The sequence below is a fragment of the Streptomyces sp. NPDC004134 genome (assembly GCF_042874195.1).
In the GTDB taxonomy this organism is placed as follows: domain Bacteria; phylum Actinomycetota; class Actinomycetes; order Streptomycetales; family Streptomycetaceae; genus Streptomyces.
In genome coordinates this window covers 1-114,053 of the sequence record NZ_JBIAMS010000027.1, presented here as the reverse complement: position 1 = coordinate 114,053, position 114,053 = coordinate 1, and the positions used below count along the sequence as shown (strand labels likewise).

The window sequence follows — 114,053 nt, the reverse complement described above, 5'->3', positions numbered from 1 at the left end:
ATCCAGTTCGGCAACCTCGACCAGTGGCCCGCCATCCACAACTTCGGCGTGCTCCAGGACCAGCACGGCGCCGCCGAGGCGCGCGACACCGTCCTCGGCCGCGGCGACGGGTTCGACAACGCGTACACGAAGGACGCCGCGGCCGAGCTCACCGACTGGATCGACAAGGGCTACCTGCCCAAGGACGCCAACGGCCGCGGCTACGACGACTCCTACAAGCAGTTCGCCGGCGGCGACGGCGGGTACCTCATCGCCGGCACCTGGCTGCAGGCCGACCTGAAGAAGCCCATGGGCGACAACCTCGGCGTCATGGCCCCGCCGCCCGCCACCGAGGGCGGCAACCCGACCACCACCGGCGGCCAGGGCCTCTCGTGGTCCGTCACCTCCAAGTCCGCGCACCCCGACGTCGCCGCGGCGTACCTCGACTTCATCACCAACGAGCACGCTGCCGACGTCATGACGGAGAACGGGGTCCTGCCGGCCGTACCCGGCAAGGCGGCCGACGAAGTCGACCCCGACAGCCCCGACGGCCAGATGATCGCCGCCTGGAAGCGGCTGAACGCCGACGACGCCCTCGTCCCGTACCTGGACTACTCGACGCCGACGTTCTACGACACCATCTCCGCCGGACTCCAGGACCTCATCGCCGGCAAGACCTCGCCCGACGGCTTCGCGAAGAAGCTGCAGGACGACTACGGGCCGTTCATGGAGAAGCAGCGCGGCGACGGCGCCGGCTCCGAGCCTGCGGGGTCGTGATGAAGTCCCTCACCGCCGGCTACGGCCGCCGCGCACCGGGCGAACCACGCGCGGTCGGATACCTGTACGTCCTGCCCGCGCTCGTCATCTACGCGCTGTTCCTGCTCGTCCCCTTCGGGCAGTCCGTGTGGCTGTCGTTCCTGCACTGGGACGGCCTCACCCGGGCCACCTCCGCCGGGTTCTCCAATTACTCCGACATATTCACCGACCCGTCACTGCGCGCCCCCTTCGGGCACGCACTCATACTGCTGATCTTCTACTCGGCGCTCCCCGTCTGCATCGGCCTGCTGCTCGCGGCAGCCATGTCGCGAATACGGGTGCGGGGCATGACGTTCTTCCGCACCGTGCTGTTCCTGCCGCAGGTGCTGGCGATGGTCGTCGTCGGCGTCGCGTGGCAGTCCATTCTCGCGCCCGACGGGCTCCTCAACGACGTGCTGCGCGCCGTGGGCCTGGACTCCCTGGCCCGGCCCTGGCTCGGCGACTACGACTGGGCGCTGCCCGCCGTCGGCATCGTCGGCACCTGGGTCATGACCGGTCTGTGTCTCGTCCTCTTCCTCGCCGGTGCCCAGCGCATCCCGAAGGAGCTGTACGAGGCCGCACGGCTGGACGGCGCGGGCGCGTTCCGCGAGTTCTTCGCCGTCACGCTGCCGGCGCTGCGCGCCGAGATAGCCGTCGCGCTGACCCTGACGATCGTCGCCGGACTGCGCAACTTCGACCTCATCTACGTCATGACGAGCGGCGGGCCCGGCGAGGCCACGTCCGTGCCGGCGTACGAGGTCTACCACCGCGCCTTCGAGCTGAACCAGGTCGGTTCCGCCGCGGCCGTGGGCGTCGCGCTCACCGTGCTGATCTTCACCCTGACCGTCACGGTCTCCCGGCTCGTCGAAGGGCGGCGCTCATGAGCACCAAGATCGAACGCACCTTCACCTACGGCATCCTGTCGATCTTCGCCGTCATCTCCCTGACGCCCGTCATCGGCATCCTGTCGACCGCGTTCGGCGAGAAGGGCTCGCTCAACACCGGCTTCTCGCTGCCCGAAGGCGGCCTGAGCTGGAGCAACTTCTCCGACGCCTGGAGCCAGGGCAACTTCGGCACCTACCTCGGGAACTCGATCCTGGTGGCCGTGGTCGTGGTCACCGTCGCGACCGTGCTGTCGATCCTGGCCGCGTACGCCTTCGGCGTGATGCGCTTCCCCGGCTCCAACATCCTTTTCTACGTGTTCGTCATCGGCCTCACGCTGCCGCAGGAAGCGCTGGTCGTACCGCTCTACTTCGACCTGCGGCACTACGAGATCACCGACACGTACTGGGCGCTGATCCTGCCGCAGACCGCGCAGTCCCTCGCGTTCGGCGTGTTCTGGATGCGGACCTACTTCCGCAACAGCGCACAATCCGTGGTGGAGGCCGCCCGCGTCGACGGCGCGAACAGCTTCACCACGCTGTGGCGGGTCCTCGTCCCCATGGGGCGGCCGGCGATCACCACCATGATCGTCATCACCTTCATGTGGACCTGGAACGAGTTCCTCATGGCGCTGGTCATGATCAGTGAAGAAGGACTGCGCACCGTACCGCTGGGACTGGCCTTCTTCCAGGGACAGCAGACCTCCGACACCTCGCTGCTCGCCGCCGCGGCCGTGCTCATCGCACTGCCCGTCGTGGTCGTCTACATAGCGCTGCAGCGGCGGTTCATCGAGGGAATGCTCACCGGAGCAGTGAAGGAGTAAGAGAGTTGGGAGTGGCAGTGCCGAAGCCGAAGCCGTACGACGTGGTGACCATGGGGCGCGTCGGAGTGGACATCTATCCGCTCCAGACCGGCGTCAGCCTCGCCGAGGTCAGCACCTTCGGCAAATACCTCGGCGGAAGCGCCACCAACGTCGCCGTCGCCGCCGCCCGCTACGGGCACGGCGCGGCGGTGATCACGAAGACGGGCGCCGACCCCTTCGGCACCTTCATCCGCGACGCGCTGCGCGGATACGGGGTCGGCACCGACTTCGTGGGCACCTCACCGGCACTGCCCACACCCGTCACGTTCTGCGAGATCTTCCCGCCGGACGACTTCCCCCTCTACTTCTACCGCTACCCCAAGGCACCCGACCTGGACCTGACGGCCGGCGAACTGGACATGGACGCCGTACGCGCCGCCCGGGTGTTCTGGATGACCGGCACCGGACTCAGCGAAGAACCCTCCAGGACCGCGACACTCGCGGCCCTCGAAGCCCGGGGCCGCGCGGCACACACCGTCTTCGACCTCGACTGGCGCCCGATGTTCTGGCCCGAGGGCGCGGGCGCGTCCGCCGACGGACTCGCCCGCGGGCTGTACCAGCGGGCGCTGGCCCATGCCACGGTCGCCGTCGGCAACCTGGAGGAGTGCGCGGTCGCGACGGGGGAGCGGGAACCGCGCGCCGCCGCGCGGGCCCTGCTGGCGACGGGCGTCGAACTCGCCGTCGTCAAACAGGGCCCCCGCGGTGTCCTCGCCGTCCACCGCGACGGCGCCGAAGCGGAAGTACCCCCCGTGCCCGTCGAGGTCGTCAACGGCCTCGGCGCCGGCGACGCCTTCGGCGGCGCCCTCGTCCACGGCATGCTGGAAGGCTGGCAACTGGACCGCACCATCGCCTTCGCCAACGCCGCCGGAGCCCATGTGGCGGGCGAACTCGCGTGCTCCGACGCGATGCCCACGGCGGCACAGGTGGAGGCCAGGCTGCGCGCGGCGGAGAACCAGGCGTGACCCCACCCCCACGCCCCCCACGCCGCGCACCTCCCCCACGCACCCGCCCAAGGGTAGGCCGCCCCAGTGACAGCACGCGCACGCAGCGTACGCGGCGTACGAGGTCGAGCAGTGCGACGATCGAAGTCCGCACCGCAGACACGACCGCACCCACCCGCGCACGCGCCCACTCCCCGGAGACCCAGGCATGACCGTTGACAAGACCGGCGACCTCACCGCCACCCGCGTCCACAACCCCGGAGCCATCGCCGCCGCGGCAGCCGCCCGCCGCCCCGCGACCTCGCCCCTCGGCGACGGCGACCCGGGCCGGGCCATGATCATCGCCGCCGACCACCCCGCCCGCGGCGCCAACGCCGTCGGCGGCGACGCCCACGCCATGGCAGACCGCGGACTCCTCCTCGAACGGCTCTGCCTGGCCCTGGAACGCCCCGGCGTCACCGGCGTCCTCGCCACCGCCGACATCCTCGAAGACCTCCTCCTCCTCGGCGTCCTCGACGGCAAATCCGTCTTCGGCTCCATGAACCGCGGCGGCCTCGCCGGCTCCGCCTTCGAGATAGACGACCGCTTCACCGGCTACGACGCGGAGACCATCGACGCCATGGGCTTCGACGGCGGCAAGATGCTCACCCGCATCGCCCTCGACGACCCCGCCACCGCCGCCACCCTGGAATCCAGCGCCCGCGCCGTCGACGCCCTCGCCGACCGGCGCCTCATCGCCATGGTCGAACCCTTCCTCTCCCGCTGGCACGACGGCCGCGTACGCAACGACCTCACCCCCGACGCCGTCGTCAAGTCCGTCTCCATCGCCTCCGGGCTCGGCCGGCGCAGCGCGTACACCTGGCTCAAGCTGCCCGTCGTCCCCGACATGGAGCGCGTCGTGGCCGCCACCACCCTGCCCGTGCTGCTCCTCGGCGGTGACGCCGGCGGCGCCGACAGCCAGCGCGCCGTCTTCGACGCCTGGCGCGGCGCACTGCGGCTGCCCGGCGTGCAAGGGCTCGTCGTGGGCCGCTCGCTGCTCTACCCCGCCGACGGCGACGTCAGCGGGGCCGTCGACCGGGCGGTGAGCCTGCTGTGAACGACACCAACGACACCAACGGCACCAACGGCACCGACGGCACCGACGGCACCGACGGCAAGCTGTACGTGCCCGGCGGCGCCGCCGCCTCCGGCCCGTACCGCACCGACATCACCCCGGGGAACGCCGGCTGGGGCTACTCCGGCCTGCGCATCCTCGAACTCGCCCCCGGCGGGAGCCACACCCTCGCCACCGGCGACGCCGAGCACCTCGTGCTGCCCCTCGCCGGCGGCTGCACCGTCGAAGCCGACGGTCAGCGCCTCGAACTCACCGGCCGCCCCGGCGTCTTCGGCGAGCCCACGGACTTCGCCTACGTCCCCCGCGACACCGACGTCCGCATCACCAGCCCCGGCGGCGGCCGCTTCGCGCTGCCCTCCGCCCGCTGCGAACGGCGCCTGCCCGTACGCTACGGGCCCGCCGCCGGCGTACCCGTCGAACTCCGCGGCGCCGGCACCTGCAGCCGCGAAGTGCACAACTACTGCCTCCCCCAGACCTTCGACGCCGACCGGCTCCTGGTCTGCGAAGTCCTCACCCCCGGCGGCAACTGGTCCTCCTACCCGCCGCACAAGCACGACGAGGCCCGCCCCGGCGAGGAGAGCGAGCTGGAGGAGATCTACTACTTCGAGGTCGCCGAAGGCCCCGGAGGCGGCCCCGGCATGGCGTACCAGCGCGTCTACGGCACCGCTGACCGGCCCCTGGACGTGCTCGCCGAGGTGCGCACCGGCGACACCGTGCTCATCCCGCACGGCTGGCACGGCCCCTCCATGGCCGTACCCGGCTACGACCTCTACTACCTGAACGTCATGGCCGGACCCGGTGCCGAACGGGCCTGGCTCATCTGCGACGACCCGGCACACGGCTGGATCCGCAGCACCTGGGACGACCAGGACACCGACCCGAGGCTGCCGTTCGGAGGAGGGACGCGATGAGCGACGCGACGAGCCACGTGACCAGCGACGTGACGAGCACCGGGGCGACGGGCACCGGGGACGGCGGGACCGTCAGGCTCACCACCGCCCAGGCACTGGTGCGCTTCCTGGCCGTCCAGTACAGCGAACGCGACGGCGCCGAACACCGCCTCATCCCCGGTATGTGGGGCATCTTCGGCCACGGCAACGTCGCCGGCGTCGGCCAGGCGCTGCTCCAGGCCGCCCGTACCGGCGAAGCGGACCTCCCGTACCACCTCGCCCGCAACGAGCAGGCCATGGTCCACTCCGCCACCGCCTACGCCAAGATGGCCAACCGCCTCCAGACCTACGCCTGCACCTCCTCCATCGGCCCCGGCGCCACCAACATGGTCACCGGCGCCGCCCTCGCCACCACCAACCGGCTGCCGGTCCTCCTCCTCCCCGGCGACGTCTTCGCCACCCGCGCCGCCGACCCGGTGCTCCAGCAGCTCGAAGACCCCCGCAACGGCGACATCACCGTCAACGACGCGCTCCGGCCCGTCTCCGCCTACTTCGACCGCGTCGAACGCCCCGAGCAGCTCATCCCCGCCGCGCTCGCCGCGATGCGGGTGCTCACCGACCCCGCCGAGACCGGCGCCGTCACCCTCGCGCTGCCGCAGGACGTGCAGGCCGAGGCGTACGACTGGCCCGTGGCGTTCCTGCGCCGCCGCGTCTGGCACGTGCCCCGCCCCGCACCCGAACCCGCGGCGCTGGCCCGCGCCGTCGCGCTGCTCCGCGGCGCCCGCCGGCCGCTGCTGGTCGCCGGCGGCGGCGCGGTGTACTCCGAGGCGTGGGAGGAACTGCGGGCCTTCGCCCTGCGCACCGGCATCCCCGTCGCCGACACCCACGCGGGCAAGGGCGCCGTGCCCTGGGACCACCCCTCGGCCGTCGGCGCGCTCGGCTCCACCGGCACCGCCGCCGCCAACGCGCTGGCCGCCGAGGCCGACGTGGTCCTCGGCGTCGGCACCCGCTACAGCGACTTCACCACCGCGAGCCGCACCGTCTTCGCCCGCCCCGACGTGGCGTTCGTCAACCTCAACGTCGCCCGCCTCGACGCCGTCAAGCACGCCGCCGAGCCGCTGGTCGCGGACGCCCGCGCGGGTATCGAAGCGCTCGACGCCGAACTCGCCGACTGGCAGGCCGACGACGCCCACCGGGCGCGCGCAGCCGAACTCGCCGACGCCTGGCGCCGCACCACCGACGCCGTCTACCACCCCGAGTGCGGCCACGGCCCGCCGCCCGCGCAGACAGAGATCCTCGGCGCCGTCAACGACCTGGCCGGCGACAGCGACGTCGTCATCAACGCCGCCGGTTCCATGCCCGGCGACCTCCAGGCCCTCTGGCGGGCCCGGGACCCGAAGGCGTACCACGTCGAATACGCCTACTCCACCATGGGCTACGAGATCGCCGCCGGACTCGGCGTGAAGCTCGCCGCCCCCGACCGCGAGGTCGTCGTCCTCGTCGGCGACGGCTCGTACCTGATGCTCTCCCAGGAGATCGTCACGGCCGTCTCCGAAGGGCTGAAGCTGACCGTCGTCCTCGTCGACAACGGCGGCTTCGCGTCCATCGGCGCGCTGTCGGAGTCGCTGGGCTCGCAGCGCTTCGGCACCCGGTACGCGGGGCGCAACCCCGACACCGGCGAACTCGACGGCGGGCCGCTGCCGGTGGACCTGGCGGCGAACGCGGCGAGCCTCGGCGCGGACGTGCTGCGGGCGACGACGGTGGCGGAGTTCCGGGACGCCTTCGTCCGGGCCAGGGAGGCGGAGCGCACCACGGTGGTGCACGTCGTCACCGACCTGACCGGGCCCAACCCGCCGAGTTCCGCGTGGTGGGACGTGCCGGTCAGCGAGGTCTCCGAGCTGGAGTCCACGCGCAAGGCGTACGAGGAGTACCGCGACGGCAAGCGCGCCCAACGCCCGTACCTCTGACAGCCCCAGCAACCCCCGTACTTCCCCGGCAAGTTAAGCGAGACCCTCATGCACACGATCGAGCACTGGATCGCCGGCGGCGCCACCGCCGCCGGTTCCACCCGCACCGCCCCCGTCTACGACCCGGCCACCGGACGCGAGCAGGCCCGCGTCCTGCTCGCCGAGACCGCCGACGTCGACGCCGCCGTCAGCGCCGCGGCCAAGGCGTACGACACCTGGCGCGACAGCTCGCTGTCCCAGCGGATGCGCGTCATGTTCGCCTTCCGCGAGCTGCTGGTCCGGCACGAGGACGAGCTGGCCCGCGTCATCTCCGCTCAGCACGGCAAGATCATCTCCGATGCCCGCGGCGAGATCGTCCGCGGCCGGGAGGTCGTCGAGTACGCCTGCGGCATAGCCGACGCCCTCAAGGGCGGCTACTCCGACCAGTACTCGCGCGGCGTCGACGTCCTCTCCTTCCGCGAGCCGCTGGGCGTCTGCGCGGGCATCACCCCGTTCAACTTCCCCGCGATGGTGCCGCTGTGGATGCACCCCATCGCCATCGCCACCGGCAACACCTTCGTGCTCAAGCCCAGCGAGCGCGACCCGTCCGCCTCCAACCTGATCGCGCAGCTCTACGCGGACGCCGGGCTGCCCGAGGGCGTGTTCAACGTCGTCCACGGCGACAAGACCGCCGTCGACGCCATCCTCGACCACCCCGGCATCTCCGCCGTCTCCTTCGTCGGCTCCACGCCCGTCGCCACCTACGTGCACGAGCGCGGCACCGCCGCGGGCAAGCGCGTCCAGGCGCTCGGCGGCGCGAAGAACCACGCCGTGGTGCTGCCGGACGCGGACCTGGAGTACGCCTCCGACCAGCTCGTCGCCGCCGCCTACGGCTCCGCGGGCGAGCGCTGCATGGCGATCTCCGTCGCCGTCGCGGTCGGGGACGCGGCGCAGCCGCTGGTCGAGGTGCTGGAGCGGAAGGCGCGCGCGGTGCGCGTCGGCCCCGGCGACGACCCGGCCAGCGAGATGGGCCCGCTCGTCACCCGCGCCGCGCAGGAGCGCGTCAGCGGGGCCGTCGCCTCGGCGGCGGCGCAGGGCGCGACGGTCGTGGTCGACGGCCGGGACCTCGAGGTCGCCGGGCACGAGGAGGGGTTCTTCACCGGACCGACGCTGCTCGACCACGTCAGCGCGGCGATGGACGCGTACCGTACGGAGATCTTCGGCCCCGTGCTCGCGGTCATCCGCGTCGCCACCCTGGACGAGGCGATCGCGCTCATCAACGCCAACCCGTACGGGAACGGCACCGCGCTCTTCACCGGCGACGGCGGCGCGGCCCGGCGCTTCCAGCGCGGGGTGCACGTCGGGATGGTCGGCATCAACGTGCCGGTGCCGGTGCCGATGGCCGCGTACTCCTTCGGCGGCTGGAAGGACTCGCTCATCGGCGACAGCCCCGTGCACGGCCCGGAGGGCGTGCGCTTCTACACCCGCCCGAAGGTCGTCACGACCCGCTGGCCGGCCGGCGGCAACCCGGCGGCCCGCGGCGCGGCGTTCGCGTTCCCGACCGCCAACTGACCCGCCAGGCAACCCCCGCCCGTACCCCCGTCACGAGCCCCGACCACCGAGAGGCCGCACCCTCATGACCGACGCACCCGGCGCCCCGCGCCCCGCCGCGGGAACCGCCGCCGGCAATCTGTGCCTGGGCTCCGCCCCCTGCTCCTGGGGGGTGTGGTTCCCCGAGGAGGAGCACCAGGTCCCGTACACCCGCTTCCTCGACGAGCTGGCCGAGACCGGCTACAAGTGGCTGGAGCTGGGCCCGTACGGCTATCTGCCCACCGACCCGCAGCGCCTCGCCGGCGAGCTCGCCGAGCGCGGACTCCAGGTCTCCGGCGGCACGATCTTCGGCGCCCTGCACCGCCCCGAGGAGTGGGACGAGACGCTGGCGAACGTGCGCCGCGTCGCCGAGCTGACCGCCGCCACCGGCGCGCACCACCTCGTGCTCATCCCGCCGCTGTACCGCGACGAGAAGACCGGCGACTTCACCGAGCCGCCGGAGCTGACGGCCGCGCAGTGGACGTCGCTCGGCAAGACCGCCGACGACCTGGGCAGGATCCTCCTGGACGAGTACGACGTCCGCCTCGTCGTCCACCCGCACGCCGACAGCCACATCCAGACGCAGCCGGAGATCGAGCGCTTCCTGAACGCGACCGACTCCCGCTACGCCAACCTCTGCCTGGACACCGGCCACGTCGCGTACGGCGGCGGCGACAACCTCGACCTCATCCGCCGCTACGCCGAGCGCATCGGCTACGTCCACATCAAGCAGATGGACCCGGTGATCATCGAGCAGGTCCGGGCCGAGAACCTGTCGTTCAGCGAGGCGGTCAGCCGCGGCGTGGCCGTGGAGCCGCCCGCGGGCGTGCCGAACCCGGGGGACATCGTGGCGGCGCTGTCCGGCCTGGACGCGGAGCTGTTCGTGGTGGTGGAGCAGGACCTGTGGCCGTGCGAGCCGGAGGTGCCGCTGCCGATCGCGGTCCGTACCCGCGACTACCTGGCGGGCGTCGGCCTGAGCGGCACGCGCCGCCCCCGCTGAAGCGGCCCGCTGAGAACGAGTACTGAGGAGCAAGAAGTCATGACCGTACGCATCGGAGTCGTCGGCACCGGCGCCATCGGCCGCGAGCACATCGAGCGCATCAGCCGCGTCATCAGCGGTGCCCGCGTGAGTGCCGTCGCCGACATCGACGCGGCGCTGGCGGAGAAGGCCGCGGCGGAGGCGGGGGGCGCGCGGGTCGCCGACGCCGGGGACATCGCGGGGTCGCTGATCGCCGCGGACGACGTGGACGCGGTGCTGGTGTCGTCCTGGCACGCCGCACACGCCGAGCACGTGCTGGCCGCGATCGCCGCGGGCAAGCCGGTGCTCTGCGAGAAGCCGCTGGCGACCACGGCGGAGGACGCGCTGCGCGTGCTGGCCGCGGAGGAGGCGTTCGGGCGGCGGCTGGTGCAGGTCGGGTTCATGCGCCGCTACGACCCGGGCTACCGGGAGCTGAAGCGCGTCATCGCCGACGGCGGCATCGGCCGGCCGCTGATGATGCACTGCGCGCACCGCAACAGGTCGGCGCCCGAGCGGTACACGACCGAGATGGCCGCGCAGGACACGGGCGTGCACGAGATCGACGCGGCCCGCTGGCTGCTGGCCGACGAGATCGTCTCGGCGCAGGTCATCATGCCGCGCGCCACGGAGCGGCGGTTCCCGCACCTGCGGGACCCGCAGTTCATGCTCTTCGAGACCGCCGGCGGGGTCCGTATCGACCTGGAGGTCTTCGTCAACTGCCAGTACGGGTACGACATCCAGTGCGAGACGGTCGGCGAGACGGGTCTGATCCGGCTGCCTGACCCGGCGCGCGCGGAGGTGCGTGCGGCGGCGCGGGTGGGCACGGAGATCGACCAGGAGTGGGGCGGCCGCTTCGCGGAGGCGTTCGACGTCGAGGTACAGGCGTGGGTCGACTCGGTGGCCGCGGGCGCGGCCACGGGGCCGAGCGCCTGGGACGGTTACGCCGCCACGGCGGTCGCGGCGGCGACGGTCGAGGCGCAGCGGACGGGCGCGGTGGTGGACGTGAACCTCGTGGAGCGCCCGGCGTTCTACGCCTGAGGGGCGCGTACGCCGCCCGGTTTTCCGGGCCGGGGCGCTGCCCCCGGCCCCGCCGCGCTTCCCGCGGCCCGGCCCCACCGCGGGGGGAGGGGCCGGGCCGCGGGAACCCCGTCTGTCTTCGGCACGTCTCCTTGGGGCAGCAGGTGTGTCCAAAGGGGGGTACGGATGTCACTGGGGGAGCCGCCGCTGCTGAGCCGTCCGCCGTGGGTGGGCGTGACGACGACGCTGGGGCAGATGGCGTACGCACTGGGGGCGTTACCGGCCGCGTTGATGGCGCTGATGATCCCGCTGTTCCGCGGCGAGCGGGAGTACTGCGCGCCGCCGGACCACACGGGTCCGTGCGACCGCATCCAGGAGATGAGCGCCGGTTCGGCGGCGGGTCTCGGCCTGGGGGTGCTGACGCTGCTGGTGGCGGGCGCGGTCGCGCAGTCGGTGGGGCGGCGGATGGCGGAGACGGGGCGGGAGCGGCGGGGGGCGGCGCTGGTGCTGGGGATGCTGGCGGTGCCGGCGGTGACGTACGCGATGCTGGCGTACGGGTACACGACGGCGTGAGGCGGCGGCGCACGCGGTGACGGCGTACGCCGTGCGCCCCCGTCTCCGCTCGTACGCGACGGGCGTGCAGGCGGCCCGTACGAGAAGCGCGGGAAGCCCCGTGCCCGTACGCGACGGCCCGCGGCCCGCCGTCAGGCGTCGTCGCCGGCGAGGACGTCGTCCGCGTCCATGATCCGGTACGCGTACCCCTGCTCGGCGAGGAACCGCTGCCGGTGTGCGGCGAAGTCCTGGTCGATGGTGTCGCGGGCGACGAGCGAGTAGAACCGCGCCTCGTGCCCGTCCTCCTTGGGCCGCAGCACGCGGCCGAGCCGCTGCGCCTCCTCCTGGCGGGAGCCGAAAGTACCCGAGACCTGGATGGCGACCGTCGCCTCCGGCAGGTCGACGGAGAAGTTCGCGACCTTCGACACGACGAGGACGCTTATCTCGCCGCTGCGGAAGGCGTCGAAGAGCTTCTCCCGGCGGGCGTTGGTGGTCTCGCCCTTGATGACGGGGGCGTCGAGGTGCTTGCCCAGCTCGTCGAGCTGGTCGATGTACTGGCCGATGACGAGCGTCTGTTCGCCCGCGTGCCGGGCGACGAGCGCTTCGGCGATCTTGCGCTTGGTGTCGGTCGTGGCGCAGAAGCGGTACTTCTCCTCGGCTTCCGCGGTGGCGTAGGCGAGCCGTTCCGCGTCGGTGAGGTTCACCCGCACCTCGACGCAGTCGGCGGGCGCGATGTAGCCCTGCGCCTCGATCTCCTTCCACGGGGCGTCGAAGCGCTTGGGACCGATGAGCGAGAAGACATCCGACTCGCGGCCGTCCTCGCGTACGAGCGTGGCCGTCAGCCCGAGCCGGCGGCGGGCCTGGAGGTCGGCGGTGAACTTGAAGACGGGCGCGGGCAGCAGGTGCACCTCGTCGTAGACGATGAGGCCCCAGTCGCGGGAGTCGAACAGCTCCAGGTGCGGGTAGACGCCTTTGCGGCGGGTGGTCAGCACCTGGTACGTGGCGATGGTGACCGGGCGGATCTCCTTGCGGGCGCCGCTGTACTCGCCGATCTCGTGCTCGGTGAGCGACGTGCGGCGCAGTAGTTCGCTCTTCCACTGCCGGGCGGCGACGGTGTTCGTGACGAGGATCAGCGTGGTGGCCTTCGCCTCGGCCATGGCCCCGGCGCCGACGAGGGTCTTGCCGGCCCCGCAGGGCAGCACGACGACGCCGGAGCCGCCGTGCCAGAAGCCTTCGACGGCCTGTTTCTGGTACGGGCGCAGCCCCCAGCCGTCCTCGACCAGCGCGATGGGGTGGGCTTCGCCGTCCACGTACCCGGCGAGGTCCTCGGCGGGCCAGCCGAGCTTCAGCAGCGCCTGCTTGATCTGGCCGCGCTCGGAGGGGTGGACGGCGACGGTGTCGTCGTCGAGCCGGGCGCCGACCAGGGGCTGGATCCGCTTGGACCGCAGGATCTCCTCCAGCACCGGCCGGTCGGTGCTGGACAGCACGAGGCCGTGGGCGGGGTCCTTGGTGAGGGTCAGCCGCCCGTAGCGCGCCATGGTCTCGGCGACGTCGACGAGCAGCGCGTGCGGCACGGGGTAGTGGGAGTAGGTGACGAGGGCGTCGACGACCTGCTCGGCGTCGTGTCCGGCGGCGCGCGCGTTCCACAGGCCGAGGGGGGTGACGCGGTAGGTGTGGATGTGCTCGGGGGCGCGCTCCAGCTCGGCGAAGGGCGCGATGGCGCGCCGGCACTCCTCCGCCAGCTCGTGGTCCACTTCCAGCAGGAGCGTCTTGTCCGACTGCACGATCAGGCAGGACATGCGGACCTCCTCCACTGCTGCCGCTGCTGCCGCGCCCGGGCCGGGACCCCCGGGGCCCGGGGGATACGCGGGAAACAGGGAAGTCTACCTCGGGGCGGCGACAGCGTGCGGCGCTCCGGCCGGGGCACCGCAGGCCGGGGCACCGTGGGCCGGGGTGCTCAGCTCATGGCCTTCTTCACCAGTTCGGTGACCGTCTTCTCGTGGGCGGGCGTCAGGTCGGCGACGGCGAAGGCGGTGGGCCACATGGTGCCGTCGTCGAGGTGCGCGGCGTCGTTGAAGCCGAGGGTGAGGTAGCGCGAGCCGAACTTGTCCGCGGCCTGCACGAAGCAGACGATCTTTCCGCCCTTGCCGTTCTTGGCGCCGGCGGCGTATGCGGGCATCCCGTACCAGAGCCGCGGCGACAGCTCGGGCGCCGCTTCGGTGATCAGGGTGTGGAGCCGGCCGGCGATGGTCCGGTCGGACTCGGGCATCTCGGCGATCTTCTCCAGCAGCTCGGCCACCGGGTCGGTCTTCGGGCCGCCGCGCCGGTTCTTCTTGATCTCCTTCGCGCGGTCCTTCATGGCCGCGGTCTCCGCCTCGGTGAAGCCCTCGTAGGACTCGCCGCCGTCGGCCGTGGCTGCCTTCTTCGCATCCGCCATAGCAGTACCTTTCTGGGGTCTGACCTGGTCCGGATCTCAGCCTAAGCAGATACGGCGGCGACGACTCCTCCATGACTGACCACTCGGACGACCGCCGGGGTGACGCCGAAGGAGGCCGGCCGTGGCACGCAGCCGCCGTCTGATTCTGACCCCGCCCGAGCGGGTCTGGGACCTGCTGAGCGACGGCCACCGCTACGGGGAGTGGGTCACCGGCACCCGGCAGGTCCTGGCCGCGGACCCGCACTGGCCCGCGGTGGGCGCCCGCTGCGGGTGCGCGTCGGCGTCGGCCCGCTGGCGCTCGACGACACCTGCGTCGTCCGCGTCTGCGAACCGGGCCGGCGGCTGGAGCTGGAGGCGAAGGCCGACCCGTTCGGGGCGGCGCGGATCGCGATGCGGCTGGAGCCGTGGGGCGGGAACACGCTGTTCTTCCTGGACTGGCACCCGCTGCGCGGGCCGGGGACGAGGATGCACGGGCTGCCGGTGGACTACCTGGTCGCGGTGCGCAACGGGATGATGCTGACGAAGCTGGCGCGCATCGCGGTACGGGAGTACGGGGCGGTGCGCCGCACCGGGGGTGCGGGTGCCGGGCCGGCGGGTGTCAGGCGGGGGTGACCGGTTCCTGGAGTTCGGTGACCCAGTCGGCGTGGGACTCGTGGACTTCGAGGTACAGCTCGCGCGCGTAGCCCGTGGAGCGGTAGCCGTTCTCGTCGATCCAGGCGGCGAGGGCCTGGACGGCCGGCAGCACGGCGTCCATGTCGCCGCGGTGGACGACGGTGGCCGCGTGGTCGAGCGGGGGCAGGTCGGTGACCGTGAAGTCGTACGCCGCCGCAGGCTCCACGCCGACCTGGAGCCCGGCGTGGACGGTGATCGTGCCGTCGGGGGCGTCCTCGTACCAGGCGATGCCGGGGCCGGTGGGTGCCACGCCCGCGGCGTCGAGGCGGCGGCACAGCTCCTCGTAGAGCGGCTGGATCACCGGGCCGATGTCGGCGGGCTCGAAGCTCGCGGCGCTGCCGCTCAGCTCGGCGACCCGGACGGCGGGGACGGACTTCAGGACGACGTCGGTGGCGGACATGCGGCCCTCGCTCTCGATCGTACGGAGCCTCGCCTCCACCCCGGCGAGCCGCCGTACCGCTGCCGCGGCGGCTGTCTCCAGCTCCGCACGGCGCAGCCGCAGCATGCCGCGCAGCTCCTCGGCGGTCAGCTTCTCGTCCAGTATCGAACCGATCTGGCCGAGGCTGAAGCCGAGGTCCCGGAGGGCGACGACGCGGTTGAGGCGGCTGAGCTGGGCGGCCTCGTAGCTGCGGTAGCCGCTGTGCGGGTCGACGCGGGCGGGGCGCAGCAGGCCGAGGGCGTCGTAGTGGCGCAGCATGCGGACCGAGACGCGGCCGTGGCGGGCGAACTCTCCGATGGTGAACATGACGTGCTCCAGTGGAGGGTCTGACACGGTGTGAGGGTCAAGGGGCCGTCCGTGGGCCGCCGGCGCGCGCTTCAGGTGGGGTCGTCGGCGAGTTCCGCGGCGCCGGTGATGCGGTGGAGGGGGTAGGTGCGTACCTCGTCGGCGGTGTGGTCGTACGCGGTGACGTAGCCGCCTTCGACGCGGACGGGGGCGATGACGCGCTGGCTGGCGGCGCCGTCGGCGTTGACGTAGCCGATCCAGACGGCGGCGTTGCCGAGGACGGCGGCCTGGAGGACGGCGAGGGTCTCGGCGGAGGGGGTGCGGGGGAGGCCGCCGGGGGCTTGGGGGGTGCTCGAAACCCGTGGGGTCCGGGGTGCTTGCGGGTCCTGCGCGTCTTGCGGGGTCTGGGGGGTGACGAGGGGGGCGGTGGCGGCGCGGTCTCCGGCCCGTACGGCGCGGACGGCCGCCGCGAGGAGGGTGGCGTCCGGGGCGGGCGGGCCGTCGGGGACGGGCGCGGGCGGCGTACGGGGCGGGGTGCGGTGCGCGGCGGCGCGGGCGACGAGGACGGCGCCGTCGGGCGACTCGGCGGCGGGCGCGTAGCCCATCTCGCGGAGCCGGGCCAGCAGCACGTCGGGCGGGGTGGGGGAGACGAGGACGGTGGGCGCGAGGTGGCGCAGCCGCAGTTCCGCGGAGCGCCGGTCGGCGACGATCTCGGCGAGGAGCGCGTCGTCGTCGCAGCGCAGATACGCGCCGGCGGCGCCGATCCGCAGCCGGCCGTGCCTGCGGGCGACGTCGTCGATGAGGTAGCTGAGCGGCTGCGGCACGGGGGTGCGGGAGTGGGCGGTGAGGAAGTCGTGCAGCTCGGCGGCGGACCGGCCGGCGTCGAGGGCGCGGCGTACGGAGCCCTGGGTGAAGCGGTAGACGGTGGCGCCGCCCTTGGACTCGACCTCGGCGAGCACGCCGAGCACGGCGGCGAGTTCGCGCTTGAGGGGGCCGGGGGCGATGGCGGTGAGGTCGGCCTGCAGCAGTACGTGGTCGACGGGCGGGGGGAGATGCGGCGCGAGCGCACCGGCGGCCCGGAGCGCGGCGGCACGGGCTTCTGCGGGGGTGGCGGGGCGCTCGGGTGCGGCGGTGTGGGGCTGGGCGCCGAGCGCGGCGCCGGTGGCGGGGGTGGCGGCGGGGGTGGGGGCGTCTGCGCTGGTGGCGGGGGGTGGAGCGGGGTGGTTGTCGGAGGCGCGGCCTACCCTTGGGCGGGTGCGCGGGGGAGGTGGGGTGGCGGCGTCCGCGGTGTCCGTATCCGGCGGCGAAGGCGGGGCCGTGTCCGCCTCCGGGAGGCCGAGGAGGGCGGTGCCGTGGGTGGAGAGGGCGCCGCGGCCCGTGACGCCCAGGAGTTCCGCCTCCTCCAGCGTCCAGCGGGCCAGCCGCGTGCGCAGGTCCTCCTCCTCGCCGTCCGCGGGGGTGCCGCCGCGCGGCGGGCGTTCCCAGCGGAGGCGGGCCACCACCGAGTCCGGCGTCGCCGCCGTGCCCTCCGGGAGCCCCGCGAGCAGCCCCAGCACCGCGCGGCGCACCTCCGGTGCCGCGCCGCGGTCCAGGCCCTCGCCCAGCGCCGACAGCGCCCGGCCCTTGCCGTCCCGGCCGCCGACCAGCCCCGGTGTCCGCGTCGCCGCCAGCCACGCCGCCGCCAGCTCCGCCCACCGCCCGGCCGCCGGCAGCGCCAGCCACTCGTCGTACGCGGGCGTCGGCGCGTACCGCTCGTCGGTCTCCCCGTCCGAGGCCAGCAGCCCGGCCCCGTAGGCCAGTTCCACCCAGAACGCCGCCTGCGGCTCCGCGACGTCCAGCGCCGTCGCCGTCCGCTTCAGGTCCCGTACGGCCAGACCGCCCGCGCGCAGCACCGGCGGGCTCGCCGTCGCCCACTGGCCGAGCAGCTCCTCGACCGTCTCGACCGACACCGCCGCCTGCCCGGCCGCCGTCGCGTCGACGATCCGCATCCCGTACGTCCCGGCCGCCACCGGCTCCGGCGGCACCGCCGCCACGCTGCGGTGCGCCCGCCCGTCGCGCAGGTGCAGCGCCACCTCGCGCGGCAGCAGCACGCTGCCCGGCGCGGTCGGCAGCAGCAGCCCCCGGTCCAGCAGCCACCGCACGTGCGCCGGCGGCTGCGCCGACACCGTCCCGTACGGCGGACCCCACGTCAGCCGCCCCAGCACCGTCACGGCCTCCGGCGGCGCTTGGTCCAGCAGGTCCGCCATCCGCTTCGGGTCGGAGAAGAGCGCCGTCAGCGACTCCACGGCCGAGACGGGGTCATGAGTCGTCGGCAGCCCCGCGTTCGCCAGTACCTGCTGCAGTCGCCCGGGCGACATCCCCGTCGCCACCTCCGCGGCGGCGGGCCCCAGGCCGGTCGCGGACCCGGACGCCTGCGGCGTCAGCAGCTCCCGCGCCGTACGCACCAGCCGCAGCCGCCGGTCGTCCCCCCACACCAGCGCCTGCGCCCGCAGCTCCGCGACGGCGCGCGGCAGCGCGGCCGCGGTGTCGGGCTCGTCGCCCATCAGCCCGGCCAGCACGCCGTACGGGCACGGGTCGGGCGCGATCGCGAGCGCCTGGGCGGTCTGCTGCGTGAACCGGTCGAGCCGTTCCAGCGCGCGGACGACGGAGGCGCGGGTGCCCGCGCGGGTGGCGAGCTGGGTCAGGTCACCCGGGACGGGGGTGAGCAGATCGGGCCGGGCGCGGAGCAGCTCGGCCAGCGCGGTGTCCGGTCGGCCGCGGAGCTCCTCGGCGAGGGTCCGGGCGGGGTTGCCGGTCGTCATCCGCTCCACAGTAGTCCTCGCCGGACGTACGGCACCGGACGGAGCCGGGGTTGGCGGTGCGCGGCACCGCCCCCGGCGGGGCGGCGGTGCCGTGAGCGGGCTACGTCGGGTCCGCGCCCATGGTGTCCAGGACCGGCGGTGCCGGCTCGATCGGCTTCGGCATCACCGCCGCCTCCGAGTGGCCGCCGCAGCCGTACGCGAGGGAGACCACGTGCCCGTCCGCCGGGGAGTACTCGTTGGCGCAGACGCCGAAGGCGCGGCGCAGCGAGCCCGCGATCGGCATGAGGAAGCCGCAGCTCACGCAGGACGCGGGCGCGGCCTGCGCCATCGGCGTCTTGGGGCCGTACTCGTCCTCCCAGCGGTCCGCGGCGGTGTGCAGCCCGTAGCGGGAGAGCACCCGGTGGCGGGTCATGCCCAGCTCGTCGGCGACGGCGCCGATCTCCGCGCGCCGCGGTACGCCGCCGGGCGGCGCCGCCGCGGCCACCGGACCGGCCTCCAGGCCCCCGGCGCCCTCCGCGGCACCCGCGCCCTCCGTGCCGGCCTCGCCGGCCGCCTCCGCCTCCGCGGCCGCGACCTCGGCCGACTCGGCGGCTTCTGCCGGCTCCAGCTCCTCGTCGCCGACCGCGAGCCCCGGCTCCAGCCGCAGGTCCTGGTCCTCCGTCGGCAGCAGGTCGCCGGGGCCCAGGTCGCCGGGGCGCAGCCGCTCGTTCCACGGCACCCACTCCGGCGCCAGCAGTGCGTCCGGCCCCGGCAGCAGCACCGTTTCGTCAAGCGTGACCGCCCGCGCGCGGGACGCCCGCGCGACGGTCACCGCCCAGCGCCAGCCGCGGTAGCCGGGCAGCCGGCACTCGAAGAGGTGGGTCACCACGCGCGTGTCGTCGGCGGTGACGCCGATGTGCTCGCCGACCTGCTCCGCGCCCGCGGCCTCCTCGGCCGCCGCACGGGCGAGGTCGACGGCATCGGCGCACTGCTGGTCGGGCGTGACGCGGCTGCGTACCGCGGCGCCGCGCACGGCGGTCGTCTTGGCGGGGCTGTTCGCAGGGCTCATCTGGCTCACAGTCTTTCGGTACGGACGGCCGGGCGGACGCGGGAGCCGAGGGAGCGGACAGGGGGCCGCGTCAACGCTCGTATCCTCACGACACACTCAGAGGCGCGTCGTTCACCCTACCTGGCGCAGCGCCGGGACCGTACTCCCACCGGCCGTCACGGGCCCCCGCCGCGCCCCTGCGCCCCCCGCCGGCCTGCCCCGTGCCCCGTACGGACCACCCGCGGCACCCCGGATGACCGCATGCGCCCCCGCGGGGTTCTCGCCCTACGGTCCCGCATGCGGGCACTATGGCGAGGTGGTCGAAGACCGGACGGCACCCGCGGCCGGCCCGCTGCAGCAGGCGGGCCGGGCGGTCGGGCGCGCCGTGCGGCGGCCGGTGGTCGGCGCGGGCCGGCGGATCCGGCGGGCCACGGACGCGCAGGGCGCGGGGGAGTCGGGCCTCGGGCGGCTGATGGAGCTGCACATGGTCAACGCCGCCGGGGACATGATGATCACCATCGCGCTGGCGTCGACGGTGTTCTTCTCCGTTCCCACGGACGAGGCCCGCGGCCGGGTCGCGCTCTACCTGGCCATAACGATGGCGCCGTTCGCGGTGCTCGCCCCCGTCGTCGGCCCGCTGCTGGACCGGATCCCGCACGGCCGCCGCGCCGCGATGGCCGGCACGATGTTCGCGCGGCTGGTGCTGGCGCTGGTGCTGTCGGGGGCGGTGAAGACGGGCGACCTGAGCCTGTATCCGGCGGCCCTCGGGGTGCTGGTGTGCTCCAAGTCGTACGGGGTGGTGCGCTCGGCCGTCGTGCCGCGGCTGCTGCCGCGGCGCATCTCGCTGGTGAAGGCCAACAGCCGGGTCACGCTCGCCGGGCTGCTCGCCACCGGCATCGCCGCGCCCGTCGGCGGGCTGCTGCACTTCATCGGCCCGGGCTTCCCGCTGTACGGGGCGATGGTCATCTTCGGCTTCGGCGTCTTCCTGGCGTTCCGGATGCCGCCGGCGGTGGACTCGGCGCGCGGCGAGGGCAAGGCGCAGTTGGCGTCGGGCGAGGAGGGCCGGCTGCGGACGACGTCGAAGCCGGGGCTGCGCTCCGTGGGCCCCTCGGTGCTGTACGCGCTCCAGGCCAACTCCGCGCTGCGCGTGCTGTCGGGGCTGATGACGCTGTTCCTGGCGTTCCTGCTGCGCGGCAACCCGCCGGGCGGGCTGCGGCCCGAACTGGCGCTCGGCATGGCGGCGGTCGCCGCCGGCACGGGCAACGCGCTGGGCTCGGTCATCGGCTCCTGGCTGCGCTCGCGCGGGCCGGAGAAGCTGATCGCCCTGCTGCTGACGCTCGCCCTGACGACGACGGTGCTGGCGGCGGTCTTCTACTCGCTGCCGCTGCTGATCTGCGTCGCGGCGATGGCGGGGTTCGCGCAGTCGCTGGCGAAGCTGTCGCTGGACGCGCTGATCCAGCGGGACGTACCGGAGTACGTGCGCACATCGGCGTTCGCGCGCTCCGAGACGGTGATCCAGTTGTCGTGGGTCGTGGGCGGCGCGATCGGCATCCTGCTGCCGCTGAACGGGGTCGGCGGCATGGCCGCGGGGGCGGCCGTCGTCGCCGTCGGGCTGGCCGCGACCGTACGAGGGCTGCTCACCGCGGCCCGGCACGGCACGCCGCACCCGCGCGTGGCCTGACCGGGGCCGGCAGGTAGCCTGCCCGCATGACCAAAGCGCCCGCCACCACCGTGTTCTCCCGCGCCCGCGGCCTCCGCAGCCGCCGCGGCGCGGCGGCTCTCGGTGCCGTCGTCCTCTCCGCCTTCGCCCTGTCCGCGTGCGAGAAGCCGACGCCGCTGGCGCAGATCACGGTGGACGACCGGACGGCGAGCGCGGAGGCGCAGTGCTACGACGACGGCAAGGACATCGCCAACGAGGAGCTGGAGTCCTGCATCTCGGAGCGCGCGGAGAAGTCGATCACCGTGGACAGCGGCGACCGGGTCAGGATCGGTGTGGAGCCGGAGATCGCGGACAACGGGTGGGTGCTGTTCGTGGACGGCCGGCTGGTGACGTCGCAGCCGAGCAAGCACACGTATGTGACGTACAGCGGGGACCAGTTCTTCAACGCGCAGTCGCAGCCGGGGCAGCCGCCGGTGCAGAGCGACAAGGCGAAGGTCGGGATCGTGGAGATCGACGACGAGGGCAACTACAAGGGCGCGTGGAGCTTCGACCTGAAGCGGAAGCAGTACTGAAGGACCGGTGGCGGTGATGCCCGGCGGCGACGCGGGGACGCGCGGCGGCGGGGGCGGAATGTCGGCGCGGCGGCCTACCCTTGGGCGGGTGCGCGGGAGTGGTGTGATGCCGGGCGGAGACGCGGTGGCCGGGGGCGGACGCGGGTCCGGTGCGCGGGTGCTGGTGGTGGTGGCCGTCGCCGCCGAGGGCGAGGCCGTCGAGCGGGGCGGGCAGGGGTACGACGTCGTGATCGGCGGCGTGGGGCCCGCTGCCGCCGCCGCGGGGGCCGCCACCGCGCTGGCCGCGGCGCCCGTTCCGTACGACCTCGTCATCGCCGCCGGCATCGGCGGCGGCTTCGCGGGCGTCGCGCCCGTGGGCGGGGTCGTCGTGGCGGACGAGATCGTGGCCGCGGACCTGGGGGCGGAGACGCCCGAGGGCTTCGTGCCCGTCACCGAGCTGGGCTTCGGCGCCGTCGCGCACCGGCCGCCGCCGGCCGCGGCGCGCGCCGCCGCGGACGCGGCAGGTGCGGTGCTGGGTACGGTGCTGACCGTGTCCACCGTCACCGGCTCCGCCGAGCGCACCGCCGAGCTGCGCCGCCGCCATCCGCGGGCCGCGGCCGAGGCGATGGAGGGCTTCGGCGTCGCCGAGGCCGCCGCCCGGCAGGGCGTCCCGGTCCTGGAGATCCGCGCGGTGTCCAACGCCGTGGGCCCCCGCGACCGCGCCGCCTGGCGCATCCCGGACGCGCTGAAGGCGCTCACGGCCGCCTTCGCGGCCCTCCCCGACCTGGGCGGACTCCCCGACCTCGCCGCCGTGCCCGACCTCGCGGCCCGGCCCGACCTCGCCGCGGGCGACGCGTCCGCCGCGGATCCGGCCGCCGCGCCCGCCGCCGACGACGCCGGGCCTGCCGCCCGCTCCGCCGCCGCGCCCGCCGCCGGCACGGCCGCCCCACCGGCCACCGACCCCGCCCCACCCGACGGAGAGGAGCCCCGATGACCTCGCCGAGCACCCCGAGCGGCCGGCCGCTCCGGATGGCCTACTCCCCCTGCCCCAACGACACCTTCGTCTTCCACGCCTGGGCCCACGGCCTGGTCCCCGGCGCCCCGCCCCTCGACGTCACCTTCGCCGACATCCACCTCACCAACGGCATGGCGGAGCGCGGCGAACTCGACGTGCTGAAGGTCTCCTACGCCGTCCTCCCGTACGTCCTCGACCGTTACGCCCTCCTCCCCTGCGGCGGCGCCCTCGGCCGGGCCTGCGGCCCCCTGGTGCTCACCGCCGGCGCGCAGCGCCCCGCCGGCCTGGCCGGCAGCACCGTCGCCGTGCCCAGCGAGCGGTCGACGGCCTACCTGCTCTTCCGGCTCTGGGCCGCGGCGGAAGTGCCGGGCGGGGTCGGCGAGGTCGTCGTCATGCCGTTCCACGAGATCATGCCCGCCGTCCGCGACGGCAGGGTCGACGCCGGGCTCGTGATTCACGAGGCCCGCTTCACCTATCAGGGTTACGGACTCCACTGCCTCGCCGACATGGGCGAGCACTGGGAGGCCACCACCGGCCTGCCCATCCCCCTCGGCGCCATCGTCGCCCGCCGCGCCCTCGGCGCGGAGACCCTGCACGCACTCGCCGCCGCGGCCCGCACCTCGGTGCGGATGGCGTGGGACGACCCGGAGGCATCGAGGGCGTACGTGAGGGAGCACGCGCAGGAGATGGACCCCGCCGTGGCGGACCAGCACATCGGCCTGTACGTCAACGAGTTCACCGCCGACCTCGGCGAGGACGGCTACGCGGCCGTGCGCGGTCTGCTCACCCGGGCGGCGGCGGAGGGTCTGGTGCCGCCCGTCGCCCCGGACGCGCTGGCGTTCCCGTAGCGGCAGCCACGGGCCGAAGGTGCCGGCGCGTCCCCTCCCGCCGCCCTCCTCAGACGTCCAACTGATCGGCGACGGCCCGGAGCATCCCGGCGATCTTGCGGCCGTGTGCCTTGTCCGGGTACCTGCCGCGTTCGAGCTGCTGCGTCACGCTCTCCAGGAGCGTCGTCAGATCCTGCACGATCGACGCCAGCTCGTCCGGCTTGCGCCGCTGCGCGGCCGCGACCGACGGGGTGGGGTCCAGCAGCGTCACGGACAGCGCCTGGTCGCCGCGCTGCCCGGCCACCACGCCGAACTCGACGCGCTGACCCGGCCGGAGCGTCTCCACCCCGTCCGGCAGCACCGACGAGTGCACGAAGACGTCACCGCCGTCGTCGCGGGAGAGGAAGCCGAAGCCCTTCTCGCTGTTGAACCACTTGACTTTGCCGGTAGGCACGTGTCGTCGCCCTGTCTTCGTTTTCGTGCTCGCTGCCGTGAAAGAGCAGGAGAGCGGGTCCAGTGACCCGCCACCTCAAGGCTAATGGTCCCCCGCGTGGTGACAAGATGTCGCCGGGTGCTTCCTCAGCGCACAATCCGGCCGCCGGGCGCGCCGCATACCCTGGTCGCGTGAACACCGGAACCTCCCGCCCCGGGGATCTCCTCGTACGCGCCGGGGCGATCGTCTTCCTCGTCGGCGCACTCGGCACCTTCGTCACTTTCGTCCCGTTCTTCATCGGGACGGATCCGCTGCCGACGGCCGCCTATCTCGTGTCCATGCTGATGGGCGTCGGCTTCGGGCTGGCGCTGGCCGGGCTCTTCCGCTCCGCGTCGGCGTCCCGGCGCGAGGCCCGGCAGGCGGCCCCGTAGCGCGGAGCGCCAGGGCGTGGCGCGGTGAACGGGCGGCGGCGCAGAGGCGCGCGGCCCGTCGCGTACGGGCGCCTCAGCCGCCCGCCGCCCCCGCCCGGTGCTCCGCCAGCCACCCCGGGAAGGCCGTCAGGTCCGGCAGCACGACGTCCGCCCCCGCCGCCCGCAGCTCCGCCGCCGGGCACGGACCCGTGGCCACCGCCACCGACAGCACCCGCGCCGCCCGCGCGCCCGCGACGTCCCCGACGTGGTCGCCGACGTACGCCGACGCCGCGTACTCCGTCAGCGCCTCCGCCTTCGCGTCCGCCCACAGCCCGCCGACCACCGCGTCCGGGGCCAGGCCCAGGTGGTCGATGTGCAGCTTCGCCAGCGGCCGGCTCTTGGCGGTGACCACGAGCGCCCGGCCGCCCGCCGCCTGCACCGCCGCGATCGCCGCGGCGGCGCCGGGCAGGGCGGTGGTGGGGGCGATGCCGTGGTCGGGGTAGAGGGCGCGGTAGCGGTCGCCGAGGGCGGCCACGCGGTCGGCGGGGAACCAGTTCGCCAGCTCGCTCTCCACCGGCGGGCCGAGGCGGGAGGTCACCAGGTCGGTGTCGACGTACACGCCGGTCTCGGCGACGATCGCCTCGTACACCGCCTTGATCCCCGGCCGGGAGTCGATGAGGGTCATGTCCAGGTCGAAGCCGACCGTGAAGGACGGCGGCGGGGAGGGAGTAAGCACCCCTCGATTCTGCCTGCCGCCGATTCCGGTCAGGACAGGAGGATGGCCTCCAGCCGTTCGTCGAGGAACGCGCCCACCGTCTCGGCGCTCTCCCCCCGTTCCGCGGCGGCCGGCGGCATGGGGGTGGCCGGGCCGGGGTTGTAGAACCAGACCAGCGACGTGAGCTGCTCCGCGGGCGCGTCCGCGGGCGGGGGCAGCACGCGGTGCCAGCCTGCCTGCCAGCGCCCGTCGCTCCACATGGCGCCCAGCTCGCCGAGGTTGACGGTCAGGGCGTCGGCCTCGGGGTGGTACGGGGCGTCCTCCCATCCGGCCTCCCCATCCGAGGCGTCCGAGGCGTCCGAGGCATCCACGGCGGCCGCGGCGTCCGCGGCGTCCGGCGGGCCCGTGCGGACCTGGAGGCAGCCGAGCCCCTGCTGGCGGTCGAGTACGGCCATCAGGTCCCAGTCCTGGTGCGCGCCGAGCCGGTACTGCCCCGGGCGGGGCGCACCCGTCTCCCGCCTGCTGCGGTACCAGTTGACGTTGCACGTCCACGCCGCGTCCGCGTCGTGGCGGGTGAGGAAGTCGGCGGGCTCGCCGAGGGCGGCGGCGAGGAGTTCGAGCAGGTCGAGCGAGAGGCGCCGCATCTCGCGCACGTACTCCTCGACCGGCTCCCGCAGCGTCGGCGCCTCGGCCGGCCAGACGCCCGGGTGGTGCGGGTAGAGGCTCCACAGCTCCACCAGGTCCGGAGGGCTCGCCGCGTCCTGGATGGCGCCCGCGGATATCCCGCCGGGTCCCGTCCAGCCGCCGTTGCCCTCGTTGCGGTAGCCGTCCTTGACCGCGGGGGGCAGGGCGAAGGCCGTATCGGCGGCTTCCCTCACCGCCGTGCGCAGGGCGGGGTCGACGCCGTGGCCCGAGACCATCACGAACCCGGTGTCGCGCAGGGACGCGTCGAGCCTGGCGAGGGTCCGCCGCCGCTCCTCGGGGCCGCCGGAGCGCCATGCTTCGAGGTCGACCAGGTCGATGGGGGAATTGCTCATGCGGCTGCCCTCTCGGCGGACTCTGCGGCGTGGTGGCCTCATTGTGGCCGCGGGGGACGGCGCCGTACAGCGGACCGGCGGGACGGCGGGGCCCGTACCGTACGGGCGTCACCCGCGGCCGTACGCGGCCCACACCCGCGGTCCTGCGCGGCCCGACGTCCGTACGCGGCCCGATGCCCGTGGCCGTCCCGGCCGTTCCGCAGGCGGCCCTACTTGCGCAGCCGGCGCCGTGCCCGCCACAGCAGGAAGAGCGTCGAGGCGACCGCCGCGAACCGGACGAGCGTGGGCAGCACGTCCGAGAACTCCTGCCCCAGCGTCCCCTCCTTCAGCGGCTCGCCCCACCGCTCCTGACTCCGCCCCCACAGCCACACCAGCCCGGCGGCCCCCACCGTGCCCGGCACCCCGAGCGCGGCCCACTTCTTCTCCGTCATCGACAGCCGCCGCGAGGTGTACACCAGGGCCCAGCCGACGACCGACGCCATCCACTGGTCGAGCGCGGCGCCCCCCAGCAGCGCGCCCATCGCCAGCACCTCCAGCAGCCCGGCGCTGCGCAGGAGTTCGCGGGTGGCGGTGCCGCGGCGGCTCGGCGGCGAGGGCTCCTCGTCCTCGTACGCCTCCTCTTCCTCGGCCTCCGCGGCCTCCCGCCGGGCCTGCTTGGCCTTGGCGGCGCGGGCCGCGCGCGCGGCGTTCGCCGCCTTGGCGGCCTTCGCGGCGCGGGCGGCCCGGCCCATGGCGCCCGCGCCGCCGCCCTTCTGCGCGCCCTTCTCCTCCTCATCGTCGCCGTCCCGCTGGTCCGGCGGCTGGAACAGCTCCGGGAGTTCGATGCCGCCGGTGAACCCCGGCACGTTGTCGGCGCCGCTGCCGGCGCCGGGCATCGGTCCCGCGAACGGCGCGGGCTCCACGCGCCACCAGTCGGGATCGGCGTGCGCGGGGTCGAGTTCGTCCTCGCCGGCGAGGTGCGGCGGGGCGGCGGCGGTGGGCGGCGGCTCGGCGGGCGGGGTGAAGTCCTCGGGCGCGGGCCTGGGCACCTCGGGCGCGGGCCGCTTCGGCGCCCTGCCGCCCGTCCCGCCGCCCGCCTCGCCGCCGCCGGTACGCGGCCGGGGCAGCCGCCCCAGCCACCGCTCCGACCCGCCGACCCGCGGCCGCGGCAGCCGCGACGTCAGCCCGCCGCCACCGCCCGGCGGCTCCCCGGGCTGCACCGCGACCTCCGGCACCGCGGAGGCGGGGTCCCGCTTGGCGGCCTCGACGATGTCGCCGGGACTGCCGAACCGGGCGAGCACCTGCTTCACCGCGGACACGCTGTGCGCGCCCTCGGCGGCGCGCACCTTGTCGATGCTGGCCCGCAGTTCGTTGACCAGCCGCATGCGCTGCCCGGAGGGCAGGGCACGCTGCTGCGCGATGTCGCCGACGCGGCTCAGGTAGTCGTATACGAGCTGGTCGCTCTCGATGCCCACCGAATCCCCTACGGCCGTGCGCTGTTGACCTGTCGACCGTACCGCGCGCACGGCCGCCCCCTCGCCCCCGCGCACGCCGCCCGGGGGCCCCGGGCGGCCGCGGCGGCCGGTGCGGCGCGCGTACGCGGCGGGGGACCGAATACGCTGCGGCGGACCGGCACCTCCCGCGACAAGGAGCCTCAGTGGACCCCCTGGACCCCGTGGCCGACCCCACCGCCCGGCTGCGTACCGCGGCGCTCGACGCCTGGGCGGCCTCGGCCGCGCGCTTCCGGGAGGACGCCAACGCGGAGGAGGACCTGGCGCTCGGCGGCTACCGCGACCGCCTGGTGGTCGAGCTGGCGCAGAACGCGGCGGACGCGGCAGCGCGCGCAGGCGCGGCGGGCCGACTGAGGTTGACGCTGACGGCGACCGGCGAAGGCGAAGGCGCCGGGGTGCTGACCGTCGCCAACTCCGGGGCGCCCCTCGACGCCGCCGGGGTCGAGTCGCTGTCGACGCTGCGGGCCTCCGCCAAGCGCGGGGAGGACACCGAGGAGGCCGTCGGGCGGTTCGGGGTGGGGTTCTCGGCCGTGCTGGCCGTCAGCGACGCGCCCGCGGTCGCCTCCCGCGGCGGCGCCCGCGTGCGCTGGTCGCTGGCGGAGGCGCGGGAGCTGGTCCGTACGACCGCGGAGCGCAACCCCGCGCTCGCCGGGGAAGCCGCCCGCCGCGACGGCCACGTCCCCCTGCTACGCCTTCCCCTGCCCCTCGCGGAGGCCGACGCCCCGGCCGTACCCGAGGGGTACGACACCGCCGTCCGGCTGCCGCTCCGCGACGAGGCCGCCGCCGCCCTCGCCGGCCGGCTGCTCGGCGGCATCGACGACGCGCTGCTGCTCGCCCTGCCCGGCCTCGCCGAGGTCGTCGTGGAGACCCCCGGGGGCGTACGCACGCTGCGCCGCCGCGAGGACGGCCCGTACACGGTCGTCGAGGACACCGGCCGCACGGACCGGCCCCCCCGGGCCGGAGATCCCGCCGCCACCCGCTACCGCACCCGCACCGCCGCGGGCCGCCTCGATCCCCACCTCCTCGCCGGCCGCCCCGTGGAGGAACGCCTCCGCCCCACCTGGACCGTCACCTGGGCCGTCCCCGTGGACCCCGACGGCGCGCCCGCCGCGCCCGCCACCGCCGCCGTGCTCCACGCCCCCACCCCCACCGACGAACCCCTCGGCGTCCCCGCCCTGCTCATCGCGTCCTTCCCCCTCGAACCCACCCGCCGCCACCTCGCCCCGGGACCGCTCACCGACTTCCTCGTCGCCCGCGCCGCCGACGCCTACGCCGAACTCCTCGCCGACTGGGCCCCGCTGACCCCCGGCACCATCGACCTCGTGCCGGGACCCCTCGGCCGCGGCGAGCTGGACGGCGCCCTGCGCGCGGGCATCCTGCGGCTCCTGCCGGGCGTCGCGTTCCTGCCCCCGGCCGCGCCCGAGGAGGGCGCCAAGCCGCAGCCACTGCGCCCCGGCGACGCGCTGGTCGCCGAGGGCGCGGGCGCCGAGACGGTACGCCGGCTCGGCGACGTCTTCCCGCACCTGCTGCCCGCCGGTCTGGAGCGCCGCGGCGAGCTGCGCACCCTCGGCGTCGCCCGGCTGCCGCTCGGCGAACTGGTCGAACGGCTGGCGCGTGTGGAGCGCCCGGCCGCCTGGTGGCACGGCCTCTACGGCTCCCTCGCCGGCACCGACCCGGAGGAACTGGGCGGCCTGCCGGTGCCGCTGGCCGACGGCCGCGTGGTCGTCGGCCCGCGGCAGGTGCTGCTGCCGGCCGGCGACATCGACACCGGCGGTACGAGCGACGCCAGCGGGCGGTCCGCCCGGCTCGCCCGGCTCGGGCTGCGCGTCGCCGACCCCGTCGCCGCGCACCCCGTGCTGGAGCAGCTCGGCGCCGTGCCCGCCACGCCGCGCGCCGTGCTGACGACGCCGCAGGTGCGGGCGGCGGTGGCGGGGTCGCTCGACGCGGGGGAGGTGTGGTTCGACGAAGGGCCCGAGGAGGGCGCGCCGGATCCGGAGGAGCTGGCGGACATCGTCCTCGGGCTGGTCCGCGACGCGCACCTGGCGCCGGGCGACGAGCCGTGGCTGGCCGCCCTCGCGCTGCCCGACGAGGACGGCGACCCCGCCCCCGCCGGGGAACTCGTCTACCCCGGCAGCCCGTTCGCCGCCGTCATCCGACCGGGTGAGCTGGCGTACTGCGCCGCCGGCCTGGTCGAGCGGTGGGGGGAGGAGCCGTTGACGGCGGTGGGGGTGCAGGCGGACTTCGTGCTCGTACGCGCCGAGGACGTCGTCCTCGACCCCGACGAGCTGGAGCCCCGCGACACGCCCTACCCCGAAGCCGACGACGCCGGGCTGCTCGACGCGGTCGACGTGTGGTGCGAGGACGTCCTCGACCAGCTTCCGGAGACCCCCGTCCCGCCGGTGCTCACCGAACTGGTGGGCGTACGGGACCTGGACCTGGTGGACGACGCGCACTGGCCGCAGGCCCTCGCGCTGCTGTCCCGCCCGCCGCTGCGCGAGGCGCTGACGCGCCCGGCGCGCGTCCTGCTGCCGAACGGCGAGGCGTATCCCGTACGCCCGTACACCGCCTGGTGGCTGCGCGGCAACCCCGTACTCGACGGCCGCCCGCCCGCGGGACTGCGCGCCGCGGGCGGCGACCCGCTGCTCACCGGGCTGTACGAGGCGGCCGACGCGTCCGCCGTCGGCGACGAACAGGTCCTGCGCGCCCTGGGCGTACGCACCTCCGCCGCCGCGCTCCTCGACGAGCCGGGCGGCGCCGCGGAACTCCTCGCCCGCCTCGCGGATCCCGCCCACGACGTCCCCCCGGGCCGGCTCCACGCCCTGTACACCCTCCTCGCCGGACTCGACCCCGAGGACGTCACCCTCCCGGACGACCTCCGCGCGGTCCGCGACGGCGCCACGGAGGTGGTACCGGCCGGCGAAGCCCTCGTCGCGGACGCCCCCGACCTCGTGCCCCTGGCCACCGCGCACCCGCTGCTCCCGGTCGCCCCGGGGCAGGCGGCGGCGCTGGGGGAACTGCTCCAGGTCCGGCGGCTGACGGAGGTGTACGAGGCCCCGGTGGACACGGCGGGCGAGACCCGCGAGGTCCCGCGGCCCGTACGGGACCTGCTCGGCCCGGACACCCCGGCGACGTACGAGGAACACGGGCAACTGACCGCGGGCGGCACCGAACTCGACTGGCGCCGCACTCCGGACGGCACCGTCCACGCGGCCACGATGGAGGGCCTGGCGGCCGGTCTGGCGTGGGCTACGGGGCAGTGGCAGCGGCGGTTCGAGGCGGCGGCGCTGCTGGAGGACCCGACGCGGACGCGGGAGCTGGCGGAGGCCCGATGGTTCGACTGAGGCCCGACTGAGGTTCGACTGAGGAGGGGCGGTCCCCAGGACCCCGGGCACGGAAGGGCGCAACAGGGGCCGGGTGAACGGAACAAGCAGTCACCCGGCCCCGTGGAACCTTCCGTGCCTACGCCGCCGGAGCCAGCTCCTCCGCCCGCTGCGACGGCACGAACGCGACGTGCTTGCGCCCCCGCCGCAGGTCTATCCGCAGCCGCAGCCCGCCGACCCGGGCCAGCACCAGACCCACCGTGACGGCCGCGAGCGCGGATATCACCCCGCAGGTCAGGAACCCGATCCGGGCGCCGAACGTGTCCGTCGCCCAGCCGACGACCGGCCCGCCGATCGGCGTCCCGCCGACGAACACCATGACGAACAGGCTCATCACCCGGCCCCGCATGGCCTCGTCCGTGGCGAGCTGGACGTTGGCGTTCGCGGTCGTGTTGAAGAGCAGCCCGGCCGCGCCCACCGGCACCAGCAGCGCTGCGAAGAGCCAGAACGCCGGCGACACCGCCGCGACGATCTCCAGCACGCCGAACGCCAGCGCCGCGAGCACCGTCAGCCGCATCCTGCTGACCCCGCGCCGCGCCGCGAACAGCGCGCCGCCGAGGGAGCCGGCGGCCATCAGCGAGTTCAGCAGCCCGTACGTGCCGGCGTCGCCGTGGAAGACCTCGTCCACGTACGCGGTGAGCCAGATCGGGAAGTTGTAGCCGAACGTGCCGATGAAGCCGACCAGGACGATCGGCCACAGCAGCTCGGGCCGCCCGGCGACGTACTTCAGGCCCTCGCGCAACTGCCCCTTCCCGCGCGGCGCGCGCTCGACGCGGTGCAGCTCCGCGGTGCGCATGAGCAGCAGCCCGGTGATGGGGGCGATGAAGGAGAGCCCGTTCAGCAGGAACGCCCAGCCGCTGCCCACGGCGGTGATGAGGACGCCGGCGACGGCGGGCCCGAGGAGGCGGGCCGTCTGGAAGTTGGCGGCGTTGAGGCTGACGGCGTTCTGCATCTGCTCCTTGCCGACCAGCTCGGCGACGAACACCTGCCGCGCCGGGTTGTCGACGACGGTGGCGAGGCCGAGCAGGAACGCCATGAGGTAGACGTGCCAGACCGTCACGGCTCCGCTCAGCGTGAGCGCCGCGAGCGCGAGGCCGATGAGGCCCATGGCAGCCTGGGTGGCCAGGAGCAGCTTGCGCTTCGGCAGCCGGTCGGCGAGGACGCCGCCGTAGAGGCCGAACAGCAGCATGGGCAGGAACTGCAGCGCGGTGGTGATGCCGACGGCGGTGGCGGATCCCGTGAGGCTGAGCACCAGCCAGTCCTGGGCGATGCGCTGCATCCAGGTACCGGTGTTGGAGACCACCTGGCCGCCGGCGAAGAGCCGGTAGTTGCGGATCCTCAGCGAGCTGAAGGTGCCGCGTCTGCTGCTCTCCTCTTCTTCTTCGTAGTCATCGGGCGCGGGTGCGGGTGCGGAGTCTGCTCCGGGTCCCGTACTCAAGGCGTTCTCCTCCGGTCATCGTCCTTCGTCAGCGTGGTGTGGCCTCCGGCATCGGCAGGTGGGCCAGCTTTTCGAGCACCGGCGCGGCGTCGCGCAGCGTGGCCCACTCCTCCTCGGAGAGACCTCCGGCCAGCTCGGCCAGCCAGGCGTTGCGCTTGCGGCGGCTCTCCTCGAGCATCGCCTCGGCCTGCTCGGTCTGGCTGACGACCTTCTGCCGCCGGTCCTCCGGGTGCGGCTCCAGCCGGACCAGCCCCTTGGTCTCCAGCATGGCGACGATGCGCGTCATCGACGGCGGCTGGACGTGCTCCTTGCGCGCCAGCTCACCGGGGCCGAGCGGACCGCAGCGGAAGAGCGTGCCGAGCACCGACATCTCGGTCGGGCTCAGCGACTCGTCCACGCGCTGGTGCCGCAGCCGGCGGGTCAGGCGCATGATCGCGGAGCGGAGCGAGTTCACCGCGGCGGCGTTCTCCTCCTGGGACAGGTCGGGCATGGTCATTAGCGTACCTCATTACTTTAGCTAAGTAAAGTTCGGAAGCCGAGACAGAGGAGGTTACGGCCTGGTCGTGCGGCCCACCCGAAAGGATGACCGCGTACGGGAAAGCCCGCCCCCGGTATACGCGACGGGCGACCCTGAGCGGCATGGGGACACACGTGCTGAGTCTGCGAATAGACGGCAACCTCCTCGACCGCCTCCGCACCCACGCGGCGAAGCGGGACATGCCGGTGCAGGACTATGTGCTGCAACTGCTGCAGCGCAACGACTTCGACGAACGCGTCCAGACCGCAGAAGCAGAATCCGCCCGCCTCACCCACTGGCCCACGACCACGCCCACGGCCCCGGTTCCGGCCGCCACCGCCGCGGGACACGGTCAGTTGAGGCCCAGCCAGCGTTCGATGGGTTCCAGGGCGAAGTAGACGACGAACACCGCCGACGTCACCCACAGCGCCGGCCGGACGCTCGCCGGGCGGCCGACCGCCGTGCGCAGGAGGGTGTGGGCGAGGAAGCCCATGCCGATGCCGACCGTGATGCTGTAGCTGAACGGCATCAGGACGATGGTCAGGAAGGCGGGGGCCGCGATCGTCGTGTCGGACCAGTCGATGCTGCGGATGTTGGCCGACAGGATCAGGAAGCCGACCACCACCAGCGCCGGGGTCGCCGCCTGCGAGGGGACGATCGTCACCAGCGGGGTGAAGACCAGCGCCAGCAGGAACAGCCCGCCGGTGACCAGGTTCGCGAGGCCCGTACGCGCGCCCTCGCCGACGCCCGCGGTGGACTCGGCGAAGGCCGTGCTCGCCGAGGCGGAGGCGGCGCCGCCCAGGGCGACCGCGGCGCCGTCGGCCATGAGGACCCGGTTCATCTCGGGGAGGCGGCCGTGTTCGTCGAGCAGGCGGGCCTCCTCCGTGACGCCGAGGATCGTGCCCATCGCGTCGAAGAAGCCGGACAGCAGCACGGTGAAGACGAAGAGGCAGCCCGTCAGGATCCCCGCCTCGCGGAAGCCGCCGAAGAGGCTCGCCCTGCCGAGCAGGCCGAAGTGGGGGGCCTCGACGACGTGGTCGGGGAGCACCGGCGCCGTCAGGCCCCACTCCTTCTCCGGGAGGTCGGCGACCGCGTGGATGATCACGGCGAGGACCGTCATCGTGACGATGCTGACCAGGATCGCGCCGCGGAAGCGGCGGGCCAGCAGCACGAAGGTCAGCCCGAGGCCCAGCATGAAGACCAGGACCGGCCACCCCTTCAGGTGGCCCGCCGTGCCCAGGGTGAGGGGGACGGTGGTCTGCGCGGAGTCCGGGTTGCGGGTGACGAAGCCCGCGTCGACCAGGCCGACGAGGGCGATGAACAGGCCGATGCCGATCGCGATGGCCTTGCGCAGGCCGTCGGGGATCGCGGACATCACCCGTTCCCGTAGCCCCGTGGCCACCAGCAGCATGATGATCAGCCCCGCGAGCACCACCATGCCCATCGCGTCCGCCCACGACATCTCCGGCGCGAGCTGGAGCGACACCACGGCGTTGATGCCGAGTCCCGCGGCGCAGGCGACGGGGACGTTGCCGAGGACGCCCATGAGGAGGGTGGTCACCGCCGCGACCAGCACGGTGGCCGTGACCAGTTCGCCGTGGTCCAGCTTGTGGCCGAACTTGTCCTTCGCCGAGCCCAGGATGATCGGGTTCAGCACGATGATGTACGCCATGGCGAAGAACGTCGCCAGCCCGCCCCGCAGCTCCTGGGTGACGGACGACCCGCGCCGCGAGATGTGGAAGTAGGCGTCGAGCGGCGAAGGGGGCCGGGGCGGGGGGCCGTCCCCGGGGGCCGTACCGGTGGTCTTCGCGTTGGGGGGCATGCGTGACCTTCGTGCGGAACAGCGGCCGGACTTCGGTGCCCACTCAGTATGCCGCCGTGATCGGCCCCGTACCCTGGTCGACATGGGCAAGAAGGCGTACAGGCACGCGGCGCCGGAGCCGTTCGAGGGCGACATCAGGGCGGTGACGGTCGGCGGCACCGTGCTGTGGCTCGTGCTCTTCGTGGTCCAGTTGCCGTTCCTCGGCTGGCTGGACGACCACGACCGCATGTGGTGGCTGTGGACCTGCCTGGCGGGCGCCGGTCTCGGCGTCCTCGGCCTCTGGTACGTACGCCGCCGCGAGGCCGCGCTTGCGCGGGGCGGCGACACGGGCGCCCAGTCGAACACGTAACGTCGTACGCATGACGCAGCGGGTCGAGACGGCCGCCGACGGCGGCGAGGGGCCGGAGCCCGGCGGTACGTCGGGCGGGAGTGGCGGGGAGCCCGGCGGAGAGCCGGGCCGGGGCGGGGCGAACGGGGCGGGCGGTACCGCCGTCGCGCTGCGGCACGACGGGCTCACCACCGCCGAGGTCGCCGAGCGCGTCGCCCGCGGCGAGGTCAACGACGTTCCCGTACGCTCCTCCCGCTCCACCGCCGACATCGTCCGCGCCAACGTCTTCACCCGCTTCAACGCCATCATCGGCGTCCTGTGGGTCATCATGCTCGTCGTCGCGCCCATCCAGGACAGCCTCTTCGGCTTCGTGATCCTCGCGAACACCGGCATCGGCATCATCCAGGAGCTGCGCGCCAAGAAGACCCTCGACAACCTCGCCGTCATCGGCGAGGCCAGGCCGCAGGTGCGCCGCGACGGCCGCAGCGTGGAGATCCCCACCGCCGAGATCGTCCTCGGCGACCTCGTCGAGCTGGGGCCCGGCGACAAGGTCGTCGTCGACGGCGAGGTGCTGGAGTCCGACAGCCTGGAGGTCGACGAGTCGCTGCTCACCGGCGAGGCCGACCCCGTCGTCAAGCAGCCCGGCGACAAGGTGCTCTCCGGCAGCTTCGTCGTCGCCGGCGGCGGCGCGTTCACGGCGACGAAGGTGGGGCGCGAGGCGTACGCCGTGCAGTTGGCGGAGGAGGCGTCGCGCTTCACGCTCGTCCACTCCGAGCTGCGCAGCGGCATCAGCACGATCCTCAAGTACGTGACGTACATGATGATCCCGGCCGCCATCGGACTGGTCATCAGCCAGCTCGTGGTCGAGAACAACAGCCCGCAGGACGCCATCCGCCGCATGGTCGGCGGCATCGTGCCGATGGTGCCCGAGGGGCTGGTGCTGCTGACCTCGGTGGCGTTCGCCATAGGGGTCATCCGGCTCGGCCGCAAGCAGTGCCTCGTGCAGGAGCTGCCCGCGATCGAGGGGCTCGCGCGGGTCGACGTCGTCTGCCTCGACAAGACCGGCACCCTCACCGAGGGCGGCATGGACGTCACCGAGCTGCGGCCGCTGGGCGGCACGGCGGAGGCGGACGTACGGCGGGTGCTGGGCGCGTTCGGCTCGTCCGACTCGCGGCCGAACGCCAGCCTCCAGGCCATCATCGAGGCGTACCCGGACACCGGGGAGCTGCGCTGCACGGGGGCGCTGCCGTTCTCCTCGGCGCGCAAGTACAGCGGGGCGGCGTTCGACGGGGACGGTGCCGGTGCGGGCACGTGGCTGCTGGGCGCCCCCGACGTGCTGCTGCCCGCCGGCGACGACTCCCTCGCCGAGATCGACGACCTCAACGCCCAGGGCCTGCGCGTGCTGCTGCTCGCCCGCGCCGTACGGGATCTCGACGACCCGGAGGTGGCGGCCGGCGTCGAGCCCGCCGCGCTGGTCGTCCTGGAGCAGCGGCTGCGCCCGGACGCCGCCGACACCCTCCGGTACTTCGCGGACGAGCGGGTCGAGACGAAGATCATCTCGGGGGACAACGCGGTGTCCGTGGGCGCGGTGGCCGCGAAGCTCGGCATGGCGCGCGCGGACCGTACGGTCGACGCGCGCACCCTGCCCGCCGATCGCGACGAGATGGCCGCCGTCCTCGACGACAACGCGGTCTTCGGCCGCGTCAACCCCCAGCAGAAGCGCGACATGGTCGCCGCGCTGAAGTCCCGCGGCCACGACGTGGCGATGACGGGCGACGGCGTCAACGACGTGCTGGCGCTGAAGGACGCGGACATCGGCGTGTCCATGGGCTCGGGCTCGGAGGCGTCGAAGGCCGTCGCGCAGATCGTCCTGCTGAACAACAGCTTCGCCACCCTCCCCTCGGTGGTCGCCGAAGGCCGCCGGGTCATCGGCAACATCGAGCGGGTCGCGAACCTGTTCCTGGTCAAGACCGTCTACTCGGTGCTGCTGGCGCTGCTCGTCGTCGCCACGCAGGTGCCGTATCCCTTCCTGCCGCGGCATCTGACGCTGCTGTCGACGCTGACGATCGGCGTGCCGGCGTTCTTCCTGGCGCTGGCGCCGAACAAGGAGCGGGCGCGGCCGCACTTCGTGCGCCGGGTGATGCGGTACGCGATCCCGGCGGGGCTGATCGCCGGGACGGCGACGTTCGTGACATACATGCTGGCGCGGTCCCACTACTCGGGGCCCGGGGCGCTGGACGCGGAGACGTCGGCGGCGACGCTGACGCTGTTCCTGATCGCGATGTGGGTGCTGGTGATCGTCGCGCGGCCGTACACCTGGTGGCGGGTGGGGCTGGTCGGGACGATGGCGCTGGGGTTCGTGATGGTGCTGGTCACGCCGTGGCTGCAGAAGTTCTTCGCGCTGAAGCTGGTGGGTACGGAGATGCCGTGGACGGCGGTGGGGATCGCGGTCGTGTCGGCGGTGCTGCTGGAGTTCGCGTGGCGGTGGGTGACGCGCCGGTTCCCGGACTGAGGCGGGCGTGACGGCCGTGGCGGCGGGCGGTACGGGTGCGGGCGAGCCGGGTGCAGGCGGGCCGGTTCCGGGCGGGCCGGTTTCGGGCGAGCCGGATGCCGGCGGGCCGCGCGCGATGAGGCTGTTCGCCGCGGTGATCCCGCCCGCGGAGGTGCTGGGGGAACTGGCGGAGGTGGTCGGCCGGCTGCGGCGGCTGCCAGGCGCCGGGCGGCTGCGCTGGGTGCCGCGGGAGGGCTGGCACCTCACGGTGGCGTTCTACGGGGAGGTGCCGGCCGGTTCCGTCGCGGAGCTGGCGGAGCGGCTGGCGCGGGCGGCGCGGCGCCGGGGGCCGGTGGGGCTGCGGCTGGCGGGGGGCGGGCGGTTCTCCGACACGGTGCTGTGGGCGGGGGCGGCGGGCGACGTCGAGGAGCTGGGCCGGCTCGCGGCGGGCGCCGCGGCGGCGGGGCACCGCACGGCGGGGGTGCCGCTGGCGGCGCGGCAGGGCGGGGGCGGGGGCCCGCGGCGACCGGAGCGCCGCTACCGCCCGCACCTGACGCTGGCCCGCCAGCGCCGCGGCGCGGGCACGGACCTGGCCCCGTTCGCGTACGCGCTACGCGACTTCACCACCCCGCACCGCGACCTGACCACCCTCACCCTCGTCCGCAGCCACCCCCCACCCCCGGGCCACCCGGGCGCCCAGCCCCACTACGAGCCCGTAGCCACCTGGCCCCTCGGCGGGAGCGGGGCATAGCCGGGCGCTCAGTCCCGGGGGAACTCGCCGGTCGCCAGCTTGAGCCCGACAGGGGTCTCGGTGAGGTCGACGTCCATGCCGAAGTCGAGGGTGGTCTCGACGCGGTACTCCCCGTCCTTGGGCATGAGGTGCAGGTGGCACTTGCCGGTGCAGGGATCGGCGATCAGATACACCGGTACCTCTGCGGTCGCGTACGCCGCCTTCTTCGGTCCGTAGTCGTTGGCAGCGGTGCTTTTGGAGATCACCTCAGCCACGAATTCGACGTCCTGTGGCCGCCAGCGGCCCGTGGCGCTGGGTTCGGCGCCCTTCACCATCGCGGCGACGTCGGAGGCGAAGCCGTTCAGGTGGCCTGGGAAGTCGATGCGGACGTCGGATGCGGTGCGCGTCCGGGGATACTGAGTACGTAGCTGATCGTAGATATCCGCAGTGATCAACCAGTGGTTCTGCCGCTGCGGCGACATGTAGACAGCCCCCTCGACGATTTCAACCTTGTATCCCTCGGGGACAGGCATCCGCTCCAGCCGCTCGAACAACTTGTCGAGGGTGAGTTCGTCGCTCTCTTCGGCCATCTCGATCCTGTCGGTGTCAACGACGGTCATCGTGGCGCTCCTCCCCGCTGCCGCTTGATCGCATGCAGCCGCGCAGTACAACGATACTCACGGTGAGTCGTCACGCCTGTTTCCACACCGCCGGGCCCGCCGCCCCGCGGGGGGCGGCGGGCCCGTAAGCTCGTACGCGTGAACGCCAAGACCCGCATCCGCGTCGTCAGCGCCACGCTCGTGCTGATCTTCGCCGTCGTCGCCATCGCCGCCGCCTTCGGCGGCTGACCCGTCCGCCTACGGGACGCTCACCAGGCGAACGCCTCCGGGGACGGACCCGGGCCCGGGAAGATCTCGTCGAGCGACGCCAGCAGCCCGTCCGACAGCGTCAGGTCCAGCGCCGGCAGCGCCGACGTGAGCTGCTCCATCGTGCGCGGGCCCACGATCGGGCCCGTCACGCCCGGCCGCGTCAGCAGCCACGCGAGGGCCACCTCCGCCGGGTCCAGGCCGTGCTCGGCGACCAGGTCCTCGTACGCCTGCACCTGCTCGCGCACCGCGCCCCGCGACAGCGCCGCCGCCGAGCGCGCCCCGCCGCCCTCGCGCTCCTTGCGCAGCGCGCCGCCCAGCAGGCCGCCGCCCAGCGGGGACCACGCGATGACGCCGAGGCCGTAGCTCTCGGCGGCCGGGATGACCTCCATCTCGGCGCGCCGCTCATACAGGTTGTAGAGGCACTGCTCGCTCACCAGGCCCAGCGAGTGCCGCCGCCGCGCCGCCTCGTTGGCCTGCGCGATGTGCCAGCCCGCGTGGTTCGACGAGCCGACGTAGAGGATCTTGCCCTGCTGTACGAGGACGTCGACGGCCTGCCAGATCTCGTCCCAGGGCGTGTGCCGGTCGACGTGGTGGAACTGGTAGAGGTCGATGTGGTCCGTCTGCAGCCGCTTGAGGCTGGCGTCGACGGCGCGGCGGATGTTGAGCGCCGAGAGCCGGTCGTGGTTGGGCCAGGTGGCGTCGCGGTCGGCGGCCATCGAGCCGTAGACCTTGGTGGCGAGCACGACCTTGTCGCGGCGGCCGCCGCCCTGCGCGAGCCAGGTGCCGACGATCTCCTCGGTGCGGCCCTTGTTCTCGCCCCAGCCGTAGACATTGGCGGTGTCGAAGAAGTTGATGCCCGCGTCGAGGGCGGCGTCCATCATGGCGTGGCTCGCGGCCTCGTCCGCGTGCGGACCGAAGTTCATGGTGCCGAGCACGAGCCGGCTGACCTTGAGTCCCGTACGTCCCAACTGCGTATACCTCATGAGGATCAAGCCAACTCCTTCGAGCGCGCTCGAAGCAAGCACCACGCACGTGCAGCGCAGGCGCATCCGGCACGCGGATCCGGCCCCCGTACCGCCGCGCGCGCATGGCAGGCTTGGCGCCATGCGCGCCCACCGCCTGCCGACCGCCGCCGCCCTCCTGACCGCGGCGGCGGTGGCGACCTCCGCCGCGTACGCCCCGCCCGCCGCGGCGCAGGACGACGTGATACTCACCGACCCGCGGATCACCGAGTCCAGCGGGCTGGCCGCCAGCCGGCAGCACGAGAACGTGTACTGGACGCACAACGACTCCGACGACGGTCCGTACGTCTACGCCGTCGACGGCGAGACCGGCGAGACGCTGGCGACGATCACGCTGCGCGGCATAGGGGAGCCGCGCGACGTCGAGGCCATCTCGCTCGGGCCCGACAACCAGCTCTACGTCGGCGACATCGGCGACAACATGGACGGCTCCTGGTCGTACGTGTGGATCTACCGCTTCCCCGAGCCGAAGCAGCTCGAGGACGCGACCGTGGACGCGGTGCAGTACGAGGCGCAGTACGAGGACGGGCCGCGGGACGCGGAGGCGCTGATGGTGCACCCGAAGTCGGGGCGGGTGTACGTGGTGAGCAAGAAGGAGAACGGGGGCGCGGCGCTGTACGCCGGTCCCGGGGAGCTGTCGACGGGCTCGATGAACATCTTCGAGCGGGTCGCGCCGGTCAACCTGTGGGTGACGGACGGTGCGTTCTCGCCCGACGGCACGCGGCTCGCGCTGCGCAGCTACGTCGGCGGCCGGATGTACCGCTTCGAGAACGGCAGGCCGAAGGAGGACGGGCGTCTCGACGTGCCGCTGCAGCGGCAGGGCGAGTCGATGACGTACACGGCGGACGGGTCGGCGATCGTGTTCGGGAGCGAGGGGGAGCAGAGCGACCTGATCCGGCGTGAGGCCGAGGGCGGCGGCGACTCGTCGGCGGAGTCGGGCGGGTCCGGCGACGGCGCGGGGGACGGCTCTGGCGACGGCGCGAGCGGCGCGGGGGACGACGAGGAACGCGACCCGCTGAAGACGGTGCTGCTGGTGGCCGGTGGCATCGGCGCGGTGGTGGGGCTGCGCAAGCTGCTGTCGCGGCGGCCGCGACCGGACTGAGCAGGTCGCTCCGGCTGTGACCGGACTGAGTGGGTCGCTCCATGCGCGACCGGACTGCCCGGGGTCGCTCCGGGCGCGACCGACTGCGCGGAGTCGCTCCGGGCGCGGCCGGATCCCCGTCAGGCGTCTTCCGTCTGGCACTCCTCCGGGTGGAAGATCCCCGCCCCGCCCTGCGGCGGGGTCCATCCCGTCGCGCGGCGGCGTTCGAGCAGCGCCTCCAGGCCGTCGAGCATCCGCTCCGTGGCGAACTTGTACGTCTCCTCGTCCAGGGCCGAGAAGGAGTCCTCGGACAGTCCGGCGATCCTCGGATAGCGCCCGGACGTCATCGCCGACTCCAGCGCCGGTGACTGCGCCTCCCAGAACTCCTGGTCGCTGATCCCGGTCCGCTCCTCCGCCTGCTTGGCGTTGACGTGCACCCGGGCGAGGCCGGCGGCGGTGGAGTCGAGCGCGGTGATGAAGCCGACCTTCTCCTGGTCGGTGAGCAGCAGCCCGTCGAAGCCGCTGAGGGCCAGCTCGAAGGAGTCCAGCCCGTTGGGGCCGAGGACGGGCCGGCCCTGGTCGACGTGGAGCAGCCACGGGTGTTCGAGGTAGTGCTCCCAGAAGGAGCGGGCCAGCTCCCGCAGCCGCTCCCGCCAGGTCGGCCGGCTCTCGAAGCGCTCGACGTCCTCCGGCTCGATCGACCCGACGCCGTCGAGCATCAGGTCCAGCAGCTCGGCCTTGCCGGGCACGTGCCGGTACAGCGACATGGTGCCCACGCCGAGGCTCACGGCGATCTTGCGCATCGAGACCGCCTCCAGCCCTTCGGCGTCCGCGATGCCGATCGCGGTGAACACGATCCGGTCCACCGAGATGCCGGGCTTCGGACCGCGCTTGCCGCGCTCGTCGATGCCCCAGAGCAGGGCCATGCTGCGGCTGAGGTCGCCGCTGCCGCTGTGTTCCCGTGCCGCCATGCGGCCGAGTCTAGCTGCGGACTTGCGATCTGCGTACACCGTATGCGTAAATGAGTACGGCGTACTCAGATAGGGGAGGAAGAGCGTGAAGGCAAGCTCGGCCGACGCCGTCGTGGCGGACGGCGTGCAGAAGCGCTACGGAGAGAAGCGGGCCCTCGACGGCTTCGACCTGACCGTGCCGTACGGCACGGTCTACGGCCTGCTCGGCCCCAACGGCGCCGGCAAGACCACGGCGGTGCGGATCCTGTCCACCCTCATCCGCCTCGACGGCGGACAGGCCCGCGTCGGCGGGCACGACGTGATGAAGGAGCCGGTCAAGGTGCGCCGGCGGATCGGCCTCGCCGGGCAGTACGCGGCGGTGGACGAGGTGCTGACGGGCCGGCAGAACCTGGAGATGTTCGCCCGGCTGTTCCACCTCGGCTCCCGGCGCGCCCGCGAGCGGGCGGTGGAGCTGCTGGAGCAGTTCGGGCTGACCGAGGCCGCGGACAAGGGCGCCAAGGAGTACAGCGGCGGCATGCGCCGCCGGCTCGACCTGGCGTCGAGCATGATCCTCGCGCCGGACGTGCTGTTCATGGACGAGCCGACGACCGGCCTCGACCCGCGCAGCCGCGGCGAGGTCTGGGAGGCGGTGCGGGACCTGGTGGCCGGCGGCACGACGGTGCTGCTGACGACGCAGTATCTGGACGAGGCCGACAAGCTCGCCGACCGCATCGCCGTCATCGACGACGGCCGGACGATCGCGGACGACACCCCGGCCGCGCTGAAGAACACGGTCGGGGGCGACCGTATCGAGGTCGTCGTCGGCTCCGCGGAGGAGATCCCGGACGCGGTGCGGGCCGTCGCCCGGGTCTCGGGGGCCGACCCGGCCATCGACCTGGAGGAGCTGCGGGTGCACGGCGCGGTGACCGACCGGGTCGCGGCGCTGACGGAGGTCGCGCGGACTTTGCAGGACGAGGGGGTGGCGGTGGACGACATAGCGCTGCGGCGGCCCACGCTCGACGACGTGTTCCTGAGCCTGACGGGGCACACCGCGGCGGAGAAGGAGCCGGCGGAGGCGGCGGGCAAGCAGGACTCCGACAAGAAGGGTGCCGGCAAGCAAGGCTCCGGCGGCAAGGCATCCGGCAAGAAGGCATCCGGCAGGAAAGAGGAGGCCACGGTCGCATGAGCACCGTCACCGACAGCGCGGCGGCCGAGAAGCGCCCCCGGTCCCCCGCCCGCGAGCAGGCCCCCGGCGGGGCGCTGAAGTGGGCGATCGCCGACTGCTGGACCGTCGTACGCCGCGGCCTGCTGCACTACCGCAGGCAGCCGTCCAACATCGCCTGGCAGCTCGGCTTCCCCGTCGTCTCCGTGCTGCTCTTCGTCTACGTCTTCGGCAGCGCGATGGAGGGCGGCGCGGACGCCTACAAGTCGTATGCGATGCCCGGCATGTTCGCGATGACCATGGCCTTCGGGTTCATGAACACCGCCATGCTGATCGCCATCGACAAGGAGCACGGCATCACCGACCGCTTCCGCTCCATGCCGATGTCCCCGTCGGCCGTGGTCAGCGGCCGGGGCGTGTCCGACCTCATCGGCGCCGCGCTGGACCTGGCGGTGATGGCGGCGATCGCGCTGGTCATCGGCTGGCGCTCGGACGGCTCGGTGCTGGAGACCGCGGCGGCCTTCGCGCTGCTGCTGTGGCTGCGCTTCGCGCTGATCTGGGTCGGGGTGGTGCTCGGTCTGCTGACGCCCAACCAGGAGGCGGCGGGCAACCTCTTCGCGGTCGCGTTCCCGTTCGGCATGGTCTCCAGCGTCTTCGCCTCGCCGGCGGACATGCCGGGCTGGCTGGGCGCGATAGCGATGTGGAACCCGGTGTCCTCCACGGCCAACGCGGTGCGCGAGCTGTTCGGCAACCCGGGGCGGCTGGGCGACTCGTGGATCGAGCAGCACGCGATGCTGATGGCGGTGGTGTGGCCGGTGGTGATCACGGCGGTGTTCCTGCCGCTGGCGGTGCGGAAGTACCAGCGGCTGTCGCTCTGAGGCGGCTGTCGCCCGCGGCGGGGCCGCGGCCGCACCGAGGGCACGTACGGAACGGGAACGGGCCCGGCACGCGGGAGGCGCGCCGGGCCCGTAACGGGTGAACGGAGTTCAGATCCGCTCGACCACGTAGTCGATGCAGCGGGTCAGGGCCTCGACGTCGGCCGGGTCGACCGCGGGGTACATCGCGATCCGGAGCTGGTTGCGCCCCAGCTTGCGGTACGGCTCGGTGTCCACGATGCCGTTGGCGCGCAGCGTCTTGGCGACGGCGGCGGCGTCCACGTCGTCGGAGAAGTCGATCGTGCCGACGACCGCGGACCGCTGCGCCGGGTCGGCGACGAACGGCGTGGTGGCCTTCGCCTCCTCGGCCCAGCCGTAGAGCGTGCGGGCGGAGGCGGCGGTGCGGCGTACGGCCCAGTCCAGACCGCCCTGGCCGTTCATCCAGTCGAGCTGCTCGGCAAGGAGGAAGAGGGTGGCGAGGGCGGGGGTGTTGTACGTCTGGTTCTTGCGGGAGTTGTCGATCGCCGTGGGCAGCGAGAAGAACTCCGGCACGTGCCGCCCGGAGGCGTGCACGCGCGCGGCCCGCTCCAGGGCGGCGGGCGAGAACGCGGCGATCCAGATCCCGCCGTCGGAGGCGAAGGACTTCTGCGGCGCGAAGTAGTACACGTCGGTCTCCGCCACGTCCACCGGCAGCCCGCCGGCCCCGGACGTCGCGTCGACGAGCACGAGCGCCCCGTCGTCGGCCCCCTCGACCCGGCGCAGCGGCATGGCCACACCGGTGGAGGTCTCGTTGTGCGTCAGCGCGTACACGTCGACCCCGGCCTCGGCCCGCGCCTCGGGGTGCGTACCAGGCTCGGACGAGACGACGGTCGGCTCGTCCAGCCACGGGGCGAGCTTCGCGGCCTTGGCGAACTTCGAGGAGAACTCGCCGAAGGACAGGTGCTGCGACTTGCGCTCGATCAGCCCGTGGGTGGCGACGTCCCAGAACGCGGTGGCCCCACCGTTCCCGAGAACCACCTCGTACCCCTCGGGCAACGAGAACAGCTCCCGCACCCCGTCACGCACCCGCCCGACGAGGTCCCGCACGGGAGCCTGCCGGTGAGACGTACCGAGAAGAGAGGATCCGGTGGCGGCCAGCGCCTCAAGCGCCTCGGTGCGCACCTTGGACGGGCCCGACCCGAAGCGTCCGTCGGCGGGCTTGATGTCATCAGGAATCACGATCTCAGCCACCCCCGAAGCCTACGACCCGACCACCAGCCGACGACGCTCCCGTCCACCCTCTGAGACGAGACGGTCACGTACTGGGCTGCCCGCCGGTGAGTACGTATGCGGTGGTGGGGGCGGGGCCGGGCTCACGCCCGGCCCTCTCCGGCCACCCTGCCGGACATCACCCCTTCGATGAACGCACCGGGCGGGAGATACCCGTGCTCCTCCACGTAGTGGTAGACCAGATTGGGAGCGGCCAGCCAGGCACCCTCGCGATCGACGACCCGGATCTCGGCTCCCCCGAGCGCAACCGTGCGACCCCCGACATCGACGGTGACCGGATAGGGAGGGGCACCGCCCGCATGCTCCAGGTTGCACGAGTGCCAGCCGCGCATCTGAGCTTGAGCGTGGTGAGCGCAGAGATCGCCGAGCTTCTCCAGGAAACCCGCCGGCACCTCTCCCACCGGGAAGACCTGCCCCGCATCCAGCCAGCCGACGTTGAGGGCGGAGACGCCTGGAGGGATGCTTTCCGGAAGGTAGGAATAGGGCGAAAGGTCATCGAATGCTGTCACGTTGTCGCTCCGTCAGAAGACATCTCTACATGCCGCCCAGTGCACAGTACCCCTGTTGGGTTGAAGGAGTTCGGACAGTGCCCTTGGCGAGGTGACCGTAAGGGTTCTGGGTACTCCTTCGATATGGAGGCCGCTGGGCGGGAAGAGAGTGTAGTCCGGAACCTGTTGGCCCGGACCGAAAACCTCGAAAGCGGGTGGATTTCCGGTCTCAATCCTGTTTCCGAGCGCGTCCGAAATGCTGTCGCCGTGTCTGGAATAGAATGCGATGCTGGTTCCGTCGGGAACCGTGACCATTGAATTGTCACCGGACCGAATTCCGCCGTGACCGCTCAACACCAGTTCGTTGTCCGGTCGCCCGAGCCTGCGTACGTCTTGGGTCACACCCCCGGCGTCGGCCACGAAGTCCGGTGCACCTCTGGTTACCGCACATGGGGAAAGTCCCAGCGGGTCGGCCCAGGTAAGCGGGTTATCCACATAGGAAACCGGGTTCAGCGCAGCAACGAGGCCGAGGGGGTCCGGGGTGGTGTAGTGGGCGGTGGTGGGGTCGTAGTAGCGGTGCAGGTTGTAGTGGAGGCCGGTTTCCGGGTCGGCGTACTGGCCGGGGAAGCGGAGTGGGGTGTAGGCGGTCGCTTCCCGGTTCCACGTGGTGGTGCCGTAGAGGGTGGTGCGCGTACGCCAGGCGATGTCGCCGTCGGGGGCGACGAGTTCGCGGGGGGCGCCGACGAGGTCCGTGACGATCGCGAAGAAGCGTGCGTCGATCTCGGCCTGGGTGGTGGCGTCGGTGATGCGCTCGGTCTGGGAGACGGGGGCGAGGCCGTCGTGGTCCCAGGTGAGGGTGAGGGGGTTGGTCAGGTCGGGGGTGTGGGTGGTCTGTTCGGCGAGAGTGGCGCCGTCGTAGGCGAAGGTGATCTTTTCGGCGGGCTCGTCGGTGCCGGGGACGAGGCGGGTCTTGCTGCGTCTGCGGCCGAGAGGGTCGTAGGCGTAACGCCATTCGGTGCCGTCCGGCGTGGCTACGTGGGTGAGGCGGCTCTCGGTGTCGTAGGCGAACCGCCAGGTCTCCGGCTTCTTGGAGATGCGGGTCCGCGTACGGCGTATCAGTCGTCCGGCGTCGTCGTAGCGGTAGCGGTAGCGGCCGGCGCGGGTGAGGGTGGTGCCGGTGTGGGTGCGCTGCCCTGACGCGTCGGCGGTGGTCTGGTCGGCCGGCCAGGCGGCGGTGGTCTGGGCGCCGAGGGAGTCGTAGGCGTACGTCTCGGTCCAGTTGGCGGCGGTGACCTGGGTGACGCGGCCGATGGGGTCGAGGTCGAAGGTCTGCCGACCGGTGATCCCGTCGTCCAGGGCGAGCAGGTAGCCGTCCGGGCGGTAGGTGTAGGCGCGCGACTGGACGGGAGCGGGCCCCGCGGTGAGGGTCTGTCGGGCGAGGCGGCCGGCGGGGTCCCAGTCCGAGGCGAGGGTGAGGGCGCCGATGTTGCGTGCGGTTTCCCGGCCGGCGGCGTCGTGGGCGAAGTCCACGGCGTGGGTGCCGGCCGTCAGCCGGGTGCGGCGGCCCGCGGTGTCGTAGACGTAGGTGCTGACGTGGCCCGACGGGGTGGTCCGGCGGGTGCGGCGGCCGGCCGGGTCGTAGGCGAAGGCGACGGTCTCCCCGTTCCACGTCTCCGCGGTGATCTGCCCGAGGAGGTCGCGTTGCACGCTGAGTTCGCCATCGGGACCGGTGGCAGACGCGAGGCGGCCGGCCGGGTCGTAGGAGTAGCGGGTGACGGCGTCGCCCGTGTTCTTCTCCGCGAGACGGCCGAGAGCGTCCCGCCGGTAGGTCAGGGTTACGCCGAGGGGCGTGGTGCGGCTGATGAGGGCGCCGGCGGCGTCGTGCTCATAGGCGGTGTGACGATTGTCGAAGTCGGATTCCGCGATGAGTCGGCCGGCCGGGTCGTAGGTGTAGTCCCAGGTCAGTCCTTGGGGGTTGGTGACCTGGGTGAGGCGCAACTGGTGGTCGTGCGTGAAGGCGTGGGTGGTGCCGTCGGGGTCGGTGCGGGTGGCGATCCGGTCGAAGTGGGTGTAGGTGAAACCCGTGGTGTTCCCAGCGGGGTTGGTGAGGGTCAGGCAGTTGCCTTCGCCGTCGTAGGTCCACCGCTGCTCGCCGCCGTCGGGCCCGACCCGGCGGGCGGGCCGGCCTTCGACGGTCCACTCCAGGCGGGTGGTGGCGCCGGTGGGATCCGTGGCTTCGACCAGGCGGCCGAAGTCGTCCCACGCGTAGGCGGCGGTACCGCCGGTGGGATCGGTGATGCGGGTGGTCAGGCCGGCGGCATTGCACGCCACTTCGGTCACCGCGCCCAGGGCATCGGTTACCGAGGCAAGCCGGCCGGCGCCGTCATAGGCGTAGCGGGTGGTGTGGCCGGCGGGGTCCGTCAGTGAGACTCGGTTGCCGCGCTCGTCGAGGGTCTGGCGCCAGACCGTGCCGTCGGCACCGATCAGTTCGACGGGGGTGGGGTGGCGGTCGAAGACCGCGTGTGTCTCGCTCCCGTCGGGGCGGGTGACGGTGGTGCAGCGGTGGTCGCCGTCGTAGGTGTAGCGGGTGGTGTGGCCGAGGGGGTCGGTCTCGGCGACGAGGTTGTGGTGGCGGTCGTACGTGGTGCGTGTGAGGGCGCCGAGTGGGTTGATCTCGGCGATGACCTGCGAGTTGTCGTTGATGACGAAGCGGGTGGTCGAGCCGTCCGCCGCGGTGAGAGTGGTGAGGGTGCAGTCGGGCCAGGCGGGGTCGGTGGTGCCGTAGGTGAGGGTGAGGGCGAGGTGGCCGGCTTCGCCGCCTTCGGCGATGCAGCGGTCGTGCCGGTCGTAGGTGTAGGCGTAGGAGTGGTTGTTGCGGTCGGTCCAGGAGGTGACGCGCAGGCGGTCGTCGTAGGTGAAGGTCAGCGGGAGGCCAGAGGAGTTGTAGTCCTCGGTGAGGTTGCCCTCCTCGTCGTACCCGAAGCGCTTGATCTCCGCATCGGCGCCGCCGGCGGCGGCACCGGCGAGATGGAGCGCGGTGACCCGGTCGTCGGCCGTCGTCACCCGGAGGTGATAGCCGGCGGAGTGGCGGATGTCGGTCGGCGCGCCGTCGTCGTCGTAGGCGAAGGTGATCGTGTGGCCGTTGCGGTCGGATATCCGGTGCAAGAGGGCGAGGCCGTCGCTGTCCGGGTTCCGAAAGTGGCGGGTGCGTCCGGTGGACGGATCGGTGACCGCGTACCCGCCGGTCTCCGGAGCCAAGGGCCAGCGGGGACCCGAGTCGGGCAGGACCGCGTCGGCGGGGCCGGAGGGGTGGGGATAGGCCAGGAGACGTCCGTCTTCGGTGATGAAGACGACACCCCTTTCGTCGACTTCGAGTCGCTGGTCGACGGTGGAGGTCCAGGTGGGGCCGAACCACCACCCACACCGGTACGCCGAGCCGACCCGGCGGTTGAACGCCAGGGGCAGGAGGCCGGGTAACTCGATGTCGGTCTGCGGGAGGTACATCTCGCCGGTGGCCAGGTCGATCGGGTCGGTGAGCTTGTTGACGACGCTCTTGAACCGGTCGCGGGCGCCTCGCGCCGCGTCATTGAGTACGGTGCGCCCGCGCTTGGCCAGACCCAGCACCCCGGCCTTCATGGCCTTGAGGCTCCTCATGGCACTCATGCCGCCCTTGGCCATCTTCGCCAGTCCGCCGAGGGTGGTGAGGCCCTTCATGCCGGGGATGCAGTCCAGGGCCGCGAACGCCACGTCCCACAAGGAGGCTTCACCGTTCAGGTACTTGATGAGGGTGTCGGCGAGGACGACGAGGGCGGCGGCCAGGACGACCAGTGCGAGGGGGCCGCCGATGATGAGGACGACGATGCCGAGGACGGCGACGATGACTTTGCAGACGGTGACGATGGTGTCCCAGTTGTCCTTGACCCAGTCGACCGCCTTCTCCCACCACTTCCGGTTCTGGATCCCGGCGTCGGAGGCGTCTTCGAGCTTGTCCTTCGCGTCGGAAGCGGCGTCCTCACGCATCTTCTTCGCGTCGGCGGCCATCTTCTTCGCCGCTTCGAGGCCGGCTTCGGCGTTGTCGACGGCGGTCTGGGCACTGGTCTGCGCGGACTTGGCGTCTGTGGCGTTGCGGGCCGCGGCCCGCACCTCCGACTCGTCGGGCTTCTCCTTGCCCTCCTTCTCGTCGTACTTCTCGGTTTTCGCGGTGGCGCGTTCGACCCAGGAGTTCGCCGAGTCCAGCCGACCGGTCGCGGACGACAACTCGTTGCGCGCCTCGCGGCCCCTGGCCAGCGCCTTGTCGGCCAAGGACTGAGCGCGCTCCAGCTTCGGCCAGTACGCGGCGAGCGCGTCACCCGCCAGTTCGTACGAGAGCTGCAGCTTCTTGAGGTTCTTGGGAACCTCGTCGAACTCGTCCTGGAACGCCTTCGCGGTCTTCCCCGCCCAGCGCAGGACGGCGTCCTCGCTCGCCATGCCCTTGATCTGGCGCAGCGCGTCGGCCACGTCGTCGGCGAAGTCGTGAAGTTCCCTGGCGAGTTGCTTCACCCGCTCCGGGTCCCCCGGCGTCGGGTCCTCGTCGAGGTCGAGTACGTGCCAGTCGGTGGGGCGGTTACCCACGGGTCCCCCTCAGCAGCGGTGTGCGGGCGCGACCGGAGCTAGCGGACGACGGTCTGGATCTCCGCGACCTCGACCTCGGTGGTCGCGTCGAAGACGCCGTCGGGGAGCCGGACGGGGTCGGTCTGGCCCGTGCCGGTCCAACTGATCTCCCAGGTGACCGTGGCCGTCAGCTCGTACGGGCCCGTGCTCTCCGTGGAGCGGAGGTACGTCAGGCCGCAGGGCGGTGTCTCCTCGGAGCGGCCGGGCGCGTACGGGGTGCCGATCGAGCCGTCGTCGTCGATGCGGCAGACGCCGTTCTCGGGGTACAACTCCGCGTCGTTCGTGCCGGGGTCGATGTGCAGTCCCACGGGGCGGGCGGTGGTGGTGGCCTCGATGCCGATCTCGGGGATGGAGGCGCTGACCGACACGGGGCGGAACGTGCCCTCGTCGAGCCACACCCAGGTCGGCAGGTTGACCTTCTGGTTCGCCGCCGCGGGGCGCAGGGTCGCCTCGTCGCGGGGGAGGCGGAGCCGGTCGTAGGCGAGTTCGGCCAGGACCTCGGGGGTGACGGCGTTCTCGTACTCGACGGGCGGGGGGTCTCCGGTGTCCACCCAGAACCACGGCTCCATGCAGTCGAAGATCGCCGGGTCATTCACGCGGTTCTTGTCGTAGAAGTCATCCCACCAATAGCCTTCACCGGCTTTGTCACGGTTGAAGTCGTGATAGGGCTTGCCGCCGCTGTACTTGTCCATGAAGTCCGAGGCGATGTCCCGCCCATCAGGATCGTGGACCATGGTGAACCAAACGCGCCGGGCCAGTTCCTCGAACTTGCCAGGGTGGTAGGCCGGGCCGTACCAGCAGGGGGGCGGTTCCCAGTCGCTCACGGGGCTCACGGCCCCGCCGTCGCCGCCGGGACCGTTGCGGGTCTCGTCCCACACGATCTCGACCTGCGCGTAGATGTTGCCGTTGCCGCTTCCCCCGGAGGGGCCGGAGCCGCCTGGCTCCTCGGAGTCCGACTCGTTGCTGTTGTCGTCGCGCCCGTTGTTCCCTTGGGCGAGGGCCGGGCCATGGGCCTGTAACACCGCGCCGACGGCTAAGAGAACGACGATGGGTAATCGCCTTGACCGGCTCAGGACGTGCACTGTTCTGCCCCCCGTTTCGAAATGACATTCGTGGTCTGCCAGACGCCGTCTCCGTTCTTCTCCAACCGGGTGTTGTAGAGAACGAAAGCCCTGTCCGTGCCCGGCTCGTCGGGGAGCTTTGCGGTCTCGGGATTCTTGCTGATCACGGAGCCGCTCTCGTCGGAGCAGTAGATCACCACCGCTGCTCCGTCGTCCCGGAAGCTCACCGTGCGGTCGAAGTACCGGGTGACTCCCGCCCACTTCTCGTTTTCCTCGACGTAGCCATCGATGAATTCCTTGGCACTGGCCAGGGCTTCGCCCGTGCTGTAGAAGCTCAGCGCCTCGGTGTCGGTGGCGCCGTTGAAGATGGCGTCGTCGATCGAATTGATCCGCTCGGCGTTGTCCGCGAGGACGGCGTCCTTCTCCGCGTCGCCGGTCTCCCGGCCTTCGAACTCGTTCTTCGCGTACGACGGGAAGCCGATCTCGGGCCGTTCGGCCTCCTCCTCGCTCTCCTTCGGGGACGAGGAGGACGATGCCGACGCGTCGCCCGCGCCCTTGATCTTCTCGTCGTCGCCCCCGCCCCCGTCGTCCGAACCGCATGCCGTCAGCAGCAGGCTCGTGGCGGCCATGGCCGCCAGGGCGGTGGGGAGGGTGTGTCGGCGTCTCACGTCAACTCCCTGTAGAAAGTGGGTCACTACGGGTAGAAGACGCTATCCGCGGGGCGCGAGGTTTCGCCAGCGCGTTCGTTGGCTTGATGCCGACGCTTCACCGGAGCCCCACGGGTCCTGTACACACAGCCGTCCGCCGGGGCCACCCGTGTGTGCGGTGGGCCCCGGCGGGTGGGTGTGGGTCAGCCCAGGGTGAGGGTGGGGGAGGGGTTGGTGCCCGTCCAGGTGCCGTTGAAGCCGAAGGTGACCGAGCCGCCGTCCGGGACGCTGCCGTTGTAGGGGGCGTTCGTGCAGGTGACCCTCGTGCCGCTCTGCTGGCACGTGGCGTTCCAGGCGTTGGTCACGCGCTGGCCCGCCGCGTAGTCCCACGTGACCGACCAGCCCGACAGCGAGTCGCCGTCGCAGCTCACCGTCACCGCGGCGGTGAAGCCGCTGTTCCACTGCTGCGGTACGGCGTAGCTCGCGCTGCAGCCGTCACCGGGGCCCGGGCCCGGGCCCGGGTCGCCGCCCAGGGCTTCCGCCACCGCGTTGTACGCCTGCTTCGGCTGGTAGCTGTCGTTCCACAGCGTCGCCGAGCCCTCGCCGTTGAAGACGCCGGGGACCCAGGAGTACTTGTCAGGGAAGCCCCACACCGTGACGCCCTTGCAGCGGGTGACCGCCAGGCAGGCGTCGATGACGTTCGTGTAGTACTGCGACTGGGTGGCCTCCTTCTGCGCGCTGACGGGGAGTTGCATCCGTACGTCCAGCTCCGTGATCGCCACGTCGACGCCCAGGTCGGCGAAGCGCTGCATGTTCTGCCGCAGGTCGCTCGGGAAGCCGTACTGGATCGCCAGGTGGCCCTGGATGCCGACGCAGTCGATCGGTACGCCCTGGGCCTTCAGGTCGCGGACGAGGTTGTACATCGCGGTGCTCTTCGCGTTGACGCCCTCGATGTTGTAGTCGTTGATGCACAGCTTCGCGCCCGGGTCCGCCGCCTTCGCGGCGCGCAGCGCGTGGGCGACGAAGTCGCGGCCCATGGCGTTGTAGAAGGGGCTGGTGCGGAACGTGCCGTCCTCGTTGAACGGCTCGTTGACGACGTCCCAGGCGTCGATGTCGCCCGCGTAGTGCCCGGCGACCTGCGTGACGTGGTTCTCCATCGCCGTACGGACCTCACCGCTCGGCAGCCCCGAGACCCAGCCGGGGAGCTGGCTGTGCCAGACGAGGGTGTGGCCGCGTACGGACTGGCCGTTCTGCTGCGCGAAGTCGACGACCCGGTCGCCCGGGGCGTAGTTGAACTGGCCGCGGGACGGCTGCACGGTGTCCCACTTCATCTCGTTCTCCGCCGTGACCTGGCCGAACTCGCTGCCCAGGATCCCGGTGTACTGGGTGTCGGAGAAGTGCGACGTCGCGGCGGCGGAGCCGATGAACTTGCCGTGCGCCTGCGCGAGCTGGTCGAGGGTGGCGGCGGCCGCCGCGGGCGGGCCGGCCTCGGCGGGGGCCGCCCCCTGCGCGGGGGCGGCGGTGCCGAGGCCGTAGAGGCAGAGGGCGCCGGCGAGCGCGGCCAGCAGGGCCCTGGGCCTGCTGCGGAGTCTTCGCATGTTCCCCTTCTTCCCCCGCGGACGGGCGCGGGCGGTGGTGGAGTGGGTGGCGCCGGATCCGTGCGTGCGGGTGGTGGGGCTGGGACCGGACATCGGGATCGAAACATCCGGATCGAAACATTCGGGACTGGTTTCGAATCTTTCTGGGGTCGGACGTTAGAGGCGCGAGTGGGGCACGTCAATACGCGCGGCGGGGTGGGGGTGTCCGGCACGCTGGGGCCATGGATACGGAGACGGGCGCGGACGCGGGTACGGACGCCGGGGTGGATGTCGTGGCGCTGGAGCGCCGGCTGCGGGACGCCGTCCGCGGCGAGGTGGGGTTCGGGACCCGGGACCGGGCCCTGGTCACCATGGACGCCTCCAACTACCGGAGCGTCCCCCTCGGCGTCGTCGCCCCCCGCGACGCCGACGACGTCGCCGCCGCGCTCGCCGTGTGCCGGGAGTACGCCGCCCCCGTCGTCGCCCGCGGCGGCGGTACGTCCATCGCGGGCAACGCCGTGGGCGCCGGCGTCGTCCTCGACTTCACCCGGCACCTGAACCGGCTCGTCGGCCTCGACCCCGGGGCGCGCACCGCCGTCGTGCAGCCCGGGCTCGTGCTCGACCGGCTGCGCGGCGCGGCGGCGCCGCACGGGCTGACGTTCGGGCCCGATCCGTCGACGCACAGCCGGTGCACGATCGGCGGGATGGTCGGCAACAACTCCTGCGGCTCGCACAGCGTCGCGTGGGGCACGACGGCGGACAACGTACGGGCGCTGGACGTGGTGACGTACCGCGGGCGGGCGGTGCGGCTGGAGCGGGACCTGGGGGTGCTGCCGGGGCTGCGGGAGTTCGTCGAGGGGCATCTGGCGACGCTGCGGACAGGCGGGCGCGCGGTGGGGCGTGCCACCGGCCATCCGGGCGGCGCCGCAGACGGCCGTCCGGGCGGCGCCGCGGACGCGCACACGGGTGGCGCCGCAGTCGGGCATGCGGGTGGCGTACGCGACGGAGCCGGCGCCCCCGCCCCCCACCCCCGCGACCTCCCCGGCTGGCCCGACCTCCCCCGCCGTATCTCCGGCTACGCCCTCGACGCCCTCCTCCCCGAGCGCGGCGGCGACCTCGCCCGCGCCTTCACCGGCAGCGAAGGCACCCTCGCCGTCCTCACCGAGGCCACCGTCCGACTCGTCGAGGCACCCCCCGCCCGCGCCCTGGCCGTCCTCGGCTACGCCGACGAGTCCGCCGCCGCGGAAGCCGCCGCCGGGCTGCTGCCGCTGCGGCCGCTGACCGTCGAGGGCATGGCCGCCGACCTCGTGCCCGACGCGCACGCGCTGCCCCGCGGCGGCGCCTGGCTGTTCGTCGAGACCGGCGGCGAGACGCCCGCCGCCGCGCGGGCCGCCGCCGAGGAGGTGTGCCGCGCCGCCGACGCCGTCGACCACACCGTCGTCGCCGACCCGGCGGCGCAGCGCGCCCTGTGGCGTATCCGCGAGGACGCCTCCGGCACCGCTACCCGCATGCCCGACGGCAGCGAGGCGTGGCCCGGCTGGGAGGACTGCGCGGTGCCGCCCGCGCGGCTCGGCGCGTATCTGCGCGAGTTCCGCGCGCTGCTCGCCGCGCACCGGCTGCGCGGGCTGCCGTACGGGCACTTCGGCGACGGCTGCATCCACGTCCGGATCGACTTCGACCTGCTGACCGCGCCCGGCATCGGCCGCTTCCGGGAGTTCTCGGGGGAGCTGGCGGACCTCGTCGTCGCGCACGGCGGTTCGCTGTCCGGGGAGCACGGCGACGGGCGGGCGCGGTCCGAGCTGCTGCCCGCGATGTACGGGGACGAACTCGTCGGCCTCTTCGGCGGCTTCAAGGACCTCTGGGACCCCGACGGCGCCCTCAACCCCGGCGTCATCGCCCGCCCCGCCCCGCTCGACGCCGATCTGCGCTTCGCGCCGCTGCCGCGCACTCCCGTGCCGGTGGCGTTCGGGTATCCGCACGACGGTCCCGAAGGGGGCGACTTCGCGGCGGCGGTACGGCGGTGCGTGGGGGTCGCCAAGTGCCGCAACCCGGCGGGGAGCCCGGGGGTGATGTGCCCGTCGTACCGGGCCACGGGCGAGGAACGGCACTCCACGCGCGGGCGCGCGCGACTGCTGCACGAGATGCTGGCGGGAGAGGTCATCACCGACGGCTGGCGCTCGGAGGAGGTGCGCGAGGCGCTCGACCTGTGCCTGTCGTGCAAGGGGTGCCGCAGCGACTGCCCGGTGGACGTCGACATGGCCACGTACAAGGCCGAGTTCCTGCACCACCACTACGCCGGGCGGCGGCGGCCGATGGCGCACTACGCGATGGGGCGGCTGCCGCAGTGGCTGCGGCTGACGGCGGCGCTGCGGGCCGCGGGCGTGGCGAACGCGCTGGCCGCGGTGGGTCCGCTGGCGGCGGTCGCGAAGCGGGCGGCGGGGCTCGCGGGGGAGCGGGCCATCCCGCCGATCGCGCGGGTGCCGCTGACGCGGTCGCTGCGGCGGGGCGCCGACGCGGATCCGGACGTGCTGCTGTGGCCGGACACGTTCACGAACTACCTGTCGCCGGAGGCGGGTACGGCGGCGGTCCGGGTGCTGCGGGCGGCGGGGCTGCGGGTGGGGCTGCCGCGGGAGGCGGGGAAGGTGTGCTGCGGGCTGACGTATGTCTCCACGGGCCAACTGGACCTGGCCCGCGAGGCGATGCGGCGCACGCTGGACGCGCTGGAGCCGGCGGACGGCGGCGGCGAGGCGGGCGCGGCGGGACTGCCCCTCGTCGTACTCGAACCGCCCTGCGCCGCCGCGCTCAAGACCGACCTCGTGGAGCTGCTGCCCGACGACGAACGCGCCCCGCGCCTCGCCGCCCGCGTCCGCACCCTCGCGGAAGCCCTCGAAACCGCCGCCCCCGACTGGACCCCGCCCCGCCTCGACCGCCCGGTCACCGGCCAGACCCACTGCCACCAGCACGCCGTCCTCGGCGACGCCGCCGAGCGCCGCCTGATGGCGAAGGCGGGCCTGGAGGGGCGACTCGCCTCGGGATGCTGCGGCCTGGCGGGCAACTTCGGCTTCGAGCGCGGCCACTACGAGGTCTCCGCCGCCTGCGCCGAGGACCAGCTCCTCCCGGCCGTACGCAACGCCCCGGCGGACGCCGCGGTCGTGGCGGACGGCTACTCCTGCCGCACCCAGCTCGCCCAGCTCGCCGGCGTCCGCGCCCGCCACCTGGCCGAACTCCTCGCGGAGGGCCTGCCGGAGGAGGGCGAGCAGCGCGGGCGGGGCTGACGCACACCGGCCGAATCCGGCAAGCACGCTTGCTTGTTTTCCGGTCCGCTGCCACCCTACTGCGCAGTAGTCACGAGGGGAGCGCAGCATGGCGGGCCCGGAGATCATCACCCTGATCGACGACCTGTGCGACGAGAGCGCCGAGTTGGACGCCCTCGTCGCCGGGCTGCCGCCCGGGCGGTGGGCGCTCGGCACCCCCGCCGCCGGGTGGACCGTCGCACATCAGATCGCCCACCTCGCGTGGACCGATCGCGCCGCGCTCGCCGCGGCCCGCGATCCCGACGAGTTCCGGGGGATGCTGACGCACGCCGCGGAGGCGCCGTTCGGCTTCGTCGACGAGGGTGCCGAGCGGGGCGCCGCGCAGCCGCCGGAGGTGCTGCTGGACGAATGGCGGCAGGGACGCGAGGAGTTGCGGCGGGTGCTGCTGGCGCAGCCCGCGGGGGTGCGGATGCCGTGGTTCGGGCCGCCGATGAGCGTCGGGGGCGTCGCCTCGGGGCGGTTGATGGAGACCTGGGCGCACGGGCAGGACGTCGCCGACGCGCTGGGCGTACGGCGTGCGCCCACCGCCCGGCTGCGGCACGTGGCCCGTATCGGGGTGCGGACACGGGACTTCGCGTACGCCGTGCACCGGCTCGCGCCGCCCGCGGAGGAGTTCCGTGTCGAGCTGACCGCGCCCGGCGAGGGCGGGGAGGTGTGGGCGTACGGTCCCGAGGACGCCGCCGAGCGCGTCACCGGGCCCGCGCTCGACTTCTGCCTGCTGGCCACCCAGCGCGTGCACCGCACCGGCACCGCGCTCGTCGCCGAGGGTGCGGAGGCGGAGCGCTGGCTGGGCATCGCCCAGGCGTTCGCGGGCCCGCCGGGCGCGGGCCGGGACCCGGCGCCGGACGGCGCGGCCCGCGGCGGCGCCGCTCCCGGGGAGCGCCCGTGACGCTCCGTATCGGCAATGCCTCCGGCTTCTACGGCGACCGCTTCGCCGCCGTCCGCGAGATGCTCACCGGCGGCGAACTCGACGTCCTCACCGGCGACTACCTCGCCGAGCTGACCATGCTCATCCTCGCCCGCGACCGCCTCAAGGACCCCGGCGCGGGCTACGCCAAGACCTTCCTCCGCCAGCTCGAAGACGGCCTCGGCCTCGCCCGGGAGCGCGGCGTCGCGCTCGTCGTCAACGCCGGCGGCCTCAACCCCGCCGGACTCGCCGCCGCCGTCCGCGAGCTGGCCGAGCGCGTCGGCGTGCCCGCCCGCGTCGCGCACGTCGAGGGCGACGACCTCACCGCCCGCGGCACCTGGCCCGGCGCCCTCGCCGCCCACGCCTACCTCGGCGGCGCCGGCATCGCCGCCTGCCTGCGCGCGGGCGCCGACGTCGTCGTCACCGGCCGCGTCACCGACGCCGCGCTGGTCACGGGCGCCGCCCAGGCCCACTACGGCTGGACCCCGGCCGCCGCCGACTCCGCCGCCGCCGACGACCCCGCCGCCGCCGACCCCGCCCTGCACGCCCTCGCCGGCGCCGTCGTCGCCGGCCACGTGCTGGAGTGCGGCACCCAGGCCACCGGCGGCAACTACGCCTTCTTCACCGAACACGACGTCCGCCACCCCGGCTTCCCCCTCGCCGAGATCGAGCCCGACGGCAGCGCCGTCATCACCAAGCACCCCGGCACCGGCGGCGCCGTCACCGTCGGGACCGTCACCGCCCAGCTCCTCTACGAGACCGCAGGACCCCGCTACGCAGGACCCGACGTCACCGCCCGCCTCGACTCCGTACGCCTCGCCCAGGACGGGCCCGACCGCGTCCGCATCACCGGCGTACGCGGCGAGCCGCCGCCACCCGACGTCAAGGTCGGCCTCTCCCGCCTCGGCGGCCACCGCAACGAGGTCGTCTTCGTCCTCACCGGCCTCGACATCGACGCCAAGGCCGCCCTCGTACGCGACCAGATGGCGCCCGTCCTCACGGGCGTCGCCGACGTCCGCTGGACCCTCGCCCGCACCGACCGCCCCGACGCCGGCGTGCAGGAGGAGGCGTCCGCCCTGCTCCGCCTCGCCGTCCGGGACCCCGACGAGGCCGCCGTCGGCCGCGCCGTCACCGGCGCCGCCGTCGAGCTGGCCCTCGCCAGCATCCCCGGCTTCCACGTCACCGCCCCGCCCGGCAGGGCGCAGCCGTACGGCGTCTTCGAGGCCGCGTACGTCCCGGCCGCCGGCGTCCCCCACACCGCCGTGCTCCCCGACGGCACCCGCGTCCCCGTCGCCCCGCCGCCGCGCACCCGGGCGCTGGAGCCCGTACCGGAACCGCCCCTGCCGCCGCCCCCGCCGCCGGGACCGACCCGCCGCGCGCCGCTGGGCACCGTGGCCGGCGCGCGCAGCGGCGACAAGGGCGGCAGCGCCAACCTCGGCGTCTGGGCCCGGTCCGGCGCCGCCTGGCCGTGGCTGGCGCACACCCTCACCGTCGAGCGCTTCCGCGCACTCCTCCCGGAGACCGCCCCCTTCCCCGTCGTACGGCACGTCCTGCCGCACCTCCGCGCGCTCAACTTCACCGTCGACGGACTCCTCGGCGAAGGCGTCGCCTCCCAGGCCCGCTTCGACCCGCAGGCCAAGGCGCTCGGCGAGTGGCTGCGCACCCGGCACGCCGACATCCCCGAGGAGCTGCTGTGACCGTGCTGGCCTCGTCGCTGGACACCGCGGGCCCCGACTACGCCGCCCACCGCGCCGCGATGCTCGACAAGCTCGCCGCGCTCGGCGACGAGCACGCCAAGGCGGTGGCGGGCGGCGGCGAGAAGTACACCGCCCGGCACCGCGCCCGCGGCAAGCTGCTCGTACGCGAACGGGTCGAGCTGCTGCTCGACCCGGACACCCCGTTCCTGGAGCTGAGCCCGCTGGCCGGCTGGGGTTCCGACTATGCGGTGGGCGCCTCGCTCGTCACCGGCATCGGCGTCGTCTCCGGCGTGGAGTGCCTGATCACGGCCAACGACCCGACCGTACGCGGCGGTGCGTCCAACCCCTGGACGCTGAAGAAGGCGTTCCGCGCCCACGAGATCAGCATGGCCAACCGGCTGCCGTCGATCCACCTCGTGGAGTCCGGCGGCGCCGACCTGCCGTCGCAGAAGGAGATCTTCATTCCGGGCGGTGCGCTCTTCAAGTTCCTCACCCGCTCGTCCGCGGCCGGCATCCCCACCGTCGCCGTCGTCTTCGGCAACTCGACGGCGGGCGGGGCGTACGTGCCGGGCATGAGCGACCACGTGATCATGGTCAAGGAGCGCGCGAAGGTGTTCCTCGGCGGCCCGCCGCTGGTGAAGATGGCCACCGGCGAGGAGAGCGACGACGAGTCGCTGGGCGGCGCCGACATGCACGCACGTACCTCGGGGCTCGCCGACTACTTCGCCGTCGACGAGCCGGACGCCCTGCACACCGCCCGCCGCGTCGTCGCCCGCCTCGCCTGGCGCAAGGCCCACCCCGACCCGCCGCCGGCCGCCCCGCCCGCGTACCCGGAGGACGAGCTGCTGGGCATCGTGCCGGGTGACCTGAAGATCCCCTTCGACCCGCGCGAGGTGATCGCGCGGATCGTGGACGGCTCCGACTTCGACGAGTTCAAGCCGCTGTACGGGACGAGCCTGGCCACCGGCTGGGCGCGGCTGCACGGCTACCCCGTCGGGATCCTCGCCAACGCGCGCGGGGTGCTTTTCAGCGAGGAGTCGCAGAAGGCCGCGCAGTTCATCCAGCTCGCCAACCAGCGCGACATCCCGCTGGTCTTCCTCCACAACACCACCGGCTACATGGTCGGCAAGGACTACGAGCAGGGCGGCATCATCAAGCACGGCGCCCAGATGATCAACGCGGTCTCCAACTCCCGCGTCCCGCACCTGTCGGTCCTCATGGGCGCCAGTTACGGCGCCGGCCACTACGGCATGTGCGGCCGCGCGTACGACCCCCGGTTCCTCTTCGCCTGGCCGAGCGCCAAGTCGGCGGTCATGGGTCCGCAGCAGCTCGCGGGCGTGCTGTCGATCGTGGCGCGGGCGTCGGCGGAGGCGAAGGGGATGCCGTACGACGAGGAGGGCGACGCGGCGCTGCGGGCGATGGTGGAGCAGCAGATCGAGGCGGAGTCGCTGCCGGTGTTCCTGTCGGGGCGGCTGTACGACGACGGGGTCATCGACCCGCGGGACACCCGGACGGTGCTGGGGATCTGCCTGTCGGCGATCCACACGGCGCCGTACGCGGGGGTGCACGACGGGTACGGGGTGTTCCGGCTGTGACCGCGCGACCGGCATCCACAGGGCGACCGGCATGCACAGGGCGACCGGCATCCATAGGGGAGCACCGATGATCCGTACCCTCCTCGTCGCCAACCGCGGCGAGATCGCCTGCCGCGTCTTCCGCACCTGCGGGGAGCTGGGCATCACGCCCGTCGCGGTGCACTCCGACGCGGACGCGGGCGCGCTGCACGTACGCGCCGCGCTGGACGCGGGCGGCGCGGCGGTGCGGCTGCCGGGGCAGACGGCGGCGGACACGTACCTGCGGGCCGACTTGCTGGTCGCGGCGGCGCTCTCGGCGGGCGCGGACGCGGTGCACCCCGGCTACGGGTTCCTCTCCGAGAGCGCGGAGTTCGCGCGGGCGGTCGGGGCGGCGGGGCTGACGTGGGTCGGGCCGCCGCCGGAGGCGATCGAGGCGATGGCGTCCAAGACGCGCGCGAAGGAACTGATGGGCCTGGCGCCCTTCGACCCGTCGAAGGCGGTGGAGTCCGACCTGCCGCTGCTGGTCAAGGCGGCGGCGGGCGGCGGCGGCCGCGGCATGCGGGTCGTCCGCGAACTGGCGGCGCTGGAGCCGGAACTGGAGTCGGCGGCGGCGGAGGCGGAGGCGGCGTTCGGGGACGGCGAGGTGTTCGTCGAGCCGTACGTCGAGGGCGGACGGCACGTCGAGGTGCAGGTGCTCGCGGACGCGCACGGAGGCGTGTGGGCGCTGGGCACGCGCGACTGCTCGCTGCAGCGGCGGCACCAGAAGGTGGTGGAGGAGGCCCCGGCACCGGGTCTGGCGGCTGGCGTGGCGGCGGAGCTGGCGGAGACGGCCGTACGGGCGGCGCGGGCGATCGGGTACGTCGGCGCGGGCACGGTGGAGTTCCTGCTGGCGCCGGACGGCCGGGCGCAGTTCCTGGAGATGAACACGCGGCTGCAGGTGGAGCACCCGGTGACGGAGGCGGTGTACGGGGTCGACCTGGTGGCCCAGCAGTTGCGGATCGCGGAGGGCGCGGCTTTGCCCCCGTCGGCCCCGCGGCCCAGGGGCCACGCGGTGGAGGCCCGCCTGTACGCGGAGGACCCGGCGTCGGATTTCGCCCCGCAGACGGGCCGGGTCCACTGCCTGGAGGCCGGGATCGGAGCCCCGGTTCCGGAAAGGGGCGGGACGGGGGAGCTTCCCACGCTCCGCCTCGACACCGGCTACACCGCCGGCGGCACCGTCACCCCGTACTACGACGCCCTGCTCGCGAAAGTGATCGTCCATGCCCCCACCCGCGCCGAGGCGGTCCGCCATCTGGCGACCGCGCTGCGGCGGGCACGGATCCACGGTCCGGTGACGAACAGGGACCTGCTGGTCCGGTCGCTGGCACACGAGGAGTTCGCGCGAGCGCGGATGACCACGTCGTTCTACGACACCCACCTCGCGACGCTCACGAGCCCCCCGGGCGAGGACGGCGCCCACCTCCGGCTCGCCGCCCTGGCCGCCGCGCTCGCGGATGCCGCCGCGCGGCAGGAGGCTGGGGGTGCCGTGCTGCCCGTCCGGTTCGGGGGGTGGCGCAACGTGCCGTCGCAGCCGCAGGTGAAGGCGTACCGGGTCGAGCCCGGCGGTGCGGAGGTCGAGGTGCGCTACCGCGGAACCCGCGACGGCATACGCGCCGACGGCCTGCCCGACGTCCGGGTGCTGTCCGCCGCCCCCGGGCGCGTGGTGCTCGAAGTCGCCGGTGCCGCCCGTGCCTTCGACGTCGCCGTCTACGGCGCCCCCGCCGGAGGCCGGCCCGCGCCGCCCACGTACGTCGACACCCCCCACGGTTCGTACGCCCTCCGCCCCCTCTCCCGCTTTCCCGACCCCCGCGCCGACACCCCGGCCGGCTCCCTCCTCGCCCCCATGCCCGGCACCGTCGTGCGCCTCGCCGACGGGATCGCCCCCGGGCAGACCGTCCGCCGGGGGCAGCCGCTCCTCTGGCTGGAGGCGATGAAGATGGAGCACAAGGTCGCCGCCCCCGCCTCCGGCGTGCTCACCGCCCTGCACGCCGCCCCCGGCCGCCAGGTCGAAGTCGGCGCCCTCCTCGCCGTAGTGGAAGCCGAAGCCGTACAAGAAGCCGCAGCAGAAGCCGTAGAAGAAGCCGCGGCAGAAGACGTCCCGCCCCGCGATCAGGAAGGCCGACAGCCATGACCAGCGCCATCCTCGAACCCCAGGAGCACCGCGACCTCCGCGCCGCCGTCGCCGCGCTCGGCGCCCGCTACGGCCGCGAGTACTTCACCGCCGTCGTCCGCGACGGCCGGCACACCGACGAGCTGTGGGCCGAGGCCGGCAAGGCCGGCTACCTCGGCGTCAACCTCCCCGAGGCGTACGGCGGCGGAGGCGGCGGCATCGCGGAGCTGGCGATCGTGCTGGAGGAACTGGGCGCCGCCGGCTGCCCGCTGCTCATGCTCGTCGTGTCGCCCGCGATCTGCGGCACGGTCATCGCCCGCTTCGGCACCGAGGAGCAGAAGCGGCACTGGCTCCCCGGACTCGCCGACGGCACCCGCAAGATGGCCTTCGGCATCACCGAGCCCGACGCCGGCTCCAACTCCCACCGCATCACCACCACCGCCCGCCGCGACGGCGGCGACTGGGTGCTGTCCGGCCGCAAGGTGTTCATCTCCGGCGTCGACATCGCCGACGCCACCCTCGTCGTCGGCCGCACCGAGGACGCCCGCACCGGCAAGCTCAAGCCCTGCCTGTTCATCGTCCCGCGCGACGCCGAGGGCTTCCAGCGCTCCCACATACCCATGGAACTGCACGCTCCGGAGAAGCAGTTCGAGCTGGTCCTCGACGACGTGCGGCTGCCCGCGGACGCCCTCGTCGGCGACGAGGACGCCGGTCTCCTCCAGCTCTTCGCGGGGCTCAACCCCGAGCGCGTCATGACCGCCGCGTTCGCGCTGGGCCTGGGGCGGCAGGCGGTGGCGCGGGCCGTCGACTACGCCCGTACGCGCCAGGTGTGGAAGGGCGGCGCCATCGGCGTGCACCAGGCGATCGCGCATCCGCTCGCGCAGGCGCACATCGAGTTGGAGCTGGCCCGGCTGATGACGCAGAAGGCGGCGGCGTTGTATGACGCCGGTGACGACGAGGGTGCGGGCGAGGCGGCGAACATGGCGAAGTACGCGGCCGCGGAGGCGGCGGCGAAGGCCGTCGACCAGGCCGTGCACACCCTCGGCGGCAACGGGCTCAGCACCGAGTACGGTCTTGCGCAGATGCTCACCGCGTCCCGCGTGGCCAGGATCGCCCCGGTCAGCCGGGAGATGATCCTCAACTACGTGTCGCACCAGACGCTGGGCCTGCCCAAGTCGTACTGACGCCGCCGACGTACCGAAGGAGCACCTCCCCGCCATGACCGACGCACCCGCAGAACCGGCCGCCGACGACGCGCCCCTCGTCCGGATCGCGCGCGACGACCGCGGCGTCACGACCCTCACGCTCGACTCGCCCCACAACCGCAACGCGCTCTCCGCCCGCCTCATCGCCGAACTCGACGCCGGCCTGGCCGCCGCCGCGGAGGACGACGACGTGCGGGCCGTGCTGCTCACCCACACCGGCAACACCTTCTGCGCCGGCGCCGACCTCGGCGAGGCCACGGGCGCCGCCGCGCCCACGGACGGGCCGCTGGCGCTGGCGCGGCTGCTGCGGGCGGTCGTGGAGTGCCCGAAGCCCGTCGTCGCGCGGGTGACCGGGCACGTACGGGCGGGGGGCCTCGGGCTGCTCGGTGCGTGCGACATCGCGGCGGCGGGCACGGGGGCGACGTTCGCGTTCACGGAGGCGCGGCTCGGGCTCGCGCCGGCGGTGATCTCGATGCCGCTGCTGCCGCGGCTGGACGCCCGCGCGGCGGCGCGCTACTACCTCACGGGTGAGCGCTTCGGCCCGGAGGAGGCGGCGAGGATCGGGCTGGTGACGCTGGCGGGTGACGACGTGGACGCGCTGCTGACGCCGGTGCTCGACGGGCTGCGGGCGGCGTCGCCGCAGGGTCTTGCGGCGTCGAAGCGGCTGGTGACGGGGGAGGTGCTGCGGGCGTTCGACCGGGACACGGAGCCGTTCGCGGAGCTGTCGGCGTCGCTGTTCGCGTCCCCGGAGGCCAGGGAGGGCATGACGGCGTTCCTGGAGCGCCGGGAGCCGAAGTGGTTCCGCTGACGGACGCCCCGCGCCAGCCACGGGGCCGGGGCCCGCAGCAGGACCGCAGCCGGGCGACCCGGCAGCGGCTGCTGGAGGCGGCGGTCGCGTGCCTGGCGGAACTGGGCTGGGGCGGCAGCACGGTCAGCGTGGTCGCGGAGCGGGCGGGCGTCTCGCGGGGCGCGGCGCAGCACCACTTCCCGACCAGGGAGGACCTGTTCACGGCGGCGGTGGAGCACGTGGCGGCGGAACGCTCGGCGGCGCTGCGGGCGCTGCTGCCGGCGGGTGCGGCGGATCTCGTACGAGGGGACGGCGGGGACCCGGTACGGGCGGAGGGGGCGGAACCCGTACGCACCGTCGCCGTCGTGCGCGGCGTCGTCGACCTCTACACCGGGCCCCTCTTCCGCGCCGCGCTCCAGCTCTGGGTCGCCGCCGCCAACGAGGAGCAGCTACGCCCGCGCGTCGCCGCGCTGGAGGCCCGCGTCGGCCGCGAGGCGCACCGCATGACGGTGGCGCTGCTCGGCGCCGACGAGTCGGTGCCGGGCGTACGGGAGACGGTGCAGGGCTTCCTCGACATGGCCAGGGGCCTGGGCCTGGCGACCCTGCTCACGGACGACAGCGCCCGCCGCGACCGCGTCGTGGCGCAGTGGTCGCACCTGCTCACGACGGCCCTGTCGCACGCCGGCGGCCACTGAGCCCGGTCACGGACCCACCCGGCTCCGCACCACCGGGCAGCCCACCCCACGTCCCCCGCACTCCCGCCCAAGGGTAGGCCGCTCCACCGACAACGAAGCCGTGGCCGCCCCGCCGGGCCAAGGCCCGGCCGCTGCCAACGGAACCGCCCCCGGCCGCTGCCGATCAAACCGCCCCGGCCGCTGCCGACCGAACCGCGTCCGGCCGCCCCCGCCGCAGCCGGCTCAGGCCGGCCCGCCCAAGCCGGCCCGGTGCGGACGGAACCGCTTCACGCCGTCCCGTCCGCCTCCGCGTAGCCCTCGATCTCCTGCGGCGACCGTGTCCCCGGCCCCACGTACCGTGCCGACGGCCGCACCAGGCGTCCCGTCCGCTTCTGCTCCAGGATGTGCGCCGACCACCCCGCCGTCCGCGCGCACGTGAACATCGACGTGAACATGTGCGCCGGCACCTCCGCGAAGTCCAGCACGATCGCCGCCCAGAACTCGACGTTCGTCTCCAGCACCCGGTCCGGACGCCGCGCCCGCAGCTCCGCCAGCGCCGCCTTCTCCAGCGCCTCCGCGACCTCGTACCGCGGCGCGCCGAGCTGCTTCGCCGTACGCCGCAGCACCCGCGCCCGCGGGTCCTCCGCGCGGTAGACGCGGTGGCCGAAGCCCATCAGCCGCTCGCCGTTGTCCAGTGCCCGCTTCACGTAGCCCTCGGCGTCGCCCGTGCGCTCGATCTCCTCGATCATCCCGAGCACCCGCGACGGCGCGCCCCCGTGCAGCGGCCCGGACATCGCGCCGACCGCGCCGGACAGCGCTGCCGCGACGTCGGCGCCGGTGGAGGCGATGACGCGGGCGGTGAAGGTGGAGGCGTTCATGCCGTGTTCCGCGGCGGAGGTCCAGTAGGCGTCGACGGCTGCGACGTGCTTGGGGTCGGGCTCGCCGCGCCAGCGGATCATGAACCGCTCGACGACCGTACGGGCCTTGTCGATCTCCCGCTGCGGCACCATCGGCCGCCCCTGCCCGCGGGCGGACTGCGCGACGTACGACAGCGCCATGACGGCGGCCCGCGCCAGGTCCTCGCGGGCGCGCGCCTCGTCGATGTCGAGCAGCGGGCGCAGCCCCCAGACGGGCGCGAGCATCGCCAGCGCGGACTGCACGTCGACGCGGATGTCGCCGGAGTGCACGGGGATGGGGAAGGGCTCGGCGGGCGGCAGACCGGGTTTGAAGGCGCCGTCGACCAGAAGACCCCAGACGTTGCCGAACGAGACGTGACCCACCAGGTCCTCGATGTCCACACCGCGATAACGGAGCGCGCCGCCCTCCTTGTCGGGTTCGGCGATCTCTGTCTCGAAGGCGACGACTCCCTCTAGCCCGGGTACGAAATCGGACATCAGGCGGCTCCCTCATGTGTGGCGTGCGCTGCGGGGGGTGTGCAGCGACGGACGGGTCGGCCCCAGGGCGTGGAGTGGTGCGGGGGGTGGACCTGCTGGCCAGGCTCCGCGGCGCCATCGCTCGCGGTCCGGGGCGTGCATTCCGGGCCACCATAGCCGGGGGTGTCGAGTTTCCACAGTGGTCGGGCGGCCGATCTGTCGGGTCGCCTACATGCGAGGCGGCGTGAGATCGGGCACACTCCACCGATCGCGGGTCTGAGGGTTACGGGGTGCGTCGAGCGGGCAAACTCCCGCCCCGCAACGGCCGCTCATACTGCAAGATATGTAGGTGCGACACGTTGACGTTGACACCGAACGCTCCCTCGATCCGGCTGCCATGCGCGCGCACTACCGCGCCGCGGGACTGTCGGAGGACTCCCTCGCCGCCGATCCCTTCGAGCAGTTCGGCCGCTGGTTCCGGCAGGCCGCGGCGAGCGGACTGCACGAGCCCAACGCGATGGTCGTCTCCACCGCGGACGCCGAGGGCCGGCCCAGCTCCCGCACCGTGCTGCTGAAGCAGGTGGACGAGCGGGGGTTCGTCTTCTACACCAACTACGGTTCGCGCAAGGGCCGCGAGCTGGCGGCCAACCCGCATGTGTCGCTGCTCTTCCCCTGGCACCCCGTCGCCCGCCAGGTGATCGTCGCGGGGTCGGCGGAGCGTACGGGCCGCGACGAGACGGTGGCGTACTTCCGTACCAGGCCGCACGGCTCGCAGTTGGGCGCGTGGGCGAGCGAGCAGTCGTCGGCGGTGGCGTCGCGGGCGGAGCTGGATCGGATGTACGAGGAGCTGGCGGACCGCTATCCGGAGGGCGAGCAGGTGCCGGCGCCGCCGGAGTGGGGCGGTTTCCGGGTCAGGCCGCGGACGGTGGAGTTCTGGCAGGGCCGCGAGAACCGGCTGCACGACCGCCTGCGGTACGTACGCACCGAGGGCGCGGCGGGCGGCGGCTGGAAGGTGGAGCGCCTCTGCCCGTAGCGATACGGGACGGCCACGGCGGCGAAGGCCGCGAAGGCCGCGAAGTCGGCGAAGGCCGCGAAGGGCGCGCGGGGGAAGCAGGGCCCCCGCCGCGGAAGGCCACCCGGGAATGACGGCCCCGGGCAGCAGACGACCCGCGGCCCATTCCCCTGGAGGGGAGCCGGTCGGACGTACCGGCGGACCGCGGGTCGGGTGAACTGCTTGGGATAAGGGCCGGCTGGATGCGTCCTAGGCACCCGGGTCCGGCATTGCGCTTAAGCGCGACGGCGGACCACTAGCCCGCAGTCACCTCACGCGTCCGGTACTTCATCATCTGCCGAACCACCTCCCTTCTCGTGTGCGTCACACACTAGGCACGCCCCTCCGCCCCCTCAAGTGATTTCTCCGTGGCCCCTGCGGCACCGGCCGCGGCGCCCCGGCCACTCCCGCGTACGACCGGAATCCGCTGGTCCGCGGCGGTTCCGGGGCGCGGCCACCGGGTTCGCCGCCCGCGCCCCCTCCCGGTGGAGCCCCTTCGCGTGCAACGATTTCGACGGAATGGGGTGTGTGCTGCGTCACGTTCGAGTTGAATGATCCGGGTGCACCACACCACGCACACGACGCCGCGGCGAGCAGGGGGTGCCTGATGAGCGCGACCCGGCGTACCAACCGGGACCGCAGGAACGCCTCCGGCGAGCAGGCCGCGGACGCTCCGGACACGGGAGACGACGCCGCCGGGTCGCCACCCGCGGCGGCGGACGCGGCCGCCGGGGACGCGCAGCCGCAGGACCGCCGCGCCGCGGCCCCCGATCTGCTGGTGGCGCTCCTCGACGGCATGGACGCCGCCCTCTGCGCCTTCGACGCCGAGGGCGTCGTCACCCACTGGAACCGCGAGGCCGAGCGGCTGCTCGGCTGGACCGCCGCCGAGGCCGTGGGCCGCCACGGTCTCGCCGGCTGGGCGGTCCGCGCCGACGACGCCGCAGAGGCGGAGGCGCGGCTGATGGGCGCGATGGACGTGCCCGGGCGGCAGGTCCAGGAGTTCGCGCTGCTTCGCAAGGACGGCGGCCGGGTGCTCGTACGCACCCAGACCTCCGCCGTCCGCCCGGGCGGCGCCGAGACGGGCGGGGTCGCGGTCGGGGTCTACTGCGCGTTCAGCGAGGTCCACGCGCAGATGGACCTGGAGCGGTCCATTGCCTTCAGCGAGGCGCTGTGCGAGGACGCCGCCTGGGGCGTGCTCCTCGTGGACGCGGACCTGCGTCCCGCGCTGGCCAACGGCCAGGCGGCGCGCGTGCTGCGCGCCCGGCGCTCGGGGCTGCTCGGGCGCCCCTTCGGCGAGCTGCTGGAGCAGGGCGCCGAGGAGGTCGAGAGCGCCCTCCAGCACGTGCTGGCGCAGGGCAGCACCGCGGTCCCCGCCGACGTGTGGGTGACGGTGCGCGGCGAGACCGGCGGCGATCCGGCGGTACGGCGGCGGTGCCTGCGCGGCGCGTTCGTACGGCTCGCCTCGCCGCTCGCCGAGCACCCGGTGCCCCTCGGCGTCGGCTGGCTCTTCCAGGACGTCACCGAGGCGAAGCTCGCCGAGGACGCGGCCTCGGTGCTGCGCTTCCGCGACCACCAGTTGCACCGCGCCTCGCGCGCGGCGGCCGAGTGCGAGGACCCGATGGAGGCCGCGACGGTCTACCTGGACTTCGCGCTCGCCGGCTTCGCCGACCACGCGCTGGTCGACCTGGCCGCCGCGCCCGCGGACCCCGGCTCCCCGCCGGGACCCGGCGCCCCGCACGACGCCGGTGCGCCCCCGGGCCCGGTGCAGCTCACCCGGGCCGCGGCCACCCCGGCCGAGGGCCCTGGCCCGTGCCTGCCGGCCGGGCCGCACGGCTTCCCCGTCCGCTACCCCGCCGGGCACCCCGCGCTCCAGGCGGTGGAGCGCGGCGGCACGGTGCGTGCGGGCTGCGGCGGCGTGGACCCGGAGGTCGCGGAGGGCTGGTCGGTGGCGCGGAAGTGGCCGCCCGGCACGATGCACGCGCTGTGTACGGTGCTGCGCAGCCGCGGCCGGACGCTGGGCGTCGTGACGTTCCTGCGTGGCGGCGGCCGCAAGGGCTTCACCCGGCAGGACGCGGCGTACGCGGAGGATGTGGCCGTACGGGTCGCGGCCTCGCTGGACCTGGCGGAGCTGCTGGGTTAGGAGCAGCCCGGCGGGCCCGGTGACCGGGGCTCGGGAGGCCGGGCGCGGATCGCCTTTTTCCCGTGAATCGGCGGCGAAAGTCAGGCGAAAGGAACGCGGCAGGTCCGGTTGTCACCGCGATGAGTCAGAATTGGTGCAGGGCCACCGCACGAGAAATCTAGGGGCACGCATGTCCGGACTGATCGACACAACGGAGATGTATCTCCGCACCATCCTCGAACTCGAAGAGGAGGGCGTCGTCCCCATGCGCGCGAGAATCGCGGAGCGGCTCGACCAGAGCGGCCCCACGGTGAGCCAGACCGTCGCCCGCATGGAGCGGGACGGGCTGGTGCGCGTGGCCGGCGACAGGCATCTGGAGCTGACGGAAGAGGGTCGCATGCTCGCGACCCGGGTGATGCGCAAGCACCGCCTGGCGGAGTGCCTGCTGGTCGACGTGATCGGCCTGGAGTGGGAGCACGTGCACGCGGAGGCGTGCCGCTGGGAGCACGTGATGAGCGAGGCCGTGGAGCGCCGCGTGCTGGCGCTGCTGAAGCACCCCACGGAGTCGCCGTACGGGAACCCCATCCCCGGCCTTGAGGAGCTGGGCGAGAAGGCCGAGGCGGACCCGTTCCTGGACGAGGGCATGGTGAGCCTGTCGGCGCTCGGTCCCGACGCCGGGACGGTGATCATCCGCCGGATCGGGGAGCCGATCCAGACCGACTCCCAGCTCATGTACACGCTGCGGCGGGCCGGTGTGCAGCCGGGCGCGGTGGTGAGCGTGACGGACTCGGCGGGCGGCGTGCTCGTCGGCAGCGGCGGCGAGGCCGCCGAGCTGGACGCCGAGGTCGCCTCGCACGTCTTCGTGGCCAAGCGCTAGATCCGTTCGGGCCAGGCTGGTGGCGGGTTTGCGCCGTCTCCGCGGTTGGCGTTAAGCGGACCGCGGGATTCCTGTCCGAACGGCAGCGCACCGGGACCGGGCGTGCCACGCTGTCGCTGACGGCATCTGGGAGGGGTGGGCATGCCGCTGACATATCCGGACCCCCGCGTACCTGCGGGGGGCGTGACGAGGGCCCCGGCGCCTGGCTCGCCGGGGCCCCGCCTCCCCGTACCGACCCGGAGCCCCGAGCTCCCAGGGTCGACTCCCCACGGACCCGTTGTCCCCGATGCGGGTCCGCCTCCCGGTCTCTGTCTCCCCGCGACGACCGCGGCCAATCCCCGGCCGCGGTCACTCGAACGAGGGGTGTTGGGCCCCGTACCGCGGTGTTCGAATAGACATTCGATAGCGTGAGCTTGCCGAACGGATTGGGGGTGTCGGCACACATGGTGCGTCGTATCAACGTGCCGGGGGCGGGCGGGCTGCGTCTCGCCACCTGGGAGTACGGAGATCCGCCGAAGCGCGGTGCCGACGGCATCGCGGCGCGCAAGCGGTCCGCGGCCGGGCCGGCCGGCGACCCGCCGCCGGGCACGGCGCCGCAGGACCGCCCCGGCGTGCTGTTATTGCACGGGCTGATGGGCCGCGGGTCCCACTGGGCGACCACCTCCCGCTGGCTCTCCGCCCGCTCCCGCGCCATCGCGCTCGACCAGCGCGGGCACGGCCGCAGTGACAAACCGGGGGACGGCCCGTTCGACCGCGAGGCGTACATCGCGGACGCGGAAGCCGTCATCGAGCAGTTGGACCTCGCGCCGGTGGTCCTCATAGGCCACTCGATGGGCGCGCTGACCGCCTGGCAGTTGGCCGCCCGCCGCCCCGACCTGGTGCGCGGGCTGGTGATCTGCGACATGCGGGCCTCGGCGCTGGGGGCGGCCTCGCAGCGCGAGTGGGAGGAGTGGTTCCGCTCCTGGCCGACGCCGTTCGCCACGCTCGCCGACGTCCGCAAGTGGTTCGGCGAGGACGACCCCATCCTGGAGCGCCCGCGTCCCGCGCGCGGCGAGTTCTTCGCCGAGGTGATGGCCGAGCGCGCGGACGGCTGGCGCCCGGTGTTCTCCCGCCGGCAGATGCTGCGGGCCCGCGAGACGTGGGTGCACGACGCGCACTGGGAGGAGCTGGCCCTCGTGCAGTGCCCGGCCCTGGTGATCCGCGGCATCGACGGCGAGCTGGGCCGGGCGGAGGCCCAGGAGATGGTCCGCGTCCTGCCCCGCGGTGCGTACGCGGAGCTGGATGCCGGCCATCTGCTGCACCTGGAGGACCCGGAGGCGTTCCACCGGGCGATAGAGCCGTTCCTGGAGAACGTGCTCACCCCGAAGTGAGCCGAAGCGGCGGAGGACCGGGGCGGGTTGCGGACCGTACGGTACGAAGACGCCCGCGGGGCCCGGCGCGTACGCCGCGGTGCCGTCCGCCCGGCGCTACTCGCCGACGAACCGGAACGTCGACGTGATCGCGTCGAACACGTCGAAGAACGAGTCCGCCAGGTCCAGCACCTGGCTGCTCCCCGCCACCAGCGCCACCTTGCCCTCCTGTCCCGGGACCGGGATGAAGGTCTGCATCATCACGGCGCGGACCGTGCGGTCGTCGCCGGGGATCTTGACGTCCTCGACGCCCTGCGTGCGGGCGGCCATGCCGATCCCCTCGATCTCGACGGTCGAGACCTTCCGCCAGGCGTCGCCCTCTTTCTTCGGCCGGATCTGCTTGATCTGGCCGACGATCAGCGCCGGGTCGGTCGGCAGCAGCTCGCCGCTCTCGGTGCGGGCGCCGATGAGGGAGACGGTGAGCGAGCCGGTCACCGGTACGTCGCCGCCGAAGGTCTCCGCCATGCAGCCGCAGTACAGGGCGCCGGAGGCCCAGGCGTCCTTGGCGGCCTTGCGCAGGAACGCCTCCAGCACGCCGCGCTGCTCGGCCAGTTCGGGATTGCGGCGGACCCGGTCGTTGACCATCTGCCGGATGCTGTCGTCCCGGGACTCGGGCCGTACGTCGAACTCCCACCACGACTCCGGCACCCGGATCCGGAAGCCTCCGCGCTCGATCGTGAGCGCCTCCATCCAGCGGCTCATGCCCTGCCCCCTTTGTCGTACGTCCGGTCGTCTCCCGCGGCCGCGTCCGGCCGCGGAGGCGCGGTTGTCCACACGTAGTTATCCACAATCCCGGATACGAGCTGTCCCCGCGAAGCCCGGGGCGGATATCGTTTCGTAGACCCTAGTGTCCGAGCTGAACGCATTTCCGCGGGGGGAAAGCCGGGGAACAGCCGGGGACGTTCGAGGAGGATCAGCGTGCGCCTCACCCTGACCGTCGTCGATCCGCTCGGGGGCGACCGTGCCGATGTCGTCCTCGACGCCGAGGCGGAGTCGTCCGTAGGCGATGTCGCCCGCGTCCTGGCCGGCCAGCTCGACTCGCCGCCGCCGCCCGCCTCGGCGCCGCCGCACGGTGCCCCGCAGGCCGTCCAGGTGCCGGCCTCCTACGCCCAACAGGCCCAGCACGCCCACGCCCAGCCCGCTCCCGCGCAGATGCCCGGAAGCTGGGCCACGGCGGGCGCGCCGCCTGCCCCGCCGCCCGGAGCGCCCCCGGCGGCCGTCCCCTTCGGCGCGCCCGCCGCGCCACCCGCGCCGCCGCCCGTCTTCGTCGACGGCTTCGCCGTCGACCCCCGCCTGCCCGTCGCCCAGTCGCCGCTGCGCGAGGGCACGGTCGTCAGCCTGTACGACCCGGTGGGCTGTCCGCCCCGCGAGGTCACGGGCCTGGTCGAGCTGCGCGTCGTCGGCGGCCCGATGGCCGGCGCGGTGCACCGGCTCGGCCTGGGCCGCGTCGACATCGGCAGCGGCAACGCGACGCATATCCGCGTCTCCGACCCGGAGTTGCCCGAGCGCGCCTTCAGCCTCACCGTCTCCGCCGACGGCAGGTGCAAGGTCCACGTCCACGGCGACCAGGAGAAGGCCACCCTCGACGGCACGACGTTCGCCGAGCTGGCCAAGCCCAAGGAGAAGTCGGACGACGACGACACCCGCAGGGCCCGCAGGCGCCGCCGCCGCGAGGCCCGCAAGGAGGAGCGCCGCCGGCGCCGCGCCGGCGAGCCGGCGCCCCCGCCGCTGCCGCAGGAGCCGCCGCAGAGCAAGGACGCCTGGCCGTACGGGTCCCAGGTCGCCGTCGGCAACTCGCTGTTCGAGCTGGTGCGTTACGGCCCGCCCGACGCCGCCGTCGCCACCTCGGAGGACGGCGCCGGGCTCGACTACAACCGCCCGCCGCGCCTGCTGCCGCCCGACCGCGAGACCCGCTTCAAGCTGCCCGCGCCGCCGAAGGAGGGCCAGGCCCGGCCGCTGCCGTGGCTGATGGCGCTGATGCCGGCCGTCATGGGCGTGACGATGTGCCTGGTCATGGGCCGCTGGTACTACCTGCTGATGGCGTTCATGAGCCCGATCATCATGATCGGCAACTACTTCATGGACAAGAAGCACGGCCGCAAGTCCCATGTGAAGGCCGTCGCCGAGTACAAGGAACACAAGGCCAGGATCGAGAAGGACGCCCGCGACGCCCTCGTCGCCGAGCGCAACGAGCGGCGGCTGGGCGGTCCCGACCCCGCCCTCCTGCTGTCCACCGCCACCGGCCCGCGCACCCGGCTGTGGGAGCGGCGCCGTACCGACGCCGACCATCTGCTGATCCGCTTCGGCACCGCCGAGCTGGACTCCGAAGTGCTGCTGGAGGACCCCGAGCAGGACGAGCACCGCCGCCAGGTGCTGTGGAAGATCCAGGACGCGCCCGTCACCGTGCCGCTGCGGCAGATCGGCGTCCTCGGCATCGCCGGCGCCGGCGACACCCCGCGCTCCCTCGGCCGCTGGGCCGTCGCGCAGTCCGCCGTGCTGCACAGCCCGCTGGACGTCCAGTTCTACGTGCTGACGGAGCCCGGCGGGCAGGCCGGCTGGGACTGGATGCGCTGGCTGCCGCACGCCCGCCCGCCCGGGGAGTACGACACCAACGCGCTGGTCGGCACCGACACCGAGACCGTCGCCGCCCGCATCGCCGAGCTGACCCAACTGCTCGACGCACGGCAGAAGGCCGCCAAGGACCAGCGGTCCAGCGGGCCGACGTCCTTCAAGGACCCCGACATCGTCATCGTCTTCGACGGCTCGCGCCGGCTGCGTTCGCTGCCGGGCGTGGTGCGGCTGCTGCGCGAGGGCCCGGCGGTGTCGATGTTCGCCATCTGCCTGGACTCCGAGGACCGCTTCCTGCCCGGCGAGTGCCAGGCGATCGTCGTCGCCGAGCCCAAGCCGGAGGAGCACGACCCGCGGGCCGCCGCGCAGGGCGGCATCCCGATGCAGCAGGTGGCCGGCGCAGGCGGGCCCGGCGGCGCCGGGGGCTTCCCGCCGTTCCGCGTCGGCGCCTGGGGCACGGGGCACTCGCAGGACGCCGCGCAGCGCGCCGCCGCCGCCGACGGCACCGGCCCGATCCGGCTGCGCGTCGAGCAGGCCGGCGCCGAGCGGCGCCGCGGGGTGCGCCCGGACTTCGTCTCGCCGGCGTGGTGCGCGCTCGTGGCGCGCGGCCTGTCGCCCGTGCGCGACATCAGCGGAGAGGCCGAGGACGCGGCCATCCCGTCGTCCAGCCGGCTGCTCGACGTGGTGGAGCTGGAGCCGCCGACCGGGGACGCCATCGCCGCTCGCTGGCAGATCGGCGGGCAGTCGACGACCGCGGTCATCGGCGAGTCGTACGACGGCCCGTTCGCCATCGACATCCGCAAGGACGGCCCGCACGGCCTCATCGCCGGCACCACCGGATCCGGCAAGTCCGAGCTGCTGCAGACGATCGTCGCGGCGCTCGCGGTGACCAACACCCCCGAGAACATGACGTTCGTCCTCATCGACTACAAGGGCGGCTCCGCGTTCAAGGACTGCGTGAAGCTGCCGCACACCGTCGGCATGGTCACCGACCTCGACAACCACCTCGTCACCCGCGCCCTGGAGTCGCTCCGCGCCGAACTGCACCGCCGCGAGCACATCCTGGCCGACGCCGAGGCCAAGGACATCGAGGACTTCCAGGACCTGCTGCGCCGCGAGCCCGGCCGGTACGCGCCGCTGCCCCGGCTGCTGCTCGTCATCGACGAGTTCGCCGCCATGGTCCGTGAACTCCCCGACTTCGTCACCGGCCTGGTCGACATCGCCGCCCGGGGCCGCTCGCTCGGCATCCACCTGATGCTCGCCACCCAGCGCCCCAGCGGCGTGGTCTCCCCGGAGATCCGCGCGAACACCAACCTGCGCATCGCGCTGCGCGTCACCGACGGCGGCGAGTCCGCGGACGTCATCGACGCCCCCGACGCCGGGTTCATCGCCAAGTCCATGCCCGGCCGCGCCTATGTGCGCCTGGGCCACGCCTCCCTCGTCCCCTTCCAGTCCGGCCGCGTCGGCGGCCGCCGCCCGGGCGCCGCCGACCCGGCGACCGCCCAGCCGTGGGCCGGCCGCCTCGGCTGGGCCGAGCTGGGCCGGGGCGCGCTGAAGCGCCCCGCGGGAGCGCAGCAGGAGGAGGACGAGATCACCGACCTGAAGGTGCTCGTCGACGCGGTCAACGAGGCCAACGAGCGCCTGGGCATCCCCGAGCAGCACAGCCCGTGGCTGCCCGCGCTGCCCGACAGCATCGAACTCGACTCGCTGCCCGCCCCGCAGGGCGCGGGACCGCTGCCCCCGGCTCCGTACGGCATCGAGGACCTGCCCGCGCAGCAGGCCCGGCGCACCGTCGCCATCGACTTCGCCGACTTCGGGCACCTCATCGTCGGCGGCGCCCCGCGCAGCGGGCGTTCGCAGATGCTCCGTACGATCGCCGCCTCCCTGGCCCGTACGCACTCGGTCGCCGACCTGCACCTGTTCGGCATCGACTGCGGCAACGGCGCGCTCAACGCGCTGACCCGGCTGCCGCACTGCGGCGCCGTCGTCAGCCGCAACCAGACGGAGCGCGCGGTGCGCCTCATCGGCCGGCTCAAGCAGGAGCTGGGCCGCCGCCAGGAGCTGCTCGCCGCCGACGGCTTCGCCGACATCGCCGAGCAGCGGGCCGCGGCGTCGGACCCGGAGCAGAAGCTGCCGTACACCGTGGTGCTCCTCGACCGCTGGGAGGGCTGGCTGCCCACCCTCGGCGAGATCAACCACGGCGATCTGACCGACGAGATCTACGGGCTGCTGCGCGAGGGCGCGAGCGTCGGCATCCACCTGATCATCACCGGCGACCGCAGCGTGCTCACCGGCCGGATCAGCACGCTGACGGAGGACAAGTTCGCCTTCCGGCTGCCCGACCGCTCCGACTTCTCCATGATCAGCCTCAACGCCCGCAACATCCCCGAGGACATCGAGCCCGGCCGGATGTTCCGCGCGGAGAGCGGCCTGGAGACCCAGATAGCCGTCCTCTCCGACGACCTGTCAGGCGCCGCCCAGGCCGCCGCCGTCGCCGCCATCGGCGAGGCCGCGACGGCGCGGGACGCGGCGGTGCCGCGCTCGCTGCGCCCGTTCCGCGTCGACGTGCTGCCCAGCCGCCTCGGCTTCGAGGAAGCCTGGGAGATGCGCGACGTCCAGGCGCAGGAGGCTTCCAAGCTGTGGGCGCTGGTCGGCGTCGGCGGCGACGAGCTGATGGGCTTCGGCCCCAACCTGGCGGACGGCATCCCGGCGTTCATCATCGGCGGCCCGGCCAAGTCGGGCCGCAGCACGGTGCTGAAGTCGATGGCGCTGACCTTCCTCCATCAGGGCGTACGCCTGATCATCGCCGCGCCGCGGCCGTCGCCGATGCGCGATCTGGCGGACCGCGAGGGCGTGTTGCAGGTCTTCACCGAGGACGACATCGACGAGGACGAGGTGCACGACCTGCTCAAGCAGGCGTCGACGGACGAGCCGATCGTCGTCCTCGTGGACGACGCCGAGATGCTGACGAACTGCGACGCCGGCGACGAGTTCAAGGCCATCGCCCGCCGCGGCGCGGAACGTGGCTGGGCGCTGGTCCTCGCGGGCGACGAGGAGGAGGTCGCCTCGGGCTTCTCCGGCTGGCAGGTGGAGGCCAAGAAGGCCCGGCGCGGCGTCGCCCTGTCCCCGCAGGATCCGTCGGCGGGCGACCTCATCGGCATCCGGCTGAACCGCGGTTCGGTCGGCGACCAGGTGCAGCCGGGCAAGGGCCTGCTGCACCTGGGCGACGGCGAGCCGTTCGCGGTGACGACGCCGCTGACGTAACGGCCGTGGGCGCAACCGCCGTCGGCGTGCGCGCCCTTGGCGCAACCGCCACTGGCGCAACCGCCGTCGCGGCGTGTGGCATGACCCTGCAACCGCGGGGGCGGGGGACTGCGTCTACGGTTGCGAGATACGAACGATGCATGACTGACGTCTCGGGGACGGCCCTCGCGACGGTTGAGACAAACGGGAGGGTAGCTGCCATGGGCAAGGCCGATGTCGATGTTACATATCAGGACATGCGGGATGCCGCCAAGCGGCTCAAGGACGAGCGTCAGGACATCGACCGCAAGCTGGATGACCTGCGCAAGTACATCCAGAGCCTGGTGAGCGACGGCTACGTGACCGGTCGGTCCTCGAAGCAGTTCGACCAGTCCTTCGACGAGTTCACGACCGGTGCGAAGAAGACCATCGAGGGCCTTGAGGGAATGGGCGACTTCCTGAAGTCCGCCGCCGAGGCATTCGAGAACCTGGACTCCGAGCTGGAGAAGGGCCTCAAGGGCTGACCTTCGCGATTCGGTTCGGTTCGTTTCGCTAGGCCGGGGCGCCGTGGCATCGTATTCGGTGCGGCGGCGCCCCGCTTTTCGTAGTGACTGGGGGAGAGGCTCATGGGCAACGACGGCGACAGGCTGGCGATTCCGCTCAGCGAGCTCGACGGCTTCGGCGGCCGGCTGCGCGGCATCAAGAACCGGATGAACCGCACGAAGGCCACCTTCGAGTCGTACCGCGACGACATCGGTGACGGCGGCGTGGTCGACAAGCTGGAGGACTTCGAGTCGGGCTGGAAGGACGGCCGGGGGGACATCGACGAGCAGTTGACGAGCCTGGCGGAGATGTCGGACACGGTGGTGCGCGAGGCGCACAAGGTGGACGTGGACCTGGAGAACGAGCTCAAGAAGGGCACGAAGAAGGAAGAGAAACAGGTAGGCGGCGGCAACCAGTAGCCGCCGGCTCCCGGGTCTCCCCTCCTCTCTATGCCGGTTCGCCGCCCGCGGGCACGTCGAAGGCGAAGGTGCGGCCGATGTGAGCGAGCCGCATGCAGTAGGAATCCAGCAGGAAGACGGACGGCGTGGCGATCGTGACGTACGCGCAGTAGCCGCGCGGAGCCGGCACGACCAACTGCAGTGACGCGAAGGGGATCACCGGCGCCGGGGTGTCCGCGTCGCCCCCGGGCAGCGTGAGCGACCGCAGCGACGCCGACATCACCCCGGGCCCGCCGGGGAGTTTCACCGCCAGCAGCATGTCCTGAGCGCCCTGTAGCCCCTTGCCCAACTCGTAGTCGAGTTCCCGGGGTTCCTTCTGCCCGGCGAAGAACTTCTGCTCCTTGCCGCGGTAGATTCCCTCGGCCGCCATGAGCTGGTCGTCGTGGTCGCTGGCCCGGGCGGAGACGGCGAGCAGCCCCATGGAGAGCCGTTCGTCGCCTTCCACCTCCTCGGTGCCGACACACATGGCGGTGAGGATGGTCGTCTCGCCGCCCTCGGACAGCATGGGCAGGAACCGGCGCATCCGAAGTCCCGTGGCCGCGAGTTCGTCCTGGTGCGCGTCCGGTATCAGCCGTCTCAGTGCGTCGTCCCAGCCCTCCAGGGTGTCGGCCTCGGGCAGGCGGACGAACTCGTCCGGTACGCGGTAGGCGAACGCGTACGGGACCTTGCGGGCGCCGTCTCGTGCCGTCATGCCGCCGTCCCCATCTGCGAGGGGTCGAGTCCGCGGGTGAAGCTGTCACCGGCGGACGCCAGCATCGTGGGCGGGTCGACCCGGGGCGGCAGCGGCCCGGGCGCGACGACGTCGGGTTCCGGCTGGAAGTACTCGGTCAGTGCCGAGATCGGCCCGATGACCGGGACATCGGCCATGTTCCAGTCGCCATCGGTCCACCGTCCGGGATTGATGTTGGAGCCGATGGCGAACGACGCTCCCGCGACGGTGGCCGACCAGTCGACGAGGTTGCCCGTGGCGACGCTCATCCATCCCTGGCCCGACATGGCGAAGCCGCGCAGCGAGTTGGCCATGCCGCTGGGGAGGCGGGCGAGGTTGCCCCAGTTGCCGGGGCCGATCCGGCCCAGCGCGGCGGCGAACCCTTCGGTGGCGCGCAGGTTCCGCCCGGCCTGCACCAGCGCGCGGCCGGACTGCGCGAGCCGGGCACCGGCGAGGCCGATGCCGCCGGCCAGTACCCCGGCCGCGTCCCAGGCGAGTGTCTGCCAGGTCATGCCCTCGGCGCCACCGGCCAGCGCGATGGCGTGCGCGGCGAAGGCGCCCGCGCCGACCCACAGGCCGATCAGGGCCAGGCCCGCGATGCCGCCGAACGGCATGGCGAGCAGGCAGATGACGCCGACGACCATGGCGACGTCGGCCAGGATGTCGCCGATGAGCTTCCAGAAGTTCGGGTCGGTGATCGTGTCCCACGCGGCTTCGAGAAAGTTCCCGAGGTCGTCGAGACGCCGTTCGAACCAGTTGGGCTCCGGCGGCGCGTCGTCCGCCGCGTTCTTGATCTGCCGCGCGGCCGTCTCGGCGTCGCCGTTGAACTCCGCGTTCAGGTTGCGCGCCCGGCCCCGTATCGCCTCGAGCTCGGCCGTGGCGGTGTCGAGCGAATCGGTCCTGCCCTTCTCGTCCTTCTTGTGTTCTTCCTTCTCCTTGTCCGTCATCCCATCGGTGTCGCCCGGCAGCCCGTCCAGGGCCCGCTGCGCCGAGCCGACGCGAGCGGCGGCGTCCTCGGCCTCCCGCTCCAGCTTGCGGGCGCGGCTCTGGTAACCGGTCAGGCTGGTCTCCCACGACGACAGCGCGCGATGGGCGGCGTCGAGGGAAGTGAGGGCCTTCTCCAGATACGGGGGGATCTCGGACACGGAGTCGCCGAAGGCGTCGGCCGCCTTGCCGACCCAGATGCCGTCCGTCTCCCCGATCCGCTTGAGCTGGGACTGCGCCGTCCCGCTCTGGCCGGTGACCGTGCCGATGGCGGTGACGAGGCGGCGTACGGTGTCCAGATCGCCGGGCGCGGGGTCGAAGCCGAGGCTCGGGAAGTCCTCCGGGCGCGTCACTTCTTCCCCGCCTTCTGCAACTCGTCGTGGAGCTTCTTGTCCAGCTTCTCCAGCTCGTCGGCCGCCGTGACGACGAACTCCGAGACACCCTTGGTCAGCTTGGAGAGCTGGCCGAAGCCGTAGTCCCACGAGTCCGCGAAGTCGTCGCACGCCGAACGCAGCTCGTCGTGACCGACGAGGCTCGCGTCGGTGCCGGCGATCTTCTTCGAGGACTCCTTCATCCGGTCCCCACTGGACTCAAGAGTCCTGGCCATCGCCATGACGTCGTCATGAAAGAACCTCAGAAATGACACGAATTCCCCCGGAAGCCGAAGTAGTTACCTCGCGGAACGATCCCTCGCCGCATGATAGGAAGCCGATACGGCGTGCACGGTTCCACTGGAAGGACGGCGATGTCACCACGGCCGCAACTCCGGTCCCGGCTCCGGGCGCTGCTGAAGGCGGGCGAGCAGGGCGCCGAGACGTACACGACGATCAACCCGTGGAACTCCCGGCGGACGTTCGCGGCCTTCGCCTACCTCGCCGAGCAGTACGGATACCGCTACGCCGGTCTCTCCCCGGAGCACAGCGCGAGCCGGGCCCACCCCGTCTTCGCCTTCCGACGGCTCCCCGACGCCGTGGAACGCGCGACCCGTACCCGCGCCCGCTGCCCGGACGCCCCCCTCGGCGGGCCGCTCCCCGGGCTGACCGGCGGCCGCAGGCCGGTGCCGCTGCCGGAGGCGCGGCGGGAGGTGGAGTTGCTGCACGCCCGGATCAAGGTCGACCTCTACGGCACGTCGCGCCGCGGTCGCATCCGGATGCTGGCGGTGGCGGTCCCCGTGGGCGTCTTCGTCGCCGTTGCCGTCAACAGCGGGTCGGATCCCGTGCCGTTGGCGGTGGGCGGCGGGATCGCGGTGGTGTGGTGGCTGTATCTGTGGCTGACGTCGGCGGTCATGCGGCGGGGGCGGCTCAAGTACAGCAGGATGCTGGAGCAGGCGGGAATCGCGTGGCCGCCCGGGGGCACCCCGGGCTGACCTCGTCTGTATCGGGGCCCGGGGTTGTCAGTCCCGGGTGCGGGTGAAGTCGCCCCGTGCCACCCGCGGGGCCAGGGCGTCCCGGGTCAGGGAGCCGTAGCCCGTGGCCGCCCAGATGCTGGATTCCGCCGGGACCTCGAAGTACGGGACCTCGCGGCCGTCCGCCGTGTCCGTCAGGACCTCGGGGGCGCGGCGTTCGCGGAGTGCCTTCGTGCAGATGTCGCAGGTGGCGACGGGGAGCTGGCGGCGGCTGCCCAGGGGGCGCCAGCGGGTGCGGTGGGTGGCGCGGCCGTGGAGGGGGTTGAAGAAGCACAGGGGGAGCGCGGTGGTGCGGCGGGGGCGCGTGGTGCGGGCGGCTTCCAGGGCGTCGCGGCCCTCCGCGACCAGCGCCAGCACACCCGCCAGGTCGGCGCGGCTCCCGGCCCCGTCGAGGACCGTGCCCGCCGCGGCGTACGCGTCCAGCGCGGCGTGGACGTGGGCCGCCCGGTCGGGGGCGTCGGTCTCCACCTCCCGTACCGCCTCGCCCAGGGCCACGACCTCCTCCTCCGCGCGGCGCCGCAACTCCGCCTCGTCCGCCGCGCGGGCCGCCGCGAACACCGCCTGCGGCGTCGCGAACGGCGCCGTGGCGGCGCGGGATCCGGTCCGGCGGCGGCGCACGTACCACATCAGTCCGGCGAGCACGGCGACGGCCGCCGCCGCGCCGGCCAGGGCCAGCGGCAGGGCCGGGCCGCCCCCGGACTCCTCCTGCGGGTCGTCTTCGGCGGCCGCGGGCGGAGAGTCCGCGCCCAGGTCCGCCACCGCCTCCTCGTACACCTCTGTGCCGTTGCCCGCGTCGATCAGCGCCACCGCCTTCTCCACCCGCGCCGCGAGCCCGGCCTCGCTCATCTCGTCCAGGTGCCCCACCGCGCCCACCGCGTCCCGCGCCTGGTGGACCTCGCCCGGCCACTCGAACCCCTCCAGCCAGTCGGCCTGTTCGCCGGTCGTGACGAGGATCAGGTCTCCGTCGCCGAGCCGCCCGCGCACGACCTCCGCGAGGGTTCCCGGGTCCCCGGCGAAGTCGTCGCCCTTCGCGAGCGGTACGAGCACCACCCTGATCGGCAGCCCCGTCTCCTCGATCTGCGCGGTGATCGCGCGCTGCCGCTCCTCGTCCACGGCCCCGGTGTAGGCGTCGTGTACGTAGACGGGGGAGTCCCGGAGCCTGTCGGCGATCTCCTCCCCGGGGCTGGGCGCCGCCCAGACGGCGCGGGCGGGCAGGAGGACCAGCAGCAGCGCGGCCAGGGCGGCAAGCGGCGCGACCCGAACGAACCAGCCGCGGGCGGCCCCGGCACGCAGCCGCCCCTTGCCCTGCTCAGTCGTGGACACCGGCGGCCTCCTGTACCTCGCGGATCAGCCGGGGCACCCCTTCGCCCGCCGTGCGCAGCGGGCCCGGGGCCGCGTCGTACGGGATACGGGCCTCCCCGCGCGGCGCCGGGAGCGTGAGGCGCCGGCGGTGCGCCGTGCCCGGGTTCGCCCTCGCCGCCCTGCGGCAGCCCGCGCAGAGCGGGACCGCGCGGGCGGGGGCGCCCGGGGTCAGGCGGGTGCGCTGCCTGCCGTGGGCGGGGCCGTGCATCGGGTTCAGGGTGCACAGCCGGGCCGGGGTGCCCGGGGCGGCCAGCGCCGCGCGGGCCGCGCGGATCAGCGTGATCGCCGTCGCCAGCGCCTCCGGGCTCGCGTCCGCGTCGACGCGGCCGTCCTCCTCCACGTCGACCAGCAACTGCGCCGCGTCCAGACAGTCCCACACCCGGACCCGCACCGCGCCCGCCGGGTCCGCCGTCTCGAACGCCCTCGCCAGCGCCTCCAGTTCCGCGTGCGCCGTCCGCCGGAGGTACGCCTCCGAGGGGTCAGGCGGCGCCTCGTACGACGGCCCGCCGGCGGCCGTGACCGCCGTGACCGCCGGCACCGGCGCGGGCCGCACCCGCCCGGCGATCCGCACGGCTCCCGCAGCCAGCCCGAACACCAGCCCCGCGGCCAGTGTCCCGACGAACAGCCCCGGTACGAAGTCCGCCGCGAACACGGACGGCAGCGCGTCCTCCGCCACCGGGTCCGGCGGGTCCATGGGCGACGGTGCCCTGCCCGGGTCGCCGCCCGGCCGGGCCCCGGTCAGCTCCTCGACCAGCATCCCCACCCGCTCGCCCAGCCGCAGGTCGTCGTCGTCCACGTCGCGCGACTGGTACCCGATCGCTTCCGGCAGCAGGTACAGGTCGACGTCCAGCCCGATCCCGTAGTCCACCGCGTTGACGTAGCCGCTGCGCGGATCGGCCAGGACGTAGATGCCGTCCCCGCCGACCGTGCGGCCCAGCGACTTCAGGAACGTGTCGCCCTGCCCGCCGGACTCGTCCTCCGGCGCCATCGGCACCGAAGCGACGTACACCGGCACGTCGAGGCCGCCGATCTTCTCGCGCAGCGCGGCCAGTTCCTTCGCGTCGATCTGCGCGGGCGACTCCGGGTCCACGTACACCGGGTCCTTCGCGAGCCCCGCCGACACCCGGTCCAGCCGGGCGGCCATGTCCGCCCGCGTCGGCGGCGGGCCCGGGTCCGTCGTCTCGTCGTCGTACAGCGCGGCGGCGCCCAGGGCCATGCCCCCGGCCAGCACCGCCGCCGTCGCGACCGCCGCGAGCAGCCCGCGCCCGCCGACGCCGGCGAAGCCGCGGGCCGCGGGCTTGGCGCCCGCCCGAGCCGCCCGCCTCCGCAGTACGTACAGCACGAGCGCAAGCACCAGCAGCGGCACCCCGGCCAGCAGGATGCCCGTCAGGAACGACTGGTTCGCGCGGTCGGTGCGCGTGATGTGCAGCCTGTCCGGCTCCTCCGCCGGCGCGCGGCCCGCGTCGCTGCCGTACTTCTCCCGCGCCGCCTCCGCGCGCCCCGCCGGGTCGTCGTCGGTCAGCGCCTCCACGAAGCGCTGGAACGTCAGCAGCGGCCCGGCGTCGTAAGGCAGTTCATACAGCGCCACGGTCGTCGCCGACTCCGCCGGCACGTCGACGCCGAAGGGCACGGCGGTGATGCCGATGCCGCTGCTGTCCAGCAGCACGTACAGCCCGTCCCGGCGCAGCCTGTCGTGCACGGCGCCGAGCAGCCGCTCGTCGAACGGGTTGCGCTCGGGCAGGAGCACGACGTACGTCGGCACCCCGGTCCGCTTCGCGGCCTTCGCGAACTCCCCCGCGGCCGACCGCGGTATCTCCCGCGGGGCCTGGTCCGTCACGTACACCGCATCCGCACGCAACCGCTCCGCCAGATACGCTGCCTGCCCGCCCCCGCCCCCCTCGGCCCGGCCCGCCGCCACCGCGTCCCCTGCCAGCACCCCGGCCCCCGGCAGGCTCGCCAGAAGCAGCAGCAGGCCGACAGCCAGCAAGGTACGCACGGACGCCCCCGCGCCCCCCACGAACTTCACCATCCCCCGGACCCCCCGAATCCGCCGCACACCCGCTGCCGCACCGGCCGTCGCACGTGTATCCCCCTTTCCCACCGGATCGTAGCGACGACCACTGACACCCGTAATCGCGCCCCGACTCCCGTGGAATTCCGTCCATTCGGTGAGTTGGCGACTGCACATATCCGGATTCGCCAATACCCGGTCCACAGTTCTGTCACGGACCGCACCGCCAACGGCGCCGCCGCCCCCCGCTCCCGGCGCGCGCGTGGACGCGTACGCCCGCCGGAACCGGCCCCATGCGCCCCCGCAAGCTGGTCATTTGCGCCCCGGACAAGGTTGTCGTCTCAGCTATCGGAACTGTCGATGGGCTGTGACGCTCTCGTTGCCTGGCGCGGGTTGAGGGGGGTTTAGGCTACTGCTACGGTTCGATGGCTTGACAACCTGTTACGGCGTTCTCGGCCGGTCAGGTAGGGGAATTTCGGCCAGGAAACGGCGAGTTACGGGGTGATTCCGTGAAGACCAGGGAACGCACGGCAGCCGCGGGCGGCAGGTCGGCCGCCCCTGTTCCGCAGTCCGGCGACAGACTGCCGTTTGCTCCTCGCGAACGCAAACCCGCGCTGGCGGCGCTGGCCGTGCTGCTCATCCTCGCGGGCGCGTTGGGCACCGCCGTGCTCGTGCTGCGCGCCGGCAACCAGGTGGCGGCCGTGCAGATCTCCGAGCGCGTCCCCGCCGGCGAGGGCATCTCCGACGCCGACATCGAGCAGGTGATGATGCCGGAGGACAGCGACATCCCCTACATCCGCTGGGACCTGCGGGGCGACCTCGACAAGTTCTACGCCACCACCGACCTCGTCCCCGGCAGCGTCCTGGTCAGCGAGATGATCCAGAAGGGCAAGGGGCTGGAGGAGGGCCAGACCGTGGTCGGCGTGACCATGGAGTCCGGCCAGATGCCCGGCGGCCTGGTCGACGGCGCCCGCGTCGACGCCTACTTCGTCGGCGACAGCCCGAGCACGTCCGGCAGCGGCGAGGACGGCAGCACCGGCTCCACCGGCACCGTCACCACCGGCGACGTGCTCGCCGAGGGCGTCAAGGTGCAGAGCATCGTCAGGGGCGACGAGGGCACGGTCACCAGTGGAACCATGACCGTCAATCTCCTCGTCGACAAGACACAGGCAGGCCCTCTCGTGGCGGCGGCGTCCGAGAAGGAAGTCGGCCTGACTCTCGTATCCAGCGGTAGCTGACGTCGTAGCGGGTCTTCACGGGAGCGAGGGAACTCACCATGGCGCTGATCGCAGTCGCGGCCGACAAGGGCGCGCCCGGCGTGACGACGACCGCCGTCGCGCTGGCCGCCGTCTGGCCCCGGCGTGCGCTGCTTGCCGAGGCGGACCCGGCGGGCGGCGACCTCGTCTACCGCTCGGTCGGGCAGAACGGCAACTCACTCGACCCGAACACCGGCATGCTGTCGCTGGCCGCCACCGCCCGCCGCGGGATCGCGGCGGAGCAGTTGTGGGACCACGCACAGCCGATGTCCGGCGGGCTCGACGTCATCGTCGGCCTCGGCAACTCCGACCAGTCCGCGGGGCTCACCCGGCTCTGGCCCACGCTGGGCCGCGCGTTCGCCGCGCTTGCCGAGTCGCCGCACGGCGGCGCGGACGTGATCGCGGACTGCGGCCGCGTCGGCGTGGACTCCGGCACCCTGGAGCTGTTCTCGCACGCCGCGCTGGTGCTGCTGGTGGCCCGCGCGCTGCCCGAGCAGATCGCGCGGGTACGGGACCGGGCGTCGTCCCTGTCCGCCAGGCTGCACGGCACGCAGCGCGGCGCCGCCGCGCTGGGCACGCCGCTGATCGGCGTGCTGCTGGTCACCGAGCCGTCCGGCGCCGCGAAGGTCGCCGGGCAGGTCAACGACATGCTCACGGCGTCGCAGTCGGGCGCCCGCGTGCTCGGGGTGATCGCTGACGACATCGCAGGCGCCGAGCAGTTGGCGGGGCGGCGGCGCGGGCGCGCGGAGAAGTCGATGCTCGTCCGGTCCATCCGCAAGGTCGCCAGCGATCTGCACCAGCACTTCGGCAGCTCGCTGCTGGCCGAGCCGGCGTCCGCGGGCGCACCGCAGGCGCCGTACGGCGGCGGGGCCCCGCAGGCACCGTACGGCGGCGCCACGGGCCAGGGCGCCCCGCAGCAGCCCGGCCACCCGGTCCCGCAGCACGCCCAGCAGCCCCAGGCCCCGGGTCAGCCCGGCGCCCCCGCTGCCCCCGGTCAGCCCGGGGCGCCCGGCCAGCCGGCCCAGCCCGGCCAGCCCGCCGCCCCCGGCCAGCACCCCGCCTACGGCGCCCCCGGCGCCACCCCCGGCCCCGGTCCCGCGCAGGGCCCCGGCCCCCGCCATGGAGCCGCCCGATGAGCAGCGGACCCGCAGTAGACCACGGCCTCGTCAAACGCTTCCGCCAGGAAGCCGGCGACCGCATAGCCCGGCAGCGCCACGAGGACCAGCTCGCCGGCGTCACCCCCATGTCCGCCGAGGACGAGCGGCACTTCGCCCGCGCCGTCATCGCGCAGATACTGGAGGACTACGCCCGCTCCGAGATCAACTACGGCCGCACGCCCCTCGACGCCGAGACCGAGGAGGCGTACGCCGCGGCCGTGCACGCCGCCCTCTTCGGCGTCGGCCGGCTGCAGCCGCTGCTGGACGACCCCGAGGTCGAGAACATCGACATCAACGGCTTCGACCACGTCTTCGTGGGCTACGCCGACGGCCGCGAGGCCAAGGTCGACCCGGTGGCCGAGAGCGACGAGGAACTCGTCGAGCTGATCCAGATCCTCGGCGCCTACTCCGGCCTCTCCTCCCGCCCCTTCGACTCCGCCAACCCGCAGCTAGACCTGCGCCTGCCCGACGGCTCCCGGCTCTCCGCGGTCATGGACGTCACCCGCCGCCCGGCGCTGTCCATCCGCCGCGCCCGCCTCGGCAAGGTCTTCCTGCCCGACCTCATCGGCAACGCGACGATCTCCGCGGAGCTGGGCTCCTTCCTGACCTGCGCGGTGCGGGCCCGGAAGAACATCATGATCGCCGGCGCCACCAACGCCGGGAAGACGACGCTGCTGCGCGCGCTGGCCAACGAGATCCCGGCCCCCGAGCGCCTGATCACCGTGGAGCGCGCGCTGGAGCTGGGCCTGGACCAGTTCCCCGAACTGCACCCCAACGTGGTCGCGTTCGAGGAGCGGCTGCCCAACTCCGAGGGCCACGGCGCCATCACGATGGCCGAGCTGGTCCGCAGGTCGCTCCGTATGAACCCGTCGCGCGTCATCGTCGGCGAGGTGCTCGGCGACGAGATCGTCACCATGCTCAACGCGATGTCGCAGGGCAACGACGGCTCGCTGTCCACGATCCACGCCAACAGCTCCTCCGAGGTGTTCAACCGCATCTCGACCTACGCCCTCCAGGCCAGCGAGCGGCTGCCGGTGGAGGCCAGCCAGATGCTGGTCGCGGGCGCCATCGACTTCGTCGTCTTCATCGAGCGGCGCAACCTCTACCACCAGGGCGGCGGCCTCCAGCGCTCGGTCACCTCGGTGCGCGAGGTCAACGGCGTGGACGGCCGCGTGATGTCGTCCGAGGTCTTCAAGGAGGGCCGCGACGGCCTGCTGCACCCGCACGCGCCGATCCACTGCATCGACGAGCTGATTCCGTTCGGTTACCAGCCCAGCGGGGATTGGAGGTAGCGGCAGATGAACGGATCGGTCTTCTCCGCCACCATGGGCTACGGGCTGCTCGCCGGCGCGGTGATCGGCGGCGGCATCGCGCTGCTCATCGTCGCGCTCCGCGGGCTGCCGGCGAAGCCGGAGCACGAGAAGGAGCAGCAGGGCGAACGGGCCGCGGAGCTGGTGCGGTTCGCCAGCCAGCGGGCGACGCTCGCGGGGGTCGCCGGGCTGCTGGTGCTGCTGCTGACCCGCTGGCCGGTCGCCGGTCTGGCGACGGGCGTGCTGGTGGCGTTCTGGGACAAGCTCTTCGGCGGCGCGGCAGCCGAGCGGATGGCGATGAAGCGGGTCGAGGCGCTGGCCCAGTGGACGGAGTCGCTGCGCGACACGATCGCCGGCGCGGTCGGCCTGGAGCAGGCCATTCCGGCGTCCGCCAGGGCCGCGGCGCCCGCGCTGCGGCCGCATCTGGACGCGATGGTCGACCGGTTGCGGTCCCGTACGCCCCTGCCGGACGCCCTGCAGCACCTCGCCGACGACCTCGACGACGCCTCCGCGGACCTGATCATCGCCGCCCTGATCCTCAACGCCCGGCTGCGCGGCCCCGGTCTGCGCGAGGTGCTGGGCGCGCTGGCGAAGTCGGCGCGCGAGGAGGTCGACATGCGCCAGCGCGTGATGGCGCAGCGCGCCTCGACGCGGCGCAGCGTGCAGATCGTCGTCAGCGTCTCGGTGGCGTTCGTGCTCGGCCTGTCGGTCTTCAACCGCGGCTTCGTCGAGCCGTACGGCTCGCCGGTCGGCCAGGCGGTCCTGGCCTGCGTCTGCGGGCTGTTCGCGGCCGGCTTCTGGTGGCTGCGCAAGCTGTCGACGATCGAGACGCCGGAGCGCTTCCTGGCCGGCGCGAAGCAGCAGCCGCAGCAGGTCGCCTTCGTCCGGCCGCGTGAGGAGGTCTCCTGATGGAGTTCCAGGGTGCGGACACGCTGACGTACTCCGTCGTCATCGGCGCGGTGATGGGCCTGGGCATCTATCTGCTCGTACGGGCCATCGCGCCCGGCCGCCGCGGCGCGGTCGCGACGGTCGCGCGGGTCGACGCGCTGCGCGCCCGCGGCTCCGGCCGGACGGCGACCTCCTCGCCGCATCAGCAGGAGGAGGGGCGCTTCGGCGGGCTGCGCGCGCAGGTCGGGGAGCGGGCCGCGGAGTTCTATCTGCGGCAGGGCTGGGAGCAGCGTTCGCTCCGCTCCGACCTGGCGGTGCTCGACCGCTCCTGGGAGAGCTTCCTGGCCACGAAGGTGCTGCTGTCCGCGGTGGGGCTGGTCTTCGGCCCCGGCGTGTACGCGCTGATCTCGGTGGCCGGCTTCGGCCTGAACCCCGTCATCCCGGTCTGGCTCGCGCTGGTCGCCGCCCTGCTCTTCTTCCTCCTGCCCGACCTGGAGGTACGCAGGGACGCCGCCGACAAGCGCAAGGACCTGCGCCGCGTGGTGGGCGCGTACCTGGACCTGGTGGCGATGAACCTGGCGGGCGGGCGCGGCCTGCCCGAGGCCCTGATGGCCGCGGCCGACATCAGCGACGGCTGGGCCCTGCGTAAGGTGCGCAACGCACTTGCCGACGCCCGCATCACCGGCACCAGCCAGTGGCAGGCGCTGGGCAATCTCGGCGACGAGCTGGGGATCGAAGAGCTGAAGGACCTGTCGGCGTCGCTGGCGCTGGTCTCCGACGACGGCGCGAAGGTGCGCGAGTCGCTGGCGGCCAGGGCGGAGACCATGAGGCACCGCGAGCTTGCCGAAATCGAGGGGGCGGCAGGCGAGAAGTCGCAGTCCATGCTCGTCGCACAACTACTGCTGTGCGCCGGGTTCCTGGTCTTCCTGGTCTATCCCGCGGCGATCCGCGTGTTGCAGGTCTGAGTCATCCCCCCACTACGCAGAGAGGACGTAACGACGTCATGAAGAACCGCTTCACCAGCACCGGAAATCCGGCCATCGACTTCCTGGTCACCTTCCTGCGCGGCCGCGTGGAGCGCGCCCGCTCGGGCGAACTGGACCGCGGCGCCTCCGCGGTGGAGTGGGTGATCATCTCCGCCATCGTGGTCGCGATCGTCAGCGCGGTCGCGGTCATCATCAACCAGGCGCTGTCCGACGGCGCGAACGACGTCAAGGACTGCATCAGCAACGCCGGCGCTGACGGCTGCTGAGCCGCCGGCTGACGGGGCGGGCTGACGATCATGGCGACAACGGCACAGGCACCGGCGTGGCTGCGGCGCAGGCTGGACGCCTGCCGCGGCGACGGCGGCGGCGGTGACACGGGGCCCGGGAGCGGGCGGCACGGCGCGAGCGGGGGCGACCGCGGGATGTCCGCGGTCGAGTTCGTGCTGCTCACCCCGGTGCTCTACTTCATGATCTTCGCCACCGTGCAGTTCGGGCTGTACTTCTTCGCGGACCACGTCGCGCAGGCGACCGCGCAGCACGGGGCGCGCGAGGCGCGCAGGACGGCCGAGTCGAACCCGGGCGGCTGGCAGGGCCTGGCCCAGCAGGCGGCGCGGGAGCGGCTGAACACGGTCGGCCCGAAGCTGCTCACCGACCCGGACATCCGGGTGTACGAGGGCGCGGACGACCGGGTCGGGGTGGCGGTGGAGGGCAGCGTGGTCAACGTCTTCCCGTTCATCGACCTCAAGGCGCGGGCGGAGTCGGAGGGGCCGATCGAGCGGTTCGTACCGGATCTGGGATGACGGGGGACGGGGGACGCATGGCTGTGAGCGCGGCGGGGAAGGCGCGCGGCGACCGGGGGGAGCAGGGGGCCCCGGAGCCGGGGGAGCGCCGGGACCTCGGGTCCGACCGGGGGGTGACGACCATCGAGGTGGTGATCCTCGCCCCGGTGATGTTCCTGTTCATCCTCGTCCTCGTCGCCTTCGGCCAGTTGGTCGACGGCCGCGGCGGGGTCGACGGCGCGGCGCGCGACGCGGTACGGGCCGCGTCCCTCCAGCGCACCGTGGGCGAGGCGCAGCGGGCCGCGCAGCGGGCGGCGGAGTCGCAGTTGGAGGGCGACGTGTGCAAGGGCCCGGTGGACGTGGACCTGTCGGGGGACTTCTCACCGCCGGAGCCGGGCGCCGCCAGCAACATCATCACCGTGGAGGTGACCTGCGAGGTGAAGGGCCTGGGGATGCTGGGCCTGGACATCGACCCGCGGATGACGGGCACCTCGTCCGCGCCGCTCGACCCGTACCGGAGGGCGGCATGAGGCGGGTACGTGTGCCGGCCGCGCACCTGCGCGCGGTCCTGGCCGCGCGGGTGCGGAAGCTGGACGACCGGGGCTCGGGCGCGGGCGCGGTCATCATCTTCGCGTTCCTGTTCATGGCGCTGGCGGCGTTCGTGGTCGACGGCGGACTGGCGATCTCGCAGCGCGAACGGGCGGCGGACATCGCGGAGCAGGCGGCGCGGTACGCGGCGCAGGACACCGACAAGGAAGCGCTGTACGAGGGCCAGACGGAACTGGAGGCGCCGATCCGGCACGAGAACTGCAACAGCCGGGTCCAGGAGTTCATGTCCCACGTGACGGTCCACAACGGCGACGTCGAGTCCGCGACGTGCACGAAGGCGACTGCCCGCTTCGTCGAGGTCGAGATCGTCCTCAGTTACCGCCCGCTGCTCACGGGCCTGGCTCTCAGCGGCCCCCTGGAGGCCACCGGCAGTGCCCACGCCGAGCCCCGCACGGAGGTCGGCGAGCCGTAGCCCGCGCCGGTACGGGACGGGGAGACACCCGGCCGGCGGCGGGCGCCGCGGCCGGGGATGTGGGCCGTACGCGGGAGGCCGTCCTGCCAATCGGGGGAAATGGGCCCTCTTCGGTGAGCTAGATCCCGGACATCGGTCAGATAGTCATACAAACCGGAACGAGGCGACCGCCTCACTCCGATCGACTGTCAAGGGGCATCTGTGCTGAAGAGAAAGAAGACCGCCGTCGCGCTCGCCACCGGAGCCATGGCGCTGGGGCTGCTGGGCGCGGCCCCGGTGGCGGCCACCACGACGACGGGCCACGCGCCCGCCATGAAGACCTGGGAAGACGACTGGAACGTCTCGCAGCGCGGCGTGGTGATCGCCAAGCCCGGCGTCCTGATCCGCTCGCAGCCCACCACCGCCTCGCACGAGAAGGGGTTCATCCCGCGCGGCGAGATCGTCTGGATCGACTGCAAGGTCGAGGGCCAGGACGTGTGGGGCAACTCCCTCTGGTACAAGATCGGCTCCCACAACGGCTTCATCGCCGCGCGCTGGGTCAAGAACGTGGACCACATCCCCTTCTGCTGACCTCCGCGGGCGCCGCCCGTACCGCGGGCCGCCGGGCCGCACCGCAGAACGCGGGGCGGCACCGGCGGCCTTGCCGTGCGCGGGCCCGGGGGCGGGGAGCCCGGAGGGGCCCCGGGGCGGCCCGAGGATGGCACGGTGCCGTACGCTGCACGGCCGCGGTGACGAGGTCGTGACGATGCAGTCACCTGTCTGGGCTCGACCCCCAAATCGGCCTTCGGTAACGTCAGGTGGGCAAGTACGGGGACGCCGCCCAGCGGCCTGCGCGCGCAGCGCGCGCATCAGGGGGGCCGCGGTCCGCGCCGCGGCTACCGGGAGGGCTCAGGACCAGCGATGGCACGCAGCAGTGCGAACAGGACTCCGGTACCGGTACGCATCCGGCGCAGGACCTTCGGCGACGTCGTCAGGGCGTTCTTCGCCTTCGTCGCGCTCGTCGTTCTCGTCGTCGGCGTGCCGGGCGCGCTCGCCTACTTCATCGGCTGGCCGCTGCCCGACTCCGCCCCCTCCGTGAGCATGCTCAACGAGGACGTCACCGCCGACGTCTTCCTGAAGGTCTTCGCGGTCGTCGTCTGGCTGGCCTGGGCGCAGTTCGCCGCCTGCGTGCTCGTCGAGGCCAAGGCCGCCGTCTCCGGGATGGGCATGCCGGGCCGGGTGCCGGGCTCCGGCGCCAGCCAGGCGCTCGCCCGCCAGCTCGTCGCCGCCGTGCTGCTGCTCACCGCCGGCGCCGCCAGCTTCGCGCCCGGGCTCTCCCAGCTCGGCCAGCAGCTCGACCAGCACAAGCCGCCGCCGGTCGCCGCCGCCCAGCAGACCCCCGGCCAGCAGGTCGACACCGCCAGGCCCGCCGTGGACGTCGAGACCCCGCGCGGCCAGGGCGCCGGCGGCGAGGTGCGGAAGGACACCCGCGAACAGGCAGAGCGGGACACGAAGTTCTACCGCATCCAGCCGCCCGAGGGCCGCCACCACGACTCGCTGTGGGAGATAGCGGAACGGCACCTCGGCGACGGCCGCCGCTACGGCGAGATCTACCAGCTCAACAAGGACCGCATCCAGCCCGACGGCTCCAAGCTCAGCCAGGCCAGCCTGATCCGCCCCGGCTGGATCATGGAGATGCCCGCGGACGCGCACGGCGGCGACCTGGTCGAGATGCCCGACGAGCGCAACGAGGTGTCGAAGTCCGAGGCCGAGCAGATCAACGAGTACGACAAGTCCAGCCCCACGCTCGACGAGCGCGGCTCGGGCGGCGACGACCGGCAGGCCACCTCCGGCCGCGGTGAGCGCCTGGTGCCCGACACCCCCGCCGTCGACCGCGACTCCGGCGACCGCGGCGGGGAGCAGTCGGTCCAGCAGATCCCGACCCGCGAGAGCGACGGCGGCGACGCCGGCGCCGACCGCGGCGACCAGGCGGCCCCCGAGGTGCAGAGCGACGGCGGCGGCATCGGCCTGCCCGAGGTGCTCATCGCCGCGCCGCTGCTCGCCGCGGGCGTGCTCGGCGCGCTGAGCCGGCGGCGCCGGCAGGCGCTGTGGCAGGCGGCGTTCCAGTCCGGCGGCGCGGGCCGTACGGGCGCGGAGCCCACCGGGCGCGCCGCGCTCGCCCGCGACGCGCTGCTCGTCGGCGCCGACCCCGGCGGCGTACGGTTCCTCGACCGCGCCCTGCGCGGGCTGTCCGCCTCGCTCACCGAGGCCGCCCGCCCGCTGCCCACGATCTACGCGGCCTGGCTGACCGACGCCGACATGTACCTGCAACTGGCGGGCGTGGCGGGCGAGCCGCCCGCCCCGTGGCGTACCGGGCAGGACCAGACGTTCTGGCGCATCGACCGCGCCGACATCGAGAGCTACCCGCAGCCCGACGAGGCCGACGACGCGGCGGCCCCGTACCCCGGACTCGCCAGCCTCGGCACCCGCGAGGAGGCCAGGCTGCTGCTCAACCTGGAGGCCGTCCCCGGCATCGCCGCCGTCAAGGGCGCGCCCGCCGACCGGCTCGCGGTGCTGTCGTCGATCGCCGCTGAGCTGGCCACGAACGGGTGGTCGGACCGGATGTCGGTGACCGTCGTCGGCTTCGGCGAGCGGCTGACGGAGCTGGCGCCGACGCGCGTGCGGTACCTGGAGGACGTGCCGGCGCTCATCGAGGTCATGGAGGCCGAGTCCGCGCAGCGCGCCAACGCGCTGGGCAACGCCGGCCACGACAGCGTGCTCACCGGCCGCGCCGGCCAGGCGGGCCGGACCCAGTGGGCGCCGCACCTCGTCATCGTCGCCACCGAGCCCACCGCCGCCGAGGCCGACCGGCTCGCGCACCTCGCGGGCGGCTCGTCGCGCCTGGGCATCGGCTACCTCGTCGGTACCGGCCAGGAGGAACTGGCCGGCGCGTCCTGGGAGTTCGAGATCACCCGCGACGGCCGGCTGCGCGCCCCGCTGCTGGGCCTGGAGCTGGCCGCGCAGCGGCTGCCGCAGGAGCAGCACGAGGCGCTGGTCGAGCTGTTCTCGCAGGTGGAGGTCGAGGGCGCGGCGACCAGCGGCACGGAAGGGCGCGGGATCTCGGTCACGCGCGCGGCGGGCGAGGTCGGCTTCACCGTGGACCTGTCGGAGCAGGGCCGGCCCGCGGTGTACGCGCGGCTGCTCGGCTCGTACGAGGTCATCGGCCTCACCGAGCCGGACGGCGAGCGCAGCCCGCTGCTGCGGGAGGCGCTGGCGCTGCTGCTGTTCCACCGCGAGGGCGTGCACCCGCAGGTGCTCGCGGCGGCGCTGTGGCCGCGCGGCGTGACCGACGACGTGCGCGACGCCTTCGTGGAGCGGCTGGTCACCTGGCTGGGCCGGGACCCCTCGGGCGCGGCGCGGCTCGCGCCGGACGCGGACGGGCGGCTGGCGCTGTCCACGTCGGTCGTCTCCGACTGGGACGTGCTGCGCACGCTGCACCTCGAAGCGACCGACCCCACGCGGCAGTCGAGCCCGCAGACGCGCGAGCGGCTGCTGAACGACGCGCTGGCGCTGGCCGCGGGCCCGCTGCTCGCGGACCGGCCGCAGGGGCGGTACGGCTGGCTGTCGAACGAGATCGTGGAGGCCCAACTGCCGCTGCTCGTCGCCGACGCGGGGCTGGCGCTGTCCGCGCTGCGCCGCGAGTCGGGGCAGGCGGACGGCGCGGTGGCGGCGGTGCAGGCGGCGCTGGTCGTCGCCCCGGCGGACGAGCGGCTGTGGAACGAACTCCTGCGCGCGGTCCACGCCACCGGCGAGACCGCCCGCCTGGAGGCCACCGCCTCCGACCTCCTGGACCGCTCGGCGGCCCTCCACGGCGCCCGCGGCCTGCCGCCCCGCACGGAAGCCCTGCTGGACGAACTCCTCCCGGCCTGGCGCACCCAGGCGGGCACCGCGGGGGCGGCGAGCTAGCGGGCCGGTGCGCCGGGCGGTGCGCCGCCGCACCGCGCAGAGACGTATGCGTTTCGCATACAGTTGCCGTATGGAATCGACTCTGGAAGAGGCCATCGGCGAGTGGCACGCGAGCGTGAACGACAAGGACCCGCGGCGGTCGGCGCGGGCGGTGGGCGATCCGGTGGTGGTCCTGGGGCCGAAGGGGGCGGGCCCCATCACGCCGGGGCAGTTCGCCGAGTGGGTCGAGAGTTCCGGGATCCGGCTGGTCCCGCGGTCGTGGCACCCGGTCAGCGAACGGCTCATGGTGGTCGAGGAGGACGCGACCTGGCCCGGGAGCACGGCTCCCACCCGCGTGGCGACCGTCTTCCGCGTGTCCGGGGGCAAGGTGACCGCCTCGCTGCGGCTGCCGGACCTCGGGCAGGCGCTCGAACTGGCCTACATCTGCCGCGAGATGGCGGCGTCCGAGTGACCGGGCAGGGTCCTGGCCAGGTGCTGTTCGGCTTCGTCCGGCACTGGTCGCGCCGGGCCACGGCGGGTGCCGGCGGCGAGGCCGGGCAGGGGCGGCTCGTGCATGTCACCGAGGCGGTCCACGCCCTCGCCGAGCGTGGGCTCCCCGCGACCGTCAACGCGGTCGCGGACGAGATCGGGATCGACCAGAGCGGCGCCTCACGCCTGATCAAGAGCGCGACCGCGGCCGGGTACCTGACCCTGCGGGCGTCCGGCGCCGACGGCCGGCGCCGCCAGGCGTGGCTCACCCCCGGTGGCCGGTCGATGCTGGAGAGCGCGCACCGCTGGCAGGAGGACGTCTTCGACCGGCTGACCGAGGGCTGGAGCGAGCAGCGGCGCCACGACTTCCGGAAGGCCATGACCGACCTGCTGGACCGGTCCTACGCGCTGGACGGCTGAACCCCCGGTCGCCGGTCCCCGGCCCTACGCGCTCCGGCGTGCGCCTACGCGCTCGCGGCCGCAGGCGTACGCCAGCGTGCTGATCAACTCCGCCACGTCCGGCAGGTACGCGTTCGACACCGTCGGCCGCCGGATCCACTGCACGGGACCGCTGGTCGCGAACCGCGTCGGCGGGGCCGCCGCCCAGTCGCCCTCGGCGCGTACCGCCAGGTCCAGGGCCGCCGACGAGGCGTAACCCAGCGCGTGCAGGCCGTCGATCACCTTCGGGGTGGCGCCCGGGAGGACGAAGAAGTACATCCGCCGGTCCGGCGTCGCCGCCACCGGGCCCAGTTCCGTGCGCACCCGTTCCAGCCGGGCCAGCGCCAGGCAGCCGGCGCTCTCCGCCACGTCCACCACGTCGAACGCCCGTCCGGTGGGCAGCAGTACGGCCGCCCGCGGGTGCTTCGACCACATGCGGCGCAGGGTGGTGGCGCTGGCCGTTGCGGCTGCCTTCCAGTCGCGCCGCGCGGGGTGCGCGCCCGGCGCGTGGCACGCCGTGTCGCCGCAGGAGCAGCGCGGTGCGCCGGCCCCCTCGCCGGTCTCCAGCCATGTGCCCGGCACCACGTCCCAGTGCCGGTCCTCCGCGTACTGCAGCGCTGCGGACAGCAGTTCTTCGCTCTGCTCGCGCGGGTTCTCTTGTCGGGGTACGTGCGTCGCCTCTGCTCCCAGGGTCTCCTTCACGAACGGCTCAACTCCAGCCGTGAGCAGGGGTTACGGGCCCTCGGAGGGTTCTCCCGAAGCAACGTTCCGGCAGCGGGGCGCACGGATGCGCGGGGAGGGAGCATGGCGTTTTCCGGTTATTTCGCGGGAAATGATCGTCCTGTCGGTTCTGCCAGGAACCGGCCGCGCACGGCCCCCTGAGGGAGGACTACCCATGGCCGCCAGGCCAATCGAGGCACGCACGCCGAACGTACGACTTCAGGTGGTGATCGAAGAGGCAGCCTGCTCCAACGCGGGGCTGGCCCGCCGCGTCAACATGTGCGGCCGCGAACACGGCCTCGACCTGCGCTACGACAAGACCTCCGTGGCCCGCTGGCTGCGCGGTCAGCGCCCCCGCGGCCAGGCGCCCGCGATGATCGCCGAGGCGCTGGGCCGCAAGCTCGGCCGCGCGGTCACCCTGGACGAGGTCGGCATGGCCGACTCCCGGCACTCGGGCACCGCCCTGGGGCTCATCTACGCCCCGACCGTCACCGCCGCCGTCGAGCAGGTCTGCGAGCTGTGGCGCGCCGACGTGGGCCGGCGCGAAGTGCTGACCCGCGCGACCCCGGTGGCCTCCGCGCTCGTCGAGCCCAGCCGCGACTGGCTGATCAGCGCGCCAGGACCGCCGCTGGCCCGTACCTCGGGCCGGGCCGTGACCCGTACCGACGTGACCGCCGTACGGGAGACCACCGCCACCCTCGCCACCCTCGACCGCCGGTACGGCAGCGGCCACTACCGGCCGGTGACGGTGCACTACCTCAACTCCGTCGTCTCCGGCCTGCTCGCCGGCCGCTACGACGACGCCACCGGCCGCGAACTCCTCGCCGCCGCCGCCCGGATGACCGAGCTGGCCGGCGGCATGGCCGCCGATACCGGCCTGCCCGGCGTCGCCCAGCGCTACTACGTCCAGGCCCTGCGCCTCGCCGACGCCGCGGGCGACCGCGCCTTCGGCGGCTACGTCCTGGCCGCCGGCATGAGCCGGCTGGCCGCGGCGCTGGGCAACCACAGGGAGGTGGTGCAGTTGGCCCGTACGGCACGCGAGGGCACCCGCGACCGCGTGCCGCCGCGCGCCGAGGCGCTGTTCAGCGCCGCCGAGGCGCGGGGCGCGGCGGGGCTGGGCGACGAGGCCGCGTTCCGGGAGGCGGCCGGACGGGCGCGGGCCGCGATGGAGCAGGCGGAGTCGGGCGGAACGCGCCCGCCGGGCGCGGCAGCCGGCGCCGGCGCGCCCACCGCGCCGGGTGCCGTGAGCACGGCCGCGGCGGCGGGCGCGACCAGTGCGGCGGCCGGCGTGCAGGATCCCGCGCGCGCCCCGGCGCGCGGGCGCGAACCCGCCTGGCTGGCCCGCTTCGGCCGCCCCGCCCTGGCCTACGAGCTGGCCTGCGCCCTGCTCGAACTCGGCCGCTACGAGGCCGCGCAGCGGCGCGCGGAGGAGGCGCTCGCCGGGCTGCCGGAGTCCTCCGCGCGGCTGCGCTGCCTGGCGCTCGTCGCGCTGGCCCGGGCGCAGAGCGGGCGGCGGGAGCCCGCGCAGGCGTGCCGCACGGGCGCGCGGGCGCTGCGGCTGCTCGACGGGCTGGCCTCCGGCCGGGCGGCGGCCGAACTGGCGCGGCTGGCGCGGAGCCTGGAGCCGTACGAGGCCGAGCCCGCGGTGCGGGAGTTCACCGCCCGGTGCCATGGGCTGGGCTCTTGGCTCACCGCGGCACCGAGCAGGTAGTGTCCGGACGGTCAGAGTCCGTACCCATGAGGAGTCCCGTTGACCCACGACGGACACGGCAGCGAGCCCCGGCGCGAGGAGCGCGCGGGAGCGGTGCCCCCCGCGTCGGACGGCGCCGGGCCGCCCCCGGGCGGCGAGCCGTGGTGGGCCCAGGACCCGTCCCCGGCCGCGGCAGCCGCCGAGACCGAGGACGAGTCGACGCAGCAGATACGTCACCTCGGCAACCGCCCGGAGCGCCCGCGGCCGCCGGCCGCCCCGCCGGCCGGCCAGCAGCCCTGGCCGCTCCCGGCCTCCCCGGGAGCGGCGGGCGTGCCGGGCGCCCCCGCGGGCCCCGGCGCCCTCGGCGGCCCGGAGGCCGCCGCCGCCACGGGCCACCCCGGTGCCGCGCCCCGGCCGCCGTACGGCGGGCCCCCGCACCAGCCGCCCGCGGGCCCGCCGCCGGGCGTCGCCGACGACGCGGCCGCGACCCAGCTCATACCGCCGATCGCCGCCGCATCGCAGCAGAGACCCGGGGACGACTCCGACGCCACCCAGCTCATCCCCTCGCTCCCGGGGCAGTTCGACGCCCCCCGGCCCGGCGGCTACGACCCGCAGGCCGCCGTCGAGCCGCCCGCGCACCCCGGCGCCCCGCCCGCGCAGCCCCCGGCCCAGCCGCCGTTCACGCCCCCGGGCCTCGACGAGGACTCCCCGCGCTCGCGCCGCCACGCGGCGCCGGTGCACACGCAGTTCGAGGGCCTGTTCCGCGAGGGCCCCGGCGGACCCGGCGCCCCCGGCGGCGACCCCGGCGCCACGCAGCGGCTCCCCCCGGTCCGCCCCGGCGGTGCCCCGGCGGGCGGCCACCAGCCCCCGTACGGCGCCCAGCAGCCCGCCGCCCATCCCGCGGGCCCGCCCCCCGGCCCGTACGGCAACGGCGGCGGCCCGGGCGGCGGCGGCCGCTACTACGACGGGGACGACGACCGCCGCGGCGGCATCCCCCGCTGGGCCGCCATCGCCATCGGCACCGCCGCCTGCGCTGCCGTCGGCATCACCGCCGGCTGGCTGCTCAGCAGCGGCGACGGCGGCGGCGACACCGCCAGCGGCGCCACCCCGAGCGCCAGCGCCGACCAGGACCCGGGCGGTGGCAAGGACGACGGGGGCAAGGACGACGGCGGCGAGAAGCCGGTCAAGGACGACCCCGCCAAGGCGCAGGCCGAGGAGCTGGACGCGCTGCTCGCCGAGAGCAACGACAGCCGCGACGCGGTGATCGGTTCGGTCGCGAACATCCGCGAGTGCAAGGCGCTCGGCAAGGCCGCCAAGGACCTGCGCGACGCGGCCGGCCAGCGCCGCGACCTCGTCACCCGGCTCTCGGACCTGAGCGTCGACGAGCTCCCGTCGCACGAGGACCTGACGCGCTCGCTCACCGACGCCTGGAACGCCAGCGCCTCCGCCGACGACCACTACGCCGCCTGGGCCGACGCCGCCAAGCGCGGCAAGGGCTGCGGCGGCGGCGGGAACCACCTGTCGGCGGGCAACAGCGCCAGCGGCGAGGCCACCACCGCCAAGGAGGAGGCGGCCGGGCTCTGGAACCCGATCGCGGACGAGTACGGCCTCACGCAGCGCCAGGCGACGCAACTGTGAGCCCCGCGAACGGCACCGGAAAGGCCGCCGGCGGTCCCGTCGGTGAAAGGGCTTCCCGCCGCGACCGCCGTTACTCCACCATGGTGCCCATGCCCATCAACGACATGCCGTGGTGGCGCTGGCGCGCCAATGTGCGCTCCGCGCTGCACATGCTCTCCGACCAGGATTTCCAGCGGGAGTACTGGGCGGCGGGGACGGCGGGGTACGGGGACGTCACCGACGCCGTCTACCGCCTCGTCGAGGACACCTGGCTGGACAACTGGTCGGCGGAGAAGTACGTCGGGACGATCTTCCGCGACTCGCGCGAGGCCGCGCTCGTCGACGTCGCCGTGCTGCGCGTGCTGCGGATCATGCACCAGGTCGGCGCCGACTCGCCGGTCACCGCGTACATGGAGAACCACGCGTGGCCGGAGGCCGTGCGCGCGGCGCGCGAGGCGCACGTGCGGCTCGCGGAGAACGACGGTGACGACCCGGACGCCCCGCCGCGCTCCCTCGAAGTGCTGGCGATCATGACGGGCGCCGCCTGACGGGTGTGGGATCGTAGGCCCATGAGCGAGTACGTACTGACGCTGTCCTGCCCGGACAAAAAGGGCATCGTGCATGCAGTCTCCAGTTATCTCTTCATGACGGACTGCAACATCGAGGACAGCCAGCAGTACGGCGACCCCACCACCGGCCTGTTCTTCATGCGGGTGCACTTCTCCGCCGAGCCGCAGGCGAACGTCGACAAGCTGCGGGCCAGCTTCGCCGCGGTGGCGGAGTCGTGGGCGATGGAGTGGCAGATCCACGAGCAGGGCACGAAGATGCGGGTGCTCCTCATGGTCAGCAAGTTCGGGCACTGCCTGAACGACCTGCTGTTCCGCGCCCGCATCGGCGCGCTGCCGGTGGAGATCGCGGCCGTGGTCTCGAACCACACCGACTTCGAGGAGCTGGTCGGCTCCTACGGCATCCCCTTCCACCACGTGCCGGTCACCAGGGACACCAAGGCGGAGGCGGAGCAGAAGCTGCTGGAGCTGGTCCGGGCCGAGGACGTCGAGCTGGTGGTGCTCGCGCGCTACATGCAGGTGATCTCCGACGACCTCTGCAAGCAGTTGGAGGGGCGGATCATCAACATCCACCACTCCTTCCTGCCGAGCTTCAAGGGCGCGAAGCCGTACCACCAGGCGCACGCGCGCGGGGTCAAGCTGATCGGCGCCACCGCGCACTACGTGACGGCGGACCTGGACGAGGGCCCGATCATCGAGCAGGAGGTCGAGCGGGTCGGGCACGAGGTGACGCCGGAGCAGTTGGTGGCGGTCGGCCGGGACGTGGAGTGCCAGGCGCTGGCGCGGGCAGTGAAGTGGCACAGCGAGCACCGGGTGCTGCTGAACGGCACGCGCACGGTGGTCTTCGCGTAGCTCCTGCGCGCTCGCGCGGTACGGTCCGCGCTCCCGTACGCCGCTGCTGGCGCCGTATGCCGCTGCGGGCGCCGTACGCGCCCGCAGCCGCCCCGGGCGCCCGCGACAGCCCCGCGCGCCTCCGCCGCCCCGGCAGGCCCTGCCCCGCCCCGCGGCCCCTACAGCCGCGACAGCGACGCCGTCGCGTAGAGGAAGTCCTCCACCGCCTCGCGCTCCCCGTCGCGCCCCACCGCCGCCTCCGCCGGCGACACGTGCCCCGCCGCCAGCCGGCAGAACTCCAGGCCCTCCAGCGCCACATGGGCCACCGCCCGCTCGGGGCCCGCGACCGCCGCCGGCGAGTCCAGCGGGAGGTACCAGTTCCCGCCGCCCTTGCCCTCGATCTCCAGGTGCAGCGTGCGCCCCGGCGTCCCCGCGGCCACCAGCGTCCGCGGCGGCGCCGCGCGCCCCGAGCGGCGCCGGTCGGCCAGGGTCTGCGGCAGCAGCCGCGCCGCCAGGTCGATCATGCGGTGCATGTGCTCGGGCGTCGGGGGCACGTACGGGTAGTCCACGGCCTCCGCGATGTCCCAGGCGTGCATCCAGCACTCGAAGGCCCGGTCCAGGAAGGCGTCGCGCAGCGGCAGCGAGGCCCCGCCGCCGTACGGCACCTGCACGTCGGCGACGCCGCTGCCGGCGAACCCCGCGGTCCGTATCAGCTTGTACGTCTGGTCCCGCCACTCCCCGCGCATCTTGCTCGCGTGCTTGCGCCGGAACTCCCGGGCGAGCGACTGCTGTTCCGCGTACGACGAGCCGGCCACCCGCCACAGCGCCTCGGTGCGCTCGGCGGGGGAGGCGACCGTGCGCGGGTGGGTCCCGGCGGCGGGCGCGTCCGCGGCCAGCGGGTCGGGGAGGCCGAGCGCGAGCGCCAGCAGCCCGTCCACGGCCAGGAGATGGCCGATGACACCGGCCACCGACGTCTCGCGGACCGCGGGCCGGTCGCCGTCGTACCAGGCGAGCTGGACCGGAGCGCCCCAGTCCGCCTCGTTCATGTCGGCCAGCAGCGCGTCGAGCCGGGCCGCCTCGGCGTCGTACGGCACGGACCAGGCCGGCATCGGGATCCCCGGCATCCGCCGCGTCAGGCACAGCTCCAGCACCCGGCTGCGCAGCGAGGGGTCCATGTCGAGGTTGTCGTGCGGGTGCAGGAGGCGTACGGCATCGCGCAGCCGGAGCGCTTCGTCCGCGCAGGGCGCGCAGTCGGTCAAGTGCGCCTCTACGGCGGCGGTCTCCTCGGGTGCGCAGGCCGCCAGCGCCCACGCGCCGAGCAGGGACTTCAGCCGGCCGTGGTCGTAGGGGCCCATGATCATGAAGGCCGCCCGGCCTCGGTGTGCGCGGTGGCGAGCATCTGCAGCCCGAGGCGCAGTCGGCGGCGCGCCTCGTCGGGCGACACGCCGAGTTCCTCGGCCGTCTGGCGGTAGTCGCGGCGCTTGAAGTACGCCAGTTCCAGCGCGGCGCGCTGCGGTTCCGGCATGGACGTGACGATGTAGTCGGCGCGGGCGGCCGCGGAGACGGCGCGGATGCGCTCCTCGCTGTCCTCGATCTCCCCGGCCGCACCCGCCTGGATCACCGCCCAGCGCAGCCGCCGCACGGCGTGCTTGTGCGCAAGGCCCGCCAGGAAGGAGCGCAGTTGGCCGCGCTTCGGGTCGTACGCGTCGGGGTGCTGCCAGACGTACGAGAACACCTCGGCCAGCACGCCGTTCGCCTCCTCCTCGTTCTCCAGCACGCGCTGCGCGAGGCCGTAGACGAGGGGCGCGAAGCGGTCGTACAGCTCGCTCAGCGCCGCGGCCTCGCCGCGCGCGAGCCGCTGCTGCATCTTGCGGTTCCAGCGCGGCGGGACGGCGCCCTGTCCGGTGCCGTGCGGTCCGGTGCCGTGCGCCATGCGCCCCCCATCCGTCGCCCGCCCCCTGGTTACCGGTGCCAACGAATGTAGCGCCGGAGAGTGGGGGCGTACGCCCCAGGAGCGTTATCTGTACCGCATGACGCGCAACAGAAGGCAACGAATTGCCAACGGTTATCCGGTGCTGACCGGAATGCGGGGGACGTCTGGGGCGATTGCGCATAGGGTCGGTGTTTCATCTTGTGTGCTGTGGGCACAGCAGGTGACACGTGCAACACAGCGGATTGCGGCTGAGCGAATCGGGCAGGCGAGCGGGCACGACAGACTGACGGGCGAGGGAAGGACAGCGACCGGGTGTCTTTGCTGCAGGTGACCACCGACAACCGAGGCGACTGGTACGTCCTGTGGGTCTGCGGTGAGCTGGACCTGGTCACCTCGCCCCGCGTGCGGCAGCACGTGCACGACGCCGTCGCCGAGGGCCGCCGCCGCCTCGTCCTCGACCTCTCCGCGGTCCGCTTCTGCGACTCCAGCGGCGTCGGCGTGCTCATCGCCGCGCGCCGGCTGCTGAGTTCCTGCGGGGGCGAGTTCCGCCTGATCCTGCCGGCGGACGGCGGGGTGGGCGCGGCGGGCGCGTCCGGGGGCGTCTCGGGGACCACGGTGTCCGGCGGGGCGCATGTGAACCGGGTGTTCGCGGCGCTGGGCGTACGGCGGCTGTTCGCGGTGTACGCGGACGTGGACGACGCGACGAGCGGCACGGCGGAGCCGCTGTCGGCGTAGCCGGGGGAGCGGGGCGTACGCGCCGCTGAAGGCCCGTACCGCCGGCTGCCCATCGCCACCCGTCACCCGTATCCCCTCACGCCTCCTCGAAGTCGGCCTCCTCCGCGGGCTCGTCGCGCGCCTGGAGCCCGGCGACCCACAGCGGCATCAGCCACACCACCGCCACCGCGTACACCAGCACCCACACCGCCGGCACCCCCGGCAGCCCGTCCGCGCCCACCGCCCCGGCGAGCACGAACACCGCCGCCGCCACGGCCAGCAGCGCCGTCGCCGCCCGGTGCGCCACGGCTCCGGCGCGGTCGCGGTCGGCGAGCTGCCGCTCGTCGAGCATCCGCGTACGCAGCTCAAGCAGGCCGCGCGTGCCGCCGTTCAGGACGCCGGTGGCGACCATCCACAGGATCAGCAGGACCACCAACGGCGCGATGAGCCAGGCGTCGTCGAGGGCGTAGAGCAGGGTGACGCACGTCAGGGTCGCGCCCGTGAGCGCCACGTGCGCCCCCACGGCGGCGCGGCGCCGTCCGGGGGTGGCGAACACCGGGCGACCGGCGGGGTCGTTCATGACCCGGAACATGGTGCGGTCGTAGGTCGTGGCCTGCTTCGCGCCCCCGCGGGGGCGCTCGGTCGTGGGCTGGTTCATCGTGCTCCCCTGTCTGCGCTGCCGTGCTCGTGGTCGTCCCTGCCGTGGTTCCGGTCGTGGTTCCCGTCGTGGTTCCTGCTGTGGTTCCCCTGTGTCCTGTCCGCCCCGTACAGCTCGTCGCTGAGCGGGCGGAACGGCCGGAGGGCGAACAGCACTTCCACCGGCAGTTCGAAGTACTCCGCTATGCGCAGAGCGAGGTCGAGGCTCGGGTTGTACTGCCCGCGCTCGATGTGCCCGATCGTCTGGTAGTGCGCACCCACCGCGTCGGCCAACTGCTTCCGCGACACGCTCCGCTCCGCGCGGATCACCGCCAGTCTGTTGTGGACCTGCTCGCTCATGTATAAGAAGTTATACATCGAGGGTCGCCGGCGCAAGAGCGGGGATCCAGCGATTCGACTACGGAGAGTGCCGAAACTGGGCAGAGCCCCAACACGCTTGGGGGAACTCTGCCGTTACGCAACGAAGTCGGCCCCGACTCCACTACCCTTCATCGGGTGCGAGTTGTCATGCGGCGACACGGACCCGCGGCCCGCGAATCGGTGGCCGGGGCGCTGCGGAATTGCCGGACTCGTGCAAGGTCACAGCAGCATGAGTGGTCGACGCCTGACCGGCGTTCGACCGTCGGGCGCGAGCGTCGCACAGTATGCCGCACGCGCACTCTTTCGCGCTGGGATATGCCCGAAGCGCTTGTTGTCGTGACGCTACGTCAATCATCCTGGACGGCAGAGAGATCACGCAGCGTGATCCCGAGGATGGTGTGAGCGGTGCAGACCCTGCAGGTACAGCTCAAGGTGTGGCCCGACCCCGTCGAGGTCGGCCGGGCCAGGCGGTGGACGCGGGCGCGGCTGGCGTGGACCGGGGTGACGGCCGACGAGCCGTACGCCGAGTCGCTGGTGATGCTCGTCTCCGAGCTGGTCACCAACGCCGTCGTCCACACCGACCGCCCCGCCGAGCTGCGCCTCGCCCTCCCCGCGTCTGCCGCGGACTGCGGCCCGTACCGGGTGGAGGTCGTCGACACCTGCGCCGCCCCGCCGCGGCAGCGGCGGGCGCAGGAGTACGAGACGCACGGCCGGGGGCTGGAGCTGGTCGACGCCATCGCCGACCGCTGGGGGTGGCAGGCGGAAGGATTCGGCAAGGTCATTTGGTGCGAGATCGACCGCGCCTGCGCCTTCGCCCCGCCGCCGGGGGAGCGCGCGGACGGCGCGGACGGCGCGCTCTTCGCGGGCGCACACGAACACGCACGCGCCGGCACGAACAGCACGTGACACCTCCGGTGCGGAACAGGTGTTGACGAGTCGTACGGGCCTGATCACCCTGGTGGGCAGCGATTCGTCGTGAGGGGACGCCGAGGGTTGCCGGCCGGTCGGACGCCCTTGGCGAAGGCGGGTCGCGCATCCGGCGTAAGTCCCCATCCGCCGATGCCGGGTGGCGGTTCGCCGTGCAGGGCTCGGGGTTGCACGGGCGCGCCGCCACTCGACCTCTCTCGCGCGGGTGGCGCGATTCTTGCGAATGATGGCGATACGGCTCTCGTCCCCGGCCCGTAGCGGCGCGAAGCTCGAAGCATGAACATCCTCTGGCTCTTCGCCCACCCCGAACACCGCTCCCTCAACGCCGCGCTCCGCGACGACGGCATCCGCGCGCTGCGCGCCGCGGGGCACGAGGTCCGACAGAGCGATCTGTACGCCATGGGCTTCAAGGCGGTCCTGGACCCGGACGACTACGCGGGGGACGGGGCCGGGCGCTTCCTGGTGGGCGACGCCCAGGAGGACGCCTGGCGCGGGGGGACGGTGAGCCCCGACATCGCGGCCGAGCACGAGAAGCTGGCGTGGGCGGACGCGCTGGTCGTGCACTTCCCGCTGTGGTGGTTCGGGCCGCCGGCGATCCTGAAGGGGTGGTTCGACCGGGTGCTGGTGCAGGGGCTGGCGTCGAAGGTGAAGGACGCGGAGGGCGGGACGCGGCGGTACGGGGACGGGGGGCTCGCGGGGCGGCGCGCGCTGGTGGTCACGTCGGTCGGCGCGCGGGAGGCGAGCTTCGGCCCGCGGGGCATCCACGGGCACATCGACGAGGTGCTGTGGCCGCTGCACCACGGGACGTTCTTCTACACGGGGATGGCACCGCTGCCGCCGTTCGTCGTCTACGGCGCGGACCGCCTGACGAGGGAGGCGTACCCGCGGGTGGCGTCGGAGCTGGCGGACCGGCTGCGGGACCTGTGGACGACGGCGCCGCTGCCCTACCGCCCGGAGCGGGGAGGGGACTACGACGAGGAGCTGACGCTGAGCCCGGAACAGGCGCCAGGCGAACGGGGCTTGACCATCCACACCAGCCGCCCGCCCAACCCCCAGGCAACTCCCCCCACTTCCCCGCACACCCACCCCAGGGTAGGCCGCCCCGCTGACAGCCCCGCGGCCCCGCCGCGGGCGGCCGGTGCCCCGGCCGGCGTCCCCGCCTCAGGCGGCACTCCCGCCTCAGGCGACCGCGCCGTCCGACTCCGCGCGGAAGGTGCGGCGGTACGCGCTCGGTGAGACGCCCAGCGCCGTCTGCATGTGCTGGCGCAGCGACGCCGCCGTGCCGAAGCCCGCGTCCGTCGCGATCCGGTCCACCTGCAGGTCCGTGTCCTCCAGCAACTGCCGCGCCCGCTCCACCCGCTGGACCGTCAGCCACTGCCCCGGGCTCATCCCCACCTCGTCCCGGAACCGCCGCGTGAAGGTCCGCACCGACATCGACTCGCACGCCGCCAAGTCCCGCAGCGCCAGCGGCTCGTGCAGCCGCCCCAGCGCCCACGCCCGCGCCTTCGCCGTCGTCGACACCGCCGGCTCCGGCACCGGCCGCCGCACGAACTGCGCCTGCCCGCCGTCCCGGTGCGGCGGCACGACCGTGCGCCGCGCCACGTCGTTGGCCACGGCGGAGCCGTGGTCGTGCCGGATCATGTGCAGGCACAGGTCGACCCCGGAGGCCACCCCCGCGGACGTCAGCACGTCGCCGTCGTCCACGTACAGCACGTCGGGGTCGAACCGCACCTTCGGGAACAGCGCCCGGAACCGGTCCCCCGACGCCCAGTGCGTCGTCGCCGGCCGCCCGTCGAGCAGCCCGGCGGAGGCGAGCACGAACGCCCCGGTGCAGATCGACGCCAGCCGCGTCCCCGGCCGCACGTACGCCAGCGCACCCGCAAGCTCCGCCGGCAGCCGCCCGCGCGTGTACGCCTCGTCCGCCTCGTGCGACGCGGGCACGATCACGGTACGGGCCTGGGCCAGCGCCTCCGCCCCGTACCGCACGTTGATCGTCACGTCCGCGTCCGTACGCACCTCACCCGGCGCGACCGTGCAGGTCACGACCTCGTACAACGGATCCCCGGCCGCACTCCTGGCCCGCCCGAAGAGCCGGTGCACGATCCCCAGCTCGATCGGCAGCATCCCGTGCCGTACGAAGACCGCGACGGGATGCCGCTCCGGATGCCGGAACACGGCCACCGAGGCCGCGCCCTGCCCGGCGGCCGACCGCTGCACGAAACTCATGGCCCAATCCTCACACACCTCGCCCCCCGGGCCACAAGCTCCGGGGGGCGAGGTGTGTGAGGTGCCGAGGTGCCTAGGTGCGGGGTGCCGGGGTGCGGGGTGCCGGTCAGCCGAGGGTGTTCAGCATCGCCTCTTCGACGTGGTCGGCCGCGTTGCGGTGGCCGAGGGCGTTGGGATGCACGAAGGAGAGCTGGTCGGGAAGGGTCACGAAGCCTTCGACCCACTTGGTGTCATCACAGACGCTGTGGTGCTGGGAGGAGGGGTACAGGTCGACGAAGCCGGCGGCCTCCTGTGTGCCAGTCGACTTCTCGATGGCCTTGTTGAGGGGTTCCAGGACGTCCTGGCGCAGCCATGCCAGGTCACCTTGGGTGATCGTGCCGAACTGCGTCAGGTCGCCGAAGCCGCACTTGGAGGTGTCCTCGGGGACGATGGTGGGGTAGCCGACCGCCAGGATCTTCGCGTGCGGGGCGCGCTCGTGCAGCACGGTGAGCATCCGGTCGTACTCCTGGCTCACCTTGTCCAGCCGGGCCGTGATGCCGGCGCCGAAGGCGTCCTTGCACGGGGTGCCCGCACCCTCGCTCTCGCCGCCCAGTTGCGGGCACTTGGCGAGGATGTCGGCGAAGCCGAGGGTGTTTCCGCCCACGCCGACGGTGATGACGTCGGTGCCGGGGCCCACCGCCTCGGACTGCGGGGGGACCGCGGGGAAGGGGTAGTCGGGGTCATCGGAGAAGGGCGGCAGGTGGCGGCCGATCGGATGCTGGGGCGTGTCCGTCACGTTCTCGACGGTGGCTGCGCCGCAACTGACGTTGGTCAGCTCGAAGAGACCGCCGAGGTCGCGGTCGACGACCTGGGGGTAGGACCGGTCGGTGCGCTCGCAGCCGTCGCGCGGGACCTCGAAGGTGTCGCCCGCGGCGCGGATCACTCCGGCGGTGTACGAGTCACCCAGGGCGATCCACTGCTGCTCCTCGGCCGCGGCGGCGGGTTGGCCGCCGGCGAACTGCGCGGGGACGACCGCGCCTGCGGCGAGGGCCGCGGCCGAGCCGAGCAGGGCCAGACGAGTGCGAAAACGGGCCACGAATCCTCCAGGGATACGTCGTTGATGTCGTTCTGACCCTACGAAGATCGCTACTGAATGCACTAGATCCAATACGGACAGTGACAAGTAGCCTGTGGGGGTTACGTCTTTGTGGGTGAGGGGCCTCGGTGTGTCGACCGGATGGCGCCGGTTGATGACCGCCCTGGCGCGGCACTTGGGCAGCGGGGGGCGTGATCTGATCGTCTGGAGGCTCGCGGCCGGACACGTGTCCCGTGGGCGGCTGTCTGGTTCTCGATCCCCCGTGGCCTTGGCCCGATCCTTGCATACCTTGGCCCTCGGGCCACTCGTTCGTGCGTTCTCCCCGGGCCATCCTCGACAGGTGACGCAGCCATCGACGCCCTCCGCACGAACCGAGCCCCAGACCGAGACGGGGACCGAGACCGAGATCCAGACCGAGGCCGGGACCGAGGCCGGGAACGAGCCCGGTGCGCCCGCGCCGCTGAAGCGCCCCGCCACATGGCGTGTGCACCGTGCCTGGTTCGTCGCCGCGGTCACCTTCGTGACGGTCGTGGCCGCCGCCTCCTTCGTCGCCCTCCCCGGGCTGCTCATCGGCCCCCTGCACGACGAGTTCGGCTGGTCCCGCGGCACCATCGGCCTCGCGGCCTCCGTCAACCTGACCTTGTACGGCGTCACCGCCCCCTTCGCCGCCGCCCTCATGGACCGCTTCGGCATACGCCGCGTGGTGGCGGTCGCCCTCCTGATGATCGCCACGGGCGCCCTGCTCAGCCACTGGATGACCGCGAGCTGGCAACTGATCCTCTACTGGGGCCTCCTCATCGGCCTCGGCACCGGCTCCATGGCCCTCGCCTTCTCCGCCACCGTCACCAACCGCTGGTTCGTCAAGCACAAGGGCCTCGTCACCGGCCTCCTCACCGCCGCCACCGCCTCCGGACAACTCGTCTTCCTCCCCCTGCTGTCCTGGGTCGTGGAAACCCACGGCTGGCGGCCGGCCACCGTCACCGTCGCCCTCGTCTCCGCCGCCGCCATCCCCTTCGTCTGGCTCCTGCTCCGCGACCACCCCGCCGACGTCGGCCTCGCCCCCTACGGCTCCGACGAGTTCGTCCCCAAGCCCCCGCCCCAGCGCGGCGCGGCGGGCCGGGCACTGCGCGTCCTGCGCGACGCCTCCCGCAGCGGTACGTTCTGGCTCCTCTGCGGCGCGTTCGCCATCTGCGGCGCGTCCACCAACGGCATCATCCGCACCCACTTCGTGCCCTCCGCCCACGACCACGGCATGGCCATGACCGCCGCCGCCTCGCTTCTCGCGCTCGTCGGCATCTTCGACATCATCGGCACCATCGCCAGCGGCTGGCTCACCGACCGCTACGACGCCCGCCGCCTGCTCGCCGTCTACTACGGCCTCCGCGGCCTCAGCCTCATGTTCCTGCCGCTGCTCCTCGGCCCCTCGATCCACCCGCCGATGATCTTCTTCATCGTCTTCTACGGCCTCGACTGGGTCGCCACCGTCCCGCCCACCCTCGCGCTCTGCCGCGAGCACTTCGGCGACGACAGCGCCATCGTCTTCGGCTGGGTCCTCGCCTCCCACCAGATCGGCGCCGCCCTCGTCGCCTGGCTCGGCGGCGTGGCACGCGACGTCACCGGCTCGTACGACATGGTGTGGCTGGCGTCGGGCGGGCTGTGCGCGCTGGCGGCGATGATGTCGCTGGTCCTGAGGCAAGGACGCGAGGACGCGCCGGTACGGGCCGCGGCGTAGGAAGCGGTGGCGTAGGAAGCGGTGGCGGAGGAGCGCCGACGTAGGAGCTGCGGTGTAGGAGCTGCCGGGCCGTTGGCCGGTGACTGACTGCTCGTGATCGGGCCGTTGGCCGGTGACTGCCCGCTCGTCGGCCTGCTTGTGCGCTCAAGTCCGCCGATGCGACTGGCTGCCCGCTCGTGCCCTCACGCCCGTCGAAGCGACTGGCTGCTCGTGATCGGCCCACTCGTGCCCTCACGCCCGCCCAAGGGTATGCGCCTGGTCTGACAACGCGGGGGGCAGCAGGACGCTGAGCTGGTACGTCGTGTCTGTGCGGACCGGGTACGGGGGTACGGCGTCGGGGTGGCGACGCTCCGTCAGGGGAGCCGGCGTACGGGGGTGGCGGCGAAGGGAGAAGGGCGTCGCAGGGGCTCCCACCGGGCCACCCGTCTCTTGAGTGTGCGGGCCTGCGTCCGGTGTCAAGGGCGCTCCTCTCCGCTTCGCTGCGAGGAGCGTCGCTTCGCGATGGGGCTTCGCCCCACCCTTGACACCGGACTCCGGCCCGAAAGACCGGCGGCTATGGGTGGCCCGGAGGGAGCGGCGCCCCTTGAAGCGGCGTA

Annotated in this window: 94 protein-coding genes and 3 pseudogenes (1 of these 97 running past the window's edge); 62 read left to right on the top strand and 35 right to left on the bottom strand. The window is 73.6% G+C overall.

What is annotated here, in order from left to right; translation table 11 throughout:
* From ACFYVJ_RS28425 to ACFYVJ_RS28375, 11 genes are all read left to right on the top strand, one after another.
* A protein-coding gene (locus tag ACFYVJ_RS28425) for an extracellular solute-binding protein (RefSeq protein ID WP_388897203.1) crosses the window boundary here: on the top strand, positions 1–756 show its 3' portion. The gene continues 675 nt to the left of window position 1, outside the view; the window shows 756 of its 1,431 coding nt (coding positions 676–1,431); its start codon lies beyond the left edge, outside the window; it ends in the stop codon at positions 754–756.
* Positions 756–1,658, top strand: a complete 903-nt coding sequence (locus tag ACFYVJ_RS28420; RefSeq protein ID WP_388897199.1) for a carbohydrate ABC transporter permease — start codon at positions 756–758, stop codon at positions 1,656–1,658. The genes ACFYVJ_RS28425 and ACFYVJ_RS28420 overlap by 1 nt, the downstream gene beginning before the upstream one ends.
* On the top strand, positions 1,655–2,479 hold the full coding sequence (locus ACFYVJ_RS28415) for a carbohydrate ABC transporter permease (protein WP_388897196.1): 825 nt from the start codon (positions 1,655–1,657) through the stop codon (positions 2,477–2,479). The genes ACFYVJ_RS28420 and ACFYVJ_RS28415 overlap by 4 nt, the downstream gene beginning before the upstream one ends.
* 11 nt (positions 2,480–2,490) lie before the next feature.
* On the top strand, positions 2,491–3,480 hold the full coding sequence (gene iolC, locus ACFYVJ_RS28410; RefSeq protein WP_388897193.1) for a 5-dehydro-2-deoxygluconokinase: 990 nt from the start codon (positions 2,491–2,493) through the stop codon (positions 3,478–3,480).
* A 187-nt stretch (positions 3,481–3,667) separates the two neighbouring features.
* On the top strand, positions 3,668–4,555 hold the full coding sequence (locus tag ACFYVJ_RS28405; protein WP_388897190.1) for an aldolase: 888 nt from the start codon (positions 3,668–3,670) through the stop codon (positions 4,553–4,555).
* Positions 4,556–4,617: 62 nt separating this feature from the next.
* Positions 4,618–5,484, top strand: a complete 867-nt coding sequence (gene iolB, locus ACFYVJ_RS28400) for a 5-deoxy-glucuronate isomerase (RefSeq protein WP_388897252.1) — start codon at positions 4,618–4,620, stop codon at positions 5,482–5,484.
* A complete protein-coding gene (gene iolD, locus ACFYVJ_RS28395) occupies positions 5,481–7,430 on the top strand; it encodes a 3D-(3,5/4)-trihydroxycyclohexane-1,2-dione acylhydrolase (decyclizing) (RefSeq protein WP_388897187.1) in 1,950 nt (649 codons plus the stop codon). The genes iolB and iolD overlap by 4 nt, the downstream gene beginning before the upstream one ends.
* A 48-nt stretch (positions 7,431–7,478) precedes the next feature.
* Entirely contained in the window at positions 7,479–8,981 is a 1,503-nt protein-coding gene (locus tag ACFYVJ_RS28390) for a CoA-acylating methylmalonate-semialdehyde dehydrogenase (RefSeq protein WP_388897184.1), read from the top strand.
* Positions 8,982–9,045: 64 nt separating this feature from the next.
* The gene (locus ACFYVJ_RS28385; RefSeq protein ID WP_388897181.1) at positions 9,046–9,999 is read left to right on the top strand and encodes a TIM barrel protein; all 954 of its coding nucleotides are present in this window, start codon (positions 9,046–9,048) and stop codon (positions 9,997–9,999) included.
* A 39-nt stretch (positions 10,000–10,038) separates the two neighbouring features.
* On the top strand, positions 10,039–11,055 hold the full coding sequence (locus ACFYVJ_RS28380; protein ID WP_388897178.1) for a Gfo/Idh/MocA family protein: 1,017 nt from the start codon (positions 10,039–10,041) through the stop codon (positions 11,053–11,055).
* A 165-nt stretch (positions 11,056–11,220) separates the two neighbouring features.
* The gene (locus ACFYVJ_RS28375; RefSeq protein WP_388897175.1) at positions 11,221–11,607 is read left to right on the top strand and encodes a hypothetical protein; all 387 of its coding nucleotides are present in this window, start codon (positions 11,221–11,223) and stop codon (positions 11,605–11,607) included.
* Between the two features lie 131 nt (positions 11,608–11,738).
* Here the strand turns inward: ACFYVJ_RS28375 and ACFYVJ_RS28370 are convergent, their stop codons facing one another.
* Entirely contained in the window at positions 11,739–13,385 is a 1,647-nt protein-coding gene (locus ACFYVJ_RS28370) for a DNA repair helicase XPB (protein ID WP_388897172.1), read from the bottom strand.
* Between the two features lie 158 nt (positions 13,386–13,543).
* Complete coding sequence (locus ACFYVJ_RS28365; RefSeq protein WP_388897169.1) at positions 13,544–14,023, bottom strand: iron chaperone; 480 nt, start codon at positions 14,021–14,023, stop codon at positions 13,544–13,546.
* Between the two features lie 121 nt (positions 14,024–14,144).
* On the opposite strand from ACFYVJ_RS28365, the pseudogene ACFYVJ_RS28360 reads away from it, so the two are divergent.
* Positions 14,145–14,635 (top strand): annotated as a pseudogene (locus tag ACFYVJ_RS28360) (SRPBCC family protein).
* Here the strand turns inward: ACFYVJ_RS28360 and ACFYVJ_RS28355 are convergent.
* The 3 genes from ACFYVJ_RS28355 to ACFYVJ_RS28345 form a co-directional block, all read right to left on the bottom strand.
* On the bottom strand, positions 14,622–15,440 hold the full coding sequence (locus ACFYVJ_RS28355; RefSeq protein WP_388897249.1) for a MerR family transcriptional regulator: 819 nt from the start codon (positions 15,438–15,440) through the stop codon (positions 14,622–14,624). The pseudogene ACFYVJ_RS28360 and the gene ACFYVJ_RS28355 sit on opposite strands and share 14 nt — an antisense overlap.
* Before the next feature lie 71 nt (positions 15,441–15,511).
* Positions 15,512–18,220 carry a helicase-associated domain-containing protein gene (locus tag ACFYVJ_RS28350; RefSeq protein ID WP_388897166.1) on the bottom strand — a complete coding sequence of 903 codons (2,709 nt, stop codon included), beginning with the start codon at positions 18,218–18,220 and terminating at the stop codon, positions 15,512–15,514.
* A gap of 100 nt (positions 18,221–18,320) precedes the next feature.
* Positions 18,321–19,232, bottom strand: coding sequence for a DUF3027 domain-containing protein (locus ACFYVJ_RS28345; protein WP_388897246.1), 912 nt, complete (start codon positions 19,230–19,232; stop codon positions 18,321–18,323).
* Positions 19,233–19,500: 268 nt separating this feature from the next.
* On the opposite strand from ACFYVJ_RS28345, the gene ACFYVJ_RS28340 reads away from it, so the two are divergent.
* The 4 genes and pseudogenes from ACFYVJ_RS28340 to ACFYVJ_RS28325 all read left to right on the top strand — a co-directional run bounded on the left by ACFYVJ_RS28340 (position 19,501) and on the right by ACFYVJ_RS28325 (position 23,321).
* Positions 19,501–20,928 (top strand): MFS transporter, encoded by a 1,428-nt coding sequence (locus ACFYVJ_RS28340; RefSeq protein WP_388897163.1) that lies wholly within the window; start codon positions 19,501–19,503, stop codon positions 20,926–20,928.
* A 26-nt stretch (positions 20,929–20,954) separates the two neighbouring features.
* Positions 20,955–21,479, top strand: coding sequence for a hypothetical protein (locus ACFYVJ_RS28335; protein WP_388897160.1), 525 nt, complete (start codon positions 20,955–20,957; stop codon positions 21,477–21,479).
* A 106-nt stretch (positions 21,480–21,585) separates the two neighbouring features.
* Positions 21,586–22,236 (top strand): annotated as a pseudogene (locus ACFYVJ_RS28330) (futalosine hydrolase); the annotation flags it as partial.
* A 212-nt stretch (positions 22,237–22,448) separates the two neighbouring features.
* A complete protein-coding gene (locus ACFYVJ_RS28325) occupies positions 22,449–23,321 on the top strand; it encodes a 1,4-dihydroxy-6-naphthoate synthase (protein WP_388897158.1) in 873 nt (290 codons plus the stop codon).
* Positions 23,322–23,370: 49 nt separating this feature from the next.
* Here the strand turns inward: ACFYVJ_RS28325 and ACFYVJ_RS28320 are convergent, their stop codons facing one another.
* Positions 23,371–23,754, bottom strand: a complete 384-nt coding sequence (locus ACFYVJ_RS28320; protein ID WP_018836124.1) for a cold-shock protein — start codon at positions 23,752–23,754, stop codon at positions 23,371–23,373.
* A gap of 170 nt (positions 23,755–23,924) precedes the next feature.
* Here ACFYVJ_RS28320 and ACFYVJ_RS28315 point away from each other — a divergent pair, with 170 nt between their 5' ends.
* The gene (locus ACFYVJ_RS28315) at positions 23,925–24,164 is read left to right on the top strand and encodes a hypothetical protein (protein ID WP_047016368.1); all 240 of its coding nucleotides are present in this window, start codon (positions 23,925–23,927) and stop codon (positions 24,162–24,164) included.
* Positions 24,165–24,237: 73 nt separating this feature from the next.
* Here the strand turns inward: ACFYVJ_RS28315 and ACFYVJ_RS28310 are convergent, their stop codons facing one another.
* The 3 genes from ACFYVJ_RS28310 to ACFYVJ_RS28300 all read right to left on the bottom strand — a co-directional run bounded on the left by ACFYVJ_RS28310 (position 24,238) and on the right by ACFYVJ_RS28300 (position 27,349).
* Positions 24,238–24,828: an HAD family hydrolase gene (locus ACFYVJ_RS28310; protein ID WP_388897243.1), complete on the bottom strand. Its 591-nt coding sequence runs from the start codon at positions 24,826–24,828 to the stop codon at positions 24,238–24,240.
* An 80-nt stretch (positions 24,829–24,908) separates the two neighbouring features.
* A complete protein-coding gene (locus ACFYVJ_RS28305) occupies positions 24,909–25,895 on the bottom strand; it encodes a 2-oxoglutarate and iron-dependent oxygenase domain-containing protein (protein ID WP_388897154.1) in 987 nt (328 codons plus the stop codon).
* Positions 25,896–26,104: 209 nt separating this feature from the next.
* Positions 26,105–27,349 (bottom strand): hypothetical protein, encoded by a 1,245-nt coding sequence (locus tag ACFYVJ_RS28300; RefSeq protein ID WP_388897151.1) that lies wholly within the window; start codon positions 27,347–27,349, stop codon positions 26,105–26,107.
* A 182-nt stretch (positions 27,350–27,531) separates the two neighbouring features.
* Here ACFYVJ_RS28300 and ACFYVJ_RS28295 point away from each other — a divergent pair, with 182 nt between their 5' ends.
* On the top strand, positions 27,532–30,726 hold the full coding sequence (locus tag ACFYVJ_RS28295) for a sacsin N-terminal ATP-binding-like domain-containing protein (RefSeq protein ID WP_388897149.1): 3,195 nt from the start codon (positions 27,532–27,534) through the stop codon (positions 30,724–30,726).
* A gap of 118 nt (positions 30,727–30,844) precedes the next feature.
* Here the strand turns inward: ACFYVJ_RS28295 and ACFYVJ_RS28290 are convergent, their stop codons facing one another.
* A complete protein-coding gene (locus ACFYVJ_RS28290) occupies positions 30,845–32,203 on the bottom strand; it encodes an MFS transporter (RefSeq protein ID WP_388897146.1) in 1,359 nt (452 codons plus the stop codon).
* A 28-nt stretch (positions 32,204–32,231) separates the two neighbouring features.
* Positions 32,232–32,693, bottom strand: a complete 462-nt coding sequence (locus tag ACFYVJ_RS28285; protein WP_388897143.1) for a MarR family winged helix-turn-helix transcriptional regulator — start codon at positions 32,691–32,693, stop codon at positions 32,232–32,234.
* A 149-nt stretch (positions 32,694–32,842) separates the two neighbouring features.
* On the opposite strand from ACFYVJ_RS28285, the gene ACFYVJ_RS28280 reads away from it, so the two are divergent.
* Positions 32,843–33,118, top strand: coding sequence for a hypothetical protein (locus ACFYVJ_RS28280; protein WP_388897140.1), 276 nt, complete (start codon positions 32,843–32,845; stop codon positions 33,116–33,118).
* On the opposite strand, the gene ACFYVJ_RS28275 is transcribed toward ACFYVJ_RS28280, so the two are convergent.
* On the bottom strand, positions 33,073–34,542 hold the full coding sequence (locus ACFYVJ_RS28275; protein WP_388897137.1) for an NCS2 family permease: 1,470 nt from the start codon (positions 34,540–34,542) through the stop codon (positions 33,073–33,075). The two genes, ACFYVJ_RS28280 and ACFYVJ_RS28275, sit on opposite strands and share 46 nt — an antisense overlap.
* Before the next feature lie 82 nt (positions 34,543–34,624).
* Here ACFYVJ_RS28275 and ACFYVJ_RS28270 point away from each other — a divergent pair, with 82 nt between their 5' ends.
* From ACFYVJ_RS28270 to thpR, 3 genes are all read left to right on the top strand, one after another.
* Positions 34,625–34,891 (top strand): DUF2530 domain-containing protein, encoded by a 267-nt coding sequence (locus ACFYVJ_RS28270; RefSeq protein WP_388897134.1) that lies wholly within the window; start codon positions 34,625–34,627, stop codon positions 34,889–34,891.
* Between the two features lie 10 nt (positions 34,892–34,901).
* Complete coding sequence (locus tag ACFYVJ_RS28265) at positions 34,902–37,382, top strand: cation-translocating P-type ATPase (protein WP_388897131.1); 2,481 nt, start codon at positions 34,902–34,904, stop codon at positions 37,380–37,382.
* A gap of 115 nt (positions 37,383–37,497) precedes the next feature.
* Positions 37,498–38,112, top strand: coding sequence for an RNA 2',3'-cyclic phosphodiesterase (gene thpR / locus ACFYVJ_RS28260; RefSeq protein ID WP_388897128.1), 615 nt, complete (start codon positions 37,498–37,500; stop codon positions 38,110–38,112).
* A gap of 8 nt (positions 38,113–38,120) precedes the next feature.
* Here the strand turns inward: thpR and ACFYVJ_RS28255 are convergent, their stop codons facing one another.
* On the bottom strand, positions 38,121–38,711 hold the full coding sequence (locus tag ACFYVJ_RS28255) for a Uma2 family endonuclease (RefSeq protein WP_388897125.1): 591 nt from the start codon (positions 38,709–38,711) through the stop codon (positions 38,121–38,123).
* Between the two features lie 248 nt (positions 38,712–38,959).
* Positions 38,960–39,943 (bottom strand): aldo/keto reductase, encoded by a 984-nt coding sequence (locus ACFYVJ_RS28250; protein WP_388897241.1) that lies wholly within the window; start codon positions 39,941–39,943, stop codon positions 38,960–38,962.
* Positions 39,944–40,064: 121 nt separating this feature from the next.
* Here ACFYVJ_RS28250 and ACFYVJ_RS28245 point away from each other — a divergent pair, with 121 nt between their 5' ends.
* Complete coding sequence (locus ACFYVJ_RS28245; protein WP_388897122.1) at positions 40,065–41,084, top strand: WD40 repeat domain-containing protein; 1,020 nt, start codon at positions 40,065–40,067, stop codon at positions 41,082–41,084.
* Positions 41,085–41,203: 119 nt separating this feature from the next.
* On the opposite strand, the gene ACFYVJ_RS28240 is transcribed toward ACFYVJ_RS28245, so the two are convergent.
* The gene (locus ACFYVJ_RS28240; protein ID WP_388897238.1) at positions 41,204–41,989 is read right to left on the bottom strand and encodes a TetR/AcrR family transcriptional regulator; all 786 of its coding nucleotides are present in this window, start codon (positions 41,987–41,989) and stop codon (positions 41,204–41,206) included.
* A gap of 130 nt (positions 41,990–42,119) precedes the next feature.
* Between ACFYVJ_RS28240 and ACFYVJ_RS28235 the strand changes: the two genes are divergently transcribed.
* Both ACFYVJ_RS28235 and ACFYVJ_RS28230 read left to right on the top strand, forming a co-directional pair.
* Complete coding sequence (locus ACFYVJ_RS28235; protein WP_388897119.1) at positions 42,120–43,199, top strand: ATP-binding cassette domain-containing protein; 1,080 nt, start codon at positions 42,120–42,122, stop codon at positions 43,197–43,199.
* Entirely contained in the window at positions 43,196–44,053 is an 858-nt protein-coding gene (locus tag ACFYVJ_RS28230) for an ABC transporter permease (protein WP_388897116.1), read from the top strand. The genes ACFYVJ_RS28235 and ACFYVJ_RS28230 overlap by 4 nt, the downstream gene beginning before the upstream one ends.
* 108 nt (positions 44,054–44,161) lie before the next feature.
* Here ACFYVJ_RS28230 and serC read toward each other — a convergent pair whose 3' ends face one another.
* The 6 genes from serC to ACFYVJ_RS28200 form a co-directional block, all read right to left on the bottom strand.
* Positions 44,162–45,280, bottom strand: a complete 1,119-nt coding sequence (serC, locus tag ACFYVJ_RS28225; protein WP_388897113.1) for a phosphoserine transaminase — start codon at positions 45,278–45,280, stop codon at positions 44,162–44,164.
* 122 nt (positions 45,281–45,402) lie between these two features.
* Positions 45,403–45,828 carry a hypothetical protein gene (locus ACFYVJ_RS28220; protein ID WP_388897110.1) on the bottom strand — a complete coding sequence of 142 codons (426 nt, stop codon included), beginning with the start codon at positions 45,826–45,828 and terminating at the stop codon, positions 45,403–45,405.
* Positions 45,829–45,840: 12 nt separating this feature from the next.
* A complete protein-coding gene (locus ACFYVJ_RS28215) occupies positions 45,841–50,418 on the bottom strand; it encodes a putative adhesin (protein ID WP_388897107.1) in 4,578 nt (1,525 codons plus the stop codon).
* A gap of 38 nt (positions 50,419–50,456) precedes the next feature.
* Positions 50,457–51,479, bottom strand: coding sequence for a hypothetical protein (locus tag ACFYVJ_RS28210; protein WP_388897104.1), 1,023 nt, complete (start codon positions 51,477–51,479; stop codon positions 50,457–50,459).
* Between the two features lie 47 nt (positions 51,480–51,526).
* Entirely contained in the window at positions 51,527–52,186 is a 660-nt protein-coding gene (locus tag ACFYVJ_RS28205) for a hypothetical protein (protein WP_388897101.1), read from the bottom strand.
* Between the two features lie 182 nt (positions 52,187–52,368).
* Positions 52,369–53,763, bottom strand: coding sequence for an endo-1,4-beta-xylanase (locus ACFYVJ_RS28200; protein ID WP_388897098.1), 1,395 nt, complete (start codon positions 53,761–53,763; stop codon positions 52,369–52,371).
* 221 nt (positions 53,764–53,984) lie between these two features.
* Between ACFYVJ_RS28200 and ACFYVJ_RS28195 the strand changes: the two genes are divergently transcribed.
* From ACFYVJ_RS28195 to ACFYVJ_RS28160, 8 genes are all read left to right on the top strand, one after another.
* The gene (locus ACFYVJ_RS28195; RefSeq protein ID WP_388897095.1) at positions 53,985–57,017 is read left to right on the top strand and encodes an FAD-binding and (Fe-S)-binding domain-containing protein; all 3,033 of its coding nucleotides are present in this window, start codon (positions 53,985–53,987) and stop codon (positions 57,015–57,017) included.
* Positions 57,018–57,105: 88 nt separating this feature from the next.
* The gene (locus tag ACFYVJ_RS28190; protein ID WP_388897092.1) at positions 57,106–57,945 is read left to right on the top strand and encodes a TIGR03084 family metal-binding protein; all 840 of its coding nucleotides are present in this window, start codon (positions 57,106–57,108) and stop codon (positions 57,943–57,945) included.
* Positions 57,942–59,660, top strand: a complete 1,719-nt coding sequence (locus ACFYVJ_RS28185; RefSeq protein ID WP_388897090.1) for an acyclic terpene utilization AtuA family protein — start codon at positions 57,942–57,944, stop codon at positions 59,658–59,660. Before ACFYVJ_RS28190 ends, ACFYVJ_RS28185 begins: the two co-directional genes overlap by 4 nt.
* Positions 59,657–61,255: an acyl-CoA carboxylase subunit beta gene (locus ACFYVJ_RS28180; protein ID WP_388897087.1), complete on the top strand. Its 1,599-nt coding sequence runs from the start codon at positions 59,657–59,659 to the stop codon at positions 61,253–61,255. Before ACFYVJ_RS28185 ends, ACFYVJ_RS28180 begins: the two co-directional genes overlap by 4 nt.
* 67 nt (positions 61,256–61,322) lie before the next feature.
* Complete coding sequence (locus ACFYVJ_RS28175) at positions 61,323–63,404, top strand: biotin carboxylase N-terminal domain-containing protein (protein WP_388897084.1); 2,082 nt, start codon at positions 61,323–61,325, stop codon at positions 63,402–63,404.
* A complete protein-coding gene (locus tag ACFYVJ_RS28170; RefSeq protein WP_388897081.1) occupies positions 63,401–64,567 on the top strand; it encodes an acyl-CoA dehydrogenase family protein in 1,167 nt (388 codons plus the stop codon). The genes ACFYVJ_RS28175 and ACFYVJ_RS28170 overlap by 4 nt, the downstream gene beginning before the upstream one ends.
* Positions 64,568–64,601: 34 nt before the next feature.
* Positions 64,602–65,396, top strand: a complete 795-nt coding sequence (locus ACFYVJ_RS28165; RefSeq protein WP_388897078.1) for an enoyl-CoA hydratase family protein — start codon at positions 64,602–64,604, stop codon at positions 65,394–65,396.
* A complete protein-coding gene (locus tag ACFYVJ_RS28160; protein WP_388897075.1) occupies positions 65,384–66,070 on the top strand; it encodes a TetR/AcrR family transcriptional regulator in 687 nt (228 codons plus the stop codon). Before ACFYVJ_RS28165 ends, ACFYVJ_RS28160 begins: the two co-directional genes overlap by 13 nt.
* Positions 66,071–66,336: 266 nt before the next feature.
* Here ACFYVJ_RS28160 and ACFYVJ_RS28155 read toward each other — a convergent pair whose 3' ends face one another.
* A complete protein-coding gene (locus ACFYVJ_RS28155; protein WP_388897072.1) occupies positions 66,337–67,443 on the bottom strand; it encodes a citrate synthase 2 in 1,107 nt (368 codons plus the stop codon).
* 376 nt (positions 67,444–67,819) lie between these two features.
* Here ACFYVJ_RS28155 and pdxH point away from each other — a divergent pair, with 376 nt between their 5' ends.
* The 4 genes from pdxH (at position 67,820) to ACFYVJ_RS28135 (ending at position 72,839) form a co-directional block, all read left to right on the top strand.
* Complete coding sequence (pdxH, locus tag ACFYVJ_RS28150; protein ID WP_388897235.1) at positions 67,820–68,455, top strand: pyridoxamine 5'-phosphate oxidase; 636 nt, start codon at positions 67,820–67,822, stop codon at positions 68,453–68,455.
* Between the two features lie 625 nt (positions 68,456–69,080).
* Positions 69,081–70,613, top strand: coding sequence for a PAS domain-containing protein (locus ACFYVJ_RS28145; RefSeq protein WP_388897069.1), 1,533 nt, complete (start codon positions 69,081–69,083; stop codon positions 70,611–70,613).
* Between the two features lie 169 nt (positions 70,614–70,782).
* Positions 70,783–71,469, top strand: a complete 687-nt coding sequence (locus tag ACFYVJ_RS28140) for a metal-dependent transcriptional regulator (protein ID WP_047016343.1) — start codon at positions 70,783–70,785, stop codon at positions 71,467–71,469.
* 443 nt (positions 71,470–71,912) lie between these two features.
* Entirely contained in the window at positions 71,913–72,839 is a 927-nt protein-coding gene (locus tag ACFYVJ_RS28135) for an alpha/beta fold hydrolase (protein WP_388897066.1), read from the top strand.
* A gap of 96 nt (positions 72,840–72,935) precedes the next feature.
* Here ACFYVJ_RS28135 and ACFYVJ_RS28130 read toward each other — a convergent pair whose 3' ends face one another.
* Positions 72,936–73,580: a hypothetical protein gene (locus ACFYVJ_RS28130; RefSeq protein ID WP_388897063.1), complete on the bottom strand. Its 645-nt coding sequence runs from the start codon at positions 73,578–73,580 to the stop codon at positions 72,936–72,938.
* A gap of 216 nt (positions 73,581–73,796) precedes the next feature.
* Here ACFYVJ_RS28130 and ACFYVJ_RS28125 point away from each other — a divergent pair, with 216 nt between their 5' ends.
* The 3 genes from ACFYVJ_RS28125 (at position 73,797) to ACFYVJ_RS28115 (ending at position 79,651) form a co-directional block, all read left to right on the top strand.
* Positions 73,797–78,710: an FtsK/SpoIIIE domain-containing protein gene (locus ACFYVJ_RS28125; protein WP_388897060.1), complete on the top strand. Its 4,914-nt coding sequence runs from the start codon at positions 73,797–73,799 to the stop codon at positions 78,708–78,710.
* A gap of 200 nt (positions 78,711–78,910) precedes the next feature.
* Positions 78,911–79,213 (top strand): WXG100 family type VII secretion target, encoded by a 303-nt coding sequence (locus ACFYVJ_RS28120; protein WP_026276583.1) that lies wholly within the window; start codon positions 78,911–78,913, stop codon positions 79,211–79,213.
* A gap of 102 nt (positions 79,214–79,315) precedes the next feature.
* Positions 79,316–79,651, top strand: coding sequence for a hypothetical protein (locus ACFYVJ_RS28115; RefSeq protein WP_388897057.1), 336 nt, complete (start codon positions 79,316–79,318; stop codon positions 79,649–79,651).
* A 28-nt stretch (positions 79,652–79,679) separates the two neighbouring features.
* Here ACFYVJ_RS28115 and ACFYVJ_RS28110 read toward each other — a convergent pair whose 3' ends face one another.
* From ACFYVJ_RS28110 to ACFYVJ_RS28100, 3 genes are read right to left on the bottom strand one after another with little or no spacing between them, the layout of a single operon-like run.
* Positions 79,680–80,381, bottom strand: coding sequence for a hypothetical protein (locus ACFYVJ_RS28110; protein WP_388897054.1), 702 nt, complete (start codon positions 80,379–80,381; stop codon positions 79,680–79,682).
* Positions 80,378–81,736 (bottom strand): putative T7SS-secreted protein, encoded by a 1,359-nt coding sequence (locus tag ACFYVJ_RS28105; protein ID WP_388897051.1) that lies wholly within the window; start codon positions 81,734–81,736, stop codon positions 80,378–80,380. Before ACFYVJ_RS28105 ends, ACFYVJ_RS28110 begins: the two co-directional genes overlap by 4 nt.
* Entirely contained in the window at positions 81,733–82,029 is a 297-nt protein-coding gene (locus ACFYVJ_RS28100; RefSeq protein ID WP_388897048.1) for a hypothetical protein, read from the bottom strand. The genes ACFYVJ_RS28105 and ACFYVJ_RS28100 overlap by 4 nt, the downstream gene beginning before the upstream one ends.
* A 99-nt stretch (positions 82,030–82,128) precedes the next feature.
* Here ACFYVJ_RS28100 and ACFYVJ_RS28095 point away from each other — a divergent pair, with 99 nt between their 5' ends.
* Positions 82,129–82,749, top strand: coding sequence for a hypothetical protein (locus tag ACFYVJ_RS28095; protein WP_388897046.1), 621 nt, complete (start codon positions 82,129–82,131; stop codon positions 82,747–82,749).
* 27 nt (positions 82,750–82,776) lie between these two features.
* On the opposite strand, the gene ACFYVJ_RS28090 is transcribed toward ACFYVJ_RS28095, so the two are convergent.
* Both ACFYVJ_RS28090 and ACFYVJ_RS28085 read right to left on the bottom strand, forming a co-directional pair.
* Positions 82,777–84,111, bottom strand: a complete 1,335-nt coding sequence (locus tag ACFYVJ_RS28090) for a hypothetical protein (RefSeq protein ID WP_388897043.1) — start codon at positions 84,109–84,111, stop codon at positions 82,777–82,779.
* The gene (locus ACFYVJ_RS28085; RefSeq protein WP_388897041.1) at positions 84,098–86,146 is read right to left on the bottom strand and encodes a hypothetical protein; all 2,049 of its coding nucleotides are present in this window, start codon (positions 86,144–86,146) and stop codon (positions 84,098–84,100) included. The genes ACFYVJ_RS28090 and ACFYVJ_RS28085 overlap by 14 nt, the downstream gene beginning before the upstream one ends.
* Before the next feature lie 524 nt (positions 86,147–86,670).
* Between ACFYVJ_RS28085 and ACFYVJ_RS28080 the strand changes: the two genes are divergently transcribed.
* The 13 genes from ACFYVJ_RS28080 to ACFYVJ_RS28020 all read left to right on the top strand — a co-directional run bounded on the left by ACFYVJ_RS28080 (position 86,671) and on the right by ACFYVJ_RS28020 (position 98,391).
* Positions 86,671–87,399, top strand: coding sequence for a hypothetical protein (locus tag ACFYVJ_RS28080; RefSeq protein WP_388897038.1), 729 nt, complete (start codon positions 86,671–86,673; stop codon positions 87,397–87,399).
* A 38-nt stretch (positions 87,400–87,437) separates the two neighbouring features.
* Complete coding sequence (locus tag ACFYVJ_RS28075; protein ID WP_388897035.1) at positions 87,438–88,553, top strand: hypothetical protein; 1,116 nt, start codon at positions 87,438–87,440, stop codon at positions 88,551–88,553.
* Entirely contained in the window at positions 88,550–89,866 is a 1,317-nt protein-coding gene (locus ACFYVJ_RS28070) for a CpaF family protein (RefSeq protein ID WP_388897032.1), read from the top strand. Before ACFYVJ_RS28075 ends, ACFYVJ_RS28070 begins: the two co-directional genes overlap by 4 nt.
* Before the next feature lie 6 nt (positions 89,867–89,872).
* Positions 89,873–90,793 (top strand): type II secretion system F family protein, encoded by a 921-nt coding sequence (locus ACFYVJ_RS28065; protein WP_388897029.1) that lies wholly within the window; start codon positions 89,873–89,875, stop codon positions 90,791–90,793.
* Positions 90,793–91,737 (top strand): type II secretion system F family protein, encoded by a 945-nt coding sequence (locus ACFYVJ_RS28060; protein ID WP_388897026.1) that lies wholly within the window; start codon positions 90,793–90,795, stop codon positions 91,735–91,737. Before ACFYVJ_RS28065 ends, ACFYVJ_RS28060 begins: the two co-directional genes overlap by 1 nt.
* Before the next feature lie 38 nt (positions 91,738–91,775).
* Positions 91,776–92,024: a hypothetical protein gene (locus ACFYVJ_RS28055; RefSeq protein ID WP_388897023.1), complete on the top strand. Its 249-nt coding sequence runs from the start codon at positions 91,776–91,778 to the stop codon at positions 92,022–92,024.
* A gap of 30 nt (positions 92,025–92,054) precedes the next feature.
* Entirely contained in the window at positions 92,055–92,558 is a 504-nt protein-coding gene (locus tag ACFYVJ_RS28050; protein WP_388897021.1) for a TadE family protein, read from the top strand.
* A gap of 113 nt (positions 92,559–92,671) precedes the next feature.
* Positions 92,672–93,067 carry a TadE family protein gene (locus ACFYVJ_RS28045; RefSeq protein ID WP_101426515.1) on the top strand — a complete coding sequence of 132 codons (396 nt, stop codon included), beginning with the start codon at positions 92,672–92,674 and terminating at the stop codon, positions 93,065–93,067.
* On the top strand, positions 93,064–93,558 hold the full coding sequence (locus ACFYVJ_RS28040) for a TadE/TadG family type IV pilus assembly protein (protein ID WP_388897019.1): 495 nt from the start codon (positions 93,064–93,066) through the stop codon (positions 93,556–93,558). The genes ACFYVJ_RS28045 and ACFYVJ_RS28040 overlap by 4 nt, the downstream gene beginning before the upstream one ends.
* A 201-nt stretch (positions 93,559–93,759) precedes the next feature.
* On the top strand, positions 93,760–94,128 hold the full coding sequence (locus tag ACFYVJ_RS28035; protein ID WP_388897016.1) for an SH3 domain-containing protein: 369 nt from the start codon (positions 93,760–93,762) through the stop codon (positions 94,126–94,128).
* 330 nt (positions 94,129–94,458) lie between these two features.
* Complete coding sequence (locus tag ACFYVJ_RS28030; protein WP_388897013.1) at positions 94,459–97,503, top strand: BTAD domain-containing putative transcriptional regulator; 3,045 nt, start codon at positions 94,459–94,461, stop codon at positions 97,501–97,503.
* A gap of 70 nt (positions 97,504–97,573) precedes the next feature.
* The gene (locus ACFYVJ_RS28025; protein WP_388897010.1) at positions 97,574–97,954 is read left to right on the top strand and encodes a hypothetical protein; all 381 of its coding nucleotides are present in this window, start codon (positions 97,574–97,576) and stop codon (positions 97,952–97,954) included.
* Entirely contained in the window at positions 97,951–98,391 is a 441-nt protein-coding gene (locus ACFYVJ_RS28020) for a MarR family winged helix-turn-helix transcriptional regulator (protein ID WP_388897007.1), read from the top strand. The genes ACFYVJ_RS28025 and ACFYVJ_RS28020 overlap by 4 nt, the downstream gene beginning before the upstream one ends.
* 24 nt (positions 98,392–98,415) lie before the next feature.
* Here ACFYVJ_RS28020 and ACFYVJ_RS28015 read toward each other — a convergent pair whose 3' ends face one another.
* A complete protein-coding gene (locus ACFYVJ_RS28015) occupies positions 98,416–99,111 on the bottom strand; it encodes a bifunctional DNA primase/polymerase (protein WP_388897005.1) in 696 nt (231 codons plus the stop codon).
* Between the two features lie 193 nt (positions 99,112–99,304).
* Between ACFYVJ_RS28015 and ACFYVJ_RS28010 the strand changes: the two genes are divergently transcribed.
* The 4 genes from ACFYVJ_RS28010 (at position 99,305) to purU (ending at position 103,854) form a co-directional block, all read left to right on the top strand.
* The gene (locus ACFYVJ_RS28010) at positions 99,305–100,840 is read left to right on the top strand and encodes a transcriptional regulator (RefSeq protein WP_388897002.1); all 1,536 of its coding nucleotides are present in this window, start codon (positions 99,305–99,307) and stop codon (positions 100,838–100,840) included.
* Positions 100,841–100,879: 39 nt separating this feature from the next.
* On the top strand, positions 100,880–102,457 hold the full coding sequence (locus ACFYVJ_RS28005; RefSeq protein WP_388896999.1) for a hypothetical protein: 1,578 nt from the start codon (positions 100,880–100,882) through the stop codon (positions 102,455–102,457).
* Positions 102,458–102,546: 89 nt separating this feature from the next.
* A complete protein-coding gene (locus tag ACFYVJ_RS28000) occupies positions 102,547–102,984 on the top strand; it encodes a hypothetical protein (RefSeq protein WP_018839458.1) in 438 nt (145 codons plus the stop codon).
* Between the two features lie 21 nt (positions 102,985–103,005).
* Positions 103,006–103,854, top strand: a complete 849-nt coding sequence (purU, locus tag ACFYVJ_RS27995) for a formyltetrahydrofolate deformylase (RefSeq protein ID WP_388896996.1) — start codon at positions 103,006–103,008, stop codon at positions 103,852–103,854.
* Positions 103,855–104,012: 158 nt separating this feature from the next.
* Here purU and ACFYVJ_RS27990 read toward each other — a convergent pair whose 3' ends face one another.
* Together ACFYVJ_RS27990 and ACFYVJ_RS27985 are read right to left on the bottom strand one after the other, a co-directional pair.
* Positions 104,013–105,194, bottom strand: coding sequence for a zf-HC2 domain-containing protein (locus ACFYVJ_RS27990; RefSeq protein ID WP_388896993.1), 1,182 nt, complete (start codon positions 105,192–105,194; stop codon positions 104,013–104,015).
* On the bottom strand, positions 105,191–105,766 hold the full coding sequence (locus ACFYVJ_RS27985; RefSeq protein WP_125935429.1) for a sigma-70 family RNA polymerase sigma factor: 576 nt from the start codon (positions 105,764–105,766) through the stop codon (positions 105,191–105,193). The genes ACFYVJ_RS27990 and ACFYVJ_RS27985 overlap by 4 nt, the downstream gene beginning before the upstream one ends.
* Before the next feature lie 318 nt (positions 105,767–106,084).
* On the opposite strand from ACFYVJ_RS27985, the gene ACFYVJ_RS27980 reads away from it, so the two are divergent.
* Complete coding sequence (locus tag ACFYVJ_RS27980; RefSeq protein WP_388897231.1) at positions 106,085–106,501, top strand: STAS domain-containing protein; 417 nt, start codon at positions 106,085–106,087, stop codon at positions 106,499–106,501.
* 76 nt (positions 106,502–106,577) lie between these two features.
* On the opposite strand, the gene ACFYVJ_RS27975 is transcribed toward ACFYVJ_RS27980, so the two are convergent.
* Positions 106,578–107,138, bottom strand: coding sequence for a hypothetical protein (locus ACFYVJ_RS27975; protein ID WP_388896989.1), 561 nt, complete (start codon positions 107,136–107,138; stop codon positions 106,578–106,580).
* The gene (locus ACFYVJ_RS27970; RefSeq protein ID WP_388896986.1) at positions 107,135–107,476 is read right to left on the bottom strand and encodes a helix-turn-helix transcriptional regulator; all 342 of its coding nucleotides are present in this window, start codon (positions 107,474–107,476) and stop codon (positions 107,135–107,137) included. The genes ACFYVJ_RS27975 and ACFYVJ_RS27970 overlap by 4 nt, the downstream gene beginning before the upstream one ends.
* Positions 107,477–107,902: 426 nt before the next feature.
* Between ACFYVJ_RS27970 and ACFYVJ_RS27965 the strand changes: the two genes are divergently transcribed.
* Together ACFYVJ_RS27965 and ACFYVJ_RS27960 are read left to right on the top strand one after the other, a co-directional pair.
* A complete protein-coding gene (locus tag ACFYVJ_RS27965) occupies positions 107,903–108,403 on the top strand; it encodes an ATP-binding protein (protein WP_101423985.1) in 501 nt (166 codons plus the stop codon).
* Positions 108,404–108,700: 297 nt separating this feature from the next.
* Positions 108,701–109,477, top strand: a pseudogene (locus tag ACFYVJ_RS27960) (NAD(P)H-dependent oxidoreductase); the annotation flags it as partial.
* Between the two features lie 126 nt (positions 109,478–109,603).
* Here the strand turns inward: ACFYVJ_RS27960 and ACFYVJ_RS27955 are convergent.
* The gene (locus ACFYVJ_RS27955; protein ID WP_388896982.1) at positions 109,604–110,650 is read right to left on the bottom strand and encodes a GlxA family transcriptional regulator; all 1,047 of its coding nucleotides are present in this window, start codon (positions 110,648–110,650) and stop codon (positions 109,604–109,606) included.
* Positions 110,651–110,756: 106 nt separating this feature from the next.
* Positions 110,757–111,725, bottom strand: coding sequence for an SGNH/GDSL hydrolase family protein (locus tag ACFYVJ_RS27950; RefSeq protein ID WP_388896979.1), 969 nt, complete (start codon positions 111,723–111,725; stop codon positions 110,757–110,759).
* A gap of 460 nt (positions 111,726–112,185) precedes the next feature.
* On the opposite strand from ACFYVJ_RS27950, the gene ACFYVJ_RS27945 reads away from it, so the two are divergent.
* Positions 112,186–113,457, top strand: a complete 1,272-nt coding sequence (locus tag ACFYVJ_RS27945) for an MFS transporter (RefSeq protein WP_388897228.1) — start codon at positions 112,186–112,188, stop codon at positions 113,455–113,457.
* Positions 113,458–114,053: the final 596 nt, after the last annotated feature.

Excerpts from the sequence above, each read along its gene's own strand:
- ACFYVJ_RS28040 (WP_388897019.1), top strand. The coding sequence starts at position 93,064 with ATGAGGCGGGTACGTGTGCCGGCCGCGCACCTGCGCGCGGTCCTGGCC.
- ACFYVJ_RS27985 (WP_125935429.1), bottom strand. The coding sequence starts at position 105,766 with ATGGCGCACGGCACCGGACCGCACGGCACCGGACAGGGCGCCGTCCCG.
- ACFYVJ_RS28255 (WP_388897125.1), bottom strand. The coding sequence starts at position 38,711 with ATGACCGTCGTTGACACCGACAGGATCGAGATGGCCGAAGAGAGCGAC.
- ACFYVJ_RS28155 (WP_388897072.1), bottom strand. The coding sequence starts at position 67,443 with ATGTCCGATTTCGTACCCGGGCTAGAGGGAGTCGTCGCCTTCGAGACA.
- ACFYVJ_RS28250 (WP_388897241.1), bottom strand. The coding sequence starts at position 39,943 with ATGAGGTATACGCAGTTGGGACGTACGGGACTCAAGGTCAGCCGGCTC.
- ACFYVJ_RS28380 (WP_388897178.1), top strand. The coding sequence starts at position 10,039 with ATGACCGTACGCATCGGAGTCGTCGGCACCGGCGCCATCGGCCGCGAG.
- ACFYVJ_RS28245 (WP_388897122.1), top strand. The coding sequence starts at position 40,065 with ATGCGCGCCCACCGCCTGCCGACCGCCGCCGCCCTCCTGACCGCGGCG.
- ACFYVJ_RS28305 (WP_388897154.1), bottom strand. The coding sequence starts at position 25,895 with ATGAGCAATTCCCCCATCGACCTGGTCGACCTCGAAGCATGGCGCTCC.
- ACFYVJ_RS28405 (WP_388897190.1), top strand. The coding sequence starts at position 3,668 with ATGACCGTTGACAAGACCGGCGACCTCACCGCCACCCGCGTCCACAAC.
- ACFYVJ_RS28115 (WP_388897057.1), top strand. The coding sequence starts at position 79,316 with ATGGGCAACGACGGCGACAGGCTGGCGATTCCGCTCAGCGAGCTCGAC.
- ACFYVJ_RS28120 (WP_026276583.1), top strand. The coding sequence starts at position 78,911 with ATGGGCAAGGCCGATGTCGATGTTACATATCAGGACATGCGGGATGCC.
- ACFYVJ_RS28280 (WP_388897140.1), top strand. The coding sequence starts at position 32,843 with ATGGGGACACACGTGCTGAGTCTGCGAATAGACGGCAACCTCCTCGAC.
- purU (WP_388896996.1), top strand. The coding sequence starts at position 103,006 with ATGAGCGAGTACGTACTGACGCTGTCCTGCCCGGACAAAAAGGGCATC.
- ACFYVJ_RS28275 (WP_388897137.1), bottom strand. The coding sequence starts at position 34,542 with ATGCCCCCCAACGCGAAGACCACCGGTACGGCCCCCGGGGACGGCCCC.
- ACFYVJ_RS28175 (WP_388897084.1), top strand. The coding sequence starts at position 61,323 with ATGATCCGTACCCTCCTCGTCGCCAACCGCGGCGAGATCGCCTGCCGC.
- ACFYVJ_RS28415 (WP_388897196.1), top strand. The coding sequence starts at position 1,655 with ATGAGCACCAAGATCGAACGCACCTTCACCTACGGCATCCTGTCGATC.
- ACFYVJ_RS28145 (WP_388897069.1), top strand. The coding sequence starts at position 69,081 with ATGAGCGCGACCCGGCGTACCAACCGGGACCGCAGGAACGCCTCCGGC.
- ACFYVJ_RS27990 (WP_388896993.1), bottom strand. The coding sequence starts at position 105,194 with ATGATCATGGGCCCCTACGACCACGGCCGGCTGAAGTCCCTGCTCGGC.
- ACFYVJ_RS28000 (WP_018839458.1), top strand. The coding sequence starts at position 102,547 with ATGCCCATCAACGACATGCCGTGGTGGCGCTGGCGCGCCAATGTGCGC.
- ACFYVJ_RS28310 (WP_388897243.1), bottom strand. The coding sequence starts at position 24,828 with ATGACCCTCATCGACTCCCGGCCGGGGATCAAGGCGGTGTACGAGGCG.
- ACFYVJ_RS28075 (WP_388897035.1), top strand. The coding sequence starts at position 87,438 with ATGGCGCTGATCGCAGTCGCGGCCGACAAGGGCGCGCCCGGCGTGACG.
- pdxH (WP_388897235.1), top strand. The coding sequence starts at position 67,820 with ATGCGCGCGCACTACCGCGCCGCGGGACTGTCGGAGGACTCCCTCGCC.
- ACFYVJ_RS28195 (WP_388897095.1), top strand. The coding sequence starts at position 53,985 with ATGGATACGGAGACGGGCGCGGACGCGGGTACGGACGCCGGGGTGGAT.
- ACFYVJ_RS28095 (WP_388897046.1), top strand. The coding sequence starts at position 82,129 with ATGTCACCACGGCCGCAACTCCGGTCCCGGCTCCGGGCGCTGCTGAAG.
- ACFYVJ_RS28065 (WP_388897029.1), top strand. The coding sequence starts at position 89,873 with ATGAACGGATCGGTCTTCTCCGCCACCATGGGCTACGGGCTGCTCGCC.
- ACFYVJ_RS28385 (WP_388897181.1), top strand. The coding sequence starts at position 9,046 with ATGACCGACGCACCCGGCGCCCCGCGCCCCGCCGCGGGAACCGCCGCC.
- ACFYVJ_RS28130 (WP_388897063.1), bottom strand. The coding sequence starts at position 73,580 with ATGAGCCGCTGGATGGAGGCGCTCACGATCGAGCGCGGAGGCTTCCGG.
- ACFYVJ_RS27975 (WP_388896989.1), bottom strand. The coding sequence starts at position 107,138 with ATGAACCAGCCCACGACCGAGCGCCCCCGCGGGGGCGCGAAGCAGGCC.
- thpR (WP_388897128.1), top strand. The coding sequence starts at position 37,498 with ATGAGGCTGTTCGCCGCGGTGATCCCGCCCGCGGAGGTGCTGGGGGAA.
- ACFYVJ_RS28270 (WP_388897134.1), top strand. The coding sequence starts at position 34,625 with ATGGGCAAGAAGGCGTACAGGCACGCGGCGCCGGAGCCGTTCGAGGGC.
- ACFYVJ_RS28325 (WP_388897158.1), top strand. The coding sequence starts at position 22,449 with ATGACCTCGCCGAGCACCCCGAGCGGCCGGCCGCTCCGGATGGCCTAC.
- ACFYVJ_RS28010 (WP_388897002.1), top strand. The coding sequence starts at position 99,305 with ATGGCCGCCAGGCCAATCGAGGCACGCACGCCGAACGTACGACTTCAG.
- ACFYVJ_RS28420 (WP_388897199.1), top strand. The coding sequence starts at position 756 with ATGAAGTCCCTCACCGCCGGCTACGGCCGCCGCGCACCGGGCGAACCA.
- ACFYVJ_RS28365 (WP_388897169.1), bottom strand. The coding sequence starts at position 14,023 with ATGGCGGATGCGAAGAAGGCAGCCACGGCCGACGGCGGCGAGTCCTAC.
- ACFYVJ_RS28285 (WP_388897143.1), bottom strand. The coding sequence starts at position 32,693 with ATGCCCGACCTGTCCCAGGAGGAGAACGCCGCCGCGGTGAACTCGCTC.
- ACFYVJ_RS28240 (WP_388897238.1), bottom strand. The coding sequence starts at position 41,989 with ATGGCCCTGCTCTGGGGCATCGACGAGCGCGGCAAGCGCGGTCCGAAG.
- ACFYVJ_RS28030 (WP_388897013.1), top strand. The coding sequence starts at position 94,459 with ATGGCACGCAGCAGTGCGAACAGGACTCCGGTACCGGTACGCATCCGG.
- ACFYVJ_RS27970 (WP_388896986.1), bottom strand. The coding sequence starts at position 107,476 with ATGAGCGAGCAGGTCCACAACAGACTGGCGGTGATCCGCGCGGAGCGG.
- ACFYVJ_RS28165 (WP_388897078.1), top strand. The coding sequence starts at position 64,602 with ATGACCGACGCACCCGCAGAACCGGCCGCCGACGACGCGCCCCTCGTC.
- ACFYVJ_RS28230 (WP_388897116.1), top strand. The coding sequence starts at position 43,196 with ATGAGCACCGTCACCGACAGCGCGGCGGCCGAGAAGCGCCCCCGGTCC.
- ACFYVJ_RS28140 (WP_047016343.1), top strand. The coding sequence starts at position 70,783 with ATGTCCGGACTGATCGACACAACGGAGATGTATCTCCGCACCATCCTC.
- ACFYVJ_RS28200 (WP_388897098.1), bottom strand. The coding sequence starts at position 53,763 with ATGCGAAGACTCCGCAGCAGGCCCAGGGCCCTGCTGGCCGCGCTCGCC.
- ACFYVJ_RS28390 (WP_388897184.1), top strand. The coding sequence starts at position 7,479 with ATGCACACGATCGAGCACTGGATCGCCGGCGGCGCCACCGCCGCCGGT.
- ACFYVJ_RS27955 (WP_388896982.1), bottom strand. The coding sequence starts at position 110,650 with ATGAGTTTCGTGCAGCGGTCGGCCGCCGGGCAGGGCGCGGCCTCGGTG.
- ACFYVJ_RS28060 (WP_388897026.1), top strand. The coding sequence starts at position 90,793 with ATGGAGTTCCAGGGTGCGGACACGCTGACGTACTCCGTCGTCATCGGC.
- ACFYVJ_RS28355 (WP_388897249.1), bottom strand. The coding sequence starts at position 15,440 with ATGTTCACCATCGGAGAGTTCGCCCGCCACGGCCGCGTCTCGGTCCGC.
- ACFYVJ_RS28135 (WP_388897066.1), top strand. The coding sequence starts at position 71,913 with ATGGTGCGTCGTATCAACGTGCCGGGGGCGGGCGGGCTGCGTCTCGCC.
- ACFYVJ_RS28050 (WP_388897021.1), top strand. The coding sequence starts at position 92,055 with ATGGCGACAACGGCACAGGCACCGGCGTGGCTGCGGCGCAGGCTGGAC.
- ACFYVJ_RS28110 (WP_388897054.1), bottom strand. The coding sequence starts at position 80,381 with ATGACGGCACGAGACGGCGCCCGCAAGGTCCCGTACGCGTTCGCCTAC.
- ACFYVJ_RS28055 (WP_388897023.1), top strand. The coding sequence starts at position 91,776 with ATGAAGAACCGCTTCACCAGCACCGGAAATCCGGCCATCGACTTCCTG.
- ACFYVJ_RS28350 (WP_388897166.1), bottom strand. The coding sequence starts at position 18,220 with ATGACGACCGGCAACCCCGCCCGGACCCTCGCCGAGGAGCTCCGCGGC.
- ACFYVJ_RS28265 (WP_388897131.1), top strand. The coding sequence starts at position 34,902 with ATGACGCAGCGGGTCGAGACGGCCGCCGACGGCGGCGAGGGGCCGGAG.
- ACFYVJ_RS28025 (WP_388897010.1), top strand. The coding sequence starts at position 97,574 with ATGGAATCGACTCTGGAAGAGGCCATCGGCGAGTGGCACGCGAGCGTG.
- ACFYVJ_RS28340 (WP_388897163.1), top strand. The coding sequence starts at position 19,501 with ATGACCGCATGCGCCCCCGCGGGGTTCTCGCCCTACGGTCCCGCATGC.
- ACFYVJ_RS28170 (WP_388897081.1), top strand. The coding sequence starts at position 63,401 with ATGACCAGCGCCATCCTCGAACCCCAGGAGCACCGCGACCTCCGCGCC.
- ACFYVJ_RS28190 (WP_388897092.1), top strand. The coding sequence starts at position 57,106 with ATGGCGGGCCCGGAGATCATCACCCTGATCGACGACCTGTGCGACGAG.
- ACFYVJ_RS28070 (WP_388897032.1), top strand. The coding sequence starts at position 88,550 with ATGAGCAGCGGACCCGCAGTAGACCACGGCCTCGTCAAACGCTTCCGC.
- ACFYVJ_RS28335 (WP_388897160.1), top strand. The coding sequence starts at position 20,955 with ATGACCAAAGCGCCCGCCACCACCGTGTTCTCCCGCGCCCGCGGCCTC.
- ACFYVJ_RS28375 (WP_388897175.1), top strand. The coding sequence starts at position 11,221 with ATGTCACTGGGGGAGCCGCCGCTGCTGAGCCGTCCGCCGTGGGTGGGC.
- iolD (WP_388897187.1), top strand. The coding sequence starts at position 5,481 with ATGAGCGACGCGACGAGCCACGTGACCAGCGACGTGACGAGCACCGGG.
- ACFYVJ_RS28370 (WP_388897172.1), bottom strand. The coding sequence starts at position 13,385 with ATGTCCTGCCTGATCGTGCAGTCGGACAAGACGCTCCTGCTGGAAGTG.